Origin of the sequence: Burkholderia sp. TSV86 (assembly GCF_001522865.1) — a bacterium.
In the GTDB taxonomy this organism is placed as follows: Bacteria; Pseudomonadota; Gammaproteobacteria; order Burkholderiales; family Burkholderiaceae; genus Burkholderia.
In genome coordinates this window covers 1-108,096 of record NZ_LOWB01000047.1, presented here as the reverse complement: position 1 = coordinate 108,096, position 108,096 = coordinate 1, and the positions used below count along the sequence as shown (strand labels likewise).

General features: G+C 64.8%; 82 protein-coding genes, 3 pseudogenes and 1 riboswitch. Of the genes and pseudogenes, 39 read left to right on the top strand and 46 right to left on the bottom strand.

The window, feature by feature from the left end:
- Positions 1-512 precede the first annotated feature (512 nt).
- Positions 513-641: a hypothetical protein gene (locus tag WS68_RS29245; protein WP_269434532.1), complete on the top strand. Its 129-nt coding sequence runs from the start codon at positions 513-515 to the stop codon at positions 639-641.
- Positions 642-793: 152 nt separating this feature from the next.
- Here WS68_RS29245 and WS68_RS08345 read toward each other — a convergent pair whose 3' ends face one another.
- The 5 genes and pseudogenes from WS68_RS08345 to WS68_RS08325 all read right to left on the bottom strand — a co-directional run.
- Positions 794-2,554 carry a ShlB/FhaC/HecB family hemolysin secretion/activation protein gene (locus WS68_RS08345; RefSeq protein WP_059570336.1) on the bottom strand — a complete coding sequence of 587 codons (1,761 nt, stop codon included), beginning with the start codon at positions 2,552-2,554 and terminating at the stop codon, positions 794-796.
- Between the two features lie 42 nt (positions 2,555-2,596).
- Positions 2,597-2,926, bottom strand: coding sequence for a hypothetical protein (locus tag WS68_RS25855; RefSeq protein WP_223870522.1), 330 nt, complete (start codon positions 2,924-2,926; stop codon positions 2,597-2,599).
- A 167-nt stretch (positions 2,927-3,093) separates the two neighbouring features.
- Positions 3,094-4,677: pseudogene (locus WS68_RS28260) on the bottom strand (cell surface protein); the annotation flags it as partial.
- Between the two features lie 105 nt (positions 4,678-4,782).
- Positions 4,783-5,442, bottom strand: a complete 660-nt coding sequence (locus tag WS68_RS08330; RefSeq protein ID WP_156429398.1) for an immunity protein Imm33 domain-containing protein — start codon at positions 5,440-5,442, stop codon at positions 4,783-4,785.
- A gap of 5 nt (positions 5,443-5,447) precedes the next feature.
- A pseudogene (locus WS68_RS08325) lies at positions 5,448-11,933 on the bottom strand (beta strand repeat-containing protein); the annotation flags it as partial.
- A 171-nt stretch (positions 11,934-12,104) separates the two neighbouring features.
- On the opposite strand from WS68_RS08325, the gene WS68_RS28780 reads away from it, so the two are divergent.
- Entirely contained in the window at positions 12,105-12,542 is a 438-nt protein-coding gene (locus WS68_RS28780; RefSeq protein ID WP_059570332.1) for a hypothetical protein, read from the top strand.
- Positions 12,543-14,191: 1,649 nt separating this feature from the next.
- Here WS68_RS28780 and WS68_RS25840 read toward each other — a convergent pair.
- Positions 14,192-14,518 carry a DUF746 domain-containing protein gene (locus WS68_RS25840; RefSeq protein ID WP_082709886.1) on the bottom strand — a complete coding sequence of 109 codons (327 nt, stop codon included), beginning with the start codon at positions 14,516-14,518 and terminating at the stop codon, positions 14,192-14,194.
- A 228-nt stretch (positions 14,519-14,746) separates the two neighbouring features.
- On the bottom strand, positions 14,747-14,932 hold the full coding sequence (locus tag WS68_RS25835) for a hypothetical protein (protein WP_197419556.1): 186 nt from the start codon (positions 14,930-14,932) through the stop codon (positions 14,747-14,749).
- Between the two features lie 325 nt (positions 14,933-15,257).
- Between WS68_RS25835 and WS68_RS08315 the strand changes: the two genes are divergently transcribed.
- The 3 genes from WS68_RS08315 (at position 15,258) to WS68_RS08305 (ending at position 18,256) form a co-directional block, all read left to right on the top strand.
- Positions 15,258-16,019 carry a YoaK family protein gene (locus tag WS68_RS08315; RefSeq protein ID WP_059570348.1) on the top strand — a complete coding sequence of 254 codons (762 nt, stop codon included), beginning with the start codon at positions 15,258-15,260 and terminating at the stop codon, positions 16,017-16,019.
- A gap of 217 nt (positions 16,020-16,236) precedes the next feature.
- Positions 16,237-16,425: a ribbon-helix-helix protein, CopG family gene (locus WS68_RS08310; RefSeq protein WP_059570331.1), complete on the top strand. Its 189-nt coding sequence runs from the start codon at positions 16,237-16,239 to the stop codon at positions 16,423-16,425.
- Positions 16,426-17,089: 664 nt separating this feature from the next.
- The gene (locus tag WS68_RS08305) at positions 17,090-18,256 is read left to right on the top strand and encodes a porin (protein WP_059570347.1); all 1,167 of its coding nucleotides are present in this window, start codon (positions 17,090-17,092) and stop codon (positions 18,254-18,256) included.
- Between the two features lie 200 nt (positions 18,257-18,456).
- On the opposite strand, the gene WS68_RS08300 is transcribed toward WS68_RS08305, so the two are convergent.
- Positions 18,457-19,431 (bottom strand): LysR family transcriptional regulator, encoded by a 975-nt coding sequence (locus tag WS68_RS08300; RefSeq protein ID WP_059570330.1) that lies wholly within the window; start codon positions 19,429-19,431, stop codon positions 18,457-18,459.
- Between the two features lie 258 nt (positions 19,432-19,689).
- Complete coding sequence (locus WS68_RS08295) at positions 19,690-22,074, bottom strand: penicillin acylase family protein (protein ID WP_059570329.1); 2,385 nt, start codon at positions 22,072-22,074, stop codon at positions 19,690-19,692.
- A gap of 307 nt (positions 22,075-22,381) precedes the next feature.
- Here WS68_RS08295 and WS68_RS08285 point away from each other — a divergent pair.
- Positions 22,382-25,441, top strand: a pseudogene (locus tag WS68_RS08285) (transglycosylase domain-containing protein); the annotation flags it as partial.
- A gap of 68 nt (positions 25,442-25,509) precedes the next feature.
- On the opposite strand, the gene mnmH reads toward WS68_RS08285, so the two are convergent.
- The 3 genes from mnmH to WS68_RS08270 form a co-directional block, all read right to left on the bottom strand.
- Positions 25,510-26,589: a tRNA 2-selenouridine(34) synthase MnmH gene (mnmH, locus tag WS68_RS08280; RefSeq protein ID WP_082709888.1), complete on the bottom strand. Its 1,080-nt coding sequence runs from the start codon at positions 26,587-26,589 to the stop codon at positions 25,510-25,512.
- A gap of 154 nt (positions 26,590-26,743) precedes the next feature.
- Positions 26,744-28,453, bottom strand: coding sequence for a purple acid phosphatase family protein (locus WS68_RS08275; RefSeq protein ID WP_059570326.1), 1,710 nt, complete (start codon positions 28,451-28,453; stop codon positions 26,744-26,746).
- 433 nt (positions 28,454-28,886) lie between these two features.
- The gene (locus WS68_RS08270) at positions 28,887-29,663 is read right to left on the bottom strand and encodes a CerR family C-terminal domain-containing protein (protein WP_059570325.1); all 777 of its coding nucleotides are present in this window, start codon (positions 29,661-29,663) and stop codon (positions 28,887-28,889) included.
- A gap of 102 nt (positions 29,664-29,765) precedes the next feature.
- Here WS68_RS08270 and WS68_RS08265 point away from each other — a divergent pair, with 102 nt between their 5' ends.
- The 3 genes from WS68_RS08265 to WS68_RS08255 are packed head-to-tail and all read left to right on the top strand — an operon-like array spanning position 29,766 to position 33,998.
- Positions 29,766-30,893 (top strand): HlyD family secretion protein, encoded by a 1,128-nt coding sequence (locus WS68_RS08265; RefSeq protein ID WP_059570324.1) that lies wholly within the window; start codon positions 29,766-29,768, stop codon positions 30,891-30,893.
- The gene (locus WS68_RS08260; protein WP_059570323.1) at positions 30,886-32,472 is read left to right on the top strand and encodes a DHA2 family efflux MFS transporter permease subunit; all 1,587 of its coding nucleotides are present in this window, start codon (positions 30,886-30,888) and stop codon (positions 32,470-32,472) included. Before WS68_RS08265 ends, WS68_RS08260 begins: the two co-directional genes overlap by 8 nt.
- Before the next feature lie 14 nt (positions 32,473-32,486).
- Positions 32,487-33,998 carry an efflux transporter outer membrane subunit gene (locus WS68_RS08255; protein ID WP_059570322.1) on the top strand — a complete coding sequence of 504 codons (1,512 nt, stop codon included), beginning with the start codon at positions 32,487-32,489 and terminating at the stop codon, positions 33,996-33,998.
- 220 nt (positions 33,999-34,218) lie between these two features.
- On the opposite strand, the gene WS68_RS08250 is transcribed toward WS68_RS08255, so the two are convergent.
- Positions 34,219-34,566 (bottom strand): GFA family protein, encoded by a 348-nt coding sequence (locus WS68_RS08250; protein ID WP_059570346.1) that lies wholly within the window; start codon positions 34,564-34,566, stop codon positions 34,219-34,221.
- 349 nt (positions 34,567-34,915) lie between these two features.
- On the opposite strand from WS68_RS08250, the gene dgoD reads away from it, so the two are divergent.
- Positions 34,916-36,064: a galactonate dehydratase gene (gene dgoD / locus WS68_RS08245; RefSeq protein ID WP_059570321.1), complete on the top strand. Its 1,149-nt coding sequence runs from the start codon at positions 34,916-34,918 to the stop codon at positions 36,062-36,064.
- Positions 36,065-36,187: 123 nt separating this feature from the next.
- Here dgoD and WS68_RS08240 read toward each other — a convergent pair whose 3' ends face one another.
- Entirely contained in the window at positions 36,188-37,114 is a 927-nt protein-coding gene (locus WS68_RS08240) for a CopD family protein (RefSeq protein WP_059570345.1), read from the bottom strand.
- Positions 37,115-37,523: 409 nt separating this feature from the next.
- Here WS68_RS08240 and WS68_RS08235 point away from each other — a divergent pair, with 409 nt between their 5' ends.
- From WS68_RS08235 to WS68_RS08225, 3 genes are all read left to right on the top strand, one after another.
- A complete protein-coding gene (locus WS68_RS08235) occupies positions 37,524-38,285 on the top strand; it encodes a c-type cytochrome (RefSeq protein ID WP_059570320.1) in 762 nt (253 codons plus the stop codon).
- Between the two features lie 19 nt (positions 38,286-38,304).
- A complete protein-coding gene (locus WS68_RS08230) occupies positions 38,305-39,603 on the top strand; it encodes a c-type cytochrome (RefSeq protein WP_059519625.1) in 1,299 nt (432 codons plus the stop codon).
- 127 nt (positions 39,604-39,730) lie between these two features.
- Positions 39,731-41,215, top strand: a complete 1,485-nt coding sequence (locus WS68_RS08225; protein WP_059570319.1) for a DEAD/DEAH box helicase — start codon at positions 39,731-39,733, stop codon at positions 41,213-41,215.
- Positions 41,216-41,364: 149 nt separating this feature from the next.
- Here WS68_RS08225 and WS68_RS08220 read toward each other — a convergent pair whose 3' ends face one another.
- The 3 genes from WS68_RS08220 to WS68_RS08210 form a co-directional block, all read right to left on the bottom strand.
- The gene (locus WS68_RS08220; protein WP_059570318.1) at positions 41,365-41,868 is read right to left on the bottom strand and encodes a hypothetical protein; all 504 of its coding nucleotides are present in this window, start codon (positions 41,866-41,868) and stop codon (positions 41,365-41,367) included.
- Positions 41,869-41,922: 54 nt separating this feature from the next.
- Positions 41,923-42,750: a ferritin-like domain-containing protein gene (locus tag WS68_RS08215; protein WP_059570317.1), complete on the bottom strand. Its 828-nt coding sequence runs from the start codon at positions 42,748-42,750 to the stop codon at positions 41,923-41,925.
- 424 nt (positions 42,751-43,174) lie between these two features.
- Entirely contained in the window at positions 43,175-44,773 is a 1,599-nt protein-coding gene (locus WS68_RS08210) for a gamma-glutamyltransferase family protein (protein ID WP_059570344.1), read from the bottom strand.
- A gap of 331 nt (positions 44,774-45,104) precedes the next feature.
- Between WS68_RS08210 and WS68_RS08205 the strand changes: the two genes are divergently transcribed.
- Positions 45,105-45,884 carry a DeoR/GlpR family DNA-binding transcription regulator gene (locus WS68_RS08205; protein ID WP_059570316.1) on the top strand — a complete coding sequence of 260 codons (780 nt, stop codon included), beginning with the start codon at positions 45,105-45,107 and terminating at the stop codon, positions 45,882-45,884.
- Positions 45,885-46,198: 314 nt separating this feature from the next.
- Positions 46,199-46,396, top strand: coding sequence for a phage tail assembly chaperone (locus WS68_RS08200; RefSeq protein WP_059519620.1), 198 nt, complete (start codon positions 46,199-46,201; stop codon positions 46,394-46,396).
- Positions 46,397-46,455: 59 nt separating this feature from the next.
- Here WS68_RS08200 and WS68_RS08195 read toward each other — a convergent pair whose 3' ends face one another.
- Positions 46,456-46,827 carry a hypothetical protein gene (locus tag WS68_RS08195; protein WP_059570315.1) on the bottom strand — a complete coding sequence of 124 codons (372 nt, stop codon included), beginning with the start codon at positions 46,825-46,827 and terminating at the stop codon, positions 46,456-46,458.
- Between the two features lie 162 nt (positions 46,828-46,989).
- Here WS68_RS08195 and glpD point away from each other — a divergent pair, with 162 nt between their 5' ends.
- From glpD to WS68_RS08175, 4 genes are all read left to right on the top strand, one after another.
- Positions 46,990-48,522 carry a glycerol-3-phosphate dehydrogenase gene (glpD, locus tag WS68_RS08190; RefSeq protein WP_059570314.1) on the top strand — a complete coding sequence of 511 codons (1,533 nt, stop codon included), beginning with the start codon at positions 46,990-46,992 and terminating at the stop codon, positions 48,520-48,522.
- Between the two features lie 102 nt (positions 48,523-48,624).
- Positions 48,625-50,127 carry a glycerol kinase GlpK gene (glpK, locus tag WS68_RS08185; RefSeq protein ID WP_059570343.1) on the top strand — a complete coding sequence of 501 codons (1,503 nt, stop codon included), beginning with the start codon at positions 48,625-48,627 and terminating at the stop codon, positions 50,125-50,127.
- Positions 50,128-50,251: 124 nt separating this feature from the next.
- The gene (locus WS68_RS08180; RefSeq protein WP_059570313.1) at positions 50,252-50,968 is read left to right on the top strand and encodes an MIP/aquaporin family protein; all 717 of its coding nucleotides are present in this window, start codon (positions 50,252-50,254) and stop codon (positions 50,966-50,968) included.
- A 488-nt stretch (positions 50,969-51,456) separates the two neighbouring features.
- Complete coding sequence (locus WS68_RS08175) at positions 51,457-52,143, top strand: HAD family hydrolase (RefSeq protein WP_059570342.1); 687 nt, start codon at positions 51,457-51,459, stop codon at positions 52,141-52,143.
- A 57-nt stretch (positions 52,144-52,200) separates the two neighbouring features.
- Here WS68_RS08175 and ribB read toward each other — a convergent pair whose 3' ends face one another.
- From ribB to WS68_RS08160, 3 genes are all read right to left on the bottom strand, one after another.
- Positions 52,201-52,941, bottom strand: coding sequence for a 3,4-dihydroxy-2-butanone-4-phosphate synthase (ribB, locus tag WS68_RS08170; RefSeq protein WP_059570341.1), 741 nt, complete (start codon positions 52,939-52,941; stop codon positions 52,201-52,203).
- A gap of 133 nt (positions 52,942-53,074) precedes the next feature.
- Positions 53,075-53,226: riboswitch (FMN riboswitch) on the bottom strand.
- 136 nt (positions 53,227-53,362) lie between these two features.
- Entirely contained in the window at positions 53,363-54,022 is a 660-nt protein-coding gene (locus tag WS68_RS08165) for a helix-turn-helix domain-containing protein (RefSeq protein WP_059570312.1), read from the bottom strand.
- Positions 54,023-54,152: 130 nt separating this feature from the next.
- Entirely contained in the window at positions 54,153-55,310 is a 1,158-nt protein-coding gene (locus WS68_RS08160) for an MFS transporter (protein WP_059570340.1), read from the bottom strand.
- Between the two features lie 157 nt (positions 55,311-55,467).
- On the opposite strand from WS68_RS08160, the gene WS68_RS08155 reads away from it, so the two are divergent.
- The 12 genes from WS68_RS08155 (at position 55,468) to WS68_RS08095 (ending at position 69,660) form a co-directional block, all read left to right on the top strand.
- Complete coding sequence (locus WS68_RS08155) at positions 55,468-56,400, top strand: LysR family transcriptional regulator (RefSeq protein ID WP_059570339.1); 933 nt, start codon at positions 55,468-55,470, stop codon at positions 56,398-56,400.
- Between the two features lie 259 nt (positions 56,401-56,659).
- Positions 56,660-58,060, top strand: a complete 1,401-nt coding sequence (miaB, locus tag WS68_RS08150; protein ID WP_059570311.1) for a tRNA (N6-isopentenyl adenosine(37)-C2)-methylthiotransferase MiaB — start codon at positions 56,660-56,662, stop codon at positions 58,058-58,060.
- A 36-nt stretch (positions 58,061-58,096) separates the two neighbouring features.
- The gene (locus WS68_RS08145) at positions 58,097-59,143 is read left to right on the top strand and encodes a PhoH family protein (protein ID WP_059570310.1); all 1,047 of its coding nucleotides are present in this window, start codon (positions 58,097-58,099) and stop codon (positions 59,141-59,143) included.
- Between the two features lie 258 nt (positions 59,144-59,401).
- The gene (gene ybeY, locus WS68_RS08140; RefSeq protein WP_059570338.1) at positions 59,402-60,184 is read left to right on the top strand and encodes an rRNA maturation RNase YbeY; all 783 of its coding nucleotides are present in this window, start codon (positions 59,402-59,404) and stop codon (positions 60,182-60,184) included.
- An 18-nt stretch (positions 60,185-60,202) separates the two neighbouring features.
- On the top strand, positions 60,203-60,841 hold the full coding sequence (locus WS68_RS08135) for a gamma-glutamylcyclotransferase (RefSeq protein ID WP_059570309.1): 639 nt from the start codon (positions 60,203-60,205) through the stop codon (positions 60,839-60,841).
- A gap of 388 nt (positions 60,842-61,229) precedes the next feature.
- Positions 61,230-62,120 (top strand): HlyC/CorC family transporter, encoded by an 891-nt coding sequence (locus WS68_RS08130; RefSeq protein ID WP_059570308.1) that lies wholly within the window; start codon positions 61,230-61,232, stop codon positions 62,118-62,120.
- Positions 62,121-62,204: 84 nt separating this feature from the next.
- Positions 62,205-63,887, top strand: a complete 1,683-nt coding sequence (lnt, locus tag WS68_RS08125) for an apolipoprotein N-acyltransferase (RefSeq protein ID WP_059570307.1) — start codon at positions 62,205-62,207, stop codon at positions 63,885-63,887.
- Positions 63,888-64,185: 298 nt separating this feature from the next.
- Positions 64,186-65,193, top strand: coding sequence for a glycine--tRNA ligase subunit alpha (glyQ, locus tag WS68_RS08115; RefSeq protein ID WP_082709882.1), 1,008 nt, complete (start codon positions 64,186-64,188; stop codon positions 65,191-65,193).
- 16 nt (positions 65,194-65,209) lie between these two features.
- On the top strand, positions 65,210-67,309 hold the full coding sequence (gene glyS, locus WS68_RS08110; protein ID WP_059570305.1) for a glycine--tRNA ligase subunit beta: 2,100 nt from the start codon (positions 65,210-65,212) through the stop codon (positions 67,307-67,309).
- A gap of 15 nt (positions 67,310-67,324) precedes the next feature.
- The gene (gene gmhB / locus WS68_RS08105; RefSeq protein WP_059570304.1) at positions 67,325-67,888 is read left to right on the top strand and encodes a D-glycero-beta-D-manno-heptose 1,7-bisphosphate 7-phosphatase; all 564 of its coding nucleotides are present in this window, start codon (positions 67,325-67,327) and stop codon (positions 67,886-67,888) included.
- A 34-nt stretch (positions 67,889-67,922) separates the two neighbouring features.
- Complete coding sequence (locus WS68_RS08100) at positions 67,923-68,702, top strand: lysophospholipid acyltransferase family protein (RefSeq protein WP_059570303.1); 780 nt, start codon at positions 67,923-67,925, stop codon at positions 68,700-68,702.
- 43 nt (positions 68,703-68,745) lie between these two features.
- Positions 68,746-69,660: a M48 family metallopeptidase gene (locus tag WS68_RS08095; protein WP_059570302.1), complete on the top strand. Its 915-nt coding sequence runs from the start codon at positions 68,746-68,748 to the stop codon at positions 69,658-69,660.
- Positions 69,661-69,702: 42 nt separating this feature from the next.
- Here the strand turns inward: WS68_RS08095 and gloA are convergent, their stop codons facing one another.
- Entirely contained in the window at positions 69,703-70,092 is a 390-nt protein-coding gene (gene gloA / locus WS68_RS08090) for a lactoylglutathione lyase (RefSeq protein WP_059570301.1), read from the bottom strand.
- A 445-nt stretch (positions 70,093-70,537) separates the two neighbouring features.
- Between gloA and WS68_RS08085 the strand changes: the two genes are divergently transcribed.
- Both WS68_RS08085 and WS68_RS08080 read left to right on the top strand, forming a co-directional pair.
- The gene (locus WS68_RS08085; RefSeq protein ID WP_059570300.1) at positions 70,538-72,265 is read left to right on the top strand and encodes a S10 family serine carboxypeptidase-like protein; all 1,728 of its coding nucleotides are present in this window, start codon (positions 70,538-70,540) and stop codon (positions 72,263-72,265) included.
- A 25-nt stretch (positions 72,266-72,290) separates the two neighbouring features.
- Complete coding sequence (locus tag WS68_RS08080; RefSeq protein ID WP_156429396.1) at positions 72,291-72,716, top strand: hypothetical protein; 426 nt, start codon at positions 72,291-72,293, stop codon at positions 72,714-72,716.
- A 197-nt stretch (positions 72,717-72,913) separates the two neighbouring features.
- Here WS68_RS08080 and rsmA read toward each other — a convergent pair whose 3' ends face one another.
- From rsmA to WS68_RS08060, 4 genes are all read right to left on the bottom strand, one after another.
- Positions 72,914-73,753, bottom strand: coding sequence for a 16S rRNA (adenine(1518)-N(6)/adenine(1519)-N(6))-dimethyltransferase RsmA (gene rsmA / locus WS68_RS08075; RefSeq protein ID WP_059570337.1), 840 nt, complete (start codon positions 73,751-73,753; stop codon positions 72,914-72,916).
- Positions 73,754-73,824: 71 nt separating this feature from the next.
- Positions 73,825-74,955 carry a 4-hydroxythreonine-4-phosphate dehydrogenase PdxA gene (pdxA, locus tag WS68_RS08070; RefSeq protein ID WP_059570298.1) on the bottom strand — a complete coding sequence of 377 codons (1,131 nt, stop codon included), beginning with the start codon at positions 74,953-74,955 and terminating at the stop codon, positions 73,825-73,827.
- 23 nt (positions 74,956-74,978) lie between these two features.
- Positions 74,979-76,325, bottom strand: coding sequence for a peptidylprolyl isomerase (locus WS68_RS08065; RefSeq protein WP_059570297.1), 1,347 nt, complete (start codon positions 76,323-76,325; stop codon positions 74,979-74,981).
- A 55-nt stretch (positions 76,326-76,380) separates the two neighbouring features.
- Positions 76,381-78,744, bottom strand: coding sequence for an LPS-assembly protein LptD (locus WS68_RS08060; RefSeq protein ID WP_059570296.1), 2,364 nt, complete (start codon positions 78,742-78,744; stop codon positions 76,381-76,383).
- A 214-nt stretch (positions 78,745-78,958) separates the two neighbouring features.
- Here WS68_RS08060 and WS68_RS08055 point away from each other — a divergent pair, with 214 nt between their 5' ends.
- Together WS68_RS08055 and murU are read left to right on the top strand one after the other, a co-directional pair.
- The gene (locus tag WS68_RS08055; protein WP_059570295.1) at positions 78,959-79,993 is read left to right on the top strand and encodes an aminoglycoside phosphotransferase family protein; all 1,035 of its coding nucleotides are present in this window, start codon (positions 78,959-78,961) and stop codon (positions 79,991-79,993) included.
- An 8-nt stretch (positions 79,994-80,001) separates the two neighbouring features.
- The gene (gene murU / locus WS68_RS08050; RefSeq protein WP_059570294.1) at positions 80,002-80,721 is read left to right on the top strand and encodes an N-acetylmuramate alpha-1-phosphate uridylyltransferase MurU; all 720 of its coding nucleotides are present in this window, start codon (positions 80,002-80,004) and stop codon (positions 80,719-80,721) included.
- 162 nt (positions 80,722-80,883) lie between these two features.
- On the opposite strand, the gene WS68_RS08045 is transcribed toward murU, so the two are convergent.
- Positions 80,884-82,749, bottom strand: a complete 1,866-nt coding sequence (locus WS68_RS08045) for an ABCB family ABC transporter ATP-binding protein/permease (protein WP_059570293.1) — start codon at positions 82,747-82,749, stop codon at positions 80,884-80,886.
- A 131-nt stretch (positions 82,750-82,880) separates the two neighbouring features.
- On the opposite strand from WS68_RS08045, the gene WS68_RS08040 reads away from it, so the two are divergent.
- Positions 82,881-83,282, top strand: a complete 402-nt coding sequence (locus WS68_RS08040; RefSeq protein ID WP_059519583.1) for an acyl-CoA thioesterase — start codon at positions 82,881-82,883, stop codon at positions 83,280-83,282.
- A 144-nt stretch (positions 83,283-83,426) separates the two neighbouring features.
- Here the strand turns inward: WS68_RS08040 and WS68_RS08035 are convergent, their stop codons facing one another.
- Positions 83,427-83,906 (bottom strand): nitrate reductase associated protein, encoded by a 480-nt coding sequence (locus tag WS68_RS08035; protein ID WP_059570292.1) that lies wholly within the window; start codon positions 83,904-83,906, stop codon positions 83,427-83,429.
- A 109-nt stretch (positions 83,907-84,015) separates the two neighbouring features.
- Between WS68_RS08035 and fdhD the strand changes: the two genes are divergently transcribed.
- Positions 84,016-84,846: a formate dehydrogenase accessory sulfurtransferase FdhD gene (gene fdhD / locus WS68_RS08030; RefSeq protein WP_059570291.1), complete on the top strand. Its 831-nt coding sequence runs from the start codon at positions 84,016-84,018 to the stop codon at positions 84,844-84,846.
- A 273-nt stretch (positions 84,847-85,119) separates the two neighbouring features.
- On the opposite strand, the gene WS68_RS08025 is transcribed toward fdhD, so the two are convergent.
- The 18 genes from WS68_RS08025 to WS68_RS07940 all read right to left on the bottom strand — a co-directional run bounded on the left by WS68_RS08025 (position 85,120) and on the right by WS68_RS07940 (position 107,368).
- Entirely contained in the window at positions 85,120-85,884 is a 765-nt protein-coding gene (locus WS68_RS08025) for an enoyl-CoA hydratase (protein WP_059570290.1), read from the bottom strand.
- 111 nt (positions 85,885-85,995) lie between these two features.
- A complete protein-coding gene (locus tag WS68_RS08020; RefSeq protein ID WP_059570289.1) occupies positions 85,996-87,195 on the bottom strand; it encodes an acetyl-CoA C-acyltransferase in 1,200 nt (399 codons plus the stop codon).
- Positions 87,196-87,219: 24 nt separating this feature from the next.
- The gene (locus WS68_RS08015) at positions 87,220-89,655 is read right to left on the bottom strand and encodes a 3-hydroxyacyl-CoA dehydrogenase/enoyl-CoA hydratase family protein (RefSeq protein WP_059570288.1); all 2,436 of its coding nucleotides are present in this window, start codon (positions 89,653-89,655) and stop codon (positions 87,220-87,222) included.
- Between the two features lie 116 nt (positions 89,656-89,771).
- Entirely contained in the window at positions 89,772-91,559 is a 1,788-nt protein-coding gene (locus WS68_RS08010) for an acyl-CoA dehydrogenase C-terminal domain-containing protein (RefSeq protein WP_059570287.1), read from the bottom strand.
- 58 nt (positions 91,560-91,617) lie between these two features.
- Positions 91,618-92,217, bottom strand: coding sequence for a TetR/AcrR family transcriptional regulator (locus WS68_RS08005; protein ID WP_059570286.1), 600 nt, complete (start codon positions 92,215-92,217; stop codon positions 91,618-91,620).
- A gap of 190 nt (positions 92,218-92,407) precedes the next feature.
- Positions 92,408-93,688 carry a cardiolipin synthase ClsB gene (gene clsB / locus WS68_RS08000; RefSeq protein ID WP_059570285.1) on the bottom strand — a complete coding sequence of 427 codons (1,281 nt, stop codon included), beginning with the start codon at positions 93,686-93,688 and terminating at the stop codon, positions 92,408-92,410.
- On the bottom strand, positions 93,685-94,161 hold the full coding sequence (gene nudB / locus WS68_RS07995; RefSeq protein WP_059570284.1) for a dihydroneopterin triphosphate diphosphatase: 477 nt from the start codon (positions 94,159-94,161) through the stop codon (positions 93,685-93,687). The genes clsB and nudB overlap by 4 nt, the downstream gene beginning before the upstream one ends.
- 223 nt (positions 94,162-94,384) lie before the next feature.
- Positions 94,385-96,187, bottom strand: coding sequence for an aspartate--tRNA ligase (gene aspS, locus WS68_RS07990; protein WP_059570283.1), 1,803 nt, complete (start codon positions 96,185-96,187; stop codon positions 94,385-94,387).
- A gap of 56 nt (positions 96,188-96,243) precedes the next feature.
- The gene (locus WS68_RS07985; RefSeq protein ID WP_059570282.1) at positions 96,244-96,897 is read right to left on the bottom strand and encodes a DUF502 domain-containing protein; all 654 of its coding nucleotides are present in this window, start codon (positions 96,895-96,897) and stop codon (positions 96,244-96,246) included.
- 70 nt (positions 96,898-96,967) lie between these two features.
- Positions 96,968-97,339 (bottom strand): FmdB family zinc ribbon protein, encoded by a 372-nt coding sequence (locus tag WS68_RS07980; protein ID WP_059570281.1) that lies wholly within the window; start codon positions 97,337-97,339, stop codon positions 96,968-96,970.
- Positions 97,340-97,448: 109 nt separating this feature from the next.
- Entirely contained in the window at positions 97,449-98,114 is a 666-nt protein-coding gene (locus WS68_RS07975; protein ID WP_059570280.1) for a thiopurine S-methyltransferase, read from the bottom strand.
- A gap of 135 nt (positions 98,115-98,249) precedes the next feature.
- Positions 98,250-99,827 (bottom strand): ubiquinone biosynthesis regulatory protein kinase UbiB, encoded by a 1,578-nt coding sequence (ubiB, locus tag WS68_RS07970; protein ID WP_059570279.1) that lies wholly within the window; start codon positions 99,825-99,827, stop codon positions 98,250-98,252.
- 12 nt (positions 99,828-99,839) lie between these two features.
- Positions 99,840-100,487: a ubiquinone biosynthesis accessory factor UbiJ gene (locus tag WS68_RS07965; RefSeq protein WP_059570278.1), complete on the bottom strand. Its 648-nt coding sequence runs from the start codon at positions 100,485-100,487 to the stop codon at positions 99,840-99,842.
- Between the two features lie 107 nt (positions 100,488-100,594).
- The gene (locus WS68_RS07960) at positions 100,595-101,623 is read right to left on the bottom strand and encodes a Tim44 domain-containing protein (RefSeq protein WP_059570277.1); all 1,029 of its coding nucleotides are present in this window, start codon (positions 101,621-101,623) and stop codon (positions 100,595-100,597) included.
- A gap of 45 nt (positions 101,624-101,668) precedes the next feature.
- On the bottom strand, positions 101,669-102,400 hold the full coding sequence (ubiE, locus tag WS68_RS07955) for a bifunctional demethylmenaquinone methyltransferase/2-methoxy-6-polyprenyl-1,4-benzoquinol methylase UbiE (RefSeq protein ID WP_059570276.1): 732 nt from the start codon (positions 102,398-102,400) through the stop codon (positions 101,669-101,671).
- A gap of 55 nt (positions 102,401-102,455) precedes the next feature.
- On the bottom strand, positions 102,456-102,872 hold the full coding sequence (locus tag WS68_RS07950; protein ID WP_059570275.1) for a gamma-butyrobetaine hydroxylase-like domain-containing protein: 417 nt from the start codon (positions 102,870-102,872) through the stop codon (positions 102,456-102,458).
- Positions 102,862-103,311: an HIT family protein gene (locus WS68_RS07945; RefSeq protein ID WP_059570274.1), complete on the bottom strand. Its 450-nt coding sequence runs from the start codon at positions 103,309-103,311 to the stop codon at positions 102,862-102,864. The genes WS68_RS07950 and WS68_RS07945 overlap by 11 nt, the downstream gene beginning before the upstream one ends.
- A 34-nt stretch (positions 103,312-103,345) precedes the next feature.
- Positions 103,346-107,368, bottom strand: a complete 4,023-nt coding sequence (locus tag WS68_RS07940; RefSeq protein WP_059570273.1) for a DUF3683 domain-containing protein — start codon at positions 107,366-107,368, stop codon at positions 103,346-103,348.
- On the opposite strand from WS68_RS07940, the gene WS68_RS28255 reads away from it, so the two are divergent.
- Entirely contained in the window at positions 107,359-107,754 is a 396-nt protein-coding gene (locus WS68_RS28255; RefSeq protein ID WP_197419554.1) for a hypothetical protein, read from the top strand. The two genes, WS68_RS07940 and WS68_RS28255, sit on opposite strands and share 10 nt — an antisense overlap.
- A gap of 104 nt (positions 107,755-107,858) precedes the next feature.
- Positions 107,859-108,096, top strand: a 238-nt coding sequence (locus WS68_RS27350) for a hypothetical protein (protein WP_156429395.1), incomplete at its 3' end; no start/stop codon positions are given.

Here is a 108,096-nt window from a genome sequence, read left to right as displayed (position 1 = left end):
TGCAGGTGTCCACGCGGACACCTAGCTTCTGACCTCCTGACCCTCATGGGAAGGGCGTCATTTATTGACCGCTTACGGTACTTCGAATTCGTCAGGCGATACTCCGTCGAGAGAAGCTGTCCGCCGCGCAGCGCCGCCGCGGCCTGCAATCGCTGAAGCCCGTTCGGATCGCGTTGCTGCTCTCCATGCCTGATTCGAGCGCAGTGCGGACACCATCCGCCGTCGACGACTCGGTAAGCCACTGCTGTCCATCGATGACCTTCGGCACACGCCCATTCGTAATGCGCGGCGATACCGATATAGGTGTCAGTCAGACAACGACCGCCACGCTCCGTCGCCGCCTCATGAAGACGTTCCAAGCCATCGGAATGTAGGAGACTCGCAGCCAACTCGACTTTTGCGCATCGTGGACATCCATGGCCGTCTAAAATCTTGCGAGCCTCGGTCGTCCATTCGTGTCCAGAACGACAGGTGAAGTGTTGCCGCGCTGTTTGACCGAAATAGGTTCCCTCATGACAAACAAGACCGCGTTCACTCAGCAGTTCCTGAAAGCGGTCCTGCACGCGCACTTGCTCGCCCTGGAGGCAAGTTATCGTGCCTCGCATCGCGACAGTGCCTATGCGCGTGAAGTCATGACCTGATTCGCGGTGGAATTCATAGTGGGACTTCAACCCTCGCCATTCGAGCGTCAGAAGCGTAAGCCCCCGTTCGGTGGCAATCTCGACCAGACGGGCATATGCAACATCTGGCTTGCGACGTGTACGTGTCGGAGAAGTACCTTGGCTCATTGTCTTCAGAACTGAGCAGTCACCTGAAAACCGAGCGTCACTCGCGCAGTCGGAAAACCCGACGGCTTGTAGACAGGCGTGCCGGCAAATAGGTCGTAGCCGTATCCGCCGAATCGCGTCGCGACACTGCCCTTGACACCAATCACTGCGCCCGCGAGCTGTGTGCCGACTAGCGCGACCGGCTCAGGCCCCCAGACGCGACCGTAGTCGAGGCCGGCATAGGCCGATAGCCCGGTCTGCGCGATGGGGACCTGCAATTCGTTGCGCCAGTAAAACCCGCGCGATCCCGCCAGCAGCGTTTCACCGTCGAATCCCCGCACGGTATAACGACTGCCGATCGTGACGCTATCGAGGTATGAAACCGTATTGCCGGTGTACTGACCGTGAAAGGTCGTCACGTATTTGAACGGCTGCGTGCCGATGACGAACGTTGTCGACAGATTCGCATCGAGCACGACCATCTTGAACCTGTAAGTCTGTCCACCCTCCGCCGCGAACATGCTGTCGGTCGAGCCAAGCCAGCCGAGCCCCTGACGATAGGCAAGCGAGCCGTCGAACTGCGACGAGCCGAAATAGTGCCGGTCGTTCAGCCCGAATTCGAGAAAGGTCGCGTTCTGGTGCGACGACGGAATCGTCGTGCCTTCGATATAGCTGTCGCCGAAACGGCGCGTCAGGCGAATCTGTGCACCGAACACATCGTTCCGGCTACGCGCCAACACGCGATTGAGCCTGAAGTCGACCGTCTTCATGTTGCCGCTGGCAACGAACGTCTGGTTCACGGCCGCGAGCGGTTGAAAGTACGTGCTGGTATAGGCCGACAGGGTGCCGGTCCAGTAGCCCCAAGGAACCGAGTAGAACGCGTTCCAGCCGTGCGAGCCGAAGCGCTTGTCGCCGAATTCCAGATCCTGATTGAAGCCGACGTTGAAGATGTCATTGAGACCCAGCGGGTTGTCGATGCCAAGCGACACATTGCCTTGCAGCTTGCCGGTCGCGCGCGTGCCGGAATTGTCGATGGATGCCACAACGGTCCAAGGCTTGCCGCGCTTCACGTCGAGCACGACATCGCTTTCGCCCGGCATGTCGCCCGGTGCGATCCGCATCGACACGTCCTGACTTGAGACGCGCTTCATCTGCTCAAGCCCTTGCTCGATGTCACGCAAGTTCAATACGTCGCCGTCGCGGGTCGGGAAAGCGGTCTTCCATGTGCCGCGCAACTTCTCGTCCTCGAGACGCACGTGGCGGATCACGCCCGGAATCAGGGCAAGCTTCAACGTGCCGGTGGACAAATCCTGCTCAGGCACAAGTACGCGGGTCGTGATGTAGCCGCGTGCGAGGATATCCTGCGACAGCCCCTTGACGACCAGGTCGACGCCTTGCTTGCCGACGCATTGGCCAGCATAGTGCGCGAGCCAATCGCGCGCAAAGGCGAAGCGATCCATCGGCAAGGCTGATGCGCCTTGCGTCTTTGACGCAGCAGGTAACGAGTCGGGCACGTCGAGCGCGAAACGCTCGATCCGGAAGCACGGTGTTTCGATCGGCAATACCGGATAGGCTTCCGGGCGCGGCACGTCCGAACGCACGCTCAGCGCTTGCACGGTGGCGTCGCGCTGCTGCGCCTCGCGGCGCTGCTGCACCTGCTGATTCTGCTCGGCATTCGCGCGTGCAGCGGCGGCTTGGTCGTTCGGCGTGGGCGCTTGCTGTGCGTGAGCTTCGAACGATACCAAAGCCGCAATGGATGTGGCCGCTAATTTTTCTTTTAATCGCATTGCCGACTATCCCTTTATTTTAAAATTCAACCAAGATAATCATTATTGCAGCCAAAATGGCTCCCCTTCCAGCGCGTCGTACTCTGAAAGCGGTTTATTCTGGTCGCGAGTGAATCCGGACAAATCTGAAATTACGACACGAACAGGTTGATAGATTTTAAACGCATCGAAGAATGACTCTGCCGATTCGCAGGCATCGTCGAATTTCTCAAAAAATCTTACAAATACGTCAGCCAGTGTCGGCTGGTCTGAATTCAGCCAGCTCTTTTCCGGATTTGCAAGCATTGCAGCATCCCACTCAACAGAGGTTGCAGCTGGCTTCTGTGCAAAAATTTCGCGAGCTTTCGCCATCAGATCGCGGGCGCTATCCAACTCCTCCCTCCGAAGGTACCGGCGATATAGGCGATCCGTTAGCAAGCTCCAATCTTGCTCCGGATGATCTTGTGCCACATACAGTTCAAGACACTTGAAGAACAACCGGACATCAGGGGCCGGGCCAAGCTCGCAAATTGTATGTCCACCGTGAAAGCCTATCGTTCTCATTTTGTCTTAAATTGAATATTAAGCGGGCTAATTATTCCATTCGACTTTTGAACAATACCTTGAACAATCGCCGTCCGTTGTGCGGGGGATACCGTTTGCCCGCGTATATCAATCACAACTTGTTGTTGCATTCCCTCGGGCAAATTGGCAGCGCGCTGAATTGCCTGATTTGCAACATTGTTAATCAAACCATTCGAGTTGTTCTCGATGTTGTAATTTTTTACCTCGTAACTAATTGTTCTATCTACAGTCGATATGTCGGGGCGTACACTTCCCGGTGTTGAATAGGGTACTTCCTGACCGTTTTTATAGCTTACTTGCGGGTTGTGGCCCGAGCCAAGGTCGGACTGAACATCAAGTTCGGACTGACGCGGCGAAGGGCGGCTATTCCCACCGCCATCCGCTAACAGCACATTATCCGGCGTTTTCGATCCTGCAGCCGCCCCGACAACTTGGCCGCCGGCCGCGTTGACAAGCACGGTCCCACCGCTCGTTGCGGGTGGTTCACCGCCCCCCATTCCAACGACAGCGCCGACGCCGTTCGCTACGCCCTGAGAGATCAACTGCGCTGGCGACTGCGAAATCTTGTCCTGCGCGTCACGCTTCATCAGCGTGCCGAACTGGCTCGCGGCTGAATCGACAGCGTTGCTAACCGCATCACCGATGGCATTTCGCACGCCGGCAACCGTATTTACCGCGCCAAGGCCGGCGGCCACCGCTTGATTGAGCAACCCCTGAAGTCCCGCGATTGTCGCTCGGTCGTCCGTTTTTTGGGGGTCGTTGCCTGCATTGTAAAGCTCGACGTTCGATGCCGTCGCCGCACCCGCACTGCCACCCACCAGTGCGCCACCGACCGTTGCCGCGACGTTCGCAGCGATGTTGCCGACCAGCGACGAGCCGGTCGTATCGCCCACCGATTTGCTGATCTTCTCTGCTTGGCCGGCCAGTAGTGACGACGTGCCGGCTCCCGCAGCGCCGCCAATCGCCGTGAGCGCGCTGCCACCGGCGAGCCCGCCGATCAGCGCACCGCCAGTTGCTTGCAAGCCCGCGCGCGACGCACCGCCCTCATCCCAGCTCTTCGCCTGGTCGATGTACGACCGCATCGCAACAAGGTCGCCGCGCTCGTAGGCGGCCTTGGCCGCATCGATCGCATCCTTGCGCTTGCCGTCAGCATACAGCCCGATCCCCTGCGAAATCGTCTGACCGGCCGCCTGCGCCGCATTCATCGTATCGGCCTGCTGCGACAACGTCTTTTGCACATCGGGCGTCTTCGAAACCGTCCCATTCAGATTCGTCGCATCGCGGTTCAGGTTCGCGACGTCCTGCGTCTGCTCGCCCGGCCTCGTGATGTTGATCGTGCCGGCGCTCACGGCGCTCTTCGTCGTCGCGCTCTGGTCGCCGCTGTCGTTCTGGAACACCATCGGCGTGACGCCGCCCGAGCCCGACACCAACGACGGGCCAACTGCCTTGGTGCTCACCCCGACCGATGCACCGGCACTGAAACCCGCGCTATTCGCGCTGTAGTGCGAGTGGTTCTCGATGTCGCTCGTCGTGAGCGTGCCAGTCGTCAGACTGTTCTTCTGACGCATCGCGCGCCGTTAATCCCATCGTAACGTTCTCATTTACCCACCCACCTTTCCGTTCCCGATGTCATTTTTGGACTTACAACCATCCCAACAAAAATTTCAATGATACGTTCCGCCAGATGTCCAGCCACCCAAAATTCTTTGCAAGAATTGATTCTCCGAGGAAGAAATTAACCGATCCTTAAATCTTACCTCGATCTCGCCCGCAACATATTTGACAATTGTGCCAGATGGCAAGGCCAAAAATGGGACAACCCTCGGAGAATTAACCGCCACCTCAAACAAGGATGCGAATTTTCCCTCGCCGCCATTATTGCCTTGCTCAACAAAAAACCAACCCGAATCGCCTTTCTGCGGCAAATCCCGGTTTATAACAAATTCTCGACATGATCCAAATCCTGGAGAAACAACCCCCCTCTCCAATAAGGATGGAAAATTCGGCTCCACATTCACCTGAGCGCACACCTCTCTTTGCAAATACAAATCCTTGAAAGTTTTATCTATCGAAAACACCCAATTTATTGGCATATGACGAAAATCTGGCTCCCACATCTCCAAATCGCCATGGCCGTCTTCTTTCAACATCAAGATCATCCAGCCAAACTGGATAGTCTGACCAGCATTGAACCTCACCCCTCGTCGAATCTCGCCCTCAAAATACTCAAACAGGTCACTTATCATGAACTCAAAATCGCCATCCAGCGATGCCACAAAATTGGGATGACCATACCTTTTGTCAAAATCCGATCTAAAAATCATGGCAATCACCTTGGAGGGTTTAGAAATGACTTAATTTTATTGTCGATATAGTTCCGAATCACCTCGGCTCGCTCGGAACTGCTCAGTATGTATGCAGGGTCCAGCGGTTGACCTTTGTATGTCGTCCACTCCCCTGGCATCTTAGCTCCCTTTGACGAATTGAAGGTCGTTGGAAGACCTTCTGTATTCACAGGGTCGTTGAGAACAGAACTTTGTTGCTCCAAGGTAAGCTGATCGAACCCCGGTCGCTGCTTGATCCATTTTTGCGGAACAACGTGATCGGCTGCCAGAGTACCTTCAGCAGGTACTGTTTCGCCCGTAAGCGGATTGGTGTATGTTCCAGTCGCATTTGCGTTTTCACGCATTGCGGCATTCGGAGAAGTAACTGAGCTTTGCTGCTTTCCCCCGCTACTTTCAGCTGATGAAGCCCCTCCACCATTGTTCGACAGAATAGCATTCGAGGGCGGAGTGCGATCCGTTGCACCGAGCGCGGCGTTAGCGGCTTGACCCGTGATCGAATCGACCATTGCCATCCCCGGACCAGCCAGCGGAGGCTCGCCGCCTTTCGAACCCAGGACTGTGTTAACCCCGTTCGCCACGCCCTGTGCGATCAGTTTGTCAGGAGATTGCGAAATCTTGTCCTGCGCGTCACGCTTCATCAGCGTGCCGAACTGGCTCGCGGCTGAATCGACAGCGTTGCTAACCGCATCACCGATGGCATTTCGCACGCCGGCAACCGTATTTACCGCGCCAAGGCCGGCGGCCACCGCTTGATTGAGCAACCCCTGAAGTCCCGCGATTGTCGCTCGGTCGTCCGTTTTTTGGGGGTCGTTGCCTGCATTGTAAAGCTCGACGTTCGATGCCGTCGCCGCACCCGCACTGCCACCCACCAGTGCGCCACCGACCGTTGCCGCGACGTTCGCAGCGATGTTGCCGACCAGCGACGAGCCGGTCGTATCGCCCACCGATTTGCTGATCTTCTCTGCTTGGCCGGCCAGTAGTGACGACGTGCCGGCTCCCGCAGCGCCGCCAATCGCCGTGAGCGCGCTGCCACCGGCGAGCCCGCCGATCAGCGCACCGCCAGTTGCTTGCAAGCCCGCGCGCGACGCACCGCCCTCATCCCAGCTCTTCGCCTGGTCGATGTACGACCGCATCGCAACAAGGTCGCCGCGCTCGTAGGCGGCCTTGGCCGCATCGATCGCATCCTTGCGCTTGCCGTCAGCATACAGCCCGATCCCCTGCGAAATCGTCTGACCGGCCGCCTGCGCCGCATTCATCGTATCGGCCTGCTGCGACAACGTCTTTTGCACATCGGGCGTCTTCGAAACCGTCCCATTCAGATTCGTCGCATCGCGGTTCAGGTTCGCGACGTCCTGCGTCTGCTCGCCCGGCTTCGTGATGTTGATCGTGCCGGCGCTCACGGCGCTCTTCGTCGTCGCGCTCTGGTCGCCGCTGTCGTTCTGGAACACCATCGGCGTGACGCCGCCCGAGCCCGACACCGACGACGGACCAACCGCCTTGGTGCTCGGTCCGCCCGATGCGCCCGCGCTAAAGCCCGCGCTATTCGCGCTGTAGTGCGAGTGGTTCTCGATGTCGCTCGTCGTCAGCGTGCCGGTCGTCAGGCTGTTCTTCGACGCATCGGCCGTGCTGCCGATATACGCGCCCTTCAGGTCGGTATTGCCCTTCACGGTCACGTCGAACCCGCCCGAACCGGCCTGGATGCCGGCTTGCTCGTTCACGCCCGCATAGTTGCCGTCCGCATGGCCGTTCTGCGCACTGAAGCTGGCCCCGCCGCCGGTCTGGCTGATCGTGAAGCCGCCGCCCGCGCTCGACTGATGCGCAGCGCTCACGGTCGTATCCTGCACGCTCGCGACGTTCAGGTTGCCGCCCACGTCGGCCACAACCTTGTTCGCGTTCACGTTCGCGCCGATCACGTTCGTGTCGCCGCCGCTCACGATGGTCGCGGTCTGGCTGGCGTTGATATGCGTGTTGTTCTGGATCGCCGCATCCGAATTGCCGTCGCCGTGCGCACGCTGCATCGACGCGGACACGCCGATGCCGTTCGTACCGATCGACACGCCGACGCTCGACCCCGACGACGAGTTCGAACTCTGCGTCTTGTCCGTATCGGTCGTGTTGACGAGATTGACCTGATTGTTCGCGACCAACGCCACGTTGGCCGCGTTCACGTTCGAGCCCGCGATCGTGATGTTGCCGTCCTTCGGCGTACCGTTGCCCGTCGCGATCAGCTTCGCGTTGCCGCCCGCATTAATGCCGGAACCGCGCTGAATCGTCTGGTCTTCCGACGACTGCATCGAACTATGGCTCGAACCGACGCTGACCTGCACGCCGATGCTCGGAGCCTGCGGCCCCTTCGCGCCGTCCAGCAGGGCCTTGGCCCCCATACCGCCGAATGCCACGTCACCAGCCGCCGCGATGCTATGCAGTGCCGACGCGCGGCCGTTGCTGTCCTTCGCCGATTCGCGCGCGGCCTGCGTCTCGCCGATTGCATTGTTGATCGCATCGCCCACCGAACCCGACAGGCCGACCGTCAGCCCGCTCTTGCTAGTCTGCTGCTGTTGCGCCTGATGCGAGGTGTCGGTGGCCGAATCGATCACGATGTTCGCGGCCGTGCCGGTCACGTCCTTGCCCGCGACCAGATCGCTGCCTTTCACACGCAGCGTATTGCCCGCGTTGACCGTCAGATTGCCGTCGACCGAGCCGACCGTGCTGGCGTTGTTCGTCACGCTCGACGATTGATTCTGCTGCGCGAGCTTGCTGTTGCCGACCGAGAACGACAGGCCGCCGCCCGACATCAGGCCCGAGTGCTGTTCCTGATAGGTGGTCGACGACTGGCTGGTGTCCTGCGACGTCGTGATGTTCACGTCGTGCGCCGCGTTCAGCGCCACATCGTGCGTACCGACGACCGTACTACCCTGAACGTTGATGTCCTTGCCGCTGCCGATCGACACGCCGTCCGCCGAAATCAGGCTGCCGCTCGCGACCGTCGAGGTGGCGTCCTGTGAACTGGCGATTTTCGTGCCGCTCACGGCGCCGCTGCGGCTACAGGCTGCCATGAAGTAAGCGGCGCACCCCGACATGCTGATGCCGAGCTGTTGCAGCAGTGCCGGATCGACCTGACTCGTGTTGCCCGAGGTCTGCATCACGCGCCGGGTATTCGTGACCTTGTCGGCATGCAACTCCATCGAAGCGCCCGATTGGATCGCTGCCGACGAATTGTTGATCAACGCCGCGTTCGTGTAGTTGCCGTTCGCATCCTTGCCGCCCGCCAAAGCCACTTTGCCGAGCCCGAAAATCGTCGTGGTCGGCATCGAATCGCCCAACGTCGTGTCGTCGCGGTTCTCGATGTCGTGCGCGAGAATTTCCAGCAGACCCGACGTATCCGATGCGCCGATCAGCGCGACCGGGCCGAGGTTCGACACCGTGCCGCTGGCCTGAATGGCGACGCTGCCGCCGACCATCGCGCCATAGTTCGTCAGGTCGCCCGAATGCGTACTCAGCAGGCTACCGGCCGTGATCGCCCCCGTGTTGACGATGTTGCCGGCGTTGACCGTCAGGTTGTTGACCGATTGCAGGTTCGCGCTGTTCGTGAACGTGCCCGGCAACGTGAAGGTCAGGTCGTGACCGATGTTGAACTGCGTCTGTGGCGTGGTCGTGAAGTCGCCTTGCAGATTGATCGTCGCGTCGTGCGCCGAGCTGTATGCGCCGCCGCCGAGCAACGTCGAAGCCGCGACCGTCAGGTCGCGTGTCGAGCTGATCGAACCGTTGGCGTTCGAGATCGCGCCCGTCGTCGTGACATCTACGTCGCCGGTCGAGTTCGCGACGTTGCCCAATTGCCCGCCGGAATTGTCGACCGTATCGCCTTTGACGTGGAGCGACCCGCCCATCAACTGGGCGCCCTGCGTGTTCGAGATCGAACGCGCGCCGATCGTCACATCGCCTTGCCCCGTCATCTGTCCCATGCCGTCGACGCCGCCCGCATGGCTGTTCACGATCTGGCTGCCGCCTTGCACGTTCATCGCGCCGTTGCCGAAGTCGTGCACCGCGCCATCGGTGTTGTCGATCGACGCGGCCTGAATCGACAGCGTGCTCGTGTCGCCGGCCGTGCCCGCCTCGATGTGCCCTTGCTGGTTCGACAGCGCCCCGTTACTGATGATCGACAGCGCCGCGTTCGAGCGCATCAGGCCCTGAGCGTTGTTCATCGCACCGGCGATCGTGGCCGCCAGACCCAGTTTCGCCGCGATGACGCCGCTACCGTTGTCCAGACTGCCGGCCTTCACGATGGCCTGTCCGTTGGTACCGATCGTGCCGCCGATATTCTGCAAAGCCCCTGCGCCATTGCCGGGCGTAAGCGTCAGCGTGCCGGTCCCGCCGTGGGTGATGGTGCCCTTGGAGTTGTCCAGAACGGCCGGCGCGAGCGTCAGGTCCGTGCTGTTGCTCTGGATGACGCCGCCGTTCGAATTGTCGAGGGTGCCGGAGACGGCCAGCGTGGTCGGCCCGCTCTGCCATTGCGAAATGCGGCCACCCTGGTTTTTCAGGTTCGCGGCCGTCAGCGAAAGCTGATTGCCTTCGATGTCGCCGGCCTGGCTGTTATCGATCAGGCCGGCAACGTTGGCCGTCAGGGTCGGGGAGACGACCTTGCCACCGAGGTTCGACAGCGAGCCGCTATGAATCGTCGTCGTGGCTGTCTTCGAACCGAGTTCACCACCGTCGTTGACCAGCGCACCGCCTGCGGTCACGTCGACATTGGCGTTTGACGTGAGCTTGCCGCTCTGATTCGTGATCGAGTCGGCCGCATTGACGCTCAGGCCCGTCTGGCCGGAGGCAGAACCCGCCGAGTTGTCGATCGTCTTGCCTTGCAGGACGGCTCGGCCGTTGCTGGCGATGGAGCCCGCTTTGTTGCTGACCGTACCGAGGCTGTTGTCGAGCGTCGCGCCGTTCAGCGCGGCGCTTTGGCCCTCAACCCGGCCGTTGGCATTCGCAAAATGATTGCCGGCGTCAACTGTCGCGGTCTGCCCGGCGTGCAGGATACCGTTACCGTTGTCGACGCTCTGGCCGATCACGTGCAGGTTCGCGTCGGCCGACATCGAGCCGCTGTTCGTGACCGTGTTGCCCTGTACGGTCATATCACCCTTGCCGCCGATGACGCCGCCCGGATCGCCGCTCACATTCGCGCCGGCCGCGTTCGTGAGTGCGCCAGTCGCCGTCACCGACAGGCCGTCCGCGTTCAAGGAAATCAGCCGGCCCGCGCTATTGTCGACCGATGTGCCAGCAATCGTTTGCTTGCCCGCGCTCTGAATCAGCCCGGCATTGTTCTGGATCGCACTCCCGCGAACGTCGGCCGTGCTTTGGGAACTCAGCATGCCGTTCTGGTTCGACACGGTGCCGGCCATCTGCACCGACAGCGGGCCTTGCGAATTGGCACGGCCGCCCTGGTTCGACAAGTTGCCGCCGCCGAGCGTCATGCCCGCGCCGCTGGACAGGTTGCCCCGGTCGTTGATGACCGTGCCGCTCGCCTGCGCGTTCACGGAGCCCTTGGCGCTGGCGGTCGAGCCGGTCAGGTTCACATCGCCCGCCTTCGCAGTCAGCGCGAGGTTGCCGTTGGCGGCCGTCGCGCTGTTCGACAGATTCACATCGCTACCGGTGAATGTCGCGTTGCCGGCCGCGCTGTTGGTCCCCGTCGCGGTCAATTGGCCACTGCCCGTGACGCTCAGATCGCCACTCGTGCCAACCGTGCTGTCGGCGTTAATGCCCGCACCAAGGGTGCCCGTCGAGTTGAGGCTACCGACGTTGGCGGTCAAATTCTGCTGGGCGGTCAACGCGCCGCTGTTGGTCAGGTCCGCGCCCGTGTTGATCGTGACCGACTGTTTGCCATACGTGACGCCGCTGTTCTGGATGCCGCCCGCGGCCGACAGCGACATGTTGCCGGCCGCATTGGTCTGTCCTGACAGCACGAGACGACCGTTCGCTTGCAGCGTCAGATCGCCCGCCTGAGCCGCAATGTCGCCCGCGTTCGCAACACCAACCCCATTCTCGGAGGACACGAGAAAGACTCTGTTCGCATACATACCACCGAGCTGGCTGACATCGATCGCGATGGTGGGTGCTGCGCCGTTGCCCGCGATCGGCGTGGCGTTCAGGGTGGTGTAGTCGACCTGGCTCGAACCAGCCACCACGTTCAGGGTCTTCGCGTAAGCCTTCGCGTTAATCTGCACGGCGCGAGCCAACAAATCCACCTGATCGACATTGGCCGCGTCGAGCCCCGCGCCGACAACCGAAATCAAGCCCTGGTTGACGTTGAAACCCGTGAGCGAGCCGTCAGGCCCGAAGTTCGGATTGCCGGTTGTCAGCGTGGCTCTGCTCGTATTCAGGAAACCGCCGCCATCCACGACCAAGCCAGCCTGATTCGCGATCACGAGCTGCGCGGCAGCGCCCCCAATCTCGACTTTGCCGCGAATAAAGCTCGGGTTGCCGACCCGCCGGGCGAGCCGCGTTTCTTCCGTATCCCGCATGTCCGCTCCAATTCAACCTAAATGGTTGGGCATCGACTTTTTGACACGAAGGACTTACAGGGTTGAGATTCATCTCTTTGAGTTGATATTCAACCGATTCCGCCTCCACATAAGAACAGGATCATTCACATGAAAGTACCGAACTACCGCTACCCGCTGATTCTTTCTAGTTTGATTGCGGTCACTGCGTTGGGCGGCTGCAAAGGCGACGTACTCGACTATCGCAACGCTCAGCTCGTCAATGGCAAGGTATATGCCGGAAACGCGAACGAGCCGTTTTTCGGCAAGCTGACGAACGTGCCAGCCGACAAGCTCTTGGGCCAGCAGCCGGGATTCAGCCAGATCAGTGCAGCGATCCTCAATACAGGTGCGTTGATTCCGGGAGATCCTCGTGAGGCACAAAGTCTCATCGGAAGCGGAAACGCCGTCCTGCTCATGTTGACCCCACACGCAGTATGCGATGGCAAAGAAATGTTCTTCTTTGGTGTTATTTTCCTTCTGGGCAGCTTGCCATCCATCAACTATATTCTCAAAGTTAGGAAAGTAAAAACTGACCACACATATTGAGATTGCCTTGCTCCTCACTCGCAAAAAGACTCCATCGCCGGGGCTTTTTTATTTTCGACACTCCCCAGTAATTTTCCGAAAATTTACCTCTATCTATAATTTATTCCAGCTTGATTTTATAAAATACATCACACAGAGATTGCACCAATCAATTTCAAATATTAGCCCAAGACGCCTCATTAATTAAAAGGCCACCCATTGCGAGCAGCCCTTTTCCGAGTTAAAAGTCATTAATCAATTCAATTCCGGTGGCTTGAGATCAGGATATCTTTCATACAATGGATTCATAAAATCAATCAACAGCGTAGTCATAATTACAGAAACGAAATCGCGATATCGCTCAAATTCCTCTTGCTTACACGTATCCATAACTAAGCGCAACGACTCGTCCAATTCCCTTCCTATATTGAGGATGGTTTTATTAACGATAAATGCTGTTTCCCTATTTTACAGTATACTCCCTCCTTATTAACATCCACCAAGTGCATTACAAGAATTTACGCAGTTCCAAAACGAGAATCCGTGATCCGGCGTAGGCAGCGCCGCAGCAGAACATTTTGCTCTACATTGCGCACGCCATTGCACGCACTCAGAAGAGCCATATATGGATTTTTTTTGCAAATTTATCGGAATTACTGAACACCCCCGACATATAAATAGCCGGCTATTTCAATGAAGTTGAATAAAAAAGAACACGATCCACGTACGGAACCAACCCCACTTCTGTTCCGACACTCGCAACACCAGAGCATGAACCAGTCGCTGAAGATACAATCCCACTAAATTTGGAGTTGCCCGAGTTGGGATGCAAATCACCTAAGACAGTACATGCCCCAAGCTGAACGGAAAAAGCACCCGTATTATTGGATAATTTAACGCTCAACTTGTCGCCTGTTGTCAATGATGACCACGCAACTGACGTAGTTTCCGAAAGCGACGTTGATTGAGTACTTACAGATTTGCCAACGACACTGGTCGTTGTTCCATTTGAATATATCGTCAAGCCAATTTGGTCTTGACTTGTAACTTGAATATCAACTGATATTTTTTGAGGCTCAAAATTGCCGAGTGAATAATCAAGTGAATTTTTCTTGTTATCTCGATCGTAAATTATGTACCCTGATACGATTGAATCTCTTCCATAACTGATGACATATTTACCTTCACCTATATCATAAATATTATATGTAGTTCCGTCATACTCGCCCTCCCATAAAACATTGCTTTTTTTGCATCTTGTGAGAGCTTGACTGATTTTGCTGCCGCGCTATCAGAATCATTGCACCCGCTAAGTATCAACGTGGCACCTACCGAAATAACAAATGCACGAATCAGATTCATCTTTATTTTCATTTGATTTCTCGCAGAAAAACTTTATTGTCGCGAACGAGAATCATTCGTGCCTAGAAATTAGGATACTTGCGTTTTTCTGTCAAGGGAATTTTTGTGATTCCTATTATTATTCAATAAGTTGGACCGAATTACAGATAAAACCTAAATTCACTCGTTTGCACAGGCAATTCATCTACCTGTAAAAAGGTACAGGTAGATTGTTATTTGGATACGAATGTGAGACCCTAGATGTGTCCGTTTTTCCCGTAAACAGACCCGCTTTTTGAGCTAAGCTGTTGACGAGAACGGATGTTTTATTAAACTGAAAAGACATCCCTGATTCGCCACCATATAAAATAAGAGGTTACGTGAATATCATGTAACCCCTTGTTCGTTTTTCGGGCTATTGGTCTACACAAACTCGCTTCGGTCAGCGGATTACGGTCTTCACATGCCAATCTCGTCAAAGCCCGCAGCGTGGGGATAAGCTCCGTCAATCGCCTGCCGAGCCTGCTGACCCGACGCTCCCCGATGGCCGCAGGTAGGCTCCCCATCCGTTCGCCCGCTTCGAGACACGAGATCGGTTGCGACAGCAGAGAAACGAACAAGTCGAATTTCTTCAGGCGCTCCTCGCCAAGCACCATGCCGACAGTCCGGCCAAAATAGCGCTTGCACCTGGCACTCGAACATCGGCAGCCGGCCGACTTTGCGTGTCCTAAATCCAGCACTGACGATATAGTCACCGCCACAATGTGGACACGGGGGCGTAGTTCGTAGCTCACGGACAAGAAAGCGGCGATTTGCTTGATCCTAAAATGCGTCAGCCCCTTACTCTCACCAGACCTTTCTGGGGCATCTGCCAATGCCGTTCCCTATTTGCTCAACCACATTGGCGTGAGGGTATGCACCGTGCCGATGCTCTCGGAGTAGATGTCCTTCAGCACACCGTGATCGCGCATGAACGCCATCGCCGCCGACGTCATGCTGCCGGTCTTGGTCGGTCGGTAGCCGTCTTCGATCATCCGCCCAGGCAATGCACGGAGCAGCAGATAGAACAAGTCATCGCCACATCTATCTGGCGTTCGTAGGGTTGGCAATCAACGATCGGCCCGGCCAGTCACGGTCCGCGCCCGTCGCACCGATACCCTGAACCATTGCTCCTAATGCACATATAAATCATCTCTGGTTAACAGAATATCTTAATGGCGTTATCATTAAAGTCACGATTCCTTTTTGCGCGCGGGCATCGGTGAAACCGTTTTTGGGTGAAGCGCCGGACCTTGCCGGCACCCGGACACGCGGGGCAATCCCATCGCGGCCGTTCCGTAAAACGTCGCGCCATCCATGCTGCTCGGCACCGAGCCGCCAAGCCACTGCTATTCGATGCCCGTGCATTACTTCCGAAGCCTGACGGGAAAGCACCGTAACGCCCATGCCAACCGTCAGTTGGGATTCTCGCTTGCCTTCATCGCGGGCGCGATCAACGCCGGTGGATTCTTGGCTGTCAAGCAATACACGTCTCATATGAGCGGCATCGTATCGGCGATCGCGGATCAGCTCGCACTGGGCGACGTGCCGCTTGCGCTTGCTGGCATCGGCTCGCTGTCGTCGTTCATTTTCGGTGCCGGCTGCTCCGCCGTCCTGATCAATTGGGGACGCCGCCGCGATCTGCACAGCCAATATGTGCTTCCGCTGCTCGTCGAGGCGGTGCTGCTGCTGTTGTTCGGATTGCTAGGCAGTCATCTCGCGCTGCAGGAAGCGTTCTTCGTCCCCGTCACGGTGGTTCTGCTCTGCTTCATCATGGGACTACAAAACGCAATGATCACGAAGTTGTCCGGCGCGGAGATTCGTACCACGCATATGACGGGAATCGTGACCGACATCGGCATCGAGTTAGGCAAGTTTTTTTACTGGAACTCGTCGAAGGCCGCCGTAGGAGCCAAGGCCGTGATCGCCAACCGCACGAAGCTTAAAATTCACGCGACCATGCTCGCCTCATTCTTCACGGGTTGCGTGACAGGCGCGCTCGGCTTCAAGCATGTCGGTTACGTGTCGACCGTGCCGCTCGCGGCAATACTGGTCGCGCTCGCGATCGTGCCGATCATCGACGACATGCTGGCCTTTCTTTATCGACGGGACCGTTAGCGGCCAAGCGCGGATCGTCGTCAAACGAGCCGATTGCAAAGCATTACCGTCCGACGCGGCCTGCCAATGAAAGACGCGGAGCGGCTCCGCATTAACCACACGAAGCGTTCGCAGGCTATCGGAAGCAGTACCGCACCAGGCCGTCTCGCATTTGGGTCGCGCACCAAAGCGAATGCATTACAATCGAATTCACATATCTGCCTGAACCCATGCCGAGATGGAAACGAAAACCGCGCGCTTGACCGTTCTGATCGACCCTGCCAAAAAGAAAGCATTCGAAACGCTGTGCGCGGAACAGGATCTCACGCCATCGCAAGTCGTGCGCCAGCTCATTCGCGAGTATCTGGCGCAGCATGGCGTGACCTATAAAACGAAAAGCAGCCGAGCCCGCCGGCGGACCGAATAACCGCACGCACGCGCCGTACTGAACATTCTTCGTTGCGCGGTTGTACTCCGCACTCATCGAACGCATCGCCGCCCGCCGAACGATTCGTCATCCTTTGGATATCGGGGTGCCGGATTTCCACGAATCGCCCCGGTTCGCTGCCTCGTCCATGCCGAGCGCTGATCCCAAACTGTCAGGCACGGTTTCTTGCGCACGCAGCAGCATTAAACGCACCGCTCGCTATCGAGGCCGGATCGCATGCGCGGCGAACGTGCCCGTGCGTGAGCGGCAGTCCGAATCGATCTTGCGCGTCATTTCGCGGTTGATAATCTTTTTACAGTAGAGGGCTTATTTTTTACCGCGTTTCAATATTTTTAAAACCATACTGTTTCGTCTATCGATGCGGGTTTAAGCCGATTCGAAAGCGGATATGCATGCGCATGCACGCTTTATCGTTTGTCGGGCTCGCCTGCATCACCGACGACGATGCCCGACTATCCGCCGATCCGTTATCCGCTCCGACGCCCGCCGCAACGCGCGTCGCTTGATCGCACGAGGGTCGGCGGGCTCCAGCGTCCCGCAAGCGTTGCAGTCACCCATCACCCCGGTTTCCTCTCCGGTGCTCGCCGGTTGCCGGAGCATTTTCCTCCGTTGTTTTCCATTCATCATGACAGAGCTTTCGATCATCAAGACATCGCTTTTCGCTGCCGCGATATCCGGCACGCTTGCCGCATCCGCGCACGCTCAGAGCAGCGTCACGCTATATGGCCTCGTCGATACCGGTATTGTTTATACCAACAATCAAAACGGCCGCAGCAACTGGCAAATGGGCACCAGCTCGACGCAGAACACCGTCTTCGGGCTCAAGGGTGTCGAGGATCTAGGCGGCGGTTTGCGCGCGGTGTTCAAGCTCGAGCAAGGCTTCAATCTGAACAACGGCAGCCAGGCGTTCTCCGGTGACGCATTCGGCTCGCAGGCATGGGCCGGACTGCAAAGCGAGCCGTACGGCACGGTGACGTTCGGCCGCCAGTTCGACGTGCTCAATGATTTGCTCGGGCCGCTGTCGGCCGGCAGCAATACTTGGGGCGGCAATTTGGCCGCGCATCCGTTCGAGAATGACAACCTCGCCGCGAATTCCGTCACGGCCAACAATACGGTCAAGTACGTGAGCCCCACGCTCTACGGCGTCACAGCCGAAGGCATGTATTCGTTCAGCAACCAGGCGGGCGGCTTCGCGAACAATCGCGCATACGGAATCAGCGCCGCGTCCGCGCAAGGGCCCGTCAATCTCGCGGCAGGCTATCTGCAGTTCAACAACGCTGGCGGCGGCCCAGCAGACGGCAATCCGAACGGCGCGCTCGCGCAGGGTGACGGCAGTGCGAATTTCATCGCGAAACGCCAGCGCATCTGGGGCGCCGGCGGCAGCTACGCGCTGGGCCCGGCCAACGTCGGGCTGGTGTGGAGCCACACGCAGATCGACGACATGGCCAGCGTGATGTCGCTCGGCCGCGGCAGCTACATGCCGCTTCGCGGCACGCTGCGCGTCGACAACTATGAAGTCAACGCGAAATACGCGATCACGCCGGCATGGGCCGTATCGGCCGCTTACACCTTTACCGACGGCGCTTATTCGAACGGCGCGACGAACGCGTCTCCCAAATGGAACACAGTGATGCTGGAAACCGCTTATTCGCTGAGCAAACGTACCGATGTCTACGTCGAAGGCGTGTATCAGCACGTGCATGGCGCGCCTGCCGGCTCCGCGCTCGCCAATGCGATGCTCAATACGCTGTCGCCGTCTTCGACCGGCACGCAGGCGGCCGTCACGGCCGGTCTGCGGCACGCGTTCTGAGCGTGCGGCGCAATGCCGGGGGAGCATCGCCGCGCGGCGGCGAACCGTTCCCCTCGGCGGCGGCAATCAACGGATGCCGCCGCGAGACCCGGCGCAGCGCGGCACAACCCGGGCGATGCGCCACGATCCGCGGTAACGCGCGGCGCCGTGCCGGCCGCCGCCGCGCCGTCGCATCGGCGCACGCCGGTTCATGCCGTCCGTCACGCGGCAACCGGCCCGCGACTCGGCCGCGCGTCGGGCTTCGGCATCGCGCCGCGCCAGTCCTCGCCGCCTTCGAGCGCGGGCGTCGATTCGAACAGTTCCGCGATCCAGTCGGCAAACACGCGGACTTTCCCGGACAAGTGACGATTGTTCGGATAAACGATCGAGATTGGCTTGGGCTTCGGATTGAAGTCCGGCAGCACTTCCTGCAGGGTTCCGTCGAGCAGATGCGGCAGCACCATGAAGAGCGTCGGCTGTATCATTCCAAAACCCTCGATGCCGCACGTCACGTAGGCATCCGAATCATTGACGAGCACCACGCCGTCCATCCTGACCTCGACCGTCTTGCCGTCGATCAGAAACATCCACGGCAGCGGCCGGCCGCCGTGGTTCGCGCGGAAATTCACCGCCTGATGTTCGGCCAGATCCTCGATCGCATGCGGCTCGCCGTGGCGCCGCAGATAATCGGGTGACGCACAGGTCACGCGCCTGAGCATGCCGATCCGGCGCGCGACCATCGATGAATCCTCGAGCGGGCCGACCCGGATCATGCAATCGACGCCTTCCTCGATCGGATCCACCAATCGGTCCGACAACCCCAGATCGAGCGTGATGTCTGGGTAGCGCTGACGGAACATCGACAGCGCGGGTATCACGAGCCGGCGCCCGAGCGAACCCGGCATATGAACCCGCAACGCGCCGCTTGGTTTGCGGTTGCCCGCCTGGAAGCTCGCGTCCGTCTCCGCGATCTCGGCCATGATCTTGATGCAGTGCTCGTAGTAAGCGGCGCCGTCCGGTGTGAGCGCGAGCCGGCGCGTCGTCCGGTTCATCAGGCGCACGCCGAGCAGCGCCTCGAGATTCTGGATGATCGTCGTCACCGTCGCGCGCGGCATGCCGAGCGTGTCGGCCGCCCGCGTGAAGCTGTTCGCGTCGACTACGCGCGTGAAAACTTCCGTTGCCTGGATGCGGTCCATGCTACCCCCTTCGAATCGCCAACAGAACAGAATAGAACTCCGGCAATATCCGATACAAGTCGTTTTCTTATTATTCGCGTTCACCGAATAGTTACGCATACCGGCGCCGCGCGCGTTCACCGCGCCCGCGAACGTCTGCATCGATTGTTGGAAACGCCTGCCCGCCGGGCCGCTCTTGCGGACGGGGCGCGCCGCAGCGGCAAGACCGGCACGCGCACCCGGCCGTCCCGGCGATGCGCGCTTGCGGCCGCCGCCGCGTCAACGCACGAACCGTAGCGTATGCTCGGCTGCTCCTGGCAGAAAAGGCTGGGGGGCGCCCTTCACCCAAGCATCGTGGCCCGCCAGAAAGAATGGGCTGAGCGGATGGCCGCTCTGCCCGCCCGGCATGTTGAAAATACCGGCCTCCTCGTGCCCGGGCGACACGACCATGCGCTCCGACTGTCCAAAATCCGGTCCGGCCACGCGCGGCATATGGATATCGCCCGGCATCTGATCAGCCGGTGCGGACAGCCAGCGCCCGAAAAACGGCACGCTGCGCGCGAACGGATGGGCGATGCGCAGCGTATTGCGCGCGCCCCAGGTCGCGCTGGCGAGCGGCGCGCCGTCCACGGTCAGGGCCGCGATCGTTTTGTCGATCGCACTCAACTGCACGTCGCGCCAGTTCGATGCGCCGCCCGGCAACCACGCGGCCGGCTGCTCGTCGAGCAGCCGCGCGAGGAGCACCGGCCAGCGCGGATTCGCCAGCGCGTAATCCGCGCCGGCGTCCAACTGCTTCAGGCGCGCGTCGAGGCCGCCGAACAGCACGTCGTACAAGCGGAACAGGAAGCCGCGCGCGAGCGTGTAGCCGACCGAGTCGACACTCGCCCGGCCCGTCCAACCATGTTCGAGCAGCCGCTTGAATTCGGCGCGCGCCGGATGGCCAGCGAGTGCCGCGTCGTCGAGCACGCGCAGCGCGCGCTCGCGCCATGGCGACATGAAGCGCGCGCGATCGTCGAGGTCGACCTGATAGGCGGCGCGCTCGTCGGTACGGCCAAGAGCCGTCAGCGCATCGCGCAATTGGCTGGCGCGCGCGCCGAGATCCGCGCCGCCGTCGCCGATCAGCCGGTACGCGTCGCCCGCCAATTGCCGGCTGTTCGCCGTCCACAGCTGGCCGGCCGCCGGGTCGACGATGCGCGGATACGCATCGGACGGCAGTGGCGCGCGCCACGACGGCCCGCCGTCGTCCGCGCTTGCACGGCGATCGGGCAACGCGCCCGCGATCGTCCAGCCGATGTGGCCCGCGCTGTCGCCAATCACGATGTTCTGCGCGGGAATGCCGGCCGTATGGGCGATGCGGATCGCCTCGTCGACATCGTGCGCGTCGGACATACGCGCCAGCGCCAGATTCACCGCGCCGGGCGTCTGCGAAATCCAATGGACTGCGTAGTATTTGCCACCGATCTCGCGTACCGGCCCGGCGGACGTTTGCAGCACGGTCATCTCGACCGGCGCGGCGTCGCGCACCCGGATCGTTTCGGTATAGGCGTGCGCGGCTTCCCACGTGCCGCCAAGCCGGAAGGTGTGCGCATCGCTCTCATGCGGCTCGAGTGGCACCAGTTCGAGACCATTCACGTAGCCGTTGGTGAACCCCCAGGCAACCTGGCCGTTACTGCCGACGACGACAGCCGGCACGCCGGGCAGCGTGACGCCGGCAATGCGCCGCACCACCCCTGCGTCGCTCCGATACGCAAACGCGGCGCGATACCAGATGTTCGGCAGCCGCAGCCCCAGATGCATGTCGTCGCCGACGATCGCCGCGCCAGTCGCACTGCGATGGCCGGCCAGCACCCAGTCGTTGCTGCCGATCGACGATTGGTCGTCGATCGAGACGAGCGGCGCGCCAGCGCTGCCGGCGGATTGCGGCGGCGCGGCACGCAACCATGCGGGCGCGGCATCGGGCACCGGCACAGTCGGCCCGGTGATCGCAGGTGCATCGAGCGGCGCATCAAAACGGCTCGATTCAGGCAGCAAAAACGCCAGCTGACGCGGCTCGGCATGATCCTGCAACCAGCGCCGCGCCACCGCGCGCGACGCGAGCCTGCCTTGCAGATCGAAATACATCGCCCAGATCGCGAGCAGCGAGTCCTCCGGCCGCCACAATCTCGGCGGCATCCGCAACAGCCCGTATTCGAACGGACGAACATGCAGCGCGGACAAGCCGTCGTTGACGCCTTGCGTGTAGCGCTGCAACAACTGCGCATCGTCGGCCGGCAGTTGCGACAATGCGTCAGCGGCAAGCTCGCGCAGCCGGAACGACCGATGCTCGCGATCGACGCCGAGCGCCTGCGGCCCAAACAACTCCGACAGTTCGCCCGCGCCGATCCGGCGCAACAAATCCATCTGGAAGAACCGGTCCTGCGCATGCAGATAGCCGATCGCGTAGGCAGCATCGAAGCGGTCGCGCGCGGTGATCGTCGGCACGCCGAACGCATCGCGCCCAGCCGTCACCGGCGCGCCAAGCATCGGCACGCGCACGTCGCCGTCGAGCTGCGCCAGGCTCGCGCGCAGCCACGCGGCAACGCCCGCGACCACGGCCAGCAGAATCACCAATATCAGGCCCGACAGGATCTTGAGCCAGCGCAGCGTACGGTTTTTGTTCGGTATCGTGAATGCGCGAGTCCATCGGTTTGGAGTGGTCGCGTCGCGCGTCAGGCAGCGCGACCGCGCTGCGCATATTCATTGGCGGCGCGCGTTGCGTCAAGATCGGCGCAATCAAATTTACGCGCCAGCGTTCATCTTTCGCGCGCAACCGGCGCCGCCGGCGCCCACAGCGGCGCAAGCCTCGCGAAAGCGAAATCGTTTCCAAAACGCGTTGCTTTCCGAGCCAATCCGTAAGGAATACTGCACGAATCGGTACTAAACTACTCGGAACGGGTGTCGCCTGCGCCGGCGCCGCCGGGGAGATGCCGCCATGAATCGGCCGCTGATTCGGATCGCGCCGCGCCCGTCCGGGACGCTGCCGTCCTGGAAGAGTGTCAAATGGTCGCTGGTGGCGATCGTGCTGATCGCGCTCGCCGCCGCAGCGCGGCTCGCCCAGATCGAAATCGAGACATCGTGGCTGCAGGCGCGGTTTCTGTCGGCGCTCGCGCACGGCATCGGCTACGAACTCGGCGACGGGGTCAGCCACCGGATCCGCTTTCCCGAGCGCGGGCCGTATGATCTTCGCCTCGGCTACGCGCTGCTGCCGTCGTTCGAGCAACGCCTGTCGTCGCGAGGCTTTGCCATCGCGTCGCAAGCGCGTGCGTCGGAGCACATGCTGGCGCTCGCCGACGACGGCCTGTTTCTGCCTTACGGCGAAAAAGATCAGGCCGGCCTGTCGATCGTCGACGCCGCGAACACACAGCTCTTCGACGCCATCTATCCGCATCACGTCTATCGCGACTTCGCCGCGGTCCCGCCTATCATCGTTCAGTCGCTGCTTTTCATCGAGGACCGCTACCTGCTCGATCCCGAGCAGCCCAGCCGCAATCCCGCAATCGACTGGGGCCGCTTCGGCCGCGCGCTCGCGGGCCAGGCCGCGCGCGTCGTGAATCACCATCATGCGGCCGCAGGCGGCAGCACGCTTGCGACGCAGATCGAGAAATTCCGGCACTCGCCCGACGGGCGCACGCCGACTCCGCCGGAGAAACTTCGGCAGATCGCGTCGGCGTCGGTGCGCGCATATCTGAACGGCGCGCAGACGATGCCCGCGCGCCGGGCGATCGTGGTTCATTACCTGAACGCCGTGCCGCTCGCCGCACGGCCCCATATCGGCGAAGTGACGGGCTTGGGCGACGGTCTTGCCGCGTGGTACGGCCGCGACTTCGACGAAATCAACCGCCTGCTCGCCGCGCCATTCACGCCCGACAACGTTGGCGCGCAAGGTGTCGCGTTCAGACAGACGCTGTCGCTGATGATCGCGCAGCGGGCGCCGTCATACTTCCTGAATCGCGGCTATCCGGCGCTGCAGCGGCTCACCGACAGCTATCTGCGCTTACTCGCGAACAATGGCGTGATCGCACCGCCGCTGCGCGACGCCGCGCTGGCCGCGCGCATCGAACGAAGCGCCGCGCCTGCGCAGCTCCCCGCGCCATCGTTCGTCACGCGCAAGGCAGTGACGTCGGCGCGCGCGTATCTGCTCGGCGCGCTTGGCATCGACAACGTCTACCAGCTCGACCGCCTCGATCTGCGCGCGACCGACACGCTCGACAACGCCGCGCAGCAAGCGGTCGCGTCGGCGCTGGCGCGCGCGTCGACGCGCGACGGTGCGCGGGCCGCGGGGCTGTATGGCTTCGAGATGCTGCGCCCAGGCGACGATCCGTCGAAGATTTTGTATAGCTTCACGCTGTACGAACGCCACGGCGGCGCGAACCTGCTGCGCGTGCAGACAGACAGCGTCGACCAGCCGTTCGACATCAACCAAGGCGCGCGGCTGAACCTTGGCTCGACCGCGAAACTGCGTACACTCGTCACGTATTTGCAGATCGTCGCCGAGCTGCATACGCGCTATGCGGCGATGAGTAACGCGGAACTCTCGCAGATCAAGCCCGATCCGTCCGACGCGCTCACGCGCTGGGCGCTCGACTATCTCGCACACGCACCGGACCACTCGTTGCAGCCGATGCTCGATACCGCAGTCGAACGCAAATATTCGGCCAACCCCGGCGAAACCTTCTATACCGGCGGCGGCGCGCAGAGCTTCACGAATTTCGCGAAATGGGAAAACCACAGCGTCCTGAGCGTGCGCGCCGCATTCCGGAATTCGGTCAATCTCGTGTTCGTGCGGCTGATGCGCGACATCGTCCGTTACGAAACGATCCGCACGAGCGGCCCGCCGTCGCAATGGCTCGACGATCCGGCGGAGCGCCGCCGCTATCTGCTGCGCTTCGTCGACGGCGAAAGCCGTGTGTACGTGAAGCGCTTTTATACGAAGTACGCGGGCAAATCCGGCGACGACGCGCTCGCTGCGATGCTCGACAACGTGCGCAAATCGCCGCCGCGCGTCGCGACGGTGCTGCGCAGCGTCGCGCCCGACGCGCCGCGCGAATGGTTCAATGCACAGATGCGCGCGGCGCTGCGGCACACACCCGCCGCCCAAACGCTGTCGGACGACGGGCTCGCGAAGCTCTATGCGAAGTACGCGGCCGATCGCTTCAACCTCAACGACCGCGGCTACATTTGCGGCGTTCATCCGCTCGCGCTGTGGACGCTCGCGTATCTGCGCGCGCATCCGGACGCCGCGCTCGACGACGTGCAGAGCGCGAGCCGCGACGCACGGCTGAACGCATACACGTGGCTCTTCAAAACGCGCTATCACGCGACGCAGAACCGCCGGATTCGCCGCATCGTCGAGATGCGCGCATATGATGCGATCGGCGCGTCGTGGCGCGCGCTCGGTTATCCGTTCGAGCGTCTGACGCCTTCGTATGCGGCAGCGATCGGCGCGTCGGGCGACCAGCCGGCCGCACTCGCGAAGCTGGTCGGCATCATCGCGAACGGCGGAATGAAAGTGCCGGACGAACGGATCGCATCGCTCGACTTCGCGCGCGGCACGCCTTACGAAACCCGCTTCGTGCATACGGCCGGCACGCCGCAGCCGCTGCTGTCACCGGAAATCTCGAACGAAGCGCGCGCGCTGCTGCGCGAGGTCGTTCAGCAGGGCACCGGCCGGCGTCTCGCGCAGGGGCTGACGTTCCCCGGCGGCAAGACGCTCGCCGTATACGGCAAGACCGGCACGGGCGATCAGCGCTACAACGTGTATGCGCGCGGCGCGCGTTTGATCGAATCGCGCAAGGTCAACCGCAGCGCGACGTTCGCGTTCGCGCTCGGCGAGCGCTTCTTCGGTGTGCTGACCGCCTATGCGCACGAGCCCTATGCCGCCCGCTACGATTTCACGAGTGCAATGGCGGTGCAGTTGCTGAAGTCGCTCGCGCCGGCGCTGCAGCCGCTCGTCGCACAACCCGCGCAGCCGCCCGCGCGGCAAACGAATGCGCTGCTGCCCGCCGCGCTGCCTGCGGAGCATCCGGCGCCACGGCGCCTGCTCCATACGTCATTCACTGATCACGCACGCTTGCCGCACGCATGCGAATCCGCCGAGTCCAGACGGGCGAGCAGTGCGCGCGCCTGCTCGACAACATCACGCGCCAGCGGCCGGAACGTAAAGCGCTCGGCCTGCGGCAAACGGACGAAATGCGCACGGCTGCTGCGCGTATAGGCGGGATCGTAATGAACGTCGACGAGTTCCTCGAGCAGCTCGCTGCGCCGGCCCTCGTCGAGCAGCGCATGCCATTTGCCGATCCGCGCGTGACCATGCAGCGGCACGAGTTTTTCGAGCTGGATCTTGAAAAACGTGGCGAGATCGAACAGATGCCCATAGTCCTGCAACAGCAGCTCGACGCGCTCGTCCCGATCGGTTTCGACGTTGACGCAATCCGCGCGATGCATACCGTTGAGCAGCGAAAGCGGCAGCGTGATCGCACCGATGCGCCGGCTTTCCGCCTCGACGAAGACCGGCCGCTCGCGATCGAAACCGCGCAGCGCGCGCACCAGCGCCGTGTCGAACGCTTTCTGCGACGGCTGCTCGCCACTGGGCAGCGCGCCGAGCAGCGAGCCGCGGTGTGCGGCGAGCGCCTCGAGATCGAGCGTCTGCGCGCCGGCCGCCTCGAGCGCGTGCAGCAAGCGCGTCTTGCCGCTGCCGGTATGTCCTGTCAGCACTACGTAGCGAAATCCGTCGGGCAGCGTGCCAAGCGCGTCGATGACCGAGCGGCGGTACGTTTTGTAGCCGCCGTCGAGCTGGCGCGCACGCCAGCCGATCATGTTGAGCCAGACGGTCATCGCGCCGGAACGCTTGCCGCCGCGCCAGCAGTAAACGAGCGGGCGCCAGTTGCGCGGACGATCGGCGAACATCGTATCGAGATGCGCGGCGATATTGCGCCCGACCATCGCCGCGCCCACGCGCGTCGCCTCGAACGGCGACACCTGCTTGTACATCGTACCGACGATCACCCGCTCCTCGTTGCTGAGGACGGGCGCGTTCAGCGCGCCGGGAATATGATCTTCCGCATATTCGAGCGGCGTGCGGACATCGATGATTTCGTCGAATTCATCGATCCGGTCGAGGGAAACGGGTTGGGGGTTCAACGTATCGGGTACGGCTGGGCCGCATCGCAGGCGCAAGGGGCCGCCATTATCGCACGCGCGCGCGCCGCGCCGGTCAGAGTGGCTGCCGCATGCACCGGCCAGCGCAAGCCGTGCGACGCGCAACGGCGCGCGCCGCCGCACGCTGCGCGCCCCTTTACTTGCGGCGCGCCTTGCTGAGCACGATCGTCTCGAACAGCTCGTATTCAGCCGTAGGCTTCTGGTCAGCGCCCGGCGCATGGTAGTACTTCACCGTGATCGACGTATCACCGCCGCGCTCGCCCGGATCGTAGTCGAACACCGCGATCCCGTAGCCCGTGCCGGTATCGTGCCGCGCGGACCAGATCGCGTCCTCGAGCGCATCCGCGCCATGCCGCACGAACGTATTCGGCGCTGCGCCCGGCACCGGGCGGTTCGGCTTCGTGAACACGCGCGCCTGCGGCAGCCCGGTTGCCGGGTTCTCGCCGTAAGTATCGGCCGGCGCGCTCGTGCCGCCGCCGCCGAGAATCAAATGAATCGTGCCGTGCGTCGTGTCGTACTTGCCGTCCACCGGCTCCGACGTGATCACGGGCCGCGGCTGCAATGTATCGACCACCTCGCCCGTCACGGCATCGACGCCCGTGCGATGCCGGCAGCCGCGCACTGGAAAGCTGCGCTCGTAGTCGTGGTCATGGCCGCACAGCACGAGATCGACGCCATAGCGATCGAACAGCGGCAGCCACGCCTCGCGGATGCCCTTGTCGGAGCCGTTGCCGCTCTTGGACGAACTCAATGCGTCCTGATGCATCTGCACGACGATCCAGTCGATGTCGCGATCGCACGATGCACGGCGCAGCGTCTGTTCGAGCCAGCGCGTTTGCTCACCATGACTGTAGCCGCGCAAATAGAACGACGTGCCGGGCTCGATCGCCGGATTGCCGGTGCTCGCCGCGGGCACGAGCGGATTCGGGCCCGCGACGAACGCGCCCGCGTCCTGATAAACGACGTCGTCCGCATCGAGCGACACGAACAACACCGCGCCGACGCGAAAGCTGTACCAGCGCCCCGGAAAACGCGTGCCATTCTCTGGCAGCGTATAGCGCGCGAGATACGAATCGAAACCTTGCGGGCCATTGTGAAACTCGACTTCGTGATTGCCGGGGCACGGCATCCACGGACGATTCGCGGCCGATGTCTGGTTATTGTTGCCGAAATCGCGCCACACGGCCGGCTGATGCTGCGGGTTCAGGTTCGCATAGCAGAGATCGCCGTTCAGCAAATGGAAAAGCGGCTCGAAGCGCTCGACTGCCTGCACCGCGAAACGGCTTTGCGGCGACGATAGCACCCAGCCGGTGTTCGGCGTCGCGAGATCGCCGTAGCTCGTCCAGCGAAACGGCGCGCGGCCGCGCGGCGCTGTCCGGAAGTACGCGGCGAACGGCTGCGCGGCGTTGCCGTCGTTGTCGGCCGTGACTTCGTAACGGTAGACGGCACCGGGCTTCAAGCCGTGCAGCCGCGCATGGTAGGCGAACACCACTTCGCCGTTCAGGCCGTCTGTATAGGTGCGCTGCACGCCGTGCGCCGTGTGCCACGCGCTGTCCGGGCCCATGAAGCGCACGCGCGGATTCACCGCGGCCGCAAGCGTCGCCCACGACACGACCACCTCCGACGCGTCGCCATTGCCCCAGGTCAGATGGATCTGCTCGGGGGTGCCGTCCGGCGCGGTGGCGGACGCCCGCGCGGCCGCGAAGCCGCTTGCCGCGCTCGCGAGGCCGGACGCGCCGGCGAATTTCAGAAAGCCGCGGCGCGACACGGACGCGTGCGGATCGGCGGGCAGCGCGCCGGGCGTTTCGGATGTTTCGCGCGCTTCGCTGGCGGTTTGGTTCGGCATGGCTATCGTTCTGCTTTTGGCGGTCGAGGGGCGAAAGGAAGCTTTCGCTGCACGGAGAAATCGTTGCGATACAGGACGCGACGATAGACCTGAAAGTGTGACGACGCGATGTCACCGCGTTAGGCGTGGGAGGCGTGGGAGGCGTGGGAGGCGTGGGAGGCGTGGGAGGCGTGGGAGGCGTGGGAGGCGTGGAAGGCGTGGGAGGCGACTGCGACTGCGACTGCGACTGCGACTGCGACTGCGACTGCGACTGCGACTGCGACTGCGACTGCGAGCAGCACGGTAAGCACGCGTATCACGCAATGCAAGCCGCATTCGGCTAAACGTCCAGCGTCCGGCGCCCGGCGCCTGCCCGTGCACCACGATGCCGGCTGCGCGCGCCCTGCGCATCCCATAACGTCCGAGCACCGCCACCTCGCCCCGCCCGCCGCAATCAGCGCGTCGAGCGCCCCGCCCTGCCCGTCGCGGCCGCCGCCAAGCGCGATGGCTTGCGCTTGGCCTGCCTCGCTTCGCGTTCCCGGCTCCATTGCTCGAGCAGCGCGCGCGTCTGAGCGCTGATCGTCGCCTTCAGCAGCGTCACGCGCGCATCGTCGAACTCGTTCCATTGAAGCAACGTGAGCATCGAACGCCGCGCGGTATGAAAGATCATGAACTGGCCGAACAGGCTCGACACCCGAATCAGCGTGACAGGATCGTCCGGCGCGCTGCCCGTGATGCGCGCGATGAGCGCCGCGCTCACGTCGTTGAGCGGCCGGCGCACGCGCCGCGTGATGATCTCGGTCGCGCTGTCCGGCTCGTAGCCGGCCTGTTCGCGCGCAAAGAACATCCGCTGGTTCTGCTTGCTCGCCTTCTCGAACATCCGCCCGGCGACGACCTCCAGGATCTGCACGAATGCCTCGGTCAGCTCGGGCACCGGCGCGTTCGCGTCGAGCACCCGGCGCGCGTGCTCGACGGCAGGCCCGAACTCGTTCCACGCCTGTTCGGCGATCGCCTCGATACACGCACGGTACACGCCTTCCTTGTTCTCGAAGTAATACTGCAACGCGGGCGCATTGACGCCCGCGCGCGCCGCGATGTCGCGCGTGGACGCGCCGGCGAAACCGTGTTCGCCGAATAGCTCGACGGCCGCCTCGATGATGCGCTGCTTCGTCTCTTCTCCGCGCGCGTAGCCGGCGGCCGACGCACGGCGAAGCTTCTTCGCCTCTTTCATAACCTTCTCGTGAATCGTCTTTGCGCATTCTACTTGACTTATTTTTACCAATCGGAATAATTATTCCGATTGGAATAAATTGAACGGAATTGGACAGTCAAGATGTCGACAGCAGCAGGCAATCCGCCGAAAGGAAATCGCCAGGAAGACGCGGCGGCCCCCGCGCGCCGGCCGCCAAAACGCACGATCGGGATCGTGCTGGGCGTCATCGCGGCGATCGCGGGCGCGATATGGCTCGCGCGCTGGTGGAGCGTCGGCCGCTTCATCGAAAGCACCAACGACGCGTACCTGCAAGCGGACAGCGTCGTGATCGCGCCCAAGGTATCGGGCTACGTGACCGACGTCTATGTGCGCGACAACCAGCCCGTGCACGCGGGAGACCCGCTCGTGCGCCTCGACGTGCGCCAGTACCGGGTGTCGCTCGACCAGGCGCTGGCGACCGTCGACGCGCGCCGCGCCGATATCGCGCGCGCCGAAGCGGAGATCCGGCAGCAGCAGGCGACCATCGCGCAGGCGGATGCGCAACGGCGGCTCGCGCAAGTCAGCGCGCGCCACGCGAGCGACGAAGTCGCGCGTTATGCGCCCCTCGTAACGACGGGCGCCGAAACCGCCGAGCGTCTCGCCGATTTGAAGAGCACGCGCGACCAGGCGCAGGCGACGCTCGCCGCGAACACCGCGGCGCTCGCGGCCGCGCGCTCGCAAATCGCCTCGACGAGCGCGCAGCTCGCGCAGGCACGCGCGCAGTTGGAAGCCGCCGAGGCAAACGCCGCGCAGGCGCGCCTCGATCTGGACAACACGGTCGTCAAGAGCGCGTTCGCGGGGCGCGTCGGCGACCGCACGGTGCGCGTCGGCCAATACGTGCAGCCCGGCACGCGCCTGCTTACCGTGGTGCCGGTGCAGGACACCTACCTGGTCGCGAACTTCAAGGAAACGCAAATCGGCCGGATGCGCGCGGGCCAGCCGGTCACGCTGAGCATCGATGCGCTGCCCGGGCACAAGCTGCACGGCGTCGTCGACAGCTTCGCGCCCGGCACCGGCTCCCAGTTCGCGCTGCTGCCGCCCGAGAACGCGACCGGCAATTTCACGAAGATCGTCCAGCGCGTGCCCGTGCGCATCCGCGTCGATACCGATCGCGACGCGCGCGACGTGTTCGTGCCGGGCCTGTCGGTCACCGTCGACGTCGACACGCGCTCGAACCCGGGCGACGACGCGGCGAAACGTCATGGCTGACGCGAACGCCGCGGCCACGCCGCCGCACCCCGAGCGCGCGAGCGCGACCGATTGGATCGCGGTTGCCGCGGGCGCGCTCGGCGCGCTGATGGCAACGCTCGACATCTCGATCACGAACTCGGCGCTGCCGCAGATCCAGGGCGAGATCGGCGCGACCGGCACCGAGGGCACGTGGATCTCCACTGGTTACCTGATGTCGGAAATCGTGATGATCCCGCTCGCCGCGTGGCTGACACGCGTGTTCGGGCTGCGCAATTTCCTGCTCGCGAACGCGGCGCTCTTCATCGCATTTTCGATGATGTGCGGCTGGTCGGGCTCGCTCGCGATGATGATCGCCGGGCGCATCGGCCAGGGCTTCACGGGCGGCGCGCTGATCCCGACCGCGCAAACCATCATCCGCACGCGGCTGCCGGTCTCGCAATTGCCGGTGGGCATGACGCAGTTCGGCCTCATCGTGCTGCTCGGCCCGCTGTTCGGGCCGGTGCTCGGCGGCTGGCTAGCCGAAAACGCGAGTTGGAGCTGGTGCTTCTTCCTGAACCTGCCAGTCTGCATCGTGCTGATGACGCTGCTGCTCGTCGGGCTGCCATCGGATCGGCCGCAGTGGCACGCGTTCGTCAACGCCGACTGGCTCGGCATCGCCGGGCTCGCGATCGGCCTGAGCACGCTGACCGTCGTGCTCGAGGAAGGCCAGCGCGAGCGCTGGTTCGAATCGCAGATGATCGTCGCGCTCAGTTGCGTATCCGCGTTCGGCATGCTGCTGATCGCGCTGTCGCAGCTCACCGCGAAGCGGCCGATCATGCGGCTCTCGCTGATGCGCAATCCACGCTACGCGAGCGTGATCGTCATCGTGTCCGCGGTCGGCGCGGCGCTCTACGGCGTGTCGTACCTGCTGCCGCAGTTCCTGAGCATCGTCGCCGGCTACAACGCGCAGCAATCCGGCGCGATCATGCTGCTGTCGGGGCTGCCCGCGTTCCTCGTGATGCCGATCCTGCCACGCCTGCTCGGCAAGGTCGATTTCCGCGTGCTCGTGATCGGCGGGCTGCTGCTGTTCTTCGCAAGCTGCATGCTCGACATCGACCTCACCGCGCAAAGCGTCGGCCACGATTTCATCTGGTCGCAGCTCATCCGCGGCGTCGCGCAGATGCTCGCGATGATGCCGCTCAACCAGGCGTCGATGGCGGCCGTCGCGCGCGAGGATTCGGGCGACGCGGCGGGCCTCTACAACATGGCGCGCAATCTCGGCGGCTCGATCGGGCTCGCGATCATCGGCACCGTGATCGATCGGCGCACGACGTTCCACGCCGCGAGGATCCGCGAATCGCTAAGCGCGAACTCGGCGCTCGGCCAGGAACGGCTTGCCGCGAACGCGGCCGGCTGGTTCGCGCAAACAGGCGATCTCGCCTACGCGAAGATGCGTGCGCTCGGCCAGCTCGCGCTGCAGATCCAGCAGCAGGCCGTCGTGATGACCTACTCGGAAACCTTCTATCTGCTCGGGCTGGCGCTGCTCGCATGCGTGCCGCTCGCGCTCCTGCTCAGGACGCCCGCGAGGCAGCAGAACGCGCCGTCCGCAGGCCACTGACGAATCGATTCACCATGATTGCTCTTCGCTTTTCCCGCGCCGGGTACGCCACGCTTGCCGCATGCGCGCTTGCCGGCTGCACGGTCGGCCCCGATTACCGCGGCGCGCCAAGCGCGCCCGACGGCGTGCAGCACGCGCGGACGTTCGTGCGCGCACCAGCGGCGGGCGTCGCAGGCGCCGCGCCCGCGCCGAGCCGATGGTGGCTAGCACTCGGCGATATGTATCTGAACGATCTGATCGACGCGGCGCTCGCGCACAACCCGGATCTGCACGCCGCGCAAGCGCGGCTGCGCGAGGCGCGCGCGCAGCTCACCCAGCAGCGCGCCGCGGCGCTGCCCAAGGCGTCAGCCGATGCTGCCGCACCGCGCATGCGCGCCCCCGATGCAAGCGTGCTCGAGCTGCCCGCGGGCGCGGCGCAAAACGCAACGATGCCGGCCGCCATGGCCGGCACGGGCCCGCTGCAGCTCTACACGGCGGGCTTTGATGCGACGTGGGAAATCGATCTATTCGGCGGCACGCGGCGGGCAATCGAGGCCGCGTCGGCCCAGGCGGACGCGGTCGAGGCCGATCTCGCCGATACGCAGGTGTCGCTTGCCGCCGAGGTCGCGCAAGCGTATATCGATCTGCGCGACGAGCAGCAGCGCCTCGCGCTGTCGCAACGCACGGCCGACATCCAGCAAAAGATGCTCGATCTCACGCTGCAGCGCCGCGCGCGCGGCGTGGCCGCCGACGCCGACGTCGAACGGCTCACGACCCAAGTGGAAAACACCCGCGCGACGCTGATTCCGCTCGACGCGCAGGTAAGCGAATCGCTCGACCGGCTCGCGGTGCTGACAGGCCGCGCGCCCGGCGCGCTCGACGCCGCGCTGTCCAAGCCCGCGCCGCTGCCGGATCTGCCGGCGTCGATGCCGATTGGCGAGCCGGCCGCGCTGCTCGCGCGCCGCCCCGATATCCGCGCGGCCGAGCGCCGGCTTGCATCAAGCAACGCGCAAATCGGCGAGCGCATCGCCGACTACTTTCCGAAGCTCACGCTGATGGGCAATCTCGGCTTTTCCGCGAGCGCGCCCGGCCATCTGTTGCGCCAGCAAAACTTCAGTTGGATGGGCGTGCCGTATCTGCAATGGAACGTGCTCGACTTCGGCCGCACCCGCGGCGCGGTGCGCGCGGCCGAGGCGTCGCGCGACGAGGCCGACGCACGTTATCAAAAGGCCGTGCTTGCCGCGCTGCAGGACGCGAATGCCGCGCTGTCGCGTTACGGCCATCAACGCGAGCACGTCGTTACGCTGCGCAAGGTCGAAACGTCGGCGAGCCACTCGGCGGCGCTGATGCGTCAGCGCCATGCGGCGGGCGTATCCACGCTGATCGATCTGCTCGACACGCAGCGCGAGGAATTCAGCGCGCAGCAGAACGTGATCGCAGGCCACGCGGAATTGCTGAAGGACTACGTATCGCTGCAAAAAAGCCTCGGGCTTGGCTGGCAGCCGGTTGTGGGTCCGGCGGTGAATCCGGTTGTGAGCCCGAATTGAAACCCTAACGGCGATGGCGGCCTCGGCATGCGCGCACGCCTGCGTTGCGCGCATGCCGCCGAGGCCAAGGTCCGCTCGCGCTGCGCCCGCCCCATCGCGGAGCGCCGAATTCCGCGCACGGGCGGCTGACCGCAGCGCTCCACCACAAAAGAAGCGATGCATGGCCGGGCGCCAAGCCGCCCGGCGAATCGCACCGGAAAACCGGCGGCCGCGCGCCGCGTCACTGCGACCGGCCGTCGTAATGCTGGACGGCAATCGCGTCGAGATCGATACCTTCGACGCATCGCAGATTGACCGCCGCCATCGGGTTGCCCTTCGGATCGACGCCTTCGCCAAACGGATGAATGCCGCACACCGCACAGAAGCGGTGCTTGATCACGTGCCGATTGAACGTATAGGTGCTCAGGCGCTCCTGCGGCATGAGAAGCCGCAAGCTGTCACGCGGCACGAACCACATCAGCGCGCCCTTGCGCGAACAGAGCGAGCAATTGCATGCGAGCGCTCCGCCGATTTCGCCTTCGACCTCGAATTTCACATTGCCGCAATGGCAACTGCCGGTGTATAGCATGACCGCCTCCTTGACCAAGACCGAATCGGATAGGCGTCGAGCCGGCTCTGGGGCCGGTTGCCGAGCGCGCGATCACGGTAGCTCAGCCGCTGGCGGCGCGCAATTGGGGCGCTGCCGTAGCGGCGGGTTGGCGGATCAGCAAGCCCAGACCGCGAATTGCGATCGCGGCAGCACCCCGATCGGCCGAACTCAGCCCCAATCGCGCCGAACCGGCACACCGCGCCGCCGCTCCTCTCGAGCCCGACCGCATCCTGACCACTATTTGCACAACCGCGCGATCGATTCTGCTTATCCCGCCTGCGGATGTACGATGTTGCGCGCGAAATCATCAGAATCAGGAGACACCCAGATGAAAATCATCCGCCTCGAAACCTTCGTCGTCCCGCCGCGCTGGCTGTTTCTGAAGATCGAAACCGACGCGGGCATCGCCGGCTGGGGCGAACCGATCGTCGAAGGCCGCGCGCACACCGTCGAGGCGGCAGTGCACGAGCTGGCCGACTATCTGATCGGCCAGGACCCGCTGCGCATCGAAGATCACTGGCAGGTGATGTACCGCGCCGGCTTCTATCGCGGCGGCCCGATCACGATGAGCGCGATCGCCGGCATCGACCAGGCGCTTTGGGACATCAAGGGCAAGCATCATGGCGCGCCCGTCCATGCGCTGCTCGGCGGCCCCGTGCGCGATCGCATCAAGGTTTATTCGTGGATCGGCGGCGACCGCCCGAACGACGTCGCGAACAACGCGCGCGCCGTCGTCGAGCGAGGCTTCCAAGCGGTGAAAATGAACGGCTCCGAGGAATTGCAGATCATCGACTCGTTCGACAAGGTCGAACGCGTGATCGAAAACGTCGCCGCGGTACGCGATGCGGTGGGGCCGCACGTCGGCATCGGCGTCGATTTTCACGGCCGCGTGCACAAGCCGATGGCCAAGGTGCTCGCGAAGGAATTGGACCCATACAAGCTGATGTTCATCGAGGAGCCCGTGCTGTCAGAGAACGCGCAAGCGCTGCGCGACATCGCGAACCAGACCAGCACGCCGATCGCGCTCGGCGAGCGGCTCTACTCGCGCTGGGATTTCAAGCACATCCTCGAAGGCGGCTATGTCGACATCGTGCAGCCGGACGCATCGCACGCAGGCGGGATCACCGAATGCCGGAAGATCGCGACGCTCGCGGAAAGCTACGACGTCGCGCTCGCGCTGCACTGCCCGCTCGGGCCGATCGCGCTCGCCGCGTGCCTGCAGCTCGACGCGGTCAGCTATAACGCGTTCATTCAGGAACAGAGCCTGGGCATCCACTACAACCAGGGCAGCGATCTGCTCGACTATCTGCGCAACCCGGACGTGTTCCGCTACGCGGATGGCTTCGTCGCGATTCCACAAGGCCCGGGGCTCGGCATCGATGTCGATGAGGAAAAAGTCCGCGAGATGGCGAAAACCGGGCATCGCTGGCGCAACCCGGTCTGGCGACATGCGGACGGCAGCGTCGCGGAGTGGTGAGCGCTAAGGCTGGCCTCGCGGCGGGGTCAGTCACGCCGCGACGCCGCGCCCGGATCGCTTGTCCGGTGCGGACCGAACGCCCGCGCGGCGCCTCACCGGCCGCCGCACGACGCCGCACCGCCGTCACCCTGCCGTGATGGGCGCCGTCGACGACAGCACCGCCGCCGCGATAAACACGCCGATCATCGTCACCGCCTCGAGATGCAGCACGTTGTTGAACGTATGGGCATCCTCGGTCGACGCGGTGCGACGCAGCCGCGGTAGCGCCGAAAAGCGGTTCAGCGCCGCGAGTACGGCGGCGAGCGCGACGAGCGCGAGCTTCAGCAGCAAAACGCGCCCCCACGGGCTGGCGTCGATCGACGCGAACATGCCATCCGTCGCGCGCATCGCGTTGAGCAAGCCGGTGATGAGCACGAACGCGAACGCCCCGGCCGACGCGCTCGACAGCCGCTGCGCAACGCGGATCAGCGCGCCGCGCGCGACCGACGCGCGCATTGCAGGCAGCACCGCCATGCCGCCCGCGATCACGAGGCCACCCCAGACCGCCGTCGCGGCAATATGCACGATTTGCACGCCGATCGCCGCCGAAAACACGCCGGAATCGGCCGCGTGTCCCAACGAAGCCTTGCCGGCCGCGACGATCAGCGCCGCGAGCCCGTACAGCGCTCCCGCGAGCGGGCCGCCCGGCCGCACGAACGCGACGGCCGCGAACAGCATCGCGCCACCGCACGCGACGCTCCACGCATAGCCGACGTGAGTCTGCGCAAGCACGGCCGGAATCGCGCCGAACGCGCCGGCAAGGCCCGTGCCGCTCATCGACGCCGCCTGATAAACGAGCCAGCCCGCATCGGCGAGCACCAGCACCACGGCAGCGACGGCCAGCGAACGCAGCGCCCGCCGCCACGCGGGATGCGACGGCGCGGTAACCTTCGTCGCGCCGTCCTGAGCCAGCCATATACCGATCAGCGCGGACCCGACGGCAACCGCGAATGCAACGTCGCCGAGCGCGGCAAGCGCCGCCTGGCCCAACCAGAGACTATCGAGCTTCATCGCGCACCGCCCGCGCCGTTCGCGCACGCCGCCTGCTCAGGCAGCATGTCTGAAGTATGAGGGAAATGAGGAATCTGCGCGGGAAATTCCGAAAAACAAGAAAAAGAAGACTTCATCGACTCGCATCAAAGAAAAACCTGCAACGCTCGGACCGGCTGTCCGAGCGCCGCCCCCGAGTGTACGGGCATTGCACGCGGCTGCGCAGCTTGCGGCCGTCCGGGCCGCCATTCGCGCGGCAAATTGTCGCAACCGGGCCACGGGATTGCTTCATCGACTGTGCGTCAAATAGCCGCCATTACCCATCGATGATAGAATGCCGCGTCGCAGCAGCCCGGCTGCCTGCCATCATTTGCATCTTGCCGTCATTGCCGAGCCGATCGGAGCCCGGTCAGGTCCCCGACGAATAACAATGGAGTCCCGTGTGTCTTCTAGACGCCTTTTCCGTCCGCTGTTCGCCGTCTTGCTGACGGGCGCAGCGGGCCTGCTGAGCACCGCGCACGCGCAAACCAAGCCCACCGAGCCAGCCGCCGCGAAGGCGCCGTTGAAGGCGCCCGATACGATGGCCGAGCGCGTGCGCGGCTGTACGGCCTGCCACGGCACCCAGGGCCAGGGCACCGACAACGACTACTTCCCGCGTTTGGCGGGCAAGCCGGCCGAGTACTTGTATAACCAGCTCGTGAACTTCCGCGACGGCCGCCGCAAGTATCCGCCGATGAATTACCTGCTCACGTATCTGAACGACGACTACCTGCGCGAGATCGCCCAGCACTTCTCGGAGCAACGCCCGCCGTATCCGGTGCCGGCAAAGCCCACCGTGCCCGCGGCCGTCGTCGAGCGCGGCAAGCAGCTCGCGCTGCGCGGCGATCCGTCGAAGAAGCTGCCCGCGTGCGTCGCATGCCACGGCACCGCGCTGACCGGCATGCAGCCCGCGATCCCGGGTCTCGTCGGCCTGCACAGCGATTATCTGAGCGCGCAAATCGGCGCATGGCGCTCGGGCACCCGTCATGCGAAGGCGCCCGATTGCATGCACGAGGTCGCGAGCAAGCTGTCCGACGAGGACGTGACCGCCGTGACCGCGTGGCTCGCCGCGCAGCCGGCGCCCGCCAACCCCGTGCCCGCCCCGGCCCGTTCGATGAAGACTCCGCTCGCCTGCGGCAGCGAACCGCAATAAGGCAAGGGAGACAGACTAAATGAAACGCAAGTCCCTGTTTGCATTCTCGGCTGTCGCGATCGTCGCGGCAGCGGCCCTCGTGCCGGTCCTGTGGCCGGGCAACGACACGCTGCACGGCAACGCCGCCGTCGCGGCCACACCTGCCGATCAGGCTGCGCTCATCAAAAAGGGCGAATACCTCGCGCGTGTCGGCGACTGTATCGCGTGCCACACCGTGCGCGGCGGCAAGCCGTTCGCAGGCGGCCTGCCGATGGCCACGCCGTTCGGCACGATGTACACGCCGAACATCACGCCGGACGACAAGAACGGCATCGGCAAGTGGACGTCGGACGATTTCTACCGCGCGATGCACACCGGCCGCTCGAAAGACGGCAGCCTGCTCTATCCGGGCTTCCCGTTCGCGAGCTACACGAAGGTCACGCGCGCCGATTCGGACGCGATCTACGCGTATCTGCGCTCGGTCGCGCCGGTGGCGGTGCCGAGCCGTCCGCACGAGCTGAAGTTCCCGTTCAACAACCGCAACCTGCTGATCGGCTGGCGCACACTGTTCTTCAAGGAAGGCGAGTACAAGCCGGACCCGACGAAATCGGTCGAATGGAACCGCGGCGCGTATCTCGTCGAGGGCCTTGGCCATTGCTCGATGTGCCACACGTCGATCAACATGATGGGCGGCCCGGTCTCGTCGTCAGCGTTCGCGGGCGGCCTGATCCCGCTGCAGAACTGGTATGCGCCGTCGCTGACGAACGACAAGGAACTCGGCCTCGGCGACTGGCACGTTCAGGAATTGTCCGATCTGCTGCAAGCAGGCGTGTCTAACAAGGGCGCCGTGTTCGGCCCGATGGCGGACGTCGTCCACAACAGCCTGCAGTACATGACGGACGAGGACACCCGCGCGATGTCGACTTACCTGAAGTCGATTCCGCAGAAGGCCGAGGCGCCGAAGAACATGCAGTACGAGCCGTCGAAGCAGTTCGGCAACGAGTTGCTCGCGCAAGGCAAGAAGATCTACGCGGACAACTGCGCGACCTGCCATGGCGCGAACGGCGAAGGCAAGCCGACCGCGTATCCGCCGCTCGCGCAGAATCGTTCTATCATGATGGAATCGGCCGTCAATCCGATCCGCATGGTGCTCAACGGCGGGTATCCGCCGAGCACGTTCAAGAATCCCCGTCCATACGGCATGCCGCCGTTCGCGCAATCGCTGTCGAACCAGGAAGTCGCGGCTGTCGTCACGTATATCCGGATGTCTTGGGGCAACAACGGTTCGCCGGTTTCGCCGCAACAAGTGAGCGACCTGCGTTCCGCGCCGCTGGATTAAGCGGAGCTTGACGCAAACGGGGCGTGGCAGCGGGAAACCGCGGCCGCGCCCTTTGTTTTTTCGGCGACGTCCGCCTCTTCGCGCGGGCCGTGCGAAGACGCCGCCCCTCCAATAATCAAGAGTCTTTATGTCTTTCGCCTCTCTCGGCTTGGTCGAACCGCTCGTGCGAGCTGTCAACGAACTGGGCTATACGCAGCCCACACCGATCCAAGCCCAAGCCATTCCCGCCGTGCTCGGCGGCGGCGACCTGCTCGCCGGCGCGCAGACCGGCACCGGCAAGACCGCCGGCTTCACGCTGCCGATCCTGCAGCGCCTGCACGCGTTCTACACCGATAACCGCAGCGCGCAGCGCGCGGTGCGCGCGCTGATCCTGACGCCGACGCGCGAGCTTGCCGCACAAGTCGAGGAAAGCGTGCGCGCGTACAGCAAGTACCTGCGGCTGCGCTCGACCGTGATGTTCGGCGGCGTCAGCATCAATCCGCAAATCGATGCGCTCAAACGCGGCGTCGACATCGTCGTCGCGACGCCGGGGCGCCTGCTCGATCATATGCAGCAAAAAACGATCGACGTGTCCAAGCTCGACATCCTCGTACTCGACGAAGCCGACCGGATGCTCGACATGGGTTTCATCCACGATATCAAGCGCGTACTCGCGAAGCTGCCGGCAAAACGCCAGAATTTGCTGTTCTCGGCGACGTTTTCCGACGAGATCAAGTCGCTCGCGGACAACCTGCTCGATTCCCCCGCGCTGATCGAGGTCGCGCGGCGCAATACAACCGCAGAGACGGTCGCGCAGAAGATCCATCCGGTCGATCGCGACCGCAAGCGCGAACTCCTCACGCATCTGATCCGCGAGCACAACTGGTTCCAGGTGCTCGTGTTCACGCGCACCAAGCACGGTGCGAACCGGCTCGCCGAGCAATTGACGAAGGACGGCATCAGCGCGATGGCGATCCACGGCAACAAGAGCCAATCGGCGCGCACGCGCGCGCTCGCCGAATTCAAAAGCAATACGCTGCAGGTGCTCGTGGCGACCGACATCGCCGCGCGCGGGATCGACATCGATCAACTGCCCCACGTCGTCAATTTCGACCTGCCGAACGTGCCCGAGGACTACGTGCACCGGATCGGCCGTACCGGCCGCGCCGGCGCGAACGGCGAGGCGGTGTCACTTGTGTGCGTCGACGAGAAGCAACTGCTGCGCGACATCGAGCGGCTCATCAAGCGTGAAATTCCGCAGCAGGTGATTGCGGGCTTCGAACCCGATCCGAACGCAAAGCCGGAGCCGATTCAGCGGCGCGGGCAACGAGGCGGCGGCAGCCGGGAAGGCGCGGCAGGCGGCGGCGATCGCGCGCCGCGCGCCGCGCGCGAGCCGAAGCCGGCTGCCTCTAGCACCGCGCGGCGCAACGGCAATGCGCAACCGAAGCAACCGAAGCAACCGAAGCAACCGAAGCAACCGAAGCAACCGAAGCAACCGAAGTCTGCGCAACCCCAGGCAGCGAAATCTCAGCCGCCGGCGCGCAACGGCGGCGGTCATGGCCGGCCGGCCGGGGGCAACAGCGCGCACGCGAATCGCGACCGTCCTGCGCGCCGAAGCCAGCGCGCACGCTGATCGGCCATGCCGAACGGCCGCAGCCGAGCTGCCGCGTAATCGCGCGACAGCGCTGCGCGGCGCACGAAACCGGCAAAACGCGCTATTGCGGCAGCGCCGGCTCGGCAAGTGCTTGTTCGCGCACATTGCCGGGCGCTTCCCGCCGCGCCTCAACCGCCGCGCTTCAATTGCTCGATTTGCCGCGCCCAGCGGGCCAGCACATCGGGGGCGTCGGCGGCGAGTTCGAACGTGATGCCCGAGACCACGCGCGCATAGCCGACGCGCTGCGCCTCGCCGCCCGTGAGCGTCGCGGCGAAGCGCGCGAGGCCATCGACGGTCGAGTCGATCGAATCGATACGCAATTGCGCTTGATGGAACGCCCGGCCGGCGACGAATGTGAGCGTCGCGGCGCGGTATGCAATCAGCGCACGCGCGGTGCGCGAATCCGGCCATAACGAAAAGCGCAGCGTATGCGCGTCGGGAGCGTAAAGCTCGCCCGCGCTCAGCAACGTCGTGCGCGGCTGCGGCGGTTCGATGCCGCGATCGACGACCACAAGCGCGGCCGTCCAACCCGCCTTGCCCGCCAGCGCTTCACCATCGAGCAGCGCGAGCGCGGCGGCTGGCCACGCGTCATAAGCGGCGCGCTCGAACGCGCGCCTATCCGGATCGGTCATCGATGCTTTTCCTGCGACACGGCTCTGCGCGCCTATCCTGCTCGCGCGATCAAATCAACGAAAGAACACGTGCTGCGTGAGTTTCGCGAGCGGATAGTGAACGCTCGGCTGGATCTTCGCGGGCAAATCGAGCGGCTTGAGCAGCATCTTCACGCACATGTCGGCGGATAGATTACGCCGCACCAGCGCGCTCACGCGCGCCGTGAGCGCGCGGCAATGAGCGGAATCGCTCACGCGATCCGGGTAGCGGACCGCGAATACATGCCGCAACGCAATTTCCGAATCCTCATTGCGGATCTCCAGCACACGCCGCGCCAATGCGCCGAGCACCGCGAGCCGGCCGTTGCCCTCGATCTTGTTGTACTTCTTGAAATAGCGGAAGAAGTGCTTGTAGTGGCGCACCTCGTCGGTGCGGATGTTGTCGGTGATTTCCTTGAGCACGGGCTCGTCCGAGCATTCGTTGATTGCGCGATACAACGTCGCGGTGCCCGTCTCGACGACGCAGCGCGCGACCATCTCGAGCGCACGCGTCTTCTCGAACGCCTCGAGCGAGCAGGTTTTCGAATATTCGTCGAAGAAATTCGCAAACGCCAGATCCCAATCGAACTCCGGCCACACGTAGGCGATATAAGCCTTCAGCGCGCGGCCGTGCTGCAGCTCCTCGCACTCCCATTCATGGTTGAGCCATGCGGACACTTCGGGGTCGTCGTCGAAGAACTGGCTCAGATTGCTCGTGTACAGATCGGAGCCGCTTTCGATGAACGAAGCAGCGCACAGCAACAGCAACAAATCCTCGTTCGCTACCGCGCGTTGACGGTCGATACGCGTCAGGTCGATGTCTTCGATGCGCCAAGGCATCTCGTGCGTGGTGTCAGCCAACATGTTTCGCGCTCCCAAGCGCCGCCCGCGTCCATCATGAAAGCCACGCTGCGCGCGGCTTCCCGCCGGAGGCGGCGCGTTGCAATCGGTTGTTCGGCATATCCGGCCATCTTAGCCGGATTTTTTCGATCGTGTCTTGAAGCAATGACCGCGACCGGCAGCGTCGGTTCGATTATCACGCAATATTAGAATCCGTTATCCGATGTGAGGAATTCGAAAGGCACGGGATAAATCCGCAGGCCATTTCGTTTCGTGTGCAATCCGTACCGGCAGCGAATGCCGGCCGGTGCGATACGGGAGGATGAGCGCACGGGCAACGCCGCCGCATGCGTCGGCGCGGCGTGCAAAACGGCCTGGACGGGCGGATTGCGCTTGGCGCGGCCGGGCTTATTCCGTCAGGGCCGTCCTGCTTGACCGGTTGGCGTCGTCAGTATCCCGCCGCCAAGCCGTCGCGCCGGCTGTCGCTCGCCGCGACATAGCCGCGCTCCGGCTCGCCGTGATCAAGCCGCCAGATGAACTGGCCCGAACCGAAGTCCATGTAAGGATCATCGACCGACTGGATCGTGTGGCCGCGGGCCGCCAGTTCGGCCGCGACGGCCGGCTCGAAGGTCGCTTCGACGTCGAGCGTGAACGTGCGGCTCACCTTCCAGCGCGGCGCGTCGCACGCGGCCTGCGGCTGCTGGCCATAGCCGAGCATGCGCACGATCGTCTGCAGATGGCCTTGCGGCTGCATGTCGCCGCCCATCACGCCGAAGCTCATCACCGCCTCGCGCACGCCATTGGCTTCGCGCGTGACGAACGCGGGAATGATCGTGTGAAACGGCCGCTTGCCGCCCGCCACGACGTTCGGCGAAGCCGGGTCCATCGAGAAGCCCACGCCGCGGTTCTGCAACGCAATGCCCGTGCCCGGCACGACGAGCCCCGAGCCGAAGCCCATGTAGTTCGACTGGATCAAGCTCACCATCATTCCGCGCTCGTCCGCCGCCGACAGATAGACGGTGCCGCCCGCGCGCGGCATCCCGAACCGGAAGTGCGTCGCGCGCTTCATGTCGATCAGCTTCGCGCGCGCATCCAGATACGCATCGTCGAGCATCTGCGCGGGCGTGACCGTCATCGCGCGCGGATCGGCAACATAGCGGTAGAGGTCGGCGAACGCGAGCTTCATCGCCTCGATCTGCACATGCTGCGCATCGGCGGAATCGAGCGGCAGGCTCGCGAGATCGAAGCGCTCGGCAATGCCGAGCGCGATTAACGCGGCAATCCCCTGCCCGTTCGGCGGAATCTCGTGCACCGTGTAGCCGAGGTAATCGCGGCCGATCGGCTCGACCCATTCGGGCCGGTACGCGCGCAGATCGGCCGCCGTCAGCGCGCCGCCGCCCTCGCGGAAAAATGCGGCGATCGTCTCGGCGATTTCGCCTTCGTAGAACGCGCGCGCGCCCTCGGCGGCAAGGGTGCGCAGCGTCTTCGCGTGCCCCGGCAGGCGCACGAGTTCACTCACGTCAGGTGCGCGCCCGCGCGGCATGAAGGTTTCGGCAAAGCCAGGCTGCCCCGCGAGTTCGGGCACCGCCGCCGCCCATTTGTGCGCGACGATCGACGCGACCGCGTGCCCGCGCTCGGCGAGTTCGATCGCCGGCTCGAGCAAATCGGCAAACGGCAATGAGCCGAACTTCGCGGACAACGCCTCCCAGCCGGCGATCACGCCGGGCACCGTGACGGTGTCCCAGCCGCGCGTCGGCTGCCGCGCGAGGCCGTTGCCCGCTTCGCCGTGCCGCCGGCGGAAATAGTCGACGCTCCAGCGCGCGGGCGCCACGCCCGATGCATTGAGCCCGGTGAGCTTCGCACCGTCCCAGACGAGCGCGAACGCGTCGCCGCCAAGCCCGCACGACACCGGCTCGACGACCGTCAGCACGGCCGCCGCCGCAAGCGCCGCGTCGACCGCGTTGCCGCCCTTCCACAACATTCTGAGCCCGGCCTGCGCGGCAAGCGGATGCGATGTCGATACGATGTTGCGCGCGAACACGGGCATACGCGTCGTCGGGTACGGATTGCGCCAAGCGAAAGGCGTCGCGCCGGCACGCGGCGTCTCGAGCCGCCGTTCGCCGCAACGGCCGGCATCGCCGGGTTCACCGGTTTCGCGAAGATGGGCCGCACGCGGCGTGTTCGGAGAGGAACTCATGATGGGCACCCGGATGGCAAAGCGGAACCGGTCATTGCAGCGCGAACGCAGCGTTCCAACAAATTCATTTGTCACATAAATCCATGCGCAAATAGCATGAATACGCACGAACACGCCTTACAATGCGGGAACGCTACCCGCCCACCGATCAATCGAGCCGAATCGGACACCGAAACAGCCTATGACACGAGACCCCCGCCTCACCCTGAACGCGCGCCAACAGGAATTGCTCGAATGGGTGCAGCGCGACGGCTTCGTCACCGTCGACGATCTTGCCGCACATTTCAGCGTCACCCCGCAAACCATCCGCCGCGACGTCAACTGGCTCGCCGATCTGAACCTGCTGCGCCGCTACCACGGCGGCGCGAGCCTGCCGACAAGCTCGGAAAACGTGTCGTACACTGCGCGTCAACGGATGTTTCACGACGAGAAACGCCGGATCGCGGCGCTCGCCGCATCGCACATCCCGGATCAGGCTTCGCTCTTCATCAATCTCGGCACGACGACCGAGGAGGTCGCACGGGCGCTGAACCGCCACCGCGGCCTGCACGTAATCACGAACAATCTGAACGTCGCAAGCATGATGAGCGGCTACCCCGAATGCGAGGTGCTGATCACGGGCGGCATCGTGCGGCCGTGGGACAAAGGCATCGTCGGCGAACTCGCGATCGATTTCATCCGCCAGTTCAAGGTCGATTACGCGATCATCGGCACCTCGGCGATCGAAACCGACGGCACGCTGCGCGATTTCGACACGCGCGAGGTCCGGGTGGCCGAGGCGATCATCGAGCACGCGCGCACCGTCTATCTCGTCACCGATCATTCGAAATTCGGCCGCCCCGCGCTCGTGCGCCAAGGGCACCTGAATCAGATCCACGTCCTTTTCACCGACAAGCAGCCGCCCGACGAAATGGCCGAGACCATCGCCCAAGCGGGCACGCAAGTCTACGTCGCCGACTGACCGGCCGCGCGCCGCACACTGCTGCGCCGCACCCAGAACTTCAAGTGAAATCAAGGAATTGCCGCGCCCATCAGGCCATTTGCCGGTTCCCCTGATGTCAATCAAAAAATTATTGGGGCGCGATTTGTAGATGCCCGCCGGCTTGACTAAACTCCAATTCCCCGGCGCGGTTGCACGCGTGACGTGCAACCGGGGCGACGTCGATCGCATCATGGCCGGGCAGCGGCTTTCCCCCCAACGCCTTCCCTTGCTGGGTAACTCGGCCGGACTCATGTACCGGCCATTTCGACAGTATGGTTGTCTTGGAGAGAACGATGCTAAGTCCGCATGAATTCGCCACGCTGTTGCTTGTGAAGGATGCCCCCGATCAAGCCGACATGGACCGCGACGAACTCGACGCGCTGCTTGAACGGCAACTCGTGAAGCTGGAATCGCTCGGCTCCGGCAAAAAATACTGCGTCACCGAAAGCGGCGACGCCGCGCTGCGTTCGATCAAGCTGCGCTATTCATGATGCGCCGCGCGCGGCGCATCCCGCGTGCGCCCGCGCGCCTTTTCTCCACCCGCCTTGCGTCAGCCGCCGCGCAGCGTCGGATCGACTGCCGCGCGCCAGCTTAGCGCCCGCGCGCGCGCTTCGTTCAAATAATTGACCCAACGGCCACGCTCGGCCGGGTCATGGCTCGACGCCTGCGCCGCATACTGCCGCGAAAGTTCGTTTTCGAATGCGCAGAATCGCTCATCCGTCAGCTTGCCGTGGCGCTTGGCCACCCACGCATCGGATAACGCCGAATAGACGGCGCCCGCATCGTCACCGTAATCGCGCGCGTCGCCGCAGGTGTGTTGCAGCTCCGCAAGCGACGCCCCGCCCCACGCCCCGGACAAAAAGCCGCCACCCGCACATCCGGCCACGCACGCCAACGCGCCAGCCGCAATCAGGGTCCGCATGTGCCACCTCTCTAGACAATGTCCCGCCAGTATCGTCGGTTAGCGCACACTGCGCCACTGACCCTCAAAGGCGAACTTTACTTTTTCGAATTCGCTCGCTAAAGTTCGATTTCGAACATTTCGAGTTCGGTTATTTTGTATTACGAAAAGATAGGACAGAGGGTGACACAACAGCATCGCTATGACCTGCTCGTCGTCGGTGGAGGAGTCAACGGCGCGGGCATCGCACGTGACGCAGCCGGCCGCGGCCTGTCCGTGCTCGTTTGCGAGCAGGACGACCTCGCATCGCATACGTCGTCGTCGAGCACGAAGCTGATCCACGGCGGCCTGCGCTATCTCGAATACAAGGAATTCGGGCTCGTGCGCAAGGCGCTCCAAGAACGCGAGACGCTCTTGCGCGCGGCGCCGCACATCATCGGGCCGCTGCGCTTCGTGATGCCGCACATGCCGAACCTGCGTCCGGCGTGGCTGATCCGCATCGGCCTGTTTCTCTACGATCATCTCGCCAAGCGCGACCTGCTGCCCGGCTCGCGCGGCATCACCATGAACCGCCACCCGGCGGGCGCGCCGCTCGTCGACACGATCAAGCGCGGCTTCGTCTATTCCGACGGCTGGGTCGACGACGCGCGGCTCGTCGTGCTGAACGCGCTCGATGCAAAAGAACGCGGCGCCGAGATCCTCACCCGCACGAAGCTCGTGTCGGCCGAGCGCCGCGACGGCGAATGGCTCGCGCAGCTTCAGCGCGCCGACGGCTCGACGCTCGCCGTGCGCGCGCGCGCGATCGCGAATGCGGCGGGCCCCTGGGTCGGCGACGTGCTGCACGGCGCGCTCGCGCGCGGCGCGCATCATAGCGTGCGGCTCGTCAAGGGCAGCCACATCGTCACGCGCCGGCTGTTCGATCACGACCACGCCTACATTTTCCAGAACCCGGACAAGCGGATCATCTTCGCGATTCCGTATGAGCGCGATTTCACGCTGATCGGCACGACGGACGTCGCGTACCAAAGCGATCCGGCGCGCGTCGCGATCGACCGCGACGAAACGCAATATCTTTGCGAGTCGATCAATCGCTATTTCAAGCGTAAGATCTCGCCCGCCGACGTCTGCTGGACGTATTCCGGCGTGCGTCCGCTGCTCGAAGACGAAAACTCGGACAATCCGTCGGCCGTCACGCGCGATTACCGCCTCGAGATGGACGATGGCCAAGGCGCGCCGCTGCTGTCCGTTTTCGGCGGCAAGATCACGACGTTTCGCAAGCTCGCCGAGGAGGCAACCGATCTGCTGTGCAACGCGCTCGGCTCGCCGCAGCGCGGCTGGACGGCAGGCGTGCCGCTGCCGGGCGGTGACATCGCCGAGGCGCGCTTCGCGCCGTTCGCCGACGGCTTCGCGAAACGCCACCCGTGGCTGCCGGCCGCGCTCGCGCGCCGCTATGCGCGCGCCTACGGCACACGCGCCGAGCGCGTGATCGGTCAAGCGAAGTCGCTTGCCGAACTCGGCGCCGAGCTCGCGCCGGGGCTCTACGAAGCGGAATTGCGTTATCTGCGCGACGTCGAATGGGCGCGCTGCGCGGATGACGTGCTGTGGCGGCGCTCGAAGCTCGGCCTGCATGTCGCGCCGGGCACGCTCGACACCGTGACGGCGGCGCTCGACGCCTGGTTCGGCGGCGCGCGCGCGGCGGCGGGCGTCGCGCACTGACGCGCGCCCGGCGGCAACCGGCAGACAGGCTGGCCAATCTGCAACGCAACGCATGCGCCGCATTTGCGGCGCTAATCACAACTACGGATGGAGATGAGACAAATGCAGGATCAGTACATCCTCGCGCTCGACCAAGGCACGACCAGCTCCCGCGCCATGCTGTTCGATCGACAAGGCAACATCGTGTCGATCGCGCAAAAGGAATTCGCGCAGATCTACCCGCAGCCGGGCTGGGTCGAGCACGATCCGCAAGAAATCTGGTCGACGCAAGCGGGCGTCGCGGCGGAGGCCGTCACGCGGGTCGGCCTGAACGGCACGGCGATCGCCGCAATCGGCATCACCAATCAGCGCGAGACGACCATCGTCTGGGATCGCGACACCGGCCTGCCGGTCTATAACGCGATCGTCTGGCAGGATCGCCGCACCGCCGATTTCTGCGACCAATTGAAGGCGCAGGGCTTGAGCGAAAAGGTGCGGGCGAAAACCGGCTTGCCGATCGACGCGTATTTCTCGGCGACCAAGATCCGCTGGATTCTCGACAACGTCGACGGCGCGCGCGAAAAAGCGCGCCAGGGCAAGCTCGCGTTCGGCACGGTCGACAGCTGGCTCGTGTGGAACTTCACCAAGCACGAACTGCACGTGACGGACGTGACGAACGCGTCGCGCACGATGCTCTTCAACATCCATACGCTCGACTGGGACGACGAGTTGCTCGGCGCGCTCGATATCCCGCGCAGCATGCTGCCGCAGGTGAAGGCGTCGTCCGAGATCTACGGCCACACGAAGACCACGGTATTCGCGTCGAAACTGCCGCTCGCCGGCATCGCGGGCGACCAGCAAGCAGCGCTCTTCGGCCAGATGTGCACGACGTCCGGCATGGTGAAGAACACTTACGGCACCGGCTGCTTCCTGATGATGAACACCGGCGACAAGCCGATCGAGTCGAAGAACAACCTCGTCACGACGGTCGCCTGGCAAGTGGGCGGCAAGACCGCGTATGCGCTCGAAGGCAGCATCTTCATCGCGGGCGCGGTCGTCCAGTGGCTGCGCGACGGCCTCGGCATCATCAAGAGCGCCTCGGAGATCGAAGCGCTCGCAAACAGCGTCGCGCATACCGACGGCGTCTATCTGGTGCCCGCTTTCGCCGGCCTCGGCGCGCCGCACTGGAACGCGCGCGCGCGCGGCTCGCTGTTCGGCGTCACGCGCGGCACGACTTCCGCGCATCTGGCGCGCGCGGCGCTCGATTCGATCGCTTACCAGTCGCTCGACGTGCTGAAGGCGATGGAAGCCGATTCGGGCATCCGGATCGGCGAGCTGCGCGTCGACGGCGGTGCGAGCGCGAACAACCTGCTGATGCAGTTCCAGGCCGATCTGCTCGGCGTGGACGTGGTGCGTCCGCGCATCACCGAGACGACCGCGCTCGGCGCCGCGTATCTCGCGGGCCTCGCGATCGGCTACTGGGGCAGCATCGACGAAGTGCGCAGTCAATGGCAGCTCGAGCACCGCTTCGCGCCGGCGATGGCAAGCGCGCAAGTCGATACGTGCCTCGCGGGCTGGCAGCGCGCCGTGCGCGCTGCCAAGGCGTGGGCGGACGACACGCACTGAGCCCGCCCGATCCGATCCGGCTGAGCCGGCTGCATGCCGGCATCCATCACGAAAACGCATCACAACAAGCAGGCGGGCCGCGCGATACGAGCCGCGAGCCCGCCGCAACGGTAGAGAGACAATCATGTCACCATACATCGCAGAATTCATCGGCACGGCTCTGCTCGTGCTGCTCGGCAACGGCGCGGTCGCCAACGTGCTGCTTGCGAACACCAAAGGCAAAGGCGCCGACCTCATCGTCATCGTGATGGGCTGGGCGATGGCGGTGTTCGTCGCGGTCTACGTGACCGCGTCGTTCTCCGGCGCGCACCTGAATCCGATCGTCACGATCAGCCTCGCGCTCACGGGCAAGTTCGCGTGGTCGAAGGTGGCCGGCTATGTCGTATCGCAAATGCTGGGCGGCATGGCGGGCGCGCTGCTCGTCTGGCTCGCGTATCGCCAGCACTTCGCGAAGGAAGCCGATCCCGACCTGAAGCTCGCCGTGTTCTGCACCGCGCCCGCGATCCGCAGCGTCACGCACAACGTGCTGACTGAAGCAATCTGTACGTTCGTGCTGATTCTCGGCGTGTTGTATCTCGCATCGCCGCAAGTCGGCCTGGGTGCGCTCGACGCGCTGCCCGTCGGCCTTCTGGTGCTCGGTATCGGCATCTCGCTCGGCGGCCCGACGGGCTACGCGATGAGCCCCGCGCGCGACCTCTCGCCGCGCATCATGCACGCGCTGCTGCCGATTCCCGGCAAGCGCGACAGTGACTGGCGTTATGCGTGGATTCCGGTGATCGGGCCGCTCGTCGGCGGCGTGCTCGCGGCAAATCTCTATCTGTACCTGCACACGACGCACTGAGCCAAGCGGCGTGCCGCGGTACGAAATATCGCCCCTTCGCGCGGCAACGCGTGAAGGGGTTTTTGTTGGCAGCCGGCCTCGGCGGCGCTTGAGTGACGCTCGGCGGGCGGCGCGACCGAGCCTGCGGCAACAGCATGGCAGCGTCGGCCGCCGGCGCCCGCTGCTTGGCCTGCCCGCCGCGACGGTTGGCGCAGATCGGCGCGCTCGGCGTGGCCGGCTCTTCGCCGCTCGCGCACTGCGCAGCGATGGTGCACATTGCGCCGCGCCACCGCGCATCACCGATCACCGATTCGAGTGCGGCGGCAGCGTGGCTCAACCGCTTGAGTCGTTGCGCACCAATGGTCAAACGCGCGGTGAGCCGGCTGCGTGGATGGCGATGGCTGCCATCGCACCGCCGCGGCGCCGCGCGGTTACGCTTGAGCATCGAGCGTGCGCCGCGCCAAAGCACGTATCATGACGCTTCGTTGCATTCCTCGTTCCGTTTCCCCATGCTTGACCATCTCATCTGCGATTGCGACGGCGTGCTCGTCGACAGTGAAGTGATCGCCGATCGCGTGCTGTTCGACACACTGTCCGCCACGTTCCCCGCGATCGATTTCGAGGCCGACGCAAAAGCCGCATTCGGCCAACAAACATCGCGCTTTCTAGCCGGCCTCGAAACACGCCACGACATTGCGATGCCGGCGAATTTTCTCGAGACGATCGAGCACAACATCGAAATCGCACTCGCGCAACAGCTCAAGCCGATCAACGGCGTGCGCGATGCATTGTCGAAAATTCCACTGCCCGCGGCTGTCGTGTCGAACAGCCGCCTCGAGCGGGTGCGACGCTCGCTCGAGCGCGCGTCGCTCACCGACGTATTCGGCGAGCGCATTTTCAGCGCGCAGCAAGTGGCGCGCCCCAAACCCTACCCGGATGTCTACCTGCATGCGGCCCAAGCGCTCGGGGTCGAGCCGGCGCGCTGCGTCGTGGTCGAGGACAGCGTGTCGGGGCTGAATGCGGCGCGCGCGGCCGGCATGAAGACGATCGCATTCGTCGGCGCAAGCCACATCCCCGAAGGCTACGCGGATACGCTGCGCAACATGGGGATCGCGCGAATCATCTGTTCGATGGAGGAATTGCCCGCGCTCGTCGACGCGGGCATGCAAGGCAAGTTCGGCAGCGCGCAGTCCTGAAATCGCGCGCCCGACCGCGGCGCTGCCGCGATGCATGCGGCAGCGCCGCATACCGGCTTACGCCGGGTCCGCGCAGTACACGTCGCGCGCCTCTCGCGCTTCGCGCTCGCGCAGTGCCGCAAGACGCGCGCGAAACGCCGCCAATTCGGCGATCGTCAGCATCGGCAGCCCATGCTGCTCGGCAAAGCGTTCGACATCCGCGCCGCGCGTCATCGTGCCGTCCGGATTCATCAGCTCGCACAGCACGCCCGCAGGCTGCAAGCCCGCGAGAATCGCGAGATCGACAGTGCCTTCGGTATGGCCGCGCCGCGCCAGCACGCCGCCCGGCGCCGCGCGCAACGGGAACACGTGGCCGGGGCGCACGATATCGGACGGTTTCGCGTCGTTGGCAATCGCCGCACGGATCGTCGTCACGCGATCGGCCGCCGACACCCCCGTCGACACACCAACGCGCGCCTCGATCGACACCGTGAACGCCGTGCCGTTCCTGCTCTCGTTCAACACCGCCATCGGCGGCAATTCGAGCGCGCGTACCTTCGCATCGGTCAGGCATAGGCACACGATGCCGCTGCACTCGCGAATGAGCAGCGCCATCGTTTCGGTGCTCAGCCGCTCGGCGGCGACGATCAGATCGGCTTCGTTCTCTCGATCGTGATCATCCTGCAGCACGACCGCGCGCCCGGCTCGCAATGCGGCGAGCGCGGCAGCAATGCGCGGCGGCACCGGTTCGGTTTCGAGCAATGGAAGATCGGAAAATGCATCGGCGGGAGCCGACGACAAAGGCAACGGAAACGACATGATGTGAAACGCTCCTCGCGGATAAAAATTGGGCGAAAAACGTTTCAGGGCTTTGCAAATAGACAGCGCGACGCCGCCGGCGCGGCACGCGGACAACGCCGCGCGCCAGACGAGGCTGCGCACTGGACCATCTGCACATCTTCTTTCATCCGGACTGTGACCGTCGGCTCTGGCATCGGACCAGATCTGCTGACCCCGCGCATCATCGCGCGGGCGCTCGCGGGCTCACCGGCACTAGGCCGGCCTACCGCCGGTGGGGAATTCCGCCCCGCCCTGAAGACGCATGAATGCCGGATCGACCGGCGGATGAAGCATACAGCAGCGCGGAAATCGCCGCAGCGAGAACCCGCCAAGACCCTACTGAAGACACTGTCTAAACCGGCGCGCTTGCCGTGCCGGACAACCTCGGCCCGGCAAACCGCTATGCCGGCACCTGCCAGCGCGGCGGAATCTCCGCATTCACCGTGACGCGAAACGCACGCGCCTCGGTATCGCCCGGGTTGCGCAGCGTATACGGCTGATCGGCGTCGAACACGATGGCGTCGCCCGTCGCGAGCAACTGGCGGCGATCGTGCACGCTCAACTCGAGCGTGCCTTCGCTGACGACGAGATTGATGCTCGTGCCCGGCGCGCGCGGCGTACCGGCCTCGGTATGCAGCGGCGAAATCCGCAGCTCGTGGAATTCGGCAACGGCGGATTCGCCTTCCGGATAAAGTGCGCGCGCGGAGAAACGCCCGTTCGAGCTGACGACGCGCACCGCGCGATCGGCGGCCAGATGCTCGAAGCCATTGAGTGCATGACGCCGCAGAAACGCGGCGACCGATACCCTCAGCGCCGCCGCGACCTTGCAGAGCACCTTGATCGACGGCACGCTACGTGCCGACTCGATCTGCGCGAGCATCGCGCGCGACACGCCGGACAGCCGCGCGAGCGCATCGAGCGACAGCTGGCGCTCGGCGCGCAAGCGCGCGAGATTCACGCCGACGAGCCGCTCGAGCGCGTCGAATTCATGCGAAGCCGCGGCCGACGCGGCGGCATCCGGGGAAGACACATCGCGCACGAGCGCCAACGGAGAATGCATGACGTTACCTCCAAGGCCACAACCAGCCCAGAACTCAAGTGAGGCAAGACTAGCACCCGCGTCGCGCCGGTCAAACAAAGTTATCTTCACACTGTTATCAGGATTGCAGAGGACAGCGCGCCGCCGTATGTCATCGCGCCGCTGCAGCCGCCCCGGCCGACGCTCGCGCATCGAGCCGCGCGGCGAGCGCCGTGACCGCGATCGCCGCGAGCGTGACCACGGCCGCCACCCAGGGCAGCGCATCGAGCGCCAAACCGTGCGTGAGCGCGACGCCACCCGCATTGCCCGCGTTGAACGCGCCGATATTGAGCGTCGACGCGAGATTCGGCGCATGCGCGGCCTTCTCGACAACGCGCATCTGCAACGGCGGCACCGTCGCGAACGCGGCGATCCCCCAGACGAACACCGTGACGGCGGCCGCGGCGGGCAGATGGCTGGTTCTCGCGAACACCGCCATCACCGCCGCGAGCACGGCAAGGATCGCGATCAGCGAGCGCATCAGCGCGCGATCCGCGAGCTTGCCGCCGATCGTGTTGCCGATCGTGAGCCCAACGCCGAACAGCACGAGGATCAATGCGACCGAACGCGGCGCGAAACCCGTCACGTCCTCGAGAATCGGCGTGATATACGTGAACACGACGAACACGCCGCCGAAGCCGAGCACCGTCATCGCGAGCGCGAGCCATACCTGCGGCTCTTTCAGCACGCTCAGCTCGCGGCCGAACGCGACGCGCGCCGCATCGGGCTGCTTCGGCACGAGCGCCGCGATGCCCGCGAGCGACGCGACGCCAAGCGCCGCGACGATCCAGAACGTCGTGCGCCAGCCGAGCGTCTGGCCGACGAAAGTGCCGAACGGCACGCCGAGCACGGTGGCGAGCGTGAGTCCGGTAAACATCAACGCGATCGCGCTCGCCCGCTTGGTCGGCGACACCAGCGATGCGGCGACGACCGAGCCGATCCCGAAAAACGAACCGTGCGCGAACGATGTGACCACGCGCGCGACCATCAGCATCGCGTAGCCGTGCGCGAGTGCGCACAGCACGTTGCCGACGATGAAGATCGCCATCAGCAATTGCAGCGCCGCCTTGCGCGGCATCCGGCTCGTGAGCACGGCAAGAAGCGGCGCCCCCGCCGCGACGCCGAGCGCATAGCCGCTCACGAGCAGCCCGGCGGCGGGCAGCGTCACCGCGAGGTCGCGCGCGACATCGGGCAGCAAGCCCATGATGACGAATTCGGTGGTGCCGATCGCGAAGGCGCTGATCGCGAGCGCGAGCAACGGTAAAGGCATGAAATTCTCCTGATCCAAGTTTTGATGCGAATCCTGACGATAAGCACGGCGGCGCCGTTCATCCCGCACCGCAACGTGCGCGCATTGTCTCGAATCAGTGAATATTTGATAATTGGCGTAGCATTTGAAGCATTTTCAAACGCCGTTGAAAAATCGCATGGACCGACTGGGAGATATCCGCTTGTTCGTCGAGGCTGCGGACCTGGGCAGCCTGTCAGCCGCGGGACGCAAGCTCAACTTGACGCCCGCCGCCGCGAGCGCGCGGCTTGCGAAGCTCGAGGCGCAGGTGTCGACGCGGCTGTTCGAGCGCTCAACGCGCCGGCTGCGGCTCACCGACGAAGGGCGGCTCTATCTGAACTGCTGCCGCCAAGCGCTGCAGGCGCTCGACGACGCCGACGCGATGCTGCAGGAGGGCCGCCATGCCGTGAGCGGCAAGGTGCGGCTGTCGTCGACGTCGGATTTCGGCCGCCATCTGCTGCTCGACTGGTTAGACGCCTTCATCGTCCGCTATCCGGACGTGCGGTTTTCGCTCACGGCGTCCGATTCGTCGTCGAATCTGTGGCAGGACGAGATCGATCTCGCGATCCGCTTCGCGGCACCTCCGGACGGCGCGCTCGTCGCGCGGCGCCTCGCGACGAACCGGCGGGTGCTGTGCGCGTCGCCCGCGTTCGTCGCGGCGCACGGCGCGCCGGAGGACCCGCACGATCTGGCGCGTTTTCCGTGCAACGTGATCACGATCGCGTCCGGGCCGATGAACGTATGGCGCTTCACGCGCGGCAACGAAACGCAGACCTACACCGTGCCGCTCGATAACGCGCACGAAACGAACGACGGCGGCCTCACGCGCGAATGGACGATCCGCGGCTACGGGATCGCGCTGAAGTCGATCTGGGATATCGCGGGCGACGTCCGCGCGGGCCGCTTGCAGGTGCTGCTGCCCGACTGGCGGCACCACGATGCGCCGCTGCACGCGATCTATCACAGCAAGCGTTACATGCCGCCGCGCGTGCGCGTGCTGCTCGATTACCTCGTCGAGCGCTTCGCGCAGGAAGAAGCCGCGCTCGACGATTTATTGAATGCGTGCCGCTGACGCAGGCGGGCCGGCAATACCGGCCAAGCCGGCCGGAAGCCGCGCAGCGCAGCGCGGCCGCGCCGCCGCCGTTGCTCATCCGGTTCCATCGCTCGCCGGGCGGTCCGAAAAGCTATAATGGAAAGCTTTCCCGGCGGCATCCTCTCCTCGCGACGCGCACATTGGCACCTGCGGCCGTGCGCGCCGCGTCGCACCGATCCGTCCCCCCAATCGATTTGAACGACGCCCCCAGGTCAACCACTGCGAACGGCGAACCCTCATGACCCAAAAAGTTTACGTCAAGACCTTCGGCTGCCAGATGAACGAGTACGACTCGGACAAAATGGTCGACGTGCTCCACGCTGCCGAAGGGCTGGAGAAGACCGACTCCCCCGAGGACGCGGACATCATCCTGTTCAACACCTGCTCGGTGCGCGAGAAGGCGCAGGAGAAAGTGTTTTCCGATCTCGGCCGCGTGCGCGAGCTGAAGGAGGCCAAGCCGGATCTGTTGATCGGCGTCGGCGGCTGCGTCGCGAGCCAGGAAGGTGCGTCGATCGTCGCGCGCGCGCCTTACGTCGACCTGGTGTTCGGCCCGCAAACGCTGCACCGGCTGCCGAAGATGATCGACGCGCGCCGCGCGAGCGGCCGCGCGCAAGTCGACATCACGTTTCCCGAGATCGAGAAGTTCGACCATCTGCCGCCCGCGCGCGTCGAGGGGCCGAGCGCGTTCGTGTCGATCATGGAAGGCTGCAGCAAGTTCTGCAGCTACTGCGTCGTGCCGTACACGCGCGGCGACGAAGTGTCGCGCCCGCTCGACGACGTGCTGACCGAAATCGCCGGCCTCGCCGACCAGGGCGTGCGCGAAGTGACGCTGCTCGGCCAGAACGTGAACGCCTATCGCGGCGCGCTGACCCGCGGCTCGTCCGCCAACGGGGCTTCGCTGGGGTCGCACGAGATCGCCGATTTCGCCACCCTGATCGAATACGTCGCCGAGATTCCCGGCATCGAGCGCATCCGCTACACGACGTCTCATCCGAAGGAGTTCACGCAACGGCTGATCGACGTCTACGCGAAGGTCGACAAGCTCGTCGATCACCTGCACCTGCCGGTCCAGCACGGCTGCGACCGGATCCTGATGGCCATGAAACGCGGCTATACGGTGCTCGAATACAAATCGGTGATTCGCAAGCTGCGCGCGATCCGCCCGAACCTGTCGCTGTCGACCGACATCATCGTCGGCTTTCCTGGCGAGACCGACGCCGATTTCGACAAGACGATGAAACTCGTCGACGAAATGAATTACGACACCAGTTTCTCGTTCATCTACAGCCCGCGCCCCGGCACGCCGGCCGCGAACCTCGCCGACGACACGCCGCGCGAAGTCAAGCTCAAACGGCTGCAACATCTGCAGGCGACCATCGATGCGAACGTCGTCCGGATCAGCGAAGCGATGGTCGGCAAGGTCGAGCGGATTCTCGTCGAAGGGCCGTCGCGTAAGGACCCGAACGAACTCGCGGGGCGCACCGAGAACAACCGGGTCGTCAATTTCCCCGCGCCCGTCGCATCGCACCCGCGCCTGATCGGCCAGATGGTCGACGTGACGATCAATCACGCTTATCCGCATTCGCTGCGCGGCGAGCTGGTGCTCGCGCACGACGATGCAAGCACGAACACGCACTGACGCGATACCCCGCCATCGCTGGAGCCCAACGCCACTTTGAAAACCGCCCAAGCACTGGAATTCACCGCGCCGCGCGACGACAACGCGCGCCTGGCCAACCTCTGCGGCCCGCTCGACGAAAACCTGCGCCAGATCGAACAGGCGCTCGACGTGACGCTGTCGCGCCGCGGCCACCGGATCGCGATCCGCGGCCGCGGCGCCAAGCTCGCGCTCGCCGCGCTCGAGGATTTCTACAACCGCGCGCGTGATCCGCTGTCGGTCGACGACATCCAGCTCGCGCTCGTCGAGGCGCGCCATCCGGGCAACCCGCGCCACACCGGCAACGGCGGCGACGAAATCGACGTGCGCCTGCGTGGCGACCCCGACCATCCGTTCGATGAGCCCGCCGGCGAACCCGCCGGCGAGGATGCGGCGCCCAAGCTCTACACGCGCCGCGCGGATCTGCGCGGCCGCACGCCCGCGCAGCGCGAGTACCTGAAGCAGATTCTGTCGCACGACGTCACGTTCGGCGTCGGGCCGGCGGGCACCGGCAAGACCTATCTGGCGGTCGCGTGTGCGGTCGACGCGCTCGAGCGCGACCAAGTCAAGCGGATCGTACTGACGCGCCCGGCGGTCGAGGCGGGCGAGCGGCTCGGCTTTCTGCCGGGCGATCTCGCGCAGAAGGTCGATCCATATCTGCGGCCGCTGTACGACGCGCTGTACGATCTGCTCGGCTTCGACAAAACCGCGAAGATGTTCGAGCGCCAGATGATCGAGATCGCGCCGCTCGCTTATATGCGCGGGCGCACGCTGAACCACGCGTTCATCATCCTCGACGAGGCGCAGAACACGACGCCCGAGCAGATGAAGATGTTTCTCACGCGGATCGGTTTCGGCTCGAAGGCGGTCGTCACCGGCGACACGACGCAGGTCGATCTGCCGCGCGGCCACAAGAGCGGCCTCATCGAGGCGCAACAGGTGCTCTCCGGCGTGCGCGGCATCGCGCTCACGCGCTTCTCGAGCGCCGATGTGGTGCGGCATCCGCTCGTCGCGCGGATCGTCGAGGCGTATGACGAATTTCACGCGCAGCGGCAGGACGACTAGGGCCGGTTCGCGCCGGTGACGGACTTGCGGGCGCCGCCGCTTCCGACGGCGCGCCTTTTCCGGCGGAACACGGCGTGCCGCGCTGCATCGCGCGGCGCGCACGCCGGATTCGCCGACCACCAGATCAGGCTTGGCGGCAAGACTCGATGATCAGGCTGCGCAAGGCCCCCGCTTCACCAGTGCGAGCTGCGCCCCAACCATCGCCGGACGCCTGTCCATTTGGTGTATCCTCAGCGCGTTCAAACCGACGTAAGCGTGATGAAATCGTCTCGTCCTCCGAAAAAGCCCGCGCACGCCGACGCGGCGCAAACCGAAGCCCCCCGCCTGTCGCTGTTCGACGCCAAAGGCAAAGTCAAAACGATCGATGCGCAAGCGCTGCGCGTCGATTTCGCCGACGGCCGCAGCCTGATGTTCGACCTCTCCGGCCACTCGGGCGACGCAGCCGTCGCGATCGTCGCGCAGCACGCGAACCCGGCGCTGCGCGCGAGCCTGGCGCTGCGCCCCGAACATTACGACAGCGTGATCGTCGCGGTCAGCGCCGACGAGAACCCCGACCATGTGCATGACGAAGCCGATGAGGCGCGCGAGCCCGAACTCGACCTCGCGCTCCAATATGGCGACGAAATCGGCGATGCGCAGCGCAAGACGCTGCCCAAGCGCAAGGTGATCGCCGAATGGCTCGAGGCAGCGCTGTTCGCCGACGCGCAGTTCACCGTGCGCTTCGTCGGCGAAACCGAAGGCCGCGCGCTCAACGCAAGCTACCGGCACAAGGACTATCCGACCAACGTGCTGACCTTCGCATACGGCGACGAGCCGGACGGCGCGACGGTCGCCGATCTCGTACTGTGCTGCCCCGTCGTCGAGAAGGAAGCGCGCGCGCAAGGCAAGACGCTCGTCGCGCACTACGCGCATCTGCTCGTGCACGGCGCGCTGCACGCGCAGGGCTACGATCACGAGCGGGGCAAGGCGGACGCCGCCGAAATGGAAGCGCTCGAAGTCGATATCCTCGCGCGGCTCGGCTTTCCGAATCCGTATCGCTGATCCGCACAGCCGTCAGCCGTGGACCACCCTGCCCCCTTGCTGCCGGCCCGCGCGTATCCGCCGCCGCTCGGCGAAGCGCGCTACCTGAGCGACGCGGAACTCGCGGCGTCGCTCGCCGCGGCGCTCGCCAACTGGGATCGCATGAGCGATCTGTGGCTGTTCGGTTATGGCTCGCTGATCTGGAACCCCGGCATGCCGACCGCCGAGGCCGTGCGCGCGAAGATTCACGGCTATCATCGCGGACTCTATTTGTGGTCACGCGTGAATCGCGGCACGCCCGAGCAACCGGGACTCGTACTCGCGCTCGACCGTGGCGGCTCGTGCACCGGGCTCGCATTCAAACTCGCCGGCCGCACCGCGATGCCGCACCTCGAAGCGCTGTGGCGGCGCGAGATGGCGATGGGTTCGTACCGTCCCGCATGGCTGCCGTGCGTGCTCGCGAACGGAGCGCGCGTCAGCGCGCTCGCGTTCGTCATGCGGCGCGACGCGCCGACCTACACCGGCAAGCTGCCCGACGAAATCGTGAAGACCGTGTTCGGCTGTGCGTGCGGCCGCTACGGCACGACGCTCGACTACGTGAGCCGCACCGTCGCCGCGCTGCGCGACAGCGGGATGCCCGACCGCACGCTGGAGGCGCTGCTCGCGCGTTGCCGCTAGCGGGCGGCGCGCCGGCTGCCGGTTGTCCTGCCGTGCGGCCGTTGCGCCACGCAACGCGGGATCGATCGCGGCGCGCGCCATGCGGTGCGCCGGCAAAACACACGCGCCCGAGGCGAACTCGCGCCACGGCCCGCGCACCCGCGGCCCGCTGCGGCCCCCGCGCCGGCCATCGCCGCCGCCGCCCGGGCGAGCCGTTTTCCGCCAGTGCCCGCTCGCCGGTTTCTGCGCTACGATGAAGGCAGCCGAGCGGGCAGCCGCCACGCGATCGCCCAATCCGCGTCCGCGCCGCCCGCGCGCCCTGCACGACCGACACGGCAGCGCAACGGCCTTGGTGTATCCTTCTCAACTCCGTGACAGCGCGCTTTCCATCAAGCGGGAGCGCACCACCATGAACGATTCGTATCCCAGTCGAAAACCTACCGACAAACCGCATGAAAAGCGCTCGCTGCTCGAGCGCCTGACCGACTTCATCTCGCCCGAGCCCGAATCGCGGGGCGAACTCCTCGAAATCCTGCAGGACGCGCACGAACGCAATCTGATCGACGCCGATTCGCTGTCGATGATCGAAGGGGTGTTCCAGGTATCCGACCTGTGCGCGCGCGACATCATGGTGCCCCGCGCGCAAATGGACGCGATCAACATCGCCGACAAGCCCGAGGATTTCATCCCGTTCGTGCTCGAAAAGGCGCACTCGCGCTACCCCGTCTACGAAGACAACCGCGACAACGTCATCGGCGTGCTGCTCGCGAAGGATCTGCTGCGCTTTTACGCCGAAGAGGAATTCGACGTGCGCGGAATGCTGCGCCCCGCCGTCTTTATCCCCGAATCGAAGCGGCTGAACGTGCTGCTGCACGATTTCCGCGTGAATCGAAACCACCTCGCGATCGTCGTCGACGAATACGGCGGCGTCGCGGGCCTCATCACGATCGAGGACGTGCTCGAGCAGATCGTCGGCGACATCGAGGACGAATACGATTTCGACGAGGAAGCGGGCAACATCCTCGCCGCGCCGGACGGCCGCTATCGCGTCCGCGCGCTCACCGAGATCGAGCAATTCAACGAAACGTTCGGCACCCATTTTCCGGACGACGAAGTCGATACGATCGGCGGCCTCATCACGCACCATTTTGGCCGCGTGCCGCATCGCGGCGAAAAAGTGCGTCTGGGCGACCTGGTATTCGAGATCCAGCGCGGCGACGCTCGCCAGATCCACGTGCTGCTCGTGCGCCGCACGCCGCTCGCGAGCCGGCGCGGCCTCACGGCCGGCGAAACCGAATGACCGCGCGATAGCGCCGCGATCGGCGCCGCCATTGGCGCCGACTGGCTCGCCAGCCGCCCCCTCCAACGCTTTTCCGACGCCCGCATGGCCGAACCGATTTCGACCCGCCCGCCGCACGGCGCTTGCCCAACGGCCGCCGGCCGCGCGCTGCCCGTCTGGCACTATCCCGCCGCACTGCTCGCAGGCGCGGTCAATACGCTGACGTTCGCGCCGACGCCGCATGGCGGCTGGCTGCAAATCGCCGTGTTCGCGTGGCTGTTCGCGCAGCTCACGCGCACCACCCGCTGGACGCAAGCGGCGGCAACGGGCGGCGCGTTCGGCTTCGGCAACTTCATCACCGGCATCTGGTGGCTCTATATCAGCATGCACGTGTACGGCGAGATGGCCGCGCCGCTCGCGGGCGGCGCACTCGTGCTGTTCTGCGCGTATCTGTCGATCTATCCCGCGTTCGCGGCGGCGCTCTGGTCGTTGTGCGCCAGGCGCGCGCAACGCACGGCCGCCGCCGGCCAACGCCCGTTGCCGCCGGCTTGGTATCACGCGTTCGCGTTCGCGAGCGCGTGGGCCGTCGGCGAATGGCTGCGCGGCACCGTGTTCACCGGCTTTCCGTGGCTCGCGAGCGGTTACGCGCAAGTCGACGGCCCGCTTGCCGGCTATGCGTCGCTCGTCGGCGTCTATGGCGTTGCGTGGGTGCTCGCGCTCGTCGCGGCTCTGGCGGTGCAGGCGATCGTCCGTGTGCGCGCCGGCAGGCGCGCGGCAGCCTCGCCAGGCGGCGCGCGTGCCGCGAACGCGGCGGGCACGGCGAACGCTGCCGCGCCCGCGCTCACGGCGCTTGCGCTCGTCGCGGCCGGCCCGCTGCTCGCGCTCGTGCCGTGGACCGTGCCCGCGAACGCGCCGCTCGATGTGCGGCTGCTGCAAGGCAACGTCAAGCAGGAGATCAAATTCGAGCAAGCGGGCATCGACGCGGCGATCGAGCTGTATCAAAAGATGATCACCGACAAGCCGGCCGATCTGATCGTCACGCCGGAAACGGCAATAGCGGTCATGACGATTCAGGATTTGCCCGAGTCGTTTGCCCGTGCGATCCGCCGGTTCAGCGACACGACGAACACGTCGATCGTGTTCGGCGCGGTGGGCGACACGGTCACCGAGGACGGCAGAATCGTGGACTACACGAACAGCCTGTATGGCGTGACGCCGCATTCGCGCGACATCTACCGTTACGACAAGCACCACCTGGTGCCGTTCGGCGAGTTCATCCCGTGGGGCTTTCGCTGGTTCGTCGACCTGATGAAGATGCCGCTCGGCGATTTCGCGCGCGGCGCGCTCGTGCAGCCGCCCTTCATCGTGCGCAACCAGCCGGTGATGGTCGACATCTGCTATGAGGATCTCTTCGGCGAGCAAATCGCCGCGTCGATCCGCGACAATCCGGTGTCGCCCGGCGTGCTCGTCAACGCAACGAATCTCGCGTGGTTCGGCGACACGATCGCGCTCGACCAGCATCTGCAAATCGCCCGGATGCGCTCGCTCGAAACGGGCCGGCCGATGCTGCGCGCGACCAATACCGGCATGACGGTCGCGATCGATGCGCGCGGGCGCGTGATCGGCCGATTGAAGCCTTACACGATCGGCTCGCTCGACGTGCGGATCGAAGGCACGGCGGGCCGCACACCATACGTGATGAGCGGTGACAGCACCGTGCTCGCGCTTTCACTGCTGCTGCTCGCGGCCGGTTTCGCGCTCGGGCCGAGATCGCGCCGGCGCGACTGACGCGCCGCCCGTTCACGCTCAACCCGACGCGCGCGGCGCGGTGGCGTCATCCGTGCCGGACGCGGCCGGACGGCAAGCGGCACGCAACGTGCCGCGAAATGCGCGAAATATACAAAACGCGCGCAACGTGAGCTGTACCGCCATCGCACGCGCGCCCATTCCGAACGCACCCCCGCGCCGATCCGGTAAAATTGCACGTTTCAGCACAGACCCCAGCCGCGCGCCGCGCGAGCTGACGGCACGGGCGCCGCCCGCGCCGACGGCTCGCAACGCCCGCCCAGCGCCCCGAAGGCTCTTCATGCTCACGTTTCAGCAAATCATCCTGACGCTCCAGTCCTATTGGGACAGGCAGGGCTGCGCCCTGCTCCAGCCGATCGACATGGAAGTCGGCGCCGGCACGTCGCACGTGCACACGTTCCTGCGCGCGGTCGGCCCCGAACCGTGGCGCGCCGCCTACGTGCAGCCGTCGCGACGCCCGAAGGATGGCCGCTACGGCGAAAACCCGAACCGTCTGCAGCACTACTACCAATACCAAGTAGTGCTCAAGCCCGCGCCGGAAAACATCCTCGACCTGTACCTCGGCTCGCTCGAAGCGCTCGGCTTCGATCTCAAGCAAAACGACGTGCGCTTCGTCGAAGACGACTGGGAAAATCCGACGCTCGGCGCGTGGGGGCTCGGCTGGGAAGTCTGGCTGAACGGAATGGAAGTCACGCAGTTCACGTACTTCCAGCAGGTGGGCGGCCTCGACTGCAAACCTGTGCTGGGCGAGATCACCTACGGGCTCGAACGTCTCGCGATGTATCTGCAGAAGGTCGAGAATGTCTATGACCTCATCTGGACCGAATGGGAGGAACAAGGGCCGAACGGCCCCGAGCTGCGCCGCCTCACATACGGCGACGTGTATCACCAAAACGAAGTCGAGCAGTCGACGTACAACTTCGAGCAAGCAAACGTCGAGCTGCTGTTCACGTTCTTCAACAGCTACGAAGCCGAGGCGAAGCGGATGATCGACGCGCAGCTCGCGCTGCCCGCGTATGAGCTGGTGCTGAAAGCCGGCCATACGTTCAATCTGCTCGACGCGCGCGGCGCGATCTCGGTGACCGAGCGCGCCGCGTATATCGGCCGGATTCGCGCGTTGTCGCGGCTCGTCGCGCAAGCGTACTACGATTCACGCGAAAAGCTCGGCTTCCCGATGCTCGGCAACCCGGTCAAGGGCGTGCCCGGCCTCATCACCGACGCGCAGGAAGCCGCGCAGCCCGCGTGGGCGCCGGCGCTGAAAGCCGAACGCAAGATCGATCAGGACTGACGAGATTCTTCACATCATGACGCAAAACCATCCCGCTCCCCTGCTCGTCGAACTGTTGACCGAAGAACTGCCGCCCAAGGCGCTGGCCCGTCTCGGCGACGCGTTCGCCGAAGGCCTCGCGCAGCGCCTTGCCGCGCGCGACTTGATCGAAGGCGAACTCGCGTTCGAGCGCTACGCGACGCCGCGGCGTCTTGCCGTCGTCGTGCACCAGGTGCGCGCCGTCGCGCCCGATCGCCAGGTCCGCGAAAAAGTGCTGCCGGTGTCGGTCGCGCTCGACGCCGACGGCAAACCGACCGCGCCGCTCGCGAAGAAGCTCGCGGCGCTCGGTCACTCGAATCTGTCCGTGGCCGATCTCGAACGCGCGCAGGACGGCAAGGCCGAAGCGTTCTTCGTCAACTACACGGCGGCCGGCACGCCGCTCGCCGCCGGCCTGCAGGCCGCGCTGGACGAAACGCTCGCGAAGCTGCCGATTCCGAAGGTGATGACCTACCAGCGCCCGGACGGCGCCGACGTCCAATTCGTGCGCCCCGTGCATCGGCTCACCGTGCTGCACGGCCAAACCGTCGTGCCCGTGACCGCGTTCGGCATCGACGCGGGCGACACCACGCTCGGCCACCGCTTTCTGTCCGACGGCCGCGTCGCGATCCACGACGCGAGCGCCTATGCGGACACGCTGCGCGCGAAGGGCCGCGTGATCGCGCAATTCGCCGAGCGCAAGGAAGCCATCCGCACGCAACTCGACGCGCATGCCGAAGGCGATCGCGTCGTGATGCCGGAAGCGCTGCTCGACGAGGTGACCGCGCTCGTCGAATGGCCGGTCGTCTATCCATGCCGCTTCGAGGACGAATTCCTGCAAGTGCCGCAGGAATGCCTGATCCTGACGATGCAGACCAACCAGAAGTATTTCGCGCTCACCGACGCGGCGGGCAAGCTGCGCTCGCGCTTTCTGATCGTGTCGAACATCGAGACGACAACGCCCGCCGAAATCGTCGAGGGCAACGAGCGCGTCGTGCGCCCGCGCCTGGCCGACGCGAAGTTCTTCTTCGAGCAGGACAAGAAGGTCAAGCTCGCCGATCGCGTGCCGCGCCTGGCGAACGTCGTCTACCACAACAAGCTCGGCTCGCAACTCGCACGCGTCGAGCGCATCGAGGCGCTGGCGGGCGAGATCGCGCCCGCGCTCGGCGCCGATGCCGCACTCGCGCGCCGCGCCGCGCGTCTGGCGAAGGCGGACCTGTTGACCGACATGGTCGGCGAATTCCCCGAGCTGCAAGGCACGATGGGCACATACTACGCGCGCCACGACGGCGAGCCGGACGACGTCGCGCTCGCGTGCACCGAGCACTACCAGCCGCGCTTCTCCGGCGATGCGCTGCCGAGCCAGCCGGTCAGCACCGCCGTCGCGCTTGCCGACAAGCTCGAGACGATCGTCGGCATCTGGGGCATCGGCCTTGCGCCGACGGGCGAGAAAGACCCTTACGCGCTGCGCCGTCATGCGCTCGGCGTGTTGCGGCTCCTGCTCGAAAAGCAGTTGCCGCTCGACCTCGTCTCGCTGCTGCGCGCCGCCTACGCGCGCTTCTCGGCAGTGCCGGACGTCGCCGAGTCGACGGATGCGCTCCATGCGTTCTTCATCGACCGCCTGCGCGGCCTGCTGCGCGAGCGCGGCTACACCACGGGCGAGATCGACGCGGTGCTGGGCCTGAATCCGACACGCATCGACGATCTGATCGAGCGCCTCGACGCGGTGCGCGAGTTCACGCGCCTCGCGGAAGCACAAGCGCTCGCCGCGGCGAACAAGCGGATCTCGAACATCCTGAAGAAGTCCGACGGCGGCACGAACGGCGCGGTGCAGGCCACGCTGCTCGTCGAGGCGGCCGAGAAGGCGCTGCACGACGAGCTGGCGCAGGTCGCGCCGCGCGTGCAGTCGCAGCTCGCGGCGCGCGCGTACACGGGCGCGCTGTCCGCGCTCGCGGCGCTGCGCGCGCCCGTCGACACGTTCTTCAACGACGTGATGGTGAACGCCGACGACCCGGCGCTGCGCGCGAACCGGCTCGCGCTCCTCGCCGCGCTGCATCAGCAGATGAACTGCGTCGCCGACATCTCGAAGCTCGCCGCATAAGACCGGAGCCACGCGATGCCGACCAGCGCCAGCAAAAAGCTCGTCGTCCTCGACCGGGACGGCGTCATCAACGTCGATTCGGACGCGTTCGTCAAATCGGCCGACGAATGGATCGCGCTGCCCGGCAGCCTCGAGGCGATCGCGCGGCTCAACCATGCGGGTTACCGGGTCGTCGTCGCGACCAATCAGTCAGGCATCGGCCGGGGGCTGTTCGACATGGCCACGCTCAACGCAATGCATCTGAAGATGCAACGCGCGGCCGCCGCGGTCGGCGCCCGGATCGACGCGGTGTTCTTCTGCCCGCACACGGCCGACGATCACTGCGACTGCCGCAAGCCGAAGCCCGGCATGATGAAGCAGATCGCCGAGCGCTTCGAGATCGATCCGGCCGCCACGCCGATCGTCGGCGATTCGCTGCGCGATCTGCAAGCAGGCGCCGCGCTCGGCTTCAGAACGCATTTGGTGCTGACCGGCAAGGGTAAGAAGACGCTCGCCGACGGCGGCTTGCCGGACGGCACCCGCGTTCACGACGATCTGCGCGCCTTCGCGCTCGATTTTCTTTCCGAAGAACAAGAGTGAAGCACCCCGCTTCCTCGCCCATTGACGCCACGCCATGCGCTTCGTCCGCTCGCTGCTCTTCACTCTGTATCTGATCGTCTACACGATCCCGTATGCGATCGCCTGCCTGATCGCGTTTCCGTTCATGCGTGCGACCGCGCGCTACTGGATGGCGGCCGGCTGGTGCAAATCGACGATCTTCGTCGCGCGCTGGCTCAACGGCATCCGTTACCGGATCGAGGGCCTCGACAATCTGCCAAACGGGCCGGCCGTGCTGCTGTCGAAGCATCAATCCGCTTGGGAGACGATCGCACTGCCTGCGTTGATGCCCAAGCCGCTTTGCTTCGTGCTCAAGCGCGAGCTGCTGCACGTGCCGTTCTTCGGCTGGGCGCTCGGCATGCTGCAGATGGTCTATATCAACCGCAAGAACGGCAAGCACGCGTTCGATTCGGTGATCCGCCAGGGCAAGGTGCGGCTCGACGACGGAGCATGGATCATCATCTTCCCCGAAGGCACGCGCACGCTGGTTGGCAGCCAGGGTAAGTACAAGACGGGTGGCGCGCGCTTCGCGGTGGACGCAGGCGCGCCTGTCGTGCCGATCGCGCACAACGCCGGACACGTGTGGCCGCGCAACTCGTTTACGAAGTTTCCCGGCCTGGTCACGGTGTCGATCGGCAAGCCGATCGACACGCACGGCCTCACATACGAACAATTGAACGAACGCGTCGAGAACTGGATCGAAGCGGAAATGCGCCGCATCGACCCCGACGCGTACCGGCACGAGCGCGACGCACGCGGCGGCAACGCGCGCGCGTCGAGCGCGGCGTCCACCTGAGTCAAGGCTTTACCCATTGCGCACTGCTAAACGAAGAGAACTGATGCCGAAGCGTCCCAGGCCACGGCCGGCTGTCGTGGCGCTCGATCACCGCCAGCTCGATCTGCCGCTCTTCGATGGGCCGGCCGCGCCGGCGTCCGCGGGTGCGCCGGCCGCCGGCGCTTCGCCCGCTGCGCATCCCGCGCCGGGCGCCGGCCTGTCCACCTCCGGCGCCACCCCGCCCGCCGACGACCGTTCGCGCCTGCGCACGCTCGCGCTCGACGGCCGCGTGCTCGCGTACAAGCTCAAGCGCTCGGCACGGCGCACGATCGGCTTTGCAATCGATGGCAATGGTTTGACGATCACCGCGCCGCGCTGGGTGACGCTCGCCGATATCGAAGCGGCGATCGCCGAGAAGCGCCGCTGGATCTTCGCGAAGCTCGCCGAATGGCAAACGCGCGCCGAGCAGCGCGCGCTGCCGCAAATCGATTGGAAGGAAGGCGCGCAGATTCCGTATCTCGGCAAGCCCGTCACGATCACGCTCGCGTCGGCGCAAGGCGCGCTGCGCTTCGACGCCACTGCCGCGACGCTCGGGCTCGGCCTGCCCACGCACGCGAGCGGGCAGCAGATCAAGGATCGCGTGCAAGGCTGGCTGCAAGGCGAAGCGAAGCGGATCTTCGGCGAACGGCTCGCGGTCTATGCGCAAAAGCTTGGTGTCACGTATGCGGCCTATGCGTTGTCGTCGGCCGCGACGCGCTGGGGAAGCTGCTCGAGCGACGGCAAGATCCGCCTGAACTGGCGGCTCATTCACTTTCCGATGTCGATCGTCGATTACGTGGTCGCGCACGAGCTGTCGCATCTGCGCGAGATGAATCACAGCCCCGCGTTCTGGCAGACAGTCGAATCGATCTTCCCTGAATTCCGCGAGGCGCGGCATACGCTCAAGCATCATCCGCCGGAGCTGCTGCCGGCGCTCTGATCCGGACCCGGCCCGCGGCCGCCGGGTTCAAGCCGGCCCGCGTCAGTGCGGCTTGCGCTGGATGAATTCGATCTTGTAGCCGTCCGGATCCTCGACGAACGCGATCACCGTCGTGCCGTGCTTCATCGGGCCGGCTTCCCGCGTGACCTTGCCGCCTTGCGCCTTGATCCGCTCGCACGCCTGGTAGGCATCGTCGACCTCGAGCGCGAGATGGCCGAAACCCGTGCCGATTTCATACGATTTCGTGTCCCAATTGTGGGTCAGCTCGATGACCGTATGATCGCGCTCGTCGCCGTAGCCGACGAACGCAAGCGTGAACTTGCCTTCCGGATAATCGTCGCGGCGCAGCAATTTCATGCCGAGCAGTTCAGTGTAGAACTTGATCGAGCGCTCGAGATCGCCGACTCGAAGCATTGTGTGAAGCAAACGCATATGGGGTACTCCATGGGGACTTGCGTGAACGCCCGAATGTACCAGAGACGCGTGAATCCCGCTGACGCGCCCGGCCCCGCAGGCTGCGCCCAGGCGCTTTACTCCGCTCCCTCACATCGACCTTTCGCCCAGCCTGCGCAATGTTCTGTAGCCCACGCTGCGCGCGTGCCCGCTTGTCGATTAGGATTGACGCATCGCCTCCGATAGGCGCACGATGCTTCGCACAGGTCCGGCCAGCGGAAAAATTGCAGCGCTGCGATCAGGTTTGCGCTTGACCGGATAGTTAGGACACGGCAATTATCGCCGTCCGATTCGACTAGGCCGAAGTCGTGTCTTGAAAAAAATGCCGCGCGGTCCCGGACGGCGCGCGGCCCAATCCAATCGATAGAGAACAATGAGACAAACAATGCATAGCCAGCCCTCAAGGGGGGCCCTTCGCTGGCGCTTGTCGCTCGGCGTTTTGTTGACCGCGGTGCTCGCCGCATGCGGTGGAGACGATGATTCCGGCTCATCGTCGGTGTGGCCCGCCGATCACGCACTCACCGATCCCAATCGCTACGCGGCTTACCAGGACCCGCAGGCGGCGCTCAGCGCGGCCTATCGGAGCGGCCCCAATGGCGGCGCCGGTTCGAAGGATGTCGATGTCGCGAACGCGAGCCTTGCGCAAAGCGCCGTCGACGAAACCCCCGCCACCAAGCATCACCGCGCCGTGATCAATGGCCAGACGATCGAGTACACGGCGCGCGCGGGCCACTTGATCGCGTGGGCGCCCAAGAACCCGAACAATCCGGCTCAGCGCGACGCCGAGGCATCGATCTTCTACATGTCGTACACGCGCGACGACATCCCGCACGCGCAGCGCCCGGTCACGTTCATCTTCAATGGCGGCCCCGGCGAGCCGTCGATCTGGATGCATCTGGGTGCGTGGGCGCCGAAACGCCTGAAAATCGACGCGCCGAATCTGCCGGCCGGCCCGAACATTCCCGATAGCTTCCCGCTGATCGACAACCCGCAATCGCTGCTCGACCAGACCGATCTCGTCTATGTCGACATCGCGGGCAGCGGCTTCTCGGAAGCGATCGCGCCGCACAAGAACCAGGACTTCTGGAGCACCGACGCCGACGCGGGCATCTTCCGGGATTTCATCACCGCGTACATCAACCGCTACAACCGGCAAAGCTCGCCGAAATACCTGTTCGGTGAATCGTACAGCGGCATTCGCACGCCGATTGTCGCGGACCTGCTGGTGCAGGCGGGCACGAGCAATTACGCGCCCGATCCGAGCGGCGCGAAGCCGATCGTGCTGAGCGGCATGGTGCTGCAATCGCCGATTCTGGATTACGGTTATCTTTCGACGCAGGCAGACGCTCGCGAAGGCTTCTTCCCGACGGTCGGGATGGTCGTCGATTTCTACGGCAAATCCACCGCGCGCGGCGTGATGACGGAGCCGCAGTACGCGGACTACCTGCGCAATTTCACGACGGCCCAATATGCGCCCGGCCTCGCGGCGTCGAATTTCCCGCCCGCGACCATCTCGCAGCTGAGCGCGATCACCGGCCTGCCGGCCAGCACGCAAATGAAGGATTGGCTCGCGATCGATCCGAACGGCCTGCTCTTCAACAGCGTCGCGAGCGCCATCTACCCGAACGCCGCCGCGTCCGCGCAATTCAATGCGTATGACGGCCGGATAAGCACGACGGCAAACATCAAGTACGATATTTCGTCATACGAAAATGCCGGCTTCTACGGCGCGATCAAGCCGCTGCTGCTCGATCAGTTCGGTTACCGGAATCAGGACCCGACGCAGATCTACGGCAGCGACATCGCGTTCAATTTCTGGAACTGGAACGCGCCGCACCGCGGCTCGACGAACCCGAGCAGCGTGCCGGATCTCGCGGAAACGCTCACGCTCGATCCGTCGGTCAAGGTGCTCGTGATCCACGGCTACCACGACGGCGTAACGCCGTTCTTCCAGACCGAACTCGATTTGCAGCACGGCGGCGTGTGGCCGGCGGCGGGACAAACGCCGCGGATCACGGTCAAAGAATATGATGGCGGCCATATGGCTTATTTGACCGAGGCGTCGCGCGATCCGATGCGCGCCGACCTGCGGCAGTTCTATAACGCCAGCGCGCCGGCCACGGCCGTGGCCCGACAGCAAAAGGCCGGCTGACAAGCACATGGGAGAAACTATGTTGATGCGTGATTTTCTTGTAACGACCCTGCTTGCCGCGGGTGTGACGGCGCCGGCATATGCATTCGACCGCGGCGTGCAGCCGATCGCGTCATGGTCGCAGGAGGCGGCATTCGCGGACGTCGCGACAATCAAGGTCGGCGAGCATCTGGCCAGGCCGCCGCGCACGACGACGGAGCGCAAGGTGATGAGCGAGCAGACGCCGGAATCCACCGGCAATGCGATCGTCACGAACCTGAAGTCCAAGTTCGATGCGGCAGCCGACCCGAACACCCATCTGCTGACGAAGGCAGCGGCAAGCAACAGCGGCTGGGGATGGGCCGCCGATCATTTCGACGCAATCGACGAACAGAAAAAAGGCGCGGTCAGCTTCGACGATATTCTGCGTTATCTGAATCGCAACGCCGTTGTGCCGTTGAAGGGAGCGTAACGCCGCTTGCGCGCGGCCGACGTTTCCCCGGCTGATTTAACGCGGTTCTAATACGCGGCCCCCGATGACGGGCCGCGTTTTTTTGCGCTCGTGCCGTGTGCGCCCCGCCGCCGATATCGGCGGCGTGCGGACCGCGACCCTGCATCCCGCCGCGGCGATCCATCCGCGCATCGCCGACCACGCCGGCGCACACGCCGTCACTCGCTGGCGCGCCGCCGCTTCTCGAGCGCCTGCGCGACGCACACATACTCATCGACGCTGACATCCTCCGCGCGGCGCGAAAGATCGAAGCCGAGCGCATCGAAATCCACCGAGTCGCGGTATTCGCCGAGCGTATTACGCAGCATCTTGCGGCGCTGCGAGAACGCGGCCGTCACCACGGCGCCCAGCACGGCGGGATCGACGGCCGCCAATTCGTGCGGCGCATGCGGAATCATCCGCACGATCGCCGAGTCAACCTTCGGAGGCGGCTGAAACGACTCTGGCGGCACATCGATCAGCTTGTCCATCACATAGCGGTACTGCAGCATCACCGACAGCCTGCTGAACGCCTTCGTACCCGGCTCGGCCACCATCCGTTCGACCACCTCGCTCTGCAACATGAAGTGCTGATCGATCACGACGTTCGCGAACGACATCAGATGAAACAGCAGCGGGCTCGAAATGTTGTACGGCAAGTTGCCGATGATCCGCAACGACGCCTTGCCCGGCAGCGCATCCGCGCGTGCGAGCGAGCCGAAATCGAATGCGAGCGCGTCGCCGGCATGCAGTTCGAGCAGGTCGCCGAAGCGCTGCTTGAGCCGGTCGATCAAATCGCGATCGAGTTCGACCGCGTGCAGCGGCGATTCGGGCGTCGCGAGCCGCGCGATCACGGGGCCCGTCAGCGCGCCGAGCCCCGGCCCGATCTCGACCATTTGTTCGCCGCGCTCGGGGCGAATCGCCGCGACGATCGCGTCGATCACGCCGTGATCGACGAGAAAGTTCTGCCCGAAGCGCTTGCGCGCGAAGTGTCCTTGGTGCTGTCTGCTGTTCGACATCGAAAGATAGAAAAACGGATGACGCGTGAAATTCAGTGCGCGGCCCAAGCCGCGCCGGTTCGGTTCGCCGATCAGCCCGCGCGCCGATGGCGCGCGATCGTCACCGCGGCGTCGATCGCCGCGACGAGGCTGCCGCAATCGGCACGGCCGGTGCCCGCCAGATCGAGCGCAGTGCCGTGATCGACCGATGTGCGCACGATCGGCAGCCCGAGCGTGATATTCACGCCTTCGCCGAACGTCGCATACTTGAGAACCGGCAAGCCCTGATCGTGGAACATCGCGAGCACGCAATCCGCGTGTTCGAGGTGGCGCGGCTGAAACAGCGTGTCGGCCGGGTACGGGCCGCGCGCGTCGATACCCGCCGCGCGCGCGCGCGCGATCGCCGGCTCGATCACGTCGATCTCCTCGCGGCCCAGATAGCCGTTCTCGCCTGCATGCGGATTGACGCCCGTCACCAGGATGCGCGGCGCGGCAATGCCGAATCCGCGGCGCAGATCGCGATCGATGATGCCGAGCGTGCCGACGAGGCCGTCGATACTCAACGCGGCCGATACGTCCTTGAGCGGCAGATGGGTCGTCGCAAGCGCGACGCGCAGCGCCCGCTCGCCCGTGCCGGCGAGCATCATCACCACCTGCGGCGTGCGCGTGCGCTCGGCCAGATATTCGGTGTGGCCGGTAAACGGCACGCCCGCGTCGTTGATCGTGCTCTTTTGCAGCGGCGCCGTGACGATCGCGTCGAACTTGCCGGTGAGCGCGCCGTCGATCGCAACGTCGAGCAGATCAAGCACGTAGCGCCCGTTCGCCGGATTCAGCTTGCCCGCTTCGGCCGGCACGGCAAGCGCGCGATGCCTGATTTCCACGGATGAGCCAATCACGCAGGCATCCGGTGCGGCGTGTACTGGCGCGGCAGACGCGCCCGCCGCATTCGCGCCGCCGGCGGCCGGCCCGTGGCGCGCATCGGCCGCGCGCGGCGGCGTGCCGCCCACGGCTTCGCGCCCGCCCAGCGCCGCGGCTTGTGTCCAATCGACGCCAACCGCGCCCGCGCGAGCGGCAAGCAAATCCGCGTCGCCAAGCACAGTGAAACGTGCATCGGGCCAGCGCTCGGCCGCGCCGGCAAGTGCCAGCGCCGTCAGCTCGGGACCGACGCCGGCGGGCTCGCCCGTCGTGATCGCGATGCTGAGCGGTTGTGCCGGGGTCGACATGACGGGCTTCGCGGCAAACGGGCTTATTGCTGCGTGACCGGCAGCTTGATCTGCACGTAAGACGAATCACGCAGCTCGCGCAGCCAGTCCGCGTAAGCCTGTTCGGCCTTACGCTGGCCGATCGCCTGACGCGCGATGTCCATTTGCTGCTGCACGGAGCCTTCCGCGTCGCGGCGGCCGAGCACCTGGATCAGGTGATAGCCGTACTCGGTGCGCACCGGATTGCTGACCTGGTTGTCGCCGAGCGCGTTCATCGCCCGCTCGAATTCCGGCACGGTTTCGCCTGGGCTGATCCAGCCGAGATCGCCGCCTTGCGAGGCCGAACCGTCCTGCGAATAGGTTCGCGCGAACTTCTCGAAATCCCCTCCCGCCTCGATCTGCTTACGGATCTCGACCAACTGCTGGCGCGCCTGCGATTCCGACTTGCCTTCGCCAACGCGCAGCAGGATGTGCCGCACATGCGTCTGCACGATCTTCGACGACGCGGCCGGGTTTTGGCTTGCGCGACGCTCGACGAGACGCACGATCTCGAAGCCGTCGGGCACGCGGATCAAGGTCGGGTTGACCTGGCCGGGACGCAGCTTCGACGCCGCATCGACGACATCCTGCGGCAGCGAGGCCGGCGCCTTGAAGCCGAGATCACCGCCCTTTTTCGCATCGTCGGCTTCCGAGCTGCTCTTCGCGAGCCGCTCGAAGTTCGCGCCCGACGCGAGCGCCTGCGACAGCAAGCCCTCCGCCTTCTTCTGCGCGGCATCGATCTCGGCCTGCGGCGCATTGGCAGGCGCCTTCACGAAGATGTGCTCGAGCCGCAGATCCTGCTGCGAACCCGCGTTCGGGCCGCGCTGGCTCGCGATATAGCTCGCCACTTCCGCGTCCGACACGGTGATCTTGCTATCAACTTCCTTCTCGCGCAACTTCGACAGCAGCAGCTCGGTGCGCGCGTCGCGCGTGAACACGTCCCACGGCACGCCCTGCGCCTCGATGCGCGCGCGGTACTGGTCGAGCGGCATGTTGTTCGCAGCCGCGAGCCGTTGCAGCGTCGACTGCACGGACGCGTTGTCGACCACGATGCCATCGTCCTTCGCGCGCTGGATCTGAATCCGCTCGAGCACCATCTGGTTCAGCACCTGCGCGCGCAACTGGTCGGCGGCCGGCACGGGCGCGTTCTGCTGCTGCAGGCGCCGCGCGATCAGGCCGGTGCGCTGGTCAAGCTCGCGCCCCGTGATCACGTCGTTGTTGACGACGGCCACCACCTCGTCGGCGAGCGACGCCCCCTGCGTGCTCAGCGCCTGCGCAAACGCGGGCGCGACCGTGATCAGCGACGCGACCAGACCGGACGCGACAGCCGCGAAGCGAAGGGTTTTCTTCATTGCCACTGGTACTCCATTGAAAGCGGGCTGCACCGCGACGCCGCTTATTCGGCGATTAATCGTAATTGCTGAAGCGCGACAGCGGCGGCGGCGCGCTTGGCAGCGGCGTGTATCCCTGCACGCCCGTCTTGAACGCGGCGATCAGGCCGTTATCGACGCTCGTCAGCCCCTTGAGCACGAGTTGCGCTAATACGCGGGTCGCCGACGTCTGCTGATTCGACGTGTTCACGCCGTTCGCGTAGCGCTGAATCCCGACGCCCAACGCCCAGCAGTCGGCATCGTACTGGAAGCCGACGAGACCGTCGACAACCCGGCTCGACGCGAGATCGTAATTGAAGCGGCCGACCGCATAGAGCCGGCGTGTGAGCGGCCACTGCGCGGACACCAGGAACTGGTTGATCGGCTCGAGCGACAGCGTCGGGTTCTGGCGCGTATAGCGGTAGCCGACGTTGATCACGCGGCGCTCGCCAGGGCTGAAGCCGAAGCCGACGCTCGACTTGACGAGCTGGCCGTTGTCGGCGTTGTACTGGAACGCGGTTTCCGACGCGAAACCCGCGCCGAGCTTCACCGACGCGCCGAGAACCAGGTCCGAATGCCGTGCCTGGCCGGCCATTGCCGGCGTCGAGCCCAGCGTCACGCGCTGATCGGTGAAATAGTACTGCTGCGCGATCACGAAGCGCGCACGCTCGTCGCCTGTCTTGGCGTTGATGAAACGGGTGGTCAGCGCGGCCGTCAAGCGGTTCGCGTCGGCGATCCGGTCGTTGCCGACGAAGGTGTTCGGTGTGAAGATCTCGGCGAGCCCGAAGTCCGAATCCGCGGTGTCGAAGAGCGGCGCGTCCTGCTGGTTCCGGTACGGCGTGTACACGTAGTACAGCCGCGGCTCGAGCGTCTGGATGTAATCCTGGCCGAACAGGCGCACCGAGCGGTCGAACACGAGCCCCGTATCGAGGCTGAAGGTCGGGATCGAGTACGTGAAACGCTTCGGCTGGCCGGGAACGCCGCCCGTGGTGTTGGTCAGATCGTATGACGCGATGTGCAACTGCGCCTTCGGAACGACGAAGTAACCGGGTCCGTACAGCCCGTAGGAAATGTACGGGTTGAACATCACGCGGTCGCCTTCGCGCATGTCGGACGTCGTGATCCTGAAGCGCGAATAATCGGCTTCCGCGCCGAAGTCGAAGCCGCCGACATTGTATTTCGTGTACTTCACGTTCAACTGCGGCTCGCGGCCATACGGCGCGATCGACGGCGCGAGCGTCTGCCAGTGCTGGTAACGCCCGAGCACGGACCACGGCCCGTTGTTGTACGTGAGGCCGGCCTCCTGCTGGTACACCGTCTGAACGCCGCTCAGGAACTGGTTCGTCGAACCGAAGTTACCCGGATACGTGTTGTCCGAGACCTTGTTGTAGTTGATGTAGCCGCCGAAGCCGTGGCCGAAATTCTGCTGGTGCTGCCAGTAGAGCGCATAGCGGTTGCGATTCTCGATCCGGTCGTCCGGCAGGAATTCGCCCGTCAGCGTGCCGGCGTAGTTCGTCGACAGATAGCGGAACGTCGCCTGCGTGAACACGCCGCGCTTCGAGATGACGCGCGGCGTCAACGTCAGATCGCGGTTCGGCGCGATGTTGAAGTAGTACGGCAGCGAGAATTCGAAGCCGTTCGTCGAGCCGAGCGAAAACGTGGGCGGCAAGAAGCCGCTGCGGCGGTTGCCCGACAGTGGGAACGCGAGCCACGGACTGCCGAAAAGCGGCACGCCCTGGAAGAACAGCACGCCGTTTTTCGCGACGCCTTCGTCCGCGCCCGTATCGAAATCGAATTCGCTGCCCTTGATGTACCACGCCGGATGGGTTGCGCACTGGCAGCCAGTATAGGTGCCGTTCGTAAACACCGAGCGCTCGCCGTCGAGCAACTGCACGCGCTCCGCGCTCCCCGAGCCGCCCGTCGCCGCGAAATGGTATTTCGGCGTCGTCATGTAGCCCTGGTTCGCCTCTACCTTCAGGTGCGCCTCGGGGCCCGTGAACGTCGCGCCGCCGTTGGACACCGTCACCTTGCCGTAGGCGTCGGCGAGGTCCGTGTCCTCGTCGTAGTGGATCGCGTCCGCCTTGACGACCGCATTGCCCTTGCGGATCTCGGCCGAGCCCTTCGCGGCGAGATCCTGGTCGGCCGTGCCGCTCGCGTGATCGGCCAGCACGAACGCCGCGGGCTTGCCGTGCTCATTTTGCGAATGTTCGGTGAGTTGCGGCGCGAGGCGCAGATCCCACGGCGAACCGAGCGGCTGCGGCTCGGCCGCGGCGCCCGAAAGCTGGGCCTGCGACACCACCGGCACGAGGCCCGGTACGGCCAAAAGCGCGGCCGCGAGCCGCTTTTTGCGCGGGGCGGCATCGCAGGCTGGAACGAGCGGGAATTTCGGTTTAGGCGGCATCTATCGTTCGGCGAATCGTCCGTGTCAATATCCGGCCCGCATACCGCCACCCGCGCAATCGAACCGTGACTGCGGCTTCGCGCATACCGGGGGGAACGGGCAAAAACGATCGGCTTTGCGGGCGGCCGGCCCGCGCCAGCAGGAATTGATACGGGACGCGTCAAAAAAGTCGTGGGGTATTATATGGCAAGACGTTCCCCCTTCCCGACTTTCAATGACGCCGCACGCCGCCGACCCTCGCCTCACGCTCCTCACCGCCTGGCTTACCCCATTCGCCGACCGTTACGCGCTCGACCTCGCGACGCTCGCCCCCGCCTCGTCGGACGCGGGCTTTCGCCGCTATTTCCGTGTCTCGGCCGCCGCCGCGCCAGGCGGCACCGTGATCGCGGTCGACGCGCCGCCGCCCGAGAAATGCCGGGAATTCGTGCAGATCGCGCAACTGCTCGACGCCGCCGGCGTGCACGTGCCGAAAGTGCTCGAGCACGATTTCGACGCGGGCTTCATGCTCGTCAGCGATCTGGGCTCGCAGCCGTACATCTCGGTGCTCGACCCCGCCGCGCCTGCCGCCGCGCGGCCGCTGATGCGCGATGCGCTCGACACGCTGATCCGCTGGCAGCGCGCGACGCGCGAAGGCGTGCTGCCGCCGTTCGATGAAGCGTTCCTGCGCCGCGAGATGGAACTGATGCCCGAGTGGTATATCGGCCGGCATCTCGGCAAAACGCTCGACGAGCGCTCGCGCGGCGTGCTCGATCGCACGTTCGCGCTGCTGATCGCAAGCGCGGCCGCGCAGCCACAAGGCTACATGCTGCGCGATTTCATGCCCCGCAACCTGATGGTCGCGCAACCGAACCCCGGCGTGCTCGACTTCCAGGACGCCGTGCACGGGCCGCTCACATATGATGTCGTGTCGCTGCTGCGCGATGCGTTCATCAGTTGGGACGAGGCATTCGAGCTCGACTGCTTTGCGTATTACTGGGAGCAGGCGAAGAAGGCCGGGCTGCCCGTCGAGCCGGATTTCGGCGAGTTCTACCGGCAGCTCGAATGGATCGGGCTGCAGCGGCACATCAAGATCCTCGGCCTGTTTGCGCGAATCAATTATCGCGACGGCAAGCCGCACTATCTCGCCGATCTGCCGCGCTTCATCGGTTATGCGCGCAAGGTCGCGCTGCGCTACCGGCCGCTCGCGCCGTTCGCGAAGCTGCTCGACGAACTCGAAGACAAAACGGCCGAAGTCGGCTACACGTTCTGACCGGCACGATGACATACACCCTCGATACGGCGATGATCTTCGCCGCCGGGCGCGGCGAAAGGATGCGCCCGCTCACCGACACGACCCCGAAACCCCTGCTCGCGGCCGGCGGCAAACCGCTGATCGTCTGGCAGATCGAGCGGCTCGCGGCGGCCGGCATCGAAACGATCGTGATCAACCACGCGTGGCTCGGCCAGCAGTTCGAAGCCGCGCTCGGGGACGGCTCGCGCTGGGGCGTGCGGCTCGTCTACTCCGCCGAGGGCGATGCGCTCGAGACGGCGGGTGCAATCGCATACGCACGGCCGTTGATCGAGCGCGGGCGCGGGCCGACCGTGTTCATCGGCGTCGCGGGCGACATTTACGCGAACTTCGATTACACGATGCTGCGCGCGCGCGCAGCCGCGCTTGCCGCCTCGCCCGAGCCGGGGATGCATCTCGTGATGGTGCCGAACCCGGCGTTCCATCCGGCGGGCGATTTCGCGCTCGGCGAAGATGGGCTGCTGTCGCTCGACGGCGAGCCGCGCATCACATTCGGCAGCATCGCGCTGTACGACACGCGAATGTTCGACGACCTGCCCGCCGGCACGCGCCGCGCGCTCACGCCGTATTACCGCGGCGCGATCGCCGCGCGCCGCGCGACCGGTCAACTGTACGAAGGGATGTGGGAAAACGTCGGCACGCCCGCGCAATTGGGCGCGCTCGACGCCGCGCTGCGCACGGCGCGCTGACACGGCGCGCGCACGCGGCGGGCCGCACACCGGCGGAAAACGCCGGCGCGCAAAGTGGGCGGCGCCCCACGGCGAAATCGCGCACGCCGCATCGGCATTCATACGCGATCCCGCCGGAGTTCGACCTACCGCGCGATGTCATGCCGCGCGACACCGGCTTCATCACGCCTGCTGCGCCGCCCCCTGCTCAGCCGCGCGCTGCTGCAACGCCCACATCTGCGCATACAGCCCATGCGCGCGCAGCAGCGCATCGTGCGTGCCGCGCTCGACGATGCGCCCATGATCCATCACGAGAATCTGATCGGCATGCACGACAGTCGACAGACGATGCGCGATCACGAGCGTCGTCCGATGCCGCGCGATCTGCTCCAATTCGTGCTGGATCGCGCGCTCGGAGCGCGAATCGAGCGCGGACGTCGCCTCGTCGAACACCAGGATCGGCGGGTTCTTCAGAATCGTGCGCGCGATCGCGACGCGCTGCTTCTCGCCGCCCGACAGCTTGAGCCCGCGCTCGCCGACCGGCGTGTCATAGCCTTTCGGCAAACTCTCGACGAACGCATGAAGATGAGCCGCGCGCGCCGCGGCGATCACCTCGTCGCGCGTCGCGCTCGGCCGGCCATAGGCGATGTTGTAGTAGATCGTGTCGTTGAAGAGCACGGTGTCCTGCGGCACGATCCCGATCGATGCGCGCAGCGAATCCTGTTTCACGTCGCGGATGTCCTGCCCGTCGATCATGATCGCGCCGCCCGCCGTCCGGTCGAGATCGTAGAAGCGAAACAGCAGCCGCGCCAGCGTCGACTTGCCCGAGCCGCTATGACCGACGACCGCGGTCGTCGTGCCGGCCGCGATCGTGAAATCGACGTCGTGCAGGATCTGCCGCGATGGATCGTAGCCGAAGTTCACATGCGCGAAGCGCAGTGCCGCGCCGCGCACGTCGAGCGCCGGCGCGCCGGGCGCGTCGTCGACCTCGCGCGCGGCCGACAGCAGCCCGAACATCCGGTCCATGTCGGTCAGGCTCTGCTTCAGCTCACGATAGATGACGCCGAGAAAATTGAGCGGAATATAGAGCTGCAGCATGAAGGTGTTGATCAATACGAGATCGCCGAGCGTGAGCTTGCCGGCAAGCACGCCCTGGGTTGCGCGCCACAGGATGAACACGAGCCCTGTGCCGATGATCGCCTGCTGCCCGAAGTTGAGCAGCGACAGCGAATGCTGCGAGCGGATCGCCGCGCGGCGAAAGCGCGCGAGATTCTCGTCGTAGCGCCGCGCTTCCCATTCCTCGTTGCCGAAATACTTGACGGTCTCGTAGTTGATCAGCGAATCGATCGCGCGCGCATTCGCCCGCGAATCGAGTTCGTTCATCGTGCGCCGGAAATGCGTGCGCCACTCCGTCACCTTCACCGTGAATGCGATGTAAGCGACGAGCGCCGCGAGCGTCACATACGCGTAGTAGGCGTCATAGCGGAACGCGAAAAAGCCGAGCACGAGCCCCACTTCGACGAGCGTCGGCAGAATGCTGTACAGCGAGTATGAAATGAGCTGCTGGATACCGCGCGTGCCGCGCTCGATGTCGCGCGACATGCCGCCCGTCTGCCGCTCCAGATGAAACCGCAGCGACAGCCCGTGCAGATGCCGGAACACCTGCAGCGCGAGCCGCCGCACCGCGCTTTCAGTGACCTTCGAAAACAGAATCTCGCGCAGCTCGGTGAACAGCGACGTCGACAGCCGCACCAGCGCATACGCGATCACGAGCAGCCCGATGCCGCCGGCGAGCACGATGCCCGCCGACTGCTCGGCGCGGCCGAGCGCGGTGAGCTGATGAACGGCCGCGAGACTGTCGACGATCCGCTTCATGACGACGGGCACGCCGAGATTGGCGAGCTTCGCGCCGATCAGGCACGCGAGCGCGAACGCAACGCGCCATTTATAAGCCGTCAGGTAAGGCAGCAACGAGCGGATCGTCTGCCAGTCGTTGCGTGGTCCGGCGGCCGCCGGCACGGGCTCGGAGGAAGTGGAATAACGGCGCATGGGGAATCGGCCGAGCGGTGAGTCGGCGAACTTTCTCGTACAATTTCCGGATCGCCGTATTGTCGCAGAAGCCGGGATGCGCTGCTGCCTGCCCATGCCGGCTCGTTTCTTACAAGATGGAAGCTTCAACCATGACCGATTCGTCCCTGCCCGAACTCCCGCAAGAACCGCCCGCGCTGCGCGTCGTGCCGCAGCCGTCCGACGCCAACGTCCACGGCGACGTATTCGGCGGCTGGATCATGTCGCAGGTCGATATCGCGGGCTCGATTCCGGCAAGCCGCCGCGCGAACGGGCGGGTCGCGACGGTCGCGGTCAATTCGTTTCTGTTCAAGCAGCCGGTGTTCGTCGGCGATTTGCTGAGCTTCTACGCGCGTATCGTGAAAACGGGCAATACGTCGGTGACGGTGGAAGTCGAGGTGTATGCGCAACGGCTGAGTCTCATGAGCGAGGTCGTCAAGGTCACCGAGGCAACGCTCACCTACGTCGCGACCGGCAACGACCGCCGCCCCCGCCCGCTACCGCCCCTCGAATAAGCGCGGCCGCGCGGGCGCAAGCAAGCCGCGTGCTCGGCGCATGCGCTGCCGCCCCATCCGGCCATGCCGCGCGCGCCCAATGCGTACACGGTTACGCGCCGCTGCACAACCGCTGCGCACCTTGCCGGAGCGGCACAGTTCGATTCATGATGCGGCGAGCCCGAATTCGCGCATCGCCGGGATAAAGTCGTGGTTGAGCTTCGGCTTGCGCGACAGCTTTGTCAGCACGTAGCGTTGAAACGGCGTGAGCGCGGACCATTGCGCGGCCGACGGCGCCGGCAGCCCGGCAAGCACGCTTTGCGCGGCGAGCGCATCCGGCACCGCATCGGCGTTACGCCACGCCGGATGCTCTTCGGGTTGAAACCAGCTCGGCTCGACGCTCGCATGCGTGCGCAGCATCTCGAAGAGCGCGTGATCGAAATTCGGCTCGATCGCGACGTCTTCGTCGGCCGGGAAACACGCAAGCAGCTTGCGATCCTCGATCGGCAGCATCTGCCACTGCTCGAGCGAGATCCGCAGCCCGAAGCGATCGAGATTGAAACGCACGATCATCGGAATATAAGTCAGCCCCTGCGATGAAACGACCTCGAAATTGAACAGCAGCGGCGCGTCGCTCAGCCCCATGTTTGCCCCCATCCTGACGATTGCCGACCCATTGGGCCCGTCTGGAGTATTTTAGAACCTCCGCGGGCGGCGAGTACCGCCGCCCGCCGATCCGTATAAGGAGCCTGCCGTGAAGCTGTCCGAAGCCGCCGAACCCAGCGGCGTCGTCGAACTGCCGGTGCGCCGCCGGCGCGGCGACGCGATCGATGCAACCTTCGATCACGTCGGCCAGGAATGGCCGGTCGCGCTCGTCTTCAACGGCATCTCGCACGCGGTGATGATGTGCACACCACGCGATCTCGAGGCATTCGCGGTGGGCTTCGCGCTGTCGGAAGGCATCGTCGAGCGCGGCAGCGACGTGAAGGATATCGATGTGGTGCTGCGCGGCGACGGGCCAATCCCGCATGCCGAAGTCCAGTTGACGGTGGTCCAGCAGGCGTTCGCCGCCCTGAAGGAGCGGCGCCGCGCGCTCGCCGGCAGAACCGGCTGCGGCGTGTGCGGCATCGAGAGCATCGATCTGCTCGATCTCGCACCGCAGCGCGTGCCGGACCACGGCTTTCTCGCGCGGATCGCGCCGGACGCAATCGCGCGCGCTGCACGCGAGTTCCCCGCGCACCAAACGCTCACGCAGCAAACGGGCGGCCTGCACGCGGCCGCGTGGTGCGACGCGGCCGGCGCGATCCGGCACGCATTCGAGGACATCGGCCGCCACAACGCGCTCGACAAACTGATCGGCACGCTCACGCTCGAACGCGCTGATACGACCGACGGCTTCGTATTCCTGTCGAGCCGGGCCAGCTACGAGCTGGTGCGTAAGTCCGCGCGCGTCGGCATTCCGATGGTCGCGACGATCTCCGCGCCGTCGTCGCTTGCCGTCGAAATTGCGCGCCAGGCCGGGCTGCGGCTCGTGAGCTTCTGCCGGGAAGCCGGCTATGTCGATTACGGCACCGCCGGCGCATAGAAACCCGCCTCGCCGTCAAACATCTCGCGCGTGCAAGCGGCCGCCGCATTCACGCGCAGCGCACGTTGCAACGCGGGGGGCGGGCATTGAGCGCCGGATACCGAGTGCCGGGCGTCGGCCACCGAGCGTTAGGCGCTAACACCGAACACCGCATTGAACAGATTGCCGAACGGACGCCGCTGCGTGACGGCAATCGCGGGCAACACGGCAAGCACCACACGGCGATGCGCGCGCCGCCGCATTCGCACACCGCCGCCTCACCGCGCGCACCAATCAGTCGAACTGCTGGAAGTTCGGCTTACGTTTTTCGAAGAACGCGCTGATCGCTTCGCGCACTTCGGGCGAGCGCAACATCGCGCCGAAGTGCTCGGCTTCGTCCGTCATCCGCGTGGCAATGGCGGCGCCTTCCGTCGCTCTGAGCAGCGCCTTCGTCACGCGCAGCGACGACGCCGGCAACGCGACGAGCTTGGCCGCCTGCTTCGCCGCGAACGCATCGAGTTCGGCCGCCGGCAGCACGCGGTTCACTAGACCGATGCGGTGCGCTTCGAGCGCATCGAACGGCTCGCCGAGCAAAAGCTTCTCGGCCGCCACCTGATAGCCGGAAAGGCGCGGCAGCAATAGGCTCGACGCCGCTTCCGGGCACAGCGCGAGCTGCACGAACGGCAGCGACAATTGCGCGGTATCGGCCGCGTAGACGAGATCGCAATGCAGCAGCAGCGTCACGCCGATGCCAACCGCCACGCCCTCGACAGCCGCGACGATCGGCTTCTCCAGCGTGCTGATCTGCCTCAGGAACTGGAACACAGGCGCGTCCTGATCCTTCGGCGGCGTCTTCATGAAATCCTCGAGATCGTTGCCGGCGGTGAAGTGGCCGTCGCTGCCGCGAATCAGCACCGCGCGCACCGATTTATCTTCCCGCGCCGACTTGAGCGCGTCGGCCATCGTCTGATACATCGCCAACGTGATCGCATTGCGCTTCGCCGGACGCGCGAGCGTGATCGTCAGCACGCCGTCGGCGTTTTCGAGCTGGATATCCATCTGAATCATCTCCTGGGGCCGCTTGCACAGACGCCCCGGCTGTCTCGTTCCAAAAAAAACGGTGCGCGAGCTGGCCGCCCGCGCACCGTCGTCATGCCATGCGAACTCCGCTCAGAGCCGCTCGATGATGCCCGCCGCGCCCATGCCGGTGCCGACGCACATCGTCACCATCCCATACTTCAGGTTGCGACGGCGCAAGCCGTGCACGACCGTCGCAGCGCGAATCGCGCCCGTCGCGCCGAGCGGATGGCCGAGCGCGATCGCGCCGCCAAGCGGGTTCACCTTGGCCGGATCGAGGCCGAGTTCGCGGATCACGGCAAGCGATTGCGCGGCAAACGCCTCGTTCAGCTCGATCCAGTCGATATCGTCCTGTTTCAGACCTGCGGCCTTCAGCGCGGCCGGAATCGCTTCCTTCGGGCCGATGCCCATGATTTCCGGCGGCACGCCGCGCACCGCGAAGCTGACGAAGCGTGCGAGCGGCGTCAGGTTGAATTGCTTGAGCACCTTCTCCGACACGACAAGCAGCGCACCCGCGCCGTCCGACGTCTGCGAGCTGTTACCCGCCGTCACCGAGCCCTTGTTCGCAAACGTCGGGCGCAGCTTCGCGAGCGCTTCGAGCGACGTATCCGCGCGTGGACCTTCGTCGAGCTTCAATTCGCGCGTCTTCACGACGATCTCACCCGTTGCGAGATCCGGAAAGCGCTCGGTGATCGTGTACGGCGCGATCTCGCCCGCGAATTCGCCCGCCTGCTGCGCGGCGATTGCCCGGCGGTGCGATTCGAGCGAGAACGCATCCTGGTCCTCGCGGCTCACCTTCCACTGGTCGGCAACGCGCTCGCCCGTCAGACCCATCCCGTAGGCGATCCCGAAGTCTTCGCTGCGATCGAAGATATGCGGTGACATCGACGGCTTGTTGCCCATCATCGGCACCATGCTCATCGATTCGGTGCCGGCCGCGAAAATCGCGTCCGATTCGCCGACGCGAATGCGGTCCGCCGCCATCGCAAGCGCGGTGACGCCCGACGCGCAGAAGCGATTGACCGTCACGCCGCCGACCGTCTGCGGCAGGCCCGCCAGCAATGCGCCCATCCGGGCGATGTTCAGGCCCTGCTCGGCTTCCGGAATCGCGCAGCCGACGATCGCGTCCTCGATCAGCTTCGTGTCGAACTCCGGCACTTGCGCAACCGCGGCCTTGATCGCGTGGACCAGCAGCTCTTCCGGGCGCGTGTTCTTGAATGCACCGCGCGGCGCCTTGCCGATCGGCGTGCGGCTTGCGGCGACGATGTATGCGTCTTGCAACTGTTTGCTCATTTCAGGCTCCTTTGCAAGGCTCAGTTAGTTCCGAACCGGCTTGCCGGTCTGCAACATGCCCATGATCCGCTCCTGCGTCTTTTGCGTGCCCAGCAGCTCGACGAATGCACGGCGTTCGAGCGCAAGCAGCCAGTCTTCGTCGACCGTGCTGCCGCCTTCGACGTCGCCGCCGCACACCGCTTCGGCAATGCGGCTCGCGATCAGGAAATCGTGATCGCTGATGAAGCGGCCATCACGCAGATTGACGAGCTGCGCCTTGATGGTCGCGATGCCCGAGCGGCCGGCGACCGGAATCGCCTTCGCCTTCAGCGGCGGGCGATATCCCGCGTCGGCAAGCGCCCGCGCTTCCTTCTTCGCGATATCGAGCAGCTCGAATACATTGAAGACGATCGTGTCCGACGGTTTCAGATAGCCCATCGCGCGCGCCTCGTGCGCGGACATCGATACCTTCGCCGTCGCCGCGTTCTCGAACGGTTTCGTGAGGAACTTCAGCAAATCGTTCGTCGCGTTCGCCGCCGCGGCCGCTTCAGCCGCCCGCACCGCCGCTTCCTTCAGGCCGCCGCCGCCCGGCACGAGACCGACGCCGACCTCGACGAGGCCGATGTAGCTCTCGACATGCACGACGCGCTTCGCGCTGGACAACATCAGCTCGCAGCCGCCGCCGAGCGCCAGGCCCGACACCGCCGCGACAACCGGCACGTTCGCGTACTTGACGCGCATCAGGCCGTCCTGGAATTTCTTCACGAACGGCTCGATACCCTTCGCGCCGCCCATCATGAACGCGGGCATCGCCTCTTCCAGGTTCGCGCCGGCCGAGAACGGCCCGCCCGGGTTGCCCAGCTTCAGCGACGACGGCTGCCAGACCACCACCGCCTTGTAATCCTTCTCGGCCAACTCGATCGCCTGCGCGAGGCCGTCGATCACGCCCGCGCCGATCGTGTTCATCTTCGTCTTGAACGACACGATCACGACATCGTCCTCTCCCGCGCGGTCATCGACCCAGATGCGCACCGAATCGTTCTCGGCGAGCGTCTTGCCGAACTTGAGCGGATCGCGGCCGGTCTCGCCCAGAAGCGGCGCACGAAACACCTGGCGCTCATAGACGGGCAGTGTCGAGCGCGGCACGAAAGCCTTCGCGGCCGGCGACCACGAGCCTTCCTCCGTATGCACGCCGCCCTTCTCGGCGACCGGGCCTTCGAGCACCCATGCGGGCAGCGGCACGTTCGCGAGCGTCTTGCCGGCGGCGATGTCCTCCTGCACCCACTCGGCGATCTGCTTCCAGCCAGCAGCCTGCCAGCCTTCGAACGGACCGTCGCTCCAGCCGAAGCCCCAGCGGATCGCGAGGTCGACGTCGCGCGCATTGTCGGCGATCGATTCGAGGTGGAACGCGATGTAGTGGAACACGTCACGGAAGATCGACCACAGGAACTGCGCGTGCGGATGCTGCGTCTCGCGCAGCAGCTTCAGGCGCTCGGCCGGCGGGCGCTTCAGAATGCGCGCGACGGTCTCGTCCGCCTTGGCGCCGCCGTCGACGTAGGCGCCCGTTTTCGGATCGAGCACCTTGATCGCCTTGCCTTCCTTCTTGTAGAAACCGCCGCCCGACTTCTGCCCCAGCGCGCCCTGCTCGACGAGCTTCGCGAGCACGGCCGGCGTCTTGTAGACCGGGAAGAACGGATCGTCGGCGAGGTTGTCCTGCATCGTCTTGATCACGTGCGCCATCGTGTCGAGGCCGACCACGTCCGCGGTACGGAACGTCGCCGACTTCGCACGGCCCAGACGGCTGCCCGTCAGATCGTCGACTTCGTCAAAACGCAGGCCGAACTTCTCGGCCTCGGTGATCACCGCGAGAATCGAGAAGATGCCGACACGGTTCGCAATGAAGTTCGGCGTATCCTTCGCGCGCACCACGCCCTTGCCGACGACGCTCGTCAGGAAGGTCTCGAGCTGGTCGAGAATCTCGGGGCGCGTATGGGCGGTCGGGATCAGCTCGACCAGGTGCATGTAGCGCGGCGGGTTGAAGAAGTGCACGCCGCAGAAACGCGCCTTCAACTCGTCGGCGAAACCGTCGGACAGCTTCGTGATCGACAGGCCCGACGTGTTGGTCGCGAAAATCGCGTTCGGCGCGATATGCGGCGCGACCTTCTTGTATAAATCGTGCTTCCAGTCCATCCGCTCGGCAATCGCCTCGATCACGAGATCGCACTCGGCGAGCTTCGCGATGTCGTCGTCATAGTTCGCGGGCTCGAGATATTGCGCGTCATCCTTCACGCCGAACGGCGCCGGCGACAGCTTCTTCAAGCCCTCGATCGCCTTCAGCGCGATGCCGTTCTTCGGACCTTCCTTGGCGGGCAGATCGAACAGCAGCACCGGCACGCGCGCATTGACGAGATGCGCGGCGATCTGCGCTCCCATCACGCCGGCGCCCAGCACGGCGACCTTGCGAATGTTGAATTTGCTCACAGTACTCTCTCTCCGGATTGAGCCGCGAATCGCGGGGCGGTAAGCGCCGCGCGCGGCAAATGAGTGCTACGAATTCGGGCGGTCCGGGCGGCGGGCGCCGCCCGGACCGCATCGCATCAGAACAGCGCTTCGTCGACTTCCATCAACGTCTTCGAGCCTGCGCGGGCGAGGCGGATCGACGCGGCCGTTTCCGGCAACAGACGCGCGAAATAGAAACGCGCGGTCGCAAGCTTCGATTTGTAGAACGGATCGCCCGACGCTTCCTTGTCGAGCGCGATGCGCGCCATGCGCGCCCAGAAGTACGCGAACACCAGATGGCCGACGGTGCGCAGGTACGGCACGGCCGCCGCGCCGACTTCATCCGGGTTCTGCATCGCCTTCATGCCGATTTCCATCGTCAGCTTCTGCACCTTCTCGCCGATATCGGCGAGCGGCGTGACGAATTCGGACATCTCCGGCTTCACGCCTTCGGTCTCGACGAACTCGGTGACGATCTTGCCGAACTTCTTGAGCTTCGCGCCCATGTCGCCGAGCACCTTGCGCCCGAGCAGGTCGAGCGCCTGAACCGAGTTCGTGCCTTCATAGATCATGTTGATCCGAGCGTCGCGCACATACTGCTCCATTCCCCACTCGGAAATGAAGCCGTGGCCGCCAAACACCTGCATCGCGTGATTCGTGCATTCGAACGCGTTGTCGGTCAGGAATGCCTTGATGATCGGCGTGAGCAGCGCGACGAGATCGTCCGCGTCCTTTCTCACCGCTTCGTCCGAATGCGACAGATATTTGTCGATCTGCAGAGCCGACCAGTAAGTGAACGCACGCGCGCCTTCCGCGTAAGCCTTCTGCGTGAGCAGCATGCGGCGCACGTCCGGGTGAACGATGATCGGATCGGCCGGCTTGTCCGGCGCCTTCGGGCCCGTCAGCGAGCGCATCTGCAGCCGCTCCTTCGCATAGGCGAGCGAGTTCTGGTACGCGACTTCGGTGAGGCCCAGGCCCTGCATCCCGACGCCCAGACGCGCGGCGTTCATCATCACGAACATCGCGTTCAAGCCCTTGTTCGGCTCGCCGACCAGCCAGCCCTTCGCGTTGTCGAGGTTCATCACGCAGGTCGAATTGCCGTGAATGCCCATCTTGTGCTCGATCGAACCGCACTTGATGCCATTGCGCTCGCCCGGCTCGCCCGACGCATCAGGGATGAACTTCGGCACGATGAACAGCGAAATGCCCTTCGTGCCCTTGGGCGCGTCCGGCAGGCGCGCGAGCACGAGGTGGATGATGTTCGACGACATGTCGTGCTCGCCGCTCGAAATGAAGATCTTGGTGCCGGAGATCGCATACGAGCCGTCGCCGCTCGGCTCGGCCTTCGTGCGCAGGATGCCGAGATCGGTGCCGCAGTGCGGCTCGGTCAGACACATCGTCCCGGTCCATTCACCGGAAACGAGCTTCGGCAGATATTGCTTCTGCAACTCGGGCGCGCCGTGCGCGTGCAGGCACTCGTAAGCGCCGTGCGACAGGCCCGGATACATCGTCCATGCCTGGTTCGCCGAGTTCAGCATTTCATACAGCGCGTTGTTGACGAACGCGGGCAGCCCCTGGCCGCCGTAGTCCGGATCGCAGCCGAGCGCCGGCCAGCCGGCCTCGACGTATTGCCGATACGCTTCCTTGAAACCCGTCGGCGTCGTCACGACGCCGTCGCCGGCATAGGTGCAGCCCTCGCGATCGCCAACCTGGTTGAGCGGATAAATCACTTCCGAGCAGAACTTGCCCGCCTCCTCGAGCACTTGGTTGATCGTGTCGGCGTCGAGATCCGCGTGCTTCGGCATCTGCTTGACCTCGGCTTCGACATTCAGAAGCTCGTGCAACACGAATTGCATGTCGCGCAACGGCGCGGCGTACTGTCCCATGACTCTCTCTCCAAGAATGGCAATCGGCTCAAGCTCCCGGCGGACTCACTGATGACCGCTAACGGCTCTCGCTCTGGTACGAAACAATCGTCTTTTCAAGTGCGGCCCACGTGAGGCTCACGGCGCCCGGCTGATGCAGGAAACGGGCGTCGTGGTGCAGACCGAGCGTGAAACTGTACAACTCGAACAGCATCAGGTCCGGATCGGTATCCGGGCGCAGATGCCCCTCTTCCTTCGCCTGCGAAATCGCTCGCAGCAACGCAGTGCGCCAGGTCCGCACGCTCGCGAACAGTTGTTCGCGCACGGGGCTGTCCGGACGATCGTCGTACTCGACAGCCCCGCTGATGTAGATGCATCCCGTCGTCACCTCCTGGATGCGCTTCTCCATCCAGCGAGCCAGCATCGCACGCAAGCGCGGCAGACCACGCGGCTCACGCAAGCTCGGGAAGAACACCTCCTCCTCGAAGCGGCGGTGATACTCGCGCACGACCTCGACCTGCAGGTCATCACGCGACCCGAAGTGCGCAAACACACCACTCTTGCTCATTTGCATCCGTTCGGCCAACATGCCGATCGTCAGACCCTCGAGTCCGTCACGGCTCGCCAGGTCCAAGGCTGCATCGAGGATTGCGGCACGCGTCTGTTCGCCTTTTCGCATAGCTTTTTAGTAACCGTTCCTAGTGGCTGAATAAAATCGAACGGCCGTACTATTATTGAGTGCAGCCGCTGGCGAAACAAGGAAATTATTAGAAATCGGTTTCTAACCGGCCCGTCGTTTCACAAAGCCCGTTCACCGATGAGCGGAACCCCGCGGGAATCCCGGCACGCCCACACAATTAAGCGGACGCTTAGTCGTAGCCGCCAACCGTGAGCAGCTTCATCGCGCCACGATACACGGTATAGGCAAACCAATTGACGAACCGTTCGACGGCCGGCCGCACCGCGTAGCGCGCCGGATCGATCACGCGGCCGTCGGCGAATGCGGCGGCGATCGCATTGCGCAGCGCGGCAATTTCGTCACGATGTCTGACGAGCACGACGTTCGCCTCATTGTTCAACATCAGGCTCAGCGCGTCGAGGTTGGACGAGCCGACTGTCGCCCAGTGATCGTCGATCACCGCGACCTTGCCGTGCAGCATCGTCTTGTCGTATTCGGCCACGTGCACGCCCGCGCGCAGCAATGCATGATAGAGGAACGGCACCGCCATATCGAGCGATGCGAACTCGTTGCGCCCGATCAGAATCCGCACGTCGACGCCGCGGCGCGCGGCGCCGGTAAGCGCGCGGCGCAGCTTTCTGCCCGGCATGAAATACGGATTCGCGAGCAGAATCGCATGCCGCGCGCGGCCGATCGCCGCGAGATACGCCTTCTCGATCGCGCGGCGGTTCAGCACGTTGTCGCGCGCGACGAACGCGACGCTCGGCTCGGTCACCATGCGCAACGCGCCCGCCTTCACCCAGCGGTGGCTGCGCATCCAGCGGCGAAAGCGCGCGGCAAACGCAGCGCGGTCGGCATTGCCGCCCGGCAAAAGATCGTCCGCATAGCGCTTGTGCCCGACGGCGATCCGATACCACTGGACTTCGAACGCGGCGCGCACGTCGGCAACGACGGGCCCTTGCAGCTCCAGCGCGAAATCCCAGCGCGGAAACGGCAGCCGCGTGCCGTTCTGGTCGTAGTCGTCGACGATGTTGATGCCGCCGCAAAACGCATGGGCATCGTCGATGAACGCGAGCTTGCGATGGGTGCGCGAGAAGCCGAAACGGCCGAACAGGTAAGGATTGTAGATCCGGTGCTCGATGCCCGCGGACGCCCACTCGCCAAACAGCGGCAGCCGCGCCGTGCCGATGCCGTCGGTGATCACCCGCACGCGCACACCGCGCTGCGCCGCGCGCAACAGCGCATCGGAGACCGCGCGCCCCACCGGGTCGTCGCAAAATATATAGGTTTCGAGCGCGATCTCGCTGCGCGCCGTGTCGATTCGCGCGACCAGCGCGGGAAAGAATGCTTCACCGCCGTGGCAAAGCCGCACCGTATTGCCGGACGTGAACGCGAGCCGCGACGCGGAACCGCGCTGCCGCACGAACATCCGCCGCCACTGCGCGAGCCGGCGCCGCGCGCGCGCGCTCATGCGGCGCGCGCGCCGATGCGCTGCGGCAATTGCAGGATCGCTTCGGCGTTCGACGGCGAATAGCAGCGTGCGGCGGCTTCGCGATAAGGCAGCCACAGGTAGTCGGTGTGCTCGCGCGGCGACAGCGTCACGTCGATGCGCGCCGGCACCTCGAGGCTGAACCAATGCTCGGTGTTGCGCGTGACGCCGGGGGCGTAGCGGTGCAGGTAATGCGGGTAGATCGCGTATTCGATCCGGTGCCGCCAATCGACGAGCGCGTCGGCCGGCACGCCCGCGCTGCCGACGACGATACCCGTCTCCTCGGCGACTTCGCGCGCGGCGGTCAAAGCGAGCGGCTCGTCGAGCGCGTCCTTCGACCCTGTCACGGATTGCCAGAAATCGGGCTGATCGGCACGCTTGATGATGAGCACGTCGAGCGCGCGCGTGTGGATCACGACGAGAACGGATTCGGGAATTTTCGGCGGTTTCGTCATCGGGATGTCATCGGCGCCCGCCCGCTCGATGCGGCGGATGACGCAGCGCCGTCAAGAAGCCATGACGCCGACTGTACCGCAAAATGACGACGAAAAAACACAAAGGGCGCATCTGCGCCCTTTGTGTGTGGTCCTGCCTGCATTGCCGGGAGCGGTTCGTTCGATCGGCCCGCCCGCATGCGCCAACGCGGGCCCGGGCCGTCTCGCGACGGCGGCTACGCGCTCACGCCTTCGGTTGTTCCGGCTGACGCAAGCGGATATGCAGCTCGCGCAGCTGGCGCTCGTCGACGGGGCTCGGTGCTTGCGTGAGCAGACACTGCGCGCGCTGCGTCTTCGGGAACGCGATCACGTCGCGGATCGAATCGGCGCCCGCCATCATCGTGACGATCCGGTCGAGGCCGAACGCGATCCCGCCGTGCGGCGGCGCGCCGTATTGCAGCGCGTCGAGCAGAAAGCCGAACTTGGCCTGCGCTTCTTCCGGACCAATCTTCAGCGCGCGGAACACCTTGCTCTGTACTTCCTCGCGGTGGATACGCACCGAGCCGCCGCCGATTTCCCAGCCGTTGAGCACCATGTCGTAAGCCTTCGCGAGACAACGGCCCGGATCGGTCTCGAGATATTCGAGATGCTCGTCCTTCGGGCTCGTGAACGGATGGTGCGCGGCCACGTAGCGCGCTTCCTCGTCGTCGTATTCGAACATCGGAAAATCGATCACCCACAGCGGCTTCCAGCCCGCCTCGACGAGGCCATTCGCCTTGCCGAACTCCGAATGACCGATCTTCAGGCGCAGCGCGCCGAGGCTGTCGTTGACGACCTTCGCGCGATCGGCCGCGAAGAAGATGATGTCGCCGTCCGCGGCGCCCGTGCGCTCGAGAATCGCCGCAATCGCCGCATCGTGCAGGTTCTTCACGATCGGGCTTTGCAAGCCGTCGCGGCCCTTCGCGCGCTCGTTGACCTTGATCCACGCGAGCCCCTTCGCGCCATAGATGCGCACGAACTCCGTGTAGCCGTCGATGTCGCCGCGCGACAGCTCGCCGCCCTTCGGCACGCGCAGCGCCGCGACGCGGCCGTCCTTCGCGTTGGCCGGCGTGCTGAACACCTTGAAGTCGACGTCCTTCATCGCATCGGTCAGCTCGGTGAATTCGAGCTTCACGCGCAGGTCCGGCTTATCCGAGCCGAAACGCGCCATCGCTTCCGAGTAAGGCATCACCGGGAATTTCGCGTCGAGTTCGACGTCGATCGTCGTCTTGAAGATATGACGGATCATGTTCTCGAACAGGTCGCGGATTTCCTGCTCGCCGAGAAACGACGTTTCGCAGTCGATCTGCGTGAATTCCGGCTGACGGTCGGCGCGCAGATCCTCGTCACGGAAGCACTTCGTGATCTGGTAGTAGCGGTCGAAGTTCGCGACCATCAGCAATTGCTTGAAGAGCTGCGGCGACTGCGGCAGCGCGAAGAACTGGCCCGCGTTCACACGCGACGGCACCAGGTAGTCGCGCGCGCCTTCCGGCGTGCTCTTCGTCAACATCGGCGTTTCGATGTCGATGAAGCCCTGCTCGTCGAGATACTTGCGCGCCTCGATCGCGACGCGATAGCGCAGCCGCAGGTTATGCTGCATCTGCGGACGGCGCAGGTCGAGCACACGATGGGTAAGGCGCGTGGTCTCCGACAGGTTGTCGTCATCGAGCTGGAACGGCGGCGTGACCGACGCGTTCAGCACGGTAAGCTCGTGGCACAGCACCTCGATCTTGCCGCTCTTCAGGCCTGCGTTGATCGTGCCTTCCGGCCGACCGCGCACGAGGCCCTTGACCTGGATGCAGAACTCGTTGCGCACGCCTTCGGCGGTCGCGAACATCTCCGCGCGATCCGGATCGCACACCACCTGCACGAGACCTTCGCGATCGCGCAAGTCGATGAAGATCACGCCGCCGTGGTCGCGGCGGCGGTGGACCCAGCCGCACAGCGACACCGTCTGGCCCATCAGGTGTTCGGTCACGAGACCGCAGTATTCAGTTCGCATCGACATGATGTTTGCTTTCTTTCGTAGTGGTCAACGGGAAGAGCCGCACTCTCTCCCGGGTATTACATCGGCGGCTCGACGGGACGGCGCGCGGGCGCGGGCGCGGCGACAGGCGTGGCAGGCGCGACGACGCCCATCGAGACGATGTACTTGAGCGCAGCGTCGACCGACATGTCGAGCTCGACGGCCTCGCTTTTCGGCACCATCAGGAAGAAGCCGGACGTCGGGTTCGGCGTCGTCGGCACGTACACGCTCACGTACTCTTCCTTCAGATGATTGACCACGTCGCCGCCCGGCGTGCCGGTCAGGAACGCGATCGTATAAGAACCGCGGCGCGGATACTCGATCAGCAGCGCCTTGCGGAACGCATTGCCGCTGGAGGACAGCAGTGTGTCGGACACCTGCTTGACGCTCGTATAGATCGGCCCGACGACCGGAATGTGGCGCACCACCGCATTCCACCAGGTGACGAGCTTCTGGCCGACGAAATTCTGCGTCGCGAGCCCGACGATGAAGATGAACGCGAGCGTCAATACGGCGCCGATCCCCGGCAGCCGGAAGCCGAGCAGCCGCTCCGGCTGCCACGATTGCGGCAGCAGCAACAGTGTCTGATCCATCGTGCCAATGATGAGTCCGAGCACCCACAGCGTGATCGCGAGCGGCACGAGAACGAGAAGTCCGGTCAGGAACACCGATTTGAGGGTCGTCTTTTTCATCGTCTGACGTCGAAAGATCGCGCCGGGGTGTCAAGCGCGGAACGCGCCGCCGACACGGGCGGCGCGACGATCAACTGCTGCTCGCTGGCGCGGCGGCCGGCGCCGGCGTGCTGGCCGCGCTCGCACTGCCCGCTGGACTGTCGGCCGACGCCGGCTTCTCGCTGCCCGCGCTCGCGTTGCCGCCGGATTGTCCGGCGGCCGTCTCGCCAGCCGCCGGAGCCGCGCCCTGCGCCTGATTCGCCTGGTTCGAACCGCCCGAGCCGCCACGAAAATCGGTCACGTACCAGCCAGAGCCCTTCAATTGGAACCCCGCCGCCGTGACCTGCTTACGAAACGTATCCTTCCCGCACTCCGGGCACTGCGACAACGGCGCGTCGCTCATCTTCTGAAGCACATCCTTCGCGTAACCGCAGGCTTCGCAACGATAGGCGTAGATCGGCATGGCATCTTCCCGCAGAAAAACAATAACCGGTATGAAAAGCTTGCAAAGCTTTGGATTATAGCCGAACGCGCAATGCCGCCGCCGCCATGCGCGGCGGGGCGAACCGCGGCTATGTCCGGCGCCAGGTAAGCCAGCGCTCGCGGCCGCCGAAAACCGGCAGCGACTCGTCAACCGGCGCATCGTCGATCAGTTCGAACGACGGCGCGAGAAGCGCGTCGATTTGCGCGCGCTCGATGCCGAACGGCGGCCCGCCCAGCGTCGCGCCCAGCAGGAAGAAACCGGCCAACAGGCCGCCCGCCGGCAGCAGCGCCGCAACCCGGCGCGCGTAATCCGGCCAGAGCGCCTTGGGTATCGCGCAAAGAAACGCGCGCTCGTAGATCCACTGCGGCGCGAGCGGCGGCTCGTATGTGAAGAAATCCGCCAGCTCGACCACGCCCGCATGCTCGCCGAGCTGCCGGCGCGCGGTGTCGACCGCTTGCGCGGAGAAATCGATCGCGCGCACGGGCCACCCCGCCTGCGCAAGCCAATGCGCTTCATACGCGCTGCCGCAGCCGGGAATCAACACCGGGCACGGCGCGAGCTTCGACGCGAATGCGGCGAACGCATCCGGCACCTTCGCGAGATCCCACGGCGTCACGCTGCGCTCGTAGCGCTCGTCCCAGAATGCGGCGTCGGCGGGATTGCGCGTCGTCAAATTCGCCGCTGCCGCACTCGTCTCCGCCAATTCGAGCGCGCGCCGCCCATCCGCATGGTCCGTCTTCGTCTTCTCACTCATCGCTTGGCCGGCCTTACCCGGGTTTGCCTACGTCAACGGCGCTCGCATGCGAAACGAAACACTTGTGGCGCTCGCCGTGCGCGAGCGCTACCCACGCGCTGACACGCCCCGGCGCCAGCGCCCACGCGCGCGCCGTCAGGCCGCTGATGCAAGTACGATCAGCACCCGCGCGATCACCGCGCCCGCGCCGACTGCGAGCCCGAACACGAGCAGCGCCTGCAGCAGCCGGTTGGTTCGCTTCTGTTCGACGAGAATCTGCCGGATCAGCTCGTCGCTCGCCGCGCGCGGCGCATCGTGCTGTGCGGCGAGCGCGTTGTGAACGAGGCGCGGCAACTGCGGCAGCGTCTTGCTCCATTGCGGCGCCTCGACCTTGAAACGCTCGTACCAGCCCCGCAGCCCGATCTGCTCGGTCATCCACCGCTCGAGATACGGCTTGGCCGTCTTCCACAGATCGAGATCCGGATCGAGCGAGCGGCCGAGCCCCTCGACGTTCAGCATCGTCTTCTGCAACAGCACCAGTTGCGGCTGGATCTCGACGTTGAAGCGGCGCGACGTCGAAAAAAGCCGCATCAGCACCTGGCCGAGCGAAATGTCCTTCAGCGCGCGGTCGAAGTATGGCTCGCATACCGCGCGAATCGCGCTCTCCAACTCCTCGACACGCGTATCGGCCGGCACCCAGCCCGATTCGAGGTGCAGCGTCGCGACACGGTGGTAGTCGCGCTTGAAAAACGCCAGGAAATTCTGCGCGAGATAGTTCTTGTCGAAATCGGACAGCGCGCCGACGATCCCGAAATCCAGCGCGACATAGCGGCCAAAGTGCTTCGGATCGAGGCTCACCCGGATGTTGCCCGGATGCATGTCCGCATGGAAGAACCCGTCACGGAACACCTGCGTGAAGAAGATCTCGACGCCCTCGCGCGCGAGCTTCTTGATGTCGACGCCGGCGTTGCGCAGCGTGTCGATCTGGCCGATCGGCACGCCCTCCATGCGCTCCATCACGATCACGTTCGATGTCGAATAGTCCCAGAACATCTCCGGCACGAGCAGCAGGTCCAGCCCCGCGAAGTTGCGGCGCAACTGGCTGCCGTTGGCCGCTTCGCGCATCAGGTCGAGTTCGTCATGCAGATACTTGTCGAACTCGGCCACCACCTCGCGCGGCTTCAACCGCCGGCCGTCGGCCCACAGCCGCTCGGCCCAGGTCGCGATGTCGCGCAACAGCGCGAGATCGGAATCGATGACGGGCAGCATGTTCGGCCGCAATACCTTGATCGCGACCGCCCTGCCCGCATGCACACCCTGTTTGAGCTTCGCGAAATGCACCTGCGCGATCGACGCGCTCGCAACCGGCTCGCGCTCGAATTCGTCGAACAGTTCGTCGATGCGCGCGCCGAGCGCCTTCTCGATGAGCGCGATCGCCACCGCCGAATCGAACGGCGGCACCTGATCCTGCAGCTTCGTCAGCTCGTTCGCGAAATCGACGGGCAGCAGATCGCGCCGCGTCGACAGCACCTGGCCGAATTTCACGAAAATCGGCCCGAGGCTTTCGAGTGCGCGGCGCAGCCGCACCGCCGGTGGATCGGAAAAACGCCGGCCGATCGTCATGATGCGCAGCAGCAGCTTCACGCGCCGGCTCTGGATGCCGGACAGCATCACTTCGTCGAGGCCAAAGCGCGCGACGGTATAGAGAATCTTGATGAAACGGAAAATGCGCATGCCTTGCGGCCCTCATTGCGCGCGTCGCGGGCTGCCGCCCGCGCGCGCGTCGATTTTTTGCTCCAGCCGTTCGATCCGCTTGTCGACGCGCGCGAGCGCATCGCGGGCACGCGCGAGCTCGGCGTCGAAATCGGCAAGCGCGCGCTTGCGCACCACCTGCGGGTTTTCGTCGAGCCAATATTCGGCGATCGAATCGAGCACGTTACGGCCGGCACGGCGCGCATGGCCGCCCGCCGAGCGCACGGATGCCGCGATCCGGTGCGCGGCGGCATCGCCGACGAATCTCGCCAGATCCTCCTCCGGCTCCCAGCGCAAATGCTCGGCGAGCTTCGCGATCTGCGTCGCGAATTCGGCGTCCCCGTCGATCTTCACATGCTTCATCATCGCCGCCTGGCCGCCCGTCAGGAGCGCGCCGAGCGCGTCCCACGAGCCGCCGCCCGCGTGGCCGGCAAGCGCGATCGACACATCGACATGGCGCGCATCATGCTCGTCGACCGCGGTGAGATAGCCGTCCGGCTGCACGAGCAGCACGAAGGTAACAGGCGGGACATCAAGCCGGGCGGTCTTGCCGGCATAGGGAATCAGGCGTTCGCGCGCCCAGGTCTCGCGGGCGAGCAAATGATTGACGGCGGCTGCAAAAGGCTTGGCGGCTAAAGTCATCTGGTTGGCAAAGAAAAGCCCGCGCAGGCAAGGCGCCTGCGCGGGCTTCTATTGTAACGTCGGTTCGGGCGCGGCCTCGCATGGCGCGACGCGCCGGCTGACGTCGATCAGTGCTCGGTTACCTGCTGAATACCCGCCAGCAGCCAGCCGGCGCTGCCCGATTTGGACAGGTTCCACACTTCGTTGAACGGTTCGGCCGGCGCGCCCGCCGCTTCGCGGATCAGACCATGGAAGCGCACGCTCGCGACATGCTCGCTGCCACGATCCTCGACCGACAGCAACTCGGCATCGAGCCGCACGACATCGGTCTGGTTCGCGGCGGCACCGCGCCCGTCGAGGTCGATCTTCACTTCGGCAAACATCTCGGGCGTCGTGAATTCGCGGATGTCGGCCAGATTGCCCTCATCCCACGCGGCCTGCAGGCGCACAAAGTAAACCTTCGCGTTGCGCAGGAACGTTTCGGTGTCGAAACCGGCCGGCACCGACGGTACGGCAGCAGCAGCGGCAGCCCCGCCGCCGAACACGCGCTGCGCTTCGCCCGCGTAGGCGCTGCCTGCACTGGTCGATGCGCCCGCCGACGCACTGCCGAACGCGCCATTCGACGCGCCCGAACGCGTATCGGCCGCGTCATGGCCGCCACGGCTCAGCGACGAAGGCTGCCCGCCCGCATACGCCGGCTGCTGGGCGGCGCGCCGGCTCGCCAGCTTGCGGAACAACCAAATGCCGACCATCGCGAGCAGCGCGATCACAATGACGTTTGCCATCATGCTCGCGAACGCGCCGCCCAGGCCGAAATGCGATAGCAGCGCAGCAATGCCGAGGCCGGCCGCCAAACCGGCGATCGGCCCAAGCCAGCGCGACCGATTGGGCTGAGCCGCCGGCGCGGGCTGCGCACGCGGCGGCTGAGCCGGCGCTGCCTGCTGCATCGGCTGCTGCGCGGGCGGCGTCGCCTGCCGCTGCTGCAGCGACTGCGACTGCCGGCCGACACTGCGGCCGCCGCCCATGCGCTTGGCTTCAGCATCGAGCGACGCGAACGTGCCGGCTGCGAGAAGGCCGACCATCACGAACGTGCCGATGCGTCGCGCCCACGACTTCGGCTGCCTGCTTCGGTTGAACGACGGACGGGTTTCGGACATGCTGGCCTCCTGCTTGCTGTAAGGAAAATGTATGGACAGAACCCCTTAGTACTTGGTTCCGATATGTAAAGCTACCACGCCACCTGACAAATTGTAATATTTGACGGCATCGAGTCCCGCTTGTTCCATCATTGCCTTCAGCGTGTCCTGATCCGGATGCATCCGGATCGATTCGGCAAGATACCGGTAACTGTCGGCATCTTTTGCGATCTTGTCGCCAAGCCACGGTAATACTTTGAAAGAATAGACATCGTAAGCTTTTTTCAGCGGCGCCCAGACTTTCGAGAATTCGAGCACGAATACCCGGCCGCCCGGCTTCGTGACGCGGCGCATCTCGGCCAGCGCCACCTCCTTGTGCGTCATGTTGCGCAGACCGAACGCAACGGTGACGATGTCGAAATAATTATCCGGAAACGGCAGCTTTTCCGCATCGCACAACAGCGACGGCGTGACGACGCCCTTGTCGAGCAGCCGGTCCCGGCCGACGCGCAGCATCGATTCGTTGATGTCGGTATGCCAAACCTCGCCCGCGGGACCCGCGGCCTTCGCGAACGCCTTGGTCAGGTCGCCCGTGCCGGCCGCGATGTCGAGCACCTTGAAGCCCGGCCGCACATTCGCCTGCGCGACCGTGAACGCCTTCCACGCACGGTGCAGGCCCGCCGACATCAGGTCGTTCATCACGTCGTAATTGCTCGCGACCGAGTGGAACACCCCCGCGACCTTCTGTGCCTTCTCGTTCTCGTCGACCGTTTCGAAGCCGAAGTGGGTTTTGCTCATCGCGTTGATCCTCTATTCATCGCAAACGGCGCAGCAACGGCGGCGCCGTCGTCGTTCAATGGCGGTGGCCGTGCGGCACGGTGTCCGCCGGCATCGGCGCGTCGCGCTCGACGCCCGCCGCCTTCAGTTTGTCGAAATATTCGCGCCAGAGCGCGTCTTGCCGGGTCGCCAGTTCGTACAGCCACGCCCACGAATAAATGCCGGTCGAATGGCCGTCGGAGAACGTCGGCTTCAATGCGTAGTTGCCGACCGGCTCGAGCGCCGTGATCGTCACGCCGCGCTTGCCGGTTTGCAGCGTTTCCTGACCGGGGCCATGGCCGCGCACCTCGGCGGACGGCGAATAAACGCGCATCAGCTCGAACGGCACCCGGTAGATATCGCCGCCCGGATATTGAAGCTCGAGCACGCGCGATACTGCATGCACGATAACGCCCGACGGCACGGGCGCCGCCGCGGCCGTATCAGCGCTCATTCGCGCCTCCGTCGGCAAACAGCGCGATCTCTTCTTGCACCGCGCTGTGCAAAAGCGTTGCCTGCGCGGCGCGCAGGCGCAGCATTGCATCGGACACCGAGCGCTGACGCGGCGCCCAGATCGGCTGCGGGAAATGCGCGTCGTTCGAAAAGCGCGGAATCACATGCCAGTGCAGATGCGGCACCTGATTGCCGAGACTCGCGAGATTCACCTTGGCTGGCTGCATCACGCGCCGCACCGCGCGCTCGACCGCATACACGACGCGCATCAAATGCATGCGCTCGGCATCGGACAAATCTGAAAACTCGGCAACGTGCGCCTGCCAGATCACCCGGCAAAAGCCCGGATAGTCAGCCTCGTTCGTCGCCAGGACGACGCGCACCGCGCCGTCCTTCCAAAGCAGCTCGCCGCCGTCTTCGCGGCAGAATATGCAATCCATCGTCAAATCCTCAACGGGTGGCCCGTCCGTCACCTTACACTAGGACGCGCTCGATCCCGCCGCTGTTCGCACGCGCGACGTAATCGGCCATCCAGTTTTCGCCGAGCATGTGGCGCGCGATCTCGACAACGATGTAATCGGCTTCGATATCCGCGTCCTCGCTGTAACGCGACAGGCCCTGCAAGCACGCCGGGCAGCTCGTCAGGATCTTGACGTCCTGGTCGCCCGCCGGCGTCTGGCCGCTCGCGCCGCCGCTCGACACCACCGGAATGTTACGCAATTTCGCCGCGCCCTTTCGGATCTCCTCTTCCTTGCGGAAGCGCACCTGCGTCGATACGTCCGGGCGCGTGACCGCGAGCGTGCCCGATTCGCCGCAGCAGCGGTCGTTCTTCGCGATCTTGTAGCCGTCCTTCTCGGCGCCCATCAGATCGTTGACGAGCTTGACCGGGTCGACCGTCTTGATCGGCGTGTGGCAAGGGTCGTGGTACATGTAGCGCGTGCCCTTCACGCCGTCGAGCTTGAGCCCCTTTTCGAGCAGGAACTCGTGGATGTCGATGATCCGGCAGCCGGGGAAGATCTTGTCGAATTCGTAGCCGGCGAGCTGGTCGTAGCAGGTGCCGCACGACACCACCACCGTCTTGATGTCGAGGTAGTTCAGCGTGTTCGCGACGCGGTGGAACAGCACGCGGTTGTCGGTGACGATCTTCTCGGCGCGGTCGTACTGGCCCGAGCCGCGCTGCGGATAACCGCAGCACAGGTAGCCGGGCGGCAGCACCGTCTGCACGCCGGCTTCCCACAGCATCGCCTGCGTCGCGAGCCCGACCTGCGAGAACAGCCGCTCGGAGCCGCAGCCGGGGAAGTAGAACACCGCCTCCGAATCGACGGTCGTCGTCTTCGGATTGCGGATGATCGGCACGATCTTGTTGTCCTCGATGTCAAGCAGCGCGCGCGCCGTCTTCTTCGGCAGGTTGCCCGGCATCTTCTTGTTGACGAAGTGGATCACCTGCTCGACCACGGGCGGCTTGCCGGTCGTCGCGGGCGGGTGCGTGGTCTGCTTCTGCACGACTTTCTTCAGCATGTCGTTCGCGAGGCGCTGCGCCTTGTAGCCGACGCCCATCATCACCGCGCGCGCCGCGTTGATCGTCTGCGGATTGGTCGCGTTCAGGAAGAACATCCCGGCCGCGCTGCCCGCGTTGAACTTCTTCTTGCCCATCTTGCGCAACAGGTTGCGCATGTTCATCGTCACGTCACCGAAATCGATCTTCACCGGGCACGGCGTCGCGCATTTGTGGCAGACGGTGCAGTGGTCGGCGACGTCGTTGAACTCGTCCCAGTGCTTGATCGACACGCCGCGGCGCGTCTGTTCCTCGTACAGGAACGCCTCGACGAGCAGCGACGTGGCGAGAATCTTGTTGCGCGGGCTGTACAGCAGGTTCGCGCGCGGCACGTGCGTCGCGCACACCGGCTTGCATTTGCCGCAGCGCAGGCAGTTCTTCACCGAATCGGCAATCGCGCCGATGTCGGACTGCTGCATGATCAGCGATTCGTAGCCCATCAGCCCGAAGCTTGGCGTGTACGCGTTGCGCAGGTCCGCGCCGTCGAGCAGCTTGCCCTTGTTGAAGCGCCCTTGCGGATCGACACGCTGCTTGTACGCGCGGAATTCGCCGATTTCGGCATCGGTCAGGAACTCGAGCTTCGTGATGCCGATGCCGTGCTCGCCGGAGATCACGCCGTCGAGCGAGCGCGCGAGCGCCATGATCCGCGCGACCGCCGCGTGCGCGTCCTGCAGCATCTCGTAGTTGTCGGAATTCACCGGCAGGTTGGTGTGGACGTTGCCGTCGCCCGCGTGCATATGCAGTGCGACGAACACGCGGCCGCGCAGCACCTGCTTGTGGATCGCCTGCGCCTCGTCGAGGATTGGCTTGAATGCGCCGCCGTTGAAGATCTGGCGCAGTTCCGCGCGAATCTCCTGCTTCCACGACACGCGCAACGTGCGGTCCTGCGCGACGTCGAAGACGCGCGCGCCGGCTTGCGCGTCGACGCGATCGGCGAGCTTCTCCGCGAGCGCCGCATAGCCGAGCGCGACGAGATCGTGCTGCGCAGCGGCAAGCGGTTTGTCGAGCCAATCGCGCAAGTACGTCCAGCGCGCGCGCACGCGGCCGAGCAGGTCGAGCGCCTGCTGCACGCGATCTTCCAGCAGCTCGGCGCTCGGAATCTCGTTCGCGTCGTCGCTCTTACCGAGCGGCAGGTTGCCCGCGCTGAAGAATGCCTCGAGCGCGTCGACGAGCTGCAGCTTGTTCTTGATCGACAGTTCGATGTTGATCCGCTCGATGCCGTCCGTGTACTCGCCCATCCGGTCGAGCGGGATCACGACGTCCTCGTTGATCTTGAACGCGTTGGTATGCTTCGCGATCGCAGCGGTGCGGCTGCGGTCGAGCCAGAAGCGCTTTCTCGCCTCGGCGCTCACCGCGACGAAGCCCTCGCCGCTCTTGCCGTTGGCCATCCGGATCACGTCGGACGTCGCGGTCGCGACCGCGTCCGCGTCGTCGCCGACGATGTCGCCGATCAGCACCATCTTCGGGAACGCTTGGCGCTTGCTCTTCGTCGCATAGCCGACCGCGCGCAGATAGCGCTCGTCGAGATGCTCGAGGCCCGCGAGAATCGCGCCGCCCCGCTTGGACGTCTCGAACAAATAATCCTTGATTTCGACGATGCTCGGAATCGCCTCGCGCGCCTGACCGAAGAATTCGAGGCAGACGGTGCGCGTATGCGCGGGCATCTTGTGCAGCACCCAGCGCGCCGACGTGATGAGGCCGTCGCAGCCTTCTTTCTGCACGCCCGGCAGGCCGGCGAGGAATTTATCGGTGACGTCCTTGCCGAGCCCGGCCTTGCGAAAGCGCCGGCCTTCGATGTCGAGCGTCTCGGCGCGAAGCAGCTTTTCGCCCGGCGCACGCGCGCCGTCGAACCACTTGAGTTCGAAGCGCGCGATCGCGACGTCGTGAATCTTGCCGAGGTTGTGGTCGATACGCGTGACTTCGAGCCAGTTGCCGTCCGGATCGACCATTCGCCACCACGCGAGATTGTCGAGCGCGGTGCCCCACAGCACCGCCTTCTTGCCGCCCGCGTTCATCGCGATGTTGCCGCCGATGCATGACGCATCGAGCGAGGTCGGATCGACCGCGAACACGTAGCCGGCCGCCTCGGCCGCTTCGGTCACGCGGCGCGTGACGACGCCCGCGCCGGAAAAGATCGTCGGCACCTTATGCGCGACGCCCGGCAGCTCGGTCAGCTCGGCGGCGCCCAGTTGCTCGAGCTTCTCGGTGTTGATGACAGCGGAGAACGGCGTGAGCGGCACCGCGCCGCCCGTGTAGCCGGTGCCGCCGCCGCGCGGAATCACGGTCACGCCAAGCTCGAAGCACGCCTTCACCAGGCAGGCGATTTCGGCCTCGGTATCGGGCGTCAGGATCACGAACGGGTATTCGACGCGCCAATCGGTTGCGTCGGTCACGTGCGACACGCGGGCGAGGCCGTCGAAGCGGATGTTGTCCTTTTGCGTGCAACGGCCGAGCACCTTCGTCGCGCGGCGGCGCAACTCGGCCATCCGGTCGAATTCCTGCGCGAAATCGTCGACCGCGCGATGCGCGGCCGCGGCGAGCATGCCGACGCGCGCGGCGCGCTCGCGGCCCGCCTCGTCGCCGTGCTCGGATAAATCAGCGTGGCGGCGCTTCTCGATCTCGGTCAACCGATGGTTCAACGCCTCGATCAACAGCGCGCGGCGTTTCGGGTTGTCGAGCAGGTCGTCCTGCAAATACGGATTGCGGCGCACGACCCAGATGTCGCCCAGCACTTCGTACAGCATGCGCGCCGAACGGCCGGTACGGCGCTCGGCGCGCAACTCGTCGAGTGCCGCCCAGGCCTCTTCGCCCAGCAGGCGAATCACGATCTCGCGATCGGAAAACGACGTGTAGTTGTACGGGATTTCGCGCAAGCGCGGAGCGGGGTCGGCGACGACGGCAGCTGCCGCGCCGTGCGGATCGAAAACTTGCGGTGCATTCATTGTTCGGACGATTCAAAAGCCGCTCGCGCGCTTCAATCGAGCGCGAAACCGGCAGGCGCGTGGTGCGCGATTTTGGGGAAATCTTCTATTACCAGGCGCGCGGCAGTGTTGCATGGGGCCCGAGTCCGCTGCGCTGCACCGGGTCAGGCGCGAAAGCGTCATTCCGGCTGGCAAAGCGCTGCAGCATCAACTCTGGGCGACAACCTAGCTTGGGACCGCAGTCAGCGCCAAAAGCGCGAACTCCGGATCGACACGGCCTGGCGGCGCTTGAAATCAGCGTCACGATCGCGCGCGGCGCGCATGCCGCTCCGCCGCAGGGCAAGCTGCGCGCGGCGATGGCTTCAAAATGGCGATCCGAGGCTGCCTTTGCATCTTCCGATCCTTGATTTAAGACGGAATTCTAACCCAGGTTAGACCAATGCGTTAATCGTCAAGCGCGCATCGAATGACCGTCCGGACGGTCGACGAACCAAGCTGCCAATTGCGCTGAATGGCGCTGCCCGGCACGTGGCCGGCCATGCGGCTGAGATCGGAGCGGAGCGAGTTGGCGCTATTATTATTCTTTCATCGCCTCATTGCCTTTTGCGCCGCATCGGCGCTTTTTGCCCCTTCTTACATGGCCTCGCACGATTACCTGAAGAAAATCCTGACCGCACGCGTGTACGACGTTGCCCGCGAAACGGAGCTTGAACGCGCGCGCAATCTGTCGGCCCGGCTGGGCAACGACG

Bases quoted from the DNA above. Each gene is read 5' to 3' on its own strand.
- WS68_RS29245 (WP_269434532.1), top strand. From the start codon at position 513: ATGACAAACAAGACCGCGTTCACTCAGCAGTTCCTGAAAGCGGTCCTG.
- WS68_RS08345 (WP_059570336.1), bottom strand. From the start codon at position 2,554: ATGCGATTAAAAGAAAAATTAGCGGCCACATCCATTGCGGCTTTGGTA.
- WS68_RS08330 (WP_156429398.1), bottom strand. From the start codon at position 5,442: ATGATTTTTAGATCGGATTTTGACAAAAGGTATGGTCATCCCAATTTT.
- WS68_RS28780 (WP_059570332.1), top strand. From the start codon at position 12,105: ATGAAAGTACCGAACTACCGCTACCCGCTGATTCTTTCTAGTTTGATT.
- WS68_RS25840 (WP_082709886.1), bottom strand. From the start codon at position 14,518: ATGGTGCTTGGCGAGGAGCGCCTGAAGAAATTCGACTTGTTCGTTTCT.
- WS68_RS08315 (WP_059570348.1), top strand. From the start codon at position 15,258: ATGCCCGTGCATTACTTCCGAAGCCTGACGGGAAAGCACCGTAACGCC.
- WS68_RS08310 (WP_059570331.1), top strand. From the start codon at position 16,237: ATGGAAACGAAAACCGCGCGCTTGACCGTTCTGATCGACCCTGCCAAA.
- WS68_RS08300 (WP_059570330.1), bottom strand. From the start codon at position 19,431: ATGGACCGCATCCAGGCAACGGAAGTTTTCACGCGCGTAGTCGACGCG.
- WS68_RS08275 (WP_059570326.1), bottom strand. From the start codon at position 28,453: ATGCCGAACCAAACCGCCAGCGAAGCGCGCGAAACATCCGAAACGCCC.
- WS68_RS08270 (WP_059570325.1), bottom strand. From the start codon at position 29,663: ATGAAAGAGGCGAAGAAGCTTCGCCGTGCGTCGGCCGCCGGCTACGCG.
- WS68_RS08265 (WP_059570324.1), top strand. From the start codon at position 29,766: ATGTCGACAGCAGCAGGCAATCCGCCGAAAGGAAATCGCCAGGAAGAC.
- WS68_RS08260 (WP_059570323.1), top strand. From the start codon at position 30,886: ATGGCTGACGCGAACGCCGCGGCCACGCCGCCGCACCCCGAGCGCGCG.
- WS68_RS08255 (WP_059570322.1), top strand. From the start codon at position 32,487: ATGATTGCTCTTCGCTTTTCCCGCGCCGGGTACGCCACGCTTGCCGCA.
- WS68_RS08250 (WP_059570346.1), bottom strand. From the start codon at position 34,566: ATGCTATACACCGGCAGTTGCCATTGCGGCAATGTGAAATTCGAGGTC.
- dgoD (WP_059570321.1), top strand. From the start codon at position 34,916: ATGAAAATCATCCGCCTCGAAACCTTCGTCGTCCCGCCGCGCTGGCTG.
- WS68_RS08240 (WP_059570345.1), bottom strand. From the start codon at position 37,114: ATGAAGCTCGATAGTCTCTGGTTGGGCCAGGCGGCGCTTGCCGCGCTC.
- WS68_RS08235 (WP_059570320.1), top strand. From the start codon at position 37,524: ATGGAGTCCCGTGTGTCTTCTAGACGCCTTTTCCGTCCGCTGTTCGCC.
- WS68_RS08230 (WP_059519625.1), top strand. From the start codon at position 38,305: ATGAAACGCAAGTCCCTGTTTGCATTCTCGGCTGTCGCGATCGTCGCG.
- WS68_RS08225 (WP_059570319.1), top strand. From the start codon at position 39,731: ATGTCTTTCGCCTCTCTCGGCTTGGTCGAACCGCTCGTGCGAGCTGTC.
- WS68_RS08220 (WP_059570318.1), bottom strand. From the start codon at position 41,868: ATGACCGATCCGGATAGGCGCGCGTTCGAGCGCGCCGCTTATGACGCG.
- WS68_RS08215 (WP_059570317.1), bottom strand. From the start codon at position 42,750: ATGTTGGCTGACACCACGCACGAGATGCCTTGGCGCATCGAAGACATC.
- WS68_RS08210 (WP_059570344.1), bottom strand. From the start codon at position 44,773: ATGCCCGTGTTCGCGCGCAACATCGTATCGACATCGCATCCGCTTGCC.
- WS68_RS08205 (WP_059570316.1), top strand. From the start codon at position 45,105: ATGACACGAGACCCCCGCCTCACCCTGAACGCGCGCCAACAGGAATTG.
- WS68_RS08200 (WP_059519620.1), top strand. From the start codon at position 46,199: ATGCTAAGTCCGCATGAATTCGCCACGCTGTTGCTTGTGAAGGATGCC.
- WS68_RS08195 (WP_059570315.1), bottom strand. From the start codon at position 46,827: ATGCGGACCCTGATTGCGGCTGGCGCGTTGGCGTGCGTGGCCGGATGT.
- glpK (WP_059570343.1), top strand. From the start codon at position 48,625: ATGCAGGATCAGTACATCCTCGCGCTCGACCAAGGCACGACCAGCTCC.
- WS68_RS08180 (WP_059570313.1), top strand. From the start codon at position 50,252: ATGTCACCATACATCGCAGAATTCATCGGCACGGCTCTGCTCGTGCTG.
- WS68_RS08175 (WP_059570342.1), top strand. From the start codon at position 51,457: ATGCTTGACCATCTCATCTGCGATTGCGACGGCGTGCTCGTCGACAGT.
- ribB (WP_059570341.1), bottom strand. From the start codon at position 52,941: ATGTCGTTTCCGTTGCCTTTGTCGTCGGCTCCCGCCGATGCATTTTCC.
- WS68_RS08165 (WP_059570312.1), bottom strand. From the start codon at position 54,022: ATGCATTCTCCGTTGGCGCTCGTGCGCGATGTGTCTTCCCCGGATGCC.
- WS68_RS08160 (WP_059570340.1), bottom strand. From the start codon at position 55,310: ATGCCTTTACCGTTGCTCGCGCTCGCGATCAGCGCCTTCGCGATCGGC.
- WS68_RS08155 (WP_059570339.1), top strand. From the start codon at position 55,468: ATGGACCGACTGGGAGATATCCGCTTGTTCGTCGAGGCTGCGGACCTG.
- miaB (WP_059570311.1), top strand. From the start codon at position 56,660: ATGACCCAAAAAGTTTACGTCAAGACCTTCGGCTGCCAGATGAACGAG.
- ybeY (WP_059570338.1), top strand. From the start codon at position 59,402: ATGAAATCGTCTCGTCCTCCGAAAAAGCCCGCGCACGCCGACGCGGCG.
- WS68_RS08130 (WP_059570308.1), top strand. From the start codon at position 61,230: ATGAACGATTCGTATCCCAGTCGAAAACCTACCGACAAACCGCATGAA.
- lnt (WP_059570307.1), top strand. From the start codon at position 62,205: ATGGCCGAACCGATTTCGACCCGCCCGCCGCACGGCGCTTGCCCAACG.
- glyQ (WP_082709882.1), top strand. From the start codon at position 64,186: ATGCTCACGTTTCAGCAAATCATCCTGACGCTCCAGTCCTATTGGGAC.
- glyS (WP_059570305.1), top strand. From the start codon at position 65,210: ATGACGCAAAACCATCCCGCTCCCCTGCTCGTCGAACTGTTGACCGAA.
- gmhB (WP_059570304.1), top strand. From the start codon at position 67,325: ATGCCGACCAGCGCCAGCAAAAAGCTCGTCGTCCTCGACCGGGACGGC.
- WS68_RS08100 (WP_059570303.1), top strand. From the start codon at position 67,923: ATGCGCTTCGTCCGCTCGCTGCTCTTCACTCTGTATCTGATCGTCTAC.
- WS68_RS08095 (WP_059570302.1), top strand. From the start codon at position 68,746: ATGCCGAAGCGTCCCAGGCCACGGCCGGCTGTCGTGGCGCTCGATCAC.
- gloA (WP_059570301.1), bottom strand. From the start codon at position 70,092: ATGCGTTTGCTTCACACAATGCTTCGAGTCGGCGATCTCGAGCGCTCG.
- WS68_RS08080 (WP_156429396.1), top strand. From the start codon at position 72,291: ATGCGTGATTTTCTTGTAACGACCCTGCTTGCCGCGGGTGTGACGGCG.
- rsmA (WP_059570337.1), bottom strand. From the start codon at position 73,753: ATGTCGAACAGCAGACAGCACCAAGGACACTTCGCGCGCAAGCGCTTC.
- pdxA (WP_059570298.1), bottom strand. From the start codon at position 74,955: ATGTCGACCCCGGCACAACCGCTCAGCATCGCGATCACGACGGGCGAG.
- WS68_RS08065 (WP_059570297.1), bottom strand. From the start codon at position 76,325: ATGAAGAAAACCCTTCGCTTCGCGGCTGTCGCGTCCGGTCTGGTCGCG.
- WS68_RS08060 (WP_059570296.1), bottom strand. From the start codon at position 78,744: ATGCCGCCTAAACCGAAATTCCCGCTCGTTCCAGCCTGCGATGCCGCC.
- WS68_RS08055 (WP_059570295.1), top strand. From the start codon at position 78,959: ATGACGCCGCACGCCGCCGACCCTCGCCTCACGCTCCTCACCGCCTGG.
- murU (WP_059570294.1), top strand. From the start codon at position 80,002: ATGACATACACCCTCGATACGGCGATGATCTTCGCCGCCGGGCGCGGC.
- WS68_RS08045 (WP_059570293.1), bottom strand. From the start codon at position 82,749: ATGCGCCGTTATTCCACTTCCTCCGAGCCCGTGCCGGCGGCCGCCGGA.
- WS68_RS08040 (WP_059519583.1), top strand. From the start codon at position 82,881: ATGACCGATTCGTCCCTGCCCGAACTCCCGCAAGAACCGCCCGCGCTG.
- WS68_RS08035 (WP_059570292.1), bottom strand. From the start codon at position 83,906: ATGGGGCTGAGCGACGCGCCGCTGCTGTTCAATTTCGAGGTCGTTTCA.
- WS68_RS08025 (WP_059570290.1), bottom strand. From the start codon at position 85,884: ATGGATATCCAGCTCGAAAACGCCGACGGCGTGCTGACGATCACGCTC.
- WS68_RS08020 (WP_059570289.1), bottom strand. From the start codon at position 87,195: ATGAGCAAACAGTTGCAAGACGCATACATCGTCGCCGCAAGCCGCACG.
- WS68_RS08010 (WP_059570287.1), bottom strand. From the start codon at position 91,559: ATGGGACAGTACGCCGCGCCGTTGCGCGACATGCAATTCGTGTTGCAC.
- WS68_RS08005 (WP_059570286.1), bottom strand. From the start codon at position 92,217: ATGCGAAAAGGCGAACAGACGCGTGCCGCAATCCTCGATGCAGCCTTG.
- clsB (WP_059570285.1), bottom strand. From the start codon at position 93,688: ATGAGCGCGCGCGCGCGGCGCCGGCTCGCGCAGTGGCGGCGGATGTTC.
- nudB (WP_059570284.1), bottom strand. From the start codon at position 94,161: ATGACGAAACCGCCGAAAATTCCCGAATCCGTTCTCGTCGTGATCCAC.
- aspS (WP_059570283.1), bottom strand. From the start codon at position 96,187: ATGTCGATGCGAACTGAATACTGCGGTCTCGTGACCGAACACCTGATG.
- WS68_RS07985 (WP_059570282.1), bottom strand. From the start codon at position 96,897: ATGAAAAAGACGACCCTCAAATCGGTGTTCCTGACCGGACTTCTCGTT.
- WS68_RS07980 (WP_059570281.1), bottom strand. From the start codon at position 97,339: ATGCCGATCTACGCCTATCGTTGCGAAGCCTGCGGTTACGCGAAGGAT.
- WS68_RS07975 (WP_059570280.1), bottom strand. From the start codon at position 98,114: ATGAGTGAGAAGACGAAGACGGACCATGCGGATGGGCGGCGCGCGCTC.
- ubiB (WP_059570279.1), bottom strand. From the start codon at position 99,827: ATGCGCATTTTCCGTTTCATCAAGATTCTCTATACCGTCGCGCGCTTT.
- WS68_RS07965 (WP_059570278.1), bottom strand. From the start codon at position 100,487: ATGACTTTAGCCGCCAAGCCTTTTGCAGCCGCCGTCAATCATTTGCTC.
- WS68_RS07960 (WP_059570277.1), bottom strand. From the start codon at position 101,623: ATGTCCGAAACCCGTCCGTCGTTCAACCGAAGCAGGCAGCCGAAGTCG.
- ubiE (WP_059570276.1), bottom strand. From the start codon at position 102,400: ATGAGCAAAACCCACTTCGGCTTCGAAACGGTCGACGAGAACGAGAAG.
- WS68_RS07950 (WP_059570275.1), bottom strand. From the start codon at position 102,872: ATGAGCGCTGATACGGCCGCGGCGGCGCCCGTGCCGTCGGGCGTTATC.
- WS68_RS07945 (WP_059570274.1), bottom strand. From the start codon at position 103,311: ATGGATTGCATATTCTGCCGCGAAGACGGCGGCGAGCTGCTTTGGAAG.
- WS68_RS07940 (WP_059570273.1), bottom strand. From the start codon at position 107,368: ATGAATGCACCGCAAGTTTTCGATCCGCACGGCGCGGCAGCTGCCGTC.